The sequence below is a fragment of the Rhodococcus sp. SJ-2 genome, from assembly GCF_053750035.1.
The window spans coordinates 4,976,845-5,092,187 of record NZ_CM132340.1; the positions used below are offsets into that span (position 1 = coordinate 4,976,845).

92 protein-coding genes, 1 pseudogene and 1 riboswitch (2 of these 94 only partly in view) are annotated in these 115,343 nt (G+C 66.7%); of the genes and pseudogenes, 53 read left to right on the plus strand and 40 right to left on the minus strand.

Going from position 1 to position 115,343, the window contains the following annotated elements:
- A protein-coding gene (locus ACSYG9_RS23350) for a bifunctional cytochrome P450/NADPH--P450 reductase (RefSeq protein ID WP_454840120.1) crosses the window boundary here: on the minus strand, positions 1 to 1,310 show its beginning. Its footprint begins 1,828 nt before the window's first position; only the first 1,310 of its 3,138 coding nucleotides appear in the window; its start codon is at positions 1,308 to 1,310; its stop codon lies off the left edge, out of view.
- 472 nt (positions 1,311 to 1,782) lie between these two features.
- Here ACSYG9_RS23350 and ACSYG9_RS23355 point away from each other — a divergent pair, with 472 nt between their 5' ends.
- Positions 1,783 to 2,340, plus strand: a complete 558-nt coding sequence (locus ACSYG9_RS23355) for a TetR/AcrR family transcriptional regulator (RefSeq protein WP_454840121.1) — start codon at positions 1,783 to 1,785, stop codon at positions 2,338 to 2,340.
- Between the two features lie 150 nt (positions 2,341 to 2,490).
- On the opposite strand, the gene ACSYG9_RS23360 is transcribed toward ACSYG9_RS23355, so the two are convergent.
- The 3 genes from ACSYG9_RS23360 to ACSYG9_RS23370 form a co-directional block, all read right to left on the minus strand.
- Positions 2,491 to 3,465, minus strand: coding sequence for an ABC transporter substrate-binding protein (locus tag ACSYG9_RS23360; RefSeq protein ID WP_454840123.1), 975 nt, complete (start codon positions 3,463 to 3,465; stop codon positions 2,491 to 2,493).
- An 80-nt stretch (positions 3,466 to 3,545) separates the two neighbouring features.
- Positions 3,546 to 3,691: riboswitch (cobalamin riboswitch) on the minus strand.
- 149 nt (positions 3,692 to 3,840) lie between these two features.
- Positions 3,841 to 4,191: a type II toxin-antitoxin system prevent-host-death family antitoxin gene (locus ACSYG9_RS23365; protein ID WP_440124707.1), complete on the minus strand. Its 351-nt coding sequence runs from the start codon at positions 4,189 to 4,191 to the stop codon at positions 3,841 to 3,843.
- 116 nt (positions 4,192 to 4,307) lie between these two features.
- A complete protein-coding gene (locus ACSYG9_RS23370; protein ID WP_454840125.1) occupies positions 4,308 to 5,591 on the minus strand; it encodes a competence/damage-inducible protein A in 1,284 nt (427 codons plus the stop codon).
- 127 nt (positions 5,592 to 5,718) lie between these two features.
- On the opposite strand from ACSYG9_RS23370, the gene ACSYG9_RS23375 reads away from it, so the two are divergent.
- Positions 5,719 to 6,717 carry an iron-siderophore ABC transporter substrate-binding protein gene (locus ACSYG9_RS23375; protein ID WP_454840126.1) on the plus strand — a complete coding sequence of 333 codons (999 nt, stop codon included), beginning with the start codon at positions 5,719 to 5,721 and terminating at the stop codon, positions 6,715 to 6,717.
- 216 nt (positions 6,718 to 6,933) lie between these two features.
- Here the strand turns inward: ACSYG9_RS23375 and ACSYG9_RS23380 are convergent, their stop codons facing one another.
- Together ACSYG9_RS23380 and ACSYG9_RS23385 are read right to left on the minus strand one after the other, a co-directional pair.
- On the minus strand, positions 6,934 to 7,620 hold the full coding sequence (locus ACSYG9_RS23380) for a GntR family transcriptional regulator (RefSeq protein ID WP_454840128.1): 687 nt from the start codon (positions 7,618 to 7,620) through the stop codon (positions 6,934 to 6,936).
- Positions 7,621 to 7,703: 83 nt separating this feature from the next.
- Positions 7,704 to 9,014, minus strand: a complete 1,311-nt coding sequence (locus ACSYG9_RS23385) for an MFS transporter (protein ID WP_454840130.1) — start codon at positions 9,012 to 9,014, stop codon at positions 7,704 to 7,706.
- A 517-nt stretch (positions 9,015 to 9,531) separates the two neighbouring features.
- On the opposite strand from ACSYG9_RS23385, the gene ACSYG9_RS23390 reads away from it, so the two are divergent.
- Positions 9,532 to 10,095, plus strand: coding sequence for a hypothetical protein (locus ACSYG9_RS23390; RefSeq protein WP_454840132.1), 564 nt, complete (start codon positions 9,532 to 9,534; stop codon positions 10,093 to 10,095).
- A complete protein-coding gene (locus ACSYG9_RS23395; protein ID WP_454840134.1) occupies positions 10,092 to 10,385 on the plus strand; it encodes a hypothetical protein in 294 nt (97 codons plus the stop codon). The genes ACSYG9_RS23390 and ACSYG9_RS23395 overlap by 4 nt, the downstream gene beginning before the upstream one ends.
- A 344-nt stretch (positions 10,386 to 10,729) precedes the next feature.
- Here the strand turns inward: ACSYG9_RS23395 and ACSYG9_RS23400 are convergent, their stop codons facing one another.
- The 3 genes from ACSYG9_RS23400 to ACSYG9_RS23410 all read right to left on the minus strand — a co-directional run bounded on the left by ACSYG9_RS23400 (position 10,730) and on the right by ACSYG9_RS23410 (position 13,284).
- Positions 10,730 to 12,016, minus strand: coding sequence for a DUF6297 family protein (locus ACSYG9_RS23400; RefSeq protein ID WP_454840136.1), 1,287 nt, complete (start codon positions 12,014 to 12,016; stop codon positions 10,730 to 10,732).
- A gap of 80 nt (positions 12,017 to 12,096) precedes the next feature.
- A complete protein-coding gene (locus tag ACSYG9_RS23405) occupies positions 12,097 to 12,750 on the minus strand; it encodes an ATP-binding cassette domain-containing protein (protein ID WP_440124716.1) in 654 nt (217 codons plus the stop codon).
- A gap of 60 nt (positions 12,751 to 12,810) precedes the next feature.
- Positions 12,811 to 13,284, minus strand: coding sequence for a DUF6412 domain-containing protein (locus ACSYG9_RS23410; RefSeq protein ID WP_440124717.1), 474 nt, complete (start codon positions 13,282 to 13,284; stop codon positions 12,811 to 12,813).
- Positions 13,285 to 13,364: 80 nt separating this feature from the next.
- Between ACSYG9_RS23410 and dapA the strand changes: the two genes are divergently transcribed.
- The 3 genes from dapA to lexA all read left to right on the plus strand — a co-directional run bounded on the left by dapA (position 13,365) and on the right by lexA (position 15,507).
- A complete protein-coding gene (dapA, locus tag ACSYG9_RS23415) occupies positions 13,365 to 14,270 on the plus strand; it encodes a 4-hydroxy-tetrahydrodipicolinate synthase (RefSeq protein ID WP_454840139.1) in 906 nt (301 codons plus the stop codon).
- 7 nt (positions 14,271 to 14,277) lie between these two features.
- Positions 14,278 to 14,514, plus strand: a complete 237-nt coding sequence (locus ACSYG9_RS23420; RefSeq protein ID WP_454840140.1) for a hypothetical protein — start codon at positions 14,278 to 14,280, stop codon at positions 14,512 to 14,514.
- A 330-nt stretch (positions 14,515 to 14,844) separates the two neighbouring features.
- Entirely contained in the window at positions 14,845 to 15,507 is a 663-nt protein-coding gene (gene lexA / locus ACSYG9_RS23425; RefSeq protein WP_454840142.1) for a transcriptional repressor LexA, read from the plus strand.
- Positions 15,508 to 15,547: 40 nt separating this feature from the next.
- Here lexA and ACSYG9_RS23430 read toward each other — a convergent pair whose 3' ends face one another.
- Genes ACSYG9_RS23430 through ACSYG9_RS23445 form a run of 4 tightly spaced genes read right to left on the minus strand, consistent with a single transcriptional unit; the run spans position 15,548 to position 23,808 of the window.
- Positions 15,548 to 16,744, minus strand: coding sequence for a DUF2399 domain-containing protein (locus ACSYG9_RS23430; protein ID WP_454840144.1), 1,197 nt, complete (start codon positions 16,742 to 16,744; stop codon positions 15,548 to 15,550).
- A 25-nt stretch (positions 16,745 to 16,769) separates the two neighbouring features.
- Complete coding sequence (locus ACSYG9_RS23435; RefSeq protein ID WP_454840146.1) at positions 16,770 to 20,939, minus strand: TIGR02680 family protein; 4,170 nt, start codon at positions 20,937 to 20,939, stop codon at positions 16,770 to 16,772.
- Positions 20,936 to 22,351, minus strand: a complete 1,416-nt coding sequence (locus ACSYG9_RS23440; RefSeq protein WP_454840147.1) for a TIGR02678 family protein — start codon at positions 22,349 to 22,351, stop codon at positions 20,936 to 20,938. The genes ACSYG9_RS23435 and ACSYG9_RS23440 overlap by 4 nt, the downstream gene beginning before the upstream one ends.
- The gene (locus ACSYG9_RS23445; RefSeq protein ID WP_454843031.1) at positions 22,348 to 23,808 is read right to left on the minus strand and encodes a TIGR02677 family protein; all 1,461 of its coding nucleotides are present in this window, start codon (positions 23,806 to 23,808) and stop codon (positions 22,348 to 22,350) included. The genes ACSYG9_RS23440 and ACSYG9_RS23445 overlap by 4 nt, the downstream gene beginning before the upstream one ends.
- Positions 23,809 to 23,987: 179 nt before the next feature.
- Between ACSYG9_RS23445 and ACSYG9_RS23450 the strand changes: the two genes are divergently transcribed.
- The 3 genes from ACSYG9_RS23450 to rph all read left to right on the plus strand — a co-directional run bounded on the left by ACSYG9_RS23450 (position 23,988) and on the right by rph (position 28,340).
- Positions 23,988 to 24,443: a cupin domain-containing protein gene (locus ACSYG9_RS23450; protein ID WP_454840148.1), complete on the plus strand. Its 456-nt coding sequence runs from the start codon at positions 23,988 to 23,990 to the stop codon at positions 24,441 to 24,443.
- A gap of 154 nt (positions 24,444 to 24,597) precedes the next feature.
- Positions 24,598 to 25,500 (plus strand): alpha/beta hydrolase fold domain-containing protein, encoded by a 903-nt coding sequence (locus ACSYG9_RS23455; protein WP_454840150.1) that lies wholly within the window; start codon positions 24,598 to 24,600, stop codon positions 25,498 to 25,500.
- 224 nt (positions 25,501 to 25,724) lie between these two features.
- Positions 25,725 to 28,340, plus strand: a complete 2,616-nt coding sequence (rph, locus tag ACSYG9_RS23460) for a rifamycin-inactivating phosphotransferase (protein WP_454840151.1) — start codon at positions 25,725 to 25,727, stop codon at positions 28,338 to 28,340.
- 100 nt (positions 28,341 to 28,440) lie between these two features.
- Here rph and ACSYG9_RS23465 read toward each other — a convergent pair whose 3' ends face one another.
- Positions 28,441 to 28,815, minus strand: coding sequence for a winged helix-turn-helix transcriptional regulator (locus ACSYG9_RS23465; RefSeq protein WP_440124726.1), 375 nt, complete (start codon positions 28,813 to 28,815; stop codon positions 28,441 to 28,443).
- Positions 28,816 to 28,956: 141 nt separating this feature from the next.
- On the opposite strand from ACSYG9_RS23465, the gene ACSYG9_RS23470 reads away from it, so the two are divergent.
- The 5 genes from ACSYG9_RS23470 (at position 28,957) to ACSYG9_RS23490 (ending at position 36,616) form a co-directional block, all read left to right on the plus strand.
- Complete coding sequence (locus tag ACSYG9_RS23470) at positions 28,957 to 29,805, plus strand: SDR family oxidoreductase (protein WP_454840153.1); 849 nt, start codon at positions 28,957 to 28,959, stop codon at positions 29,803 to 29,805.
- 69 nt (positions 29,806 to 29,874) lie between these two features.
- Positions 29,875 to 30,327 (plus strand): NUDIX hydrolase, encoded by a 453-nt coding sequence (locus tag ACSYG9_RS23475; RefSeq protein WP_454840154.1) that lies wholly within the window; start codon positions 29,875 to 29,877, stop codon positions 30,325 to 30,327.
- 78 nt (positions 30,328 to 30,405) lie between these two features.
- Positions 30,406 to 32,913, plus strand: a complete 2,508-nt coding sequence (pepN, locus tag ACSYG9_RS23480; RefSeq protein WP_454840156.1) for an aminopeptidase N — start codon at positions 30,406 to 30,408, stop codon at positions 32,911 to 32,913.
- Complete coding sequence (locus tag ACSYG9_RS23485; RefSeq protein WP_454840158.1) at positions 32,910 to 34,064, plus strand: tyrosine-type recombinase/integrase; 1,155 nt, start codon at positions 32,910 to 32,912, stop codon at positions 34,062 to 34,064. The genes pepN and ACSYG9_RS23485 overlap by 4 nt, the downstream gene beginning before the upstream one ends.
- A gap of 155 nt (positions 34,065 to 34,219) precedes the next feature.
- The gene (locus tag ACSYG9_RS23490; protein WP_454840159.1) at positions 34,220 to 36,616 is read left to right on the plus strand and encodes a phosphoketolase family protein; all 2,397 of its coding nucleotides are present in this window, start codon (positions 34,220 to 34,222) and stop codon (positions 36,614 to 36,616) included.
- 10 nt (positions 36,617 to 36,626) lie between these two features.
- Here the strand turns inward: ACSYG9_RS23490 and ACSYG9_RS23495 are convergent, their stop codons facing one another.
- The 4 genes from ACSYG9_RS23495 to ACSYG9_RS23510 form a co-directional block, all read right to left on the minus strand.
- A complete protein-coding gene (locus tag ACSYG9_RS23495) occupies positions 36,627 to 37,406 on the minus strand; it encodes an HAD family hydrolase (RefSeq protein ID WP_454840161.1) in 780 nt (259 codons plus the stop codon).
- Between the two features lie 33 nt (positions 37,407 to 37,439).
- Positions 37,440 to 39,860 carry a glycoside hydrolase family 65 protein gene (locus ACSYG9_RS23500; protein WP_454840162.1) on the minus strand — a complete coding sequence of 807 codons (2,421 nt, stop codon included), beginning with the start codon at positions 39,858 to 39,860 and terminating at the stop codon, positions 37,440 to 37,442.
- A gap of 41 nt (positions 39,861 to 39,901) precedes the next feature.
- Complete coding sequence (gene otsB, locus ACSYG9_RS23505; protein ID WP_454840164.1) at positions 39,902 to 40,717, minus strand: trehalose-phosphatase; 816 nt, start codon at positions 40,715 to 40,717, stop codon at positions 39,902 to 39,904.
- Positions 40,718 to 40,779: 62 nt separating this feature from the next.
- Positions 40,780 to 41,862 (minus strand): helix-turn-helix domain-containing protein, encoded by a 1,083-nt coding sequence (locus tag ACSYG9_RS23510; protein ID WP_454840166.1) that lies wholly within the window; start codon positions 41,860 to 41,862, stop codon positions 40,780 to 40,782.
- Between the two features lie 117 nt (positions 41,863 to 41,979).
- On the opposite strand from ACSYG9_RS23510, the gene ACSYG9_RS23515 reads away from it, so the two are divergent.
- Positions 41,980 to 42,441, plus strand: a complete 462-nt coding sequence (locus ACSYG9_RS23515; RefSeq protein ID WP_440124736.1) for a 6,7-dimethyl-8-ribityllumazine synthase — start codon at positions 41,980 to 41,982, stop codon at positions 42,439 to 42,441.
- Positions 42,442 to 42,688: 247 nt separating this feature from the next.
- Here the strand turns inward: ACSYG9_RS23515 and ACSYG9_RS23520 are convergent, their stop codons facing one another.
- A complete protein-coding gene (locus ACSYG9_RS23520) occupies positions 42,689 to 43,831 on the minus strand; it encodes an MFS transporter (protein ID WP_454840168.1) in 1,143 nt (380 codons plus the stop codon).
- Positions 43,828 to 44,721, minus strand: a complete 894-nt coding sequence (locus ACSYG9_RS23525) for a PAC2 family protein (protein WP_440124738.1) — start codon at positions 44,719 to 44,721, stop codon at positions 43,828 to 43,830. Before ACSYG9_RS23525 ends, ACSYG9_RS23520 begins: the two co-directional genes overlap by 4 nt.
- 51 nt (positions 44,722 to 44,772) lie before the next feature.
- Here ACSYG9_RS23525 and metH point away from each other — a divergent pair, with 51 nt between their 5' ends.
- From metH to hisG, 6 genes are all read left to right on the plus strand, one after another.
- Positions 44,773 to 48,342, plus strand: coding sequence for a methionine synthase (gene metH / locus ACSYG9_RS23530; protein WP_454840169.1), 3,570 nt, complete (start codon positions 44,773 to 44,775; stop codon positions 48,340 to 48,342).
- Entirely contained in the window at positions 48,335 to 49,048 is a 714-nt protein-coding gene (locus ACSYG9_RS23535; protein ID WP_454840171.1) for an HAD family hydrolase, read from the plus strand. The genes metH and ACSYG9_RS23535 overlap by 8 nt, the downstream gene beginning before the upstream one ends.
- A 2-nt stretch (positions 49,049 to 49,050) precedes the next feature.
- The gene (gene trhO / locus ACSYG9_RS23540; protein ID WP_454840173.1) at positions 49,051 to 49,914 is read left to right on the plus strand and encodes an oxygen-dependent tRNA uridine(34) hydroxylase TrhO; all 864 of its coding nucleotides are present in this window, start codon (positions 49,051 to 49,053) and stop codon (positions 49,912 to 49,914) included.
- Position 49,915: 1 nt separating this feature from the next.
- Positions 49,916 to 50,803 (plus strand): pseudouridine synthase, encoded by an 888-nt coding sequence (locus ACSYG9_RS23545; protein ID WP_454840174.1) that lies wholly within the window; start codon positions 49,916 to 49,918, stop codon positions 50,801 to 50,803.
- 38 nt (positions 50,804 to 50,841) lie between these two features.
- The gene (locus tag ACSYG9_RS23550; protein ID WP_199233311.1) at positions 50,842 to 51,123 is read left to right on the plus strand and encodes a phosphoribosyl-ATP diphosphatase; all 282 of its coding nucleotides are present in this window, start codon (positions 50,842 to 50,844) and stop codon (positions 51,121 to 51,123) included.
- 95 nt (positions 51,124 to 51,218) lie between these two features.
- The gene (gene hisG, locus ACSYG9_RS23555) at positions 51,219 to 52,088 is read left to right on the plus strand and encodes an ATP phosphoribosyltransferase (protein ID WP_454840176.1); all 870 of its coding nucleotides are present in this window, start codon (positions 51,219 to 51,221) and stop codon (positions 52,086 to 52,088) included.
- Positions 52,089 to 52,125: 37 nt separating this feature from the next.
- Here hisG and ACSYG9_RS23560 read toward each other — a convergent pair whose 3' ends face one another.
- Positions 52,126 to 52,968: a thioesterase family protein gene (locus ACSYG9_RS23560; RefSeq protein ID WP_454840178.1), complete on the minus strand. Its 843-nt coding sequence runs from the start codon at positions 52,966 to 52,968 to the stop codon at positions 52,126 to 52,128.
- A gap of 165 nt (positions 52,969 to 53,133) precedes the next feature.
- Between ACSYG9_RS23560 and ACSYG9_RS23565 the strand changes: the two genes are divergently transcribed.
- On the plus strand, positions 53,134 to 53,985 hold the full coding sequence (locus tag ACSYG9_RS23565) for a tRNA (adenine-N1)-methyltransferase (RefSeq protein WP_454840179.1): 852 nt from the start codon (positions 53,134 to 53,136) through the stop codon (positions 53,983 to 53,985).
- A gap of 25 nt (positions 53,986 to 54,010) precedes the next feature.
- On the opposite strand, the gene ACSYG9_RS23570 is transcribed toward ACSYG9_RS23565, so the two are convergent.
- Positions 54,011 to 54,517, minus strand: a complete 507-nt coding sequence (locus tag ACSYG9_RS23570) for a nuclear transport factor 2 family protein (RefSeq protein WP_454840181.1) — start codon at positions 54,515 to 54,517, stop codon at positions 54,011 to 54,013.
- Positions 54,518 to 54,715: 198 nt separating this feature from the next.
- Between ACSYG9_RS23570 and arc the strand changes: the two genes are divergently transcribed.
- The 6 genes and pseudogenes from arc to prcA all read left to right on the plus strand — a co-directional run bounded on the left by arc (position 54,716) and on the right by prcA (position 60,413).
- Positions 54,716 to 56,497: a proteasome ATPase gene (gene arc, locus ACSYG9_RS23575; RefSeq protein ID WP_440124747.1), complete on the plus strand. Its 1,782-nt coding sequence runs from the start codon at positions 54,716 to 54,718 to the stop codon at positions 56,495 to 56,497.
- 29 nt (positions 56,498 to 56,526) lie between these two features.
- A pseudogene (locus ACSYG9_RS23580) lies at positions 56,527 to 56,930 on the plus strand (nitroreductase/quinone reductase family protein).
- 10 nt (positions 56,931 to 56,940) lie between these two features.
- On the plus strand, positions 56,941 to 58,434 hold the full coding sequence (gene dop, locus ACSYG9_RS23585; RefSeq protein ID WP_454840183.1) for a depupylase/deamidase Dop: 1,494 nt from the start codon (positions 56,941 to 56,943) through the stop codon (positions 58,432 to 58,434).
- Between the two features lie 163 nt (positions 58,435 to 58,597).
- Positions 58,598 to 58,789: a ubiquitin-like protein Pup gene (locus ACSYG9_RS23590; protein ID WP_169690235.1), complete on the plus strand. Its 192-nt coding sequence runs from the start codon at positions 58,598 to 58,600 to the stop codon at positions 58,787 to 58,789.
- Positions 58,786 to 59,640, plus strand: a complete 855-nt coding sequence (gene prcB, locus ACSYG9_RS23595) for a proteasome subunit beta (protein ID WP_440124750.1) — start codon at positions 58,786 to 58,788, stop codon at positions 59,638 to 59,640. The genes ACSYG9_RS23590 and prcB overlap by 4 nt, the downstream gene beginning before the upstream one ends.
- Positions 59,637 to 60,413: a proteasome subunit alpha gene (gene prcA, locus ACSYG9_RS23600; RefSeq protein WP_454840184.1), complete on the plus strand. Its 777-nt coding sequence runs from the start codon at positions 59,637 to 59,639 to the stop codon at positions 60,411 to 60,413. Before prcB ends, prcA begins: the two co-directional genes overlap by 4 nt.
- Here the strand turns inward: prcA and ACSYG9_RS23605 are convergent.
- Complete coding sequence (locus ACSYG9_RS23605) at positions 60,398 to 61,879, minus strand: phosphatase PAP2 family protein (RefSeq protein WP_454840186.1); 1,482 nt, start codon at positions 61,877 to 61,879, stop codon at positions 60,398 to 60,400. The two genes, prcA and ACSYG9_RS23605, sit on opposite strands and share 16 nt — an antisense overlap.
- A gap of 62 nt (positions 61,880 to 61,941) precedes the next feature.
- On the opposite strand from ACSYG9_RS23605, the gene pafA reads away from it, so the two are divergent.
- From pafA to ACSYG9_RS23655, 10 genes are all read left to right on the plus strand, one after another.
- Complete coding sequence (gene pafA, locus ACSYG9_RS23610; RefSeq protein ID WP_440124753.1) at positions 61,942 to 63,300, plus strand: Pup--protein ligase; 1,359 nt, start codon at positions 61,942 to 61,944, stop codon at positions 63,298 to 63,300.
- A 93-nt stretch (positions 63,301 to 63,393) separates the two neighbouring features.
- The gene (locus ACSYG9_RS23615; protein WP_454840187.1) at positions 63,394 to 64,440 is read left to right on the plus strand and encodes a helix-turn-helix transcriptional regulator; all 1,047 of its coding nucleotides are present in this window, start codon (positions 63,394 to 63,396) and stop codon (positions 64,438 to 64,440) included.
- The gene (locus ACSYG9_RS23620; RefSeq protein ID WP_440124755.1) at positions 64,437 to 65,411 is read left to right on the plus strand and encodes a WYL domain-containing protein; all 975 of its coding nucleotides are present in this window, start codon (positions 64,437 to 64,439) and stop codon (positions 65,409 to 65,411) included. The genes ACSYG9_RS23615 and ACSYG9_RS23620 overlap by 4 nt, the downstream gene beginning before the upstream one ends.
- A gap of 135 nt (positions 65,412 to 65,546) precedes the next feature.
- Positions 65,547 to 65,807, plus strand: a complete 261-nt coding sequence (tatA, locus tag ACSYG9_RS23625; RefSeq protein ID WP_440124756.1) for a Sec-independent protein translocase subunit TatA — start codon at positions 65,547 to 65,549, stop codon at positions 65,805 to 65,807.
- Positions 65,808 to 65,907: 100 nt separating this feature from the next.
- On the plus strand, positions 65,908 to 66,837 hold the full coding sequence (gene tatC, locus ACSYG9_RS23630; RefSeq protein ID WP_454840189.1) for a twin-arginine translocase subunit TatC: 930 nt from the start codon (positions 65,908 to 65,910) through the stop codon (positions 66,835 to 66,837).
- Positions 66,837 to 69,563, plus strand: a complete 2,727-nt coding sequence (locus ACSYG9_RS23635; RefSeq protein WP_454840191.1) for a DEAD/DEAH box helicase — start codon at positions 66,837 to 66,839, stop codon at positions 69,561 to 69,563. The genes tatC and ACSYG9_RS23635 overlap by 1 nt, the downstream gene beginning before the upstream one ends.
- A 142-nt stretch (positions 69,564 to 69,705) precedes the next feature.
- Positions 69,706 to 70,572 (plus strand): DUF4333 domain-containing protein, encoded by an 867-nt coding sequence (locus ACSYG9_RS23640; RefSeq protein WP_454840193.1) that lies wholly within the window; start codon positions 69,706 to 69,708, stop codon positions 70,570 to 70,572.
- Positions 70,573 to 70,713: 141 nt separating this feature from the next.
- A complete protein-coding gene (locus ACSYG9_RS23645; RefSeq protein ID WP_454840194.1) occupies positions 70,714 to 70,959 on the plus strand; it encodes a helix-turn-helix transcriptional regulator in 246 nt (81 codons plus the stop codon).
- Between the two features lie 39 nt (positions 70,960 to 70,998).
- Positions 70,999 to 71,310 (plus strand): hypothetical protein, encoded by a 312-nt coding sequence (locus ACSYG9_RS23650; protein ID WP_440124761.1) that lies wholly within the window; start codon positions 70,999 to 71,001, stop codon positions 71,308 to 71,310.
- Positions 71,292 to 72,290 carry a serine/threonine dehydratase gene (locus tag ACSYG9_RS23655; RefSeq protein WP_454840196.1) on the plus strand — a complete coding sequence of 333 codons (999 nt, stop codon included), beginning with the start codon at positions 71,292 to 71,294 and terminating at the stop codon, positions 72,288 to 72,290. The genes ACSYG9_RS23650 and ACSYG9_RS23655 overlap by 19 nt, the downstream gene beginning before the upstream one ends.
- Positions 72,291 to 72,305: 15 nt before the next feature.
- Here ACSYG9_RS23655 and katG read toward each other — a convergent pair whose 3' ends face one another.
- From katG to ACSYG9_RS23670, 3 genes are all read right to left on the minus strand, one after another.
- Positions 72,306 to 74,495 carry a catalase/peroxidase HPI gene (gene katG, locus ACSYG9_RS23660; RefSeq protein ID WP_454840197.1) on the minus strand — a complete coding sequence of 730 codons (2,190 nt, stop codon included), beginning with the start codon at positions 74,493 to 74,495 and terminating at the stop codon, positions 72,306 to 72,308.
- A gap of 255 nt (positions 74,496 to 74,750) precedes the next feature.
- The gene (locus ACSYG9_RS23665) at positions 74,751 to 75,797 is read right to left on the minus strand and encodes a hypothetical protein (protein ID WP_440124764.1); all 1,047 of its coding nucleotides are present in this window, start codon (positions 75,795 to 75,797) and stop codon (positions 74,751 to 74,753) included.
- 295 nt (positions 75,798 to 76,092) lie between these two features.
- Complete coding sequence (locus tag ACSYG9_RS23670) at positions 76,093 to 76,842, minus strand: alpha/beta hydrolase (RefSeq protein WP_440124765.1); 750 nt, start codon at positions 76,840 to 76,842, stop codon at positions 76,093 to 76,095.
- Positions 76,843 to 77,128: 286 nt separating this feature from the next.
- Here ACSYG9_RS23670 and ACSYG9_RS23675 point away from each other — a divergent pair, with 286 nt between their 5' ends.
- Positions 77,129 to 77,740: a maltokinase N-terminal cap-like domain-containing protein gene (locus ACSYG9_RS23675; RefSeq protein WP_454840200.1), complete on the plus strand. Its 612-nt coding sequence runs from the start codon at positions 77,129 to 77,131 to the stop codon at positions 77,738 to 77,740.
- 68 nt (positions 77,741 to 77,808) lie between these two features.
- Here ACSYG9_RS23675 and ACSYG9_RS23680 read toward each other — a convergent pair whose 3' ends face one another.
- Genes ACSYG9_RS23680 through ACSYG9_RS23690 form a run of 3 tightly spaced genes read right to left on the minus strand, consistent with a single transcriptional unit; the run spans position 77,809 to position 80,234 of the window.
- Positions 77,809 to 78,936 (minus strand): SPFH domain-containing protein, encoded by a 1,128-nt coding sequence (locus ACSYG9_RS23680; RefSeq protein ID WP_440124767.1) that lies wholly within the window; start codon positions 78,934 to 78,936, stop codon positions 77,809 to 77,811.
- A gap of 60 nt (positions 78,937 to 78,996) precedes the next feature.
- Positions 78,997 to 79,200 (minus strand): hypothetical protein, encoded by a 204-nt coding sequence (locus ACSYG9_RS23685; protein WP_440124768.1) that lies wholly within the window; start codon positions 79,198 to 79,200, stop codon positions 78,997 to 78,999.
- 44 nt (positions 79,201 to 79,244) lie between these two features.
- The gene (locus ACSYG9_RS23690; RefSeq protein WP_440124769.1) at positions 79,245 to 80,234 is read right to left on the minus strand and encodes a 5'-3' exonuclease H3TH domain-containing protein; all 990 of its coding nucleotides are present in this window, start codon (positions 80,232 to 80,234) and stop codon (positions 79,245 to 79,247) included.
- Positions 80,235 to 80,277: 43 nt separating this feature from the next.
- Here ACSYG9_RS23690 and ACSYG9_RS23695 point away from each other — a divergent pair, with 43 nt between their 5' ends.
- From ACSYG9_RS23695 to ACSYG9_RS23705, 3 genes are all read left to right on the plus strand, one after another.
- The gene (locus ACSYG9_RS23695) at positions 80,278 to 81,408 is read left to right on the plus strand and encodes a M24 family metallopeptidase (RefSeq protein ID WP_440124770.1); all 1,131 of its coding nucleotides are present in this window, start codon (positions 80,278 to 80,280) and stop codon (positions 81,406 to 81,408) included.
- A gap of 106 nt (positions 81,409 to 81,514) precedes the next feature.
- Entirely contained in the window at positions 81,515 to 82,042 is a 528-nt protein-coding gene (locus ACSYG9_RS23700; RefSeq protein ID WP_440124771.1) for a hypothetical protein, read from the plus strand.
- On the plus strand, positions 82,039 to 82,665 hold the full coding sequence (locus ACSYG9_RS23705; RefSeq protein ID WP_454840203.1) for an RES family NAD+ phosphorylase: 627 nt from the start codon (positions 82,039 to 82,041) through the stop codon (positions 82,663 to 82,665). The genes ACSYG9_RS23700 and ACSYG9_RS23705 overlap by 4 nt, the downstream gene beginning before the upstream one ends.
- Before the next feature lie 30 nt (positions 82,666 to 82,695).
- On the opposite strand, the gene ACSYG9_RS23710 is transcribed toward ACSYG9_RS23705, so the two are convergent.
- Genes ACSYG9_RS23710 through ACSYG9_RS23730 form a run of 5 tightly spaced genes read right to left on the minus strand, consistent with a single transcriptional unit; the run spans position 82,696 to position 87,974 of the window.
- Positions 82,696 to 83,679, minus strand: a complete 984-nt coding sequence (locus ACSYG9_RS23710) for an STM4011 family radical SAM protein (RefSeq protein ID WP_454840205.1) — start codon at positions 83,677 to 83,679, stop codon at positions 82,696 to 82,698.
- Complete coding sequence (locus tag ACSYG9_RS23715; protein ID WP_454840206.1) at positions 83,676 to 85,031, minus strand: STM4012 family radical SAM protein; 1,356 nt, start codon at positions 85,029 to 85,031, stop codon at positions 83,676 to 83,678. Before ACSYG9_RS23715 ends, ACSYG9_RS23710 begins: the two co-directional genes overlap by 4 nt.
- Positions 85,028 to 85,885 carry an STM4013/SEN3800 family hydrolase gene (locus ACSYG9_RS23720; protein WP_440124775.1) on the minus strand — a complete coding sequence of 286 codons (858 nt, stop codon included), beginning with the start codon at positions 85,883 to 85,885 and terminating at the stop codon, positions 85,028 to 85,030. Before ACSYG9_RS23720 ends, ACSYG9_RS23715 begins: the two co-directional genes overlap by 4 nt.
- Positions 85,882 to 87,033: an STM4014 family protein gene (locus ACSYG9_RS23725; protein ID WP_454840208.1), complete on the minus strand. Its 1,152-nt coding sequence runs from the start codon at positions 87,031 to 87,033 to the stop codon at positions 85,882 to 85,884. Before ACSYG9_RS23725 ends, ACSYG9_RS23720 begins: the two co-directional genes overlap by 4 nt.
- Positions 87,030 to 87,974, minus strand: coding sequence for a hypothetical protein (locus ACSYG9_RS23730; RefSeq protein ID WP_440124777.1), 945 nt, complete (start codon positions 87,972 to 87,974; stop codon positions 87,030 to 87,032). Before ACSYG9_RS23730 ends, ACSYG9_RS23725 begins: the two co-directional genes overlap by 4 nt.
- A 107-nt stretch (positions 87,975 to 88,081) precedes the next feature.
- On the opposite strand from ACSYG9_RS23730, the gene ACSYG9_RS23735 reads away from it, so the two are divergent.
- Positions 88,082 to 88,846 (plus strand): SDR family NAD(P)-dependent oxidoreductase, encoded by a 765-nt coding sequence (locus ACSYG9_RS23735; protein ID WP_454840211.1) that lies wholly within the window; start codon positions 88,082 to 88,084, stop codon positions 88,844 to 88,846.
- Between the two features lie 30 nt (positions 88,847 to 88,876).
- Here the strand turns inward: ACSYG9_RS23735 and soxR are convergent, their stop codons facing one another.
- Entirely contained in the window at positions 88,877 to 89,326 is a 450-nt protein-coding gene (gene soxR, locus ACSYG9_RS23740; protein ID WP_169690209.1) for a redox-sensitive transcriptional activator SoxR, read from the minus strand.
- A gap of 130 nt (positions 89,327 to 89,456) precedes the next feature.
- Entirely contained in the window at positions 89,457 to 91,157 is a 1,701-nt protein-coding gene (locus tag ACSYG9_RS23745) for a cation:proton antiporter domain-containing protein (RefSeq protein ID WP_440124779.1), read from the minus strand.
- Between the two features lie 828 nt (positions 91,158 to 91,985).
- Between ACSYG9_RS23745 and ACSYG9_RS23750 the strand changes: the two genes are divergently transcribed.
- From ACSYG9_RS23750 to ACSYG9_RS23760, 3 genes are read left to right on the plus strand one after another with little or no spacing between them, the layout of a single operon-like run.
- The gene (locus ACSYG9_RS23750) at positions 91,986 to 93,146 is read left to right on the plus strand and encodes a tyrosine-type recombinase/integrase (protein ID WP_440126680.1); all 1,161 of its coding nucleotides are present in this window, start codon (positions 91,986 to 91,988) and stop codon (positions 93,144 to 93,146) included.
- Entirely contained in the window at positions 93,143 to 93,496 is a 354-nt protein-coding gene (locus ACSYG9_RS23755) for a helix-turn-helix domain-containing protein (protein ID WP_054806697.1), read from the plus strand. Before ACSYG9_RS23750 ends, ACSYG9_RS23755 begins: the two co-directional genes overlap by 4 nt.
- Complete coding sequence (locus tag ACSYG9_RS23760) at positions 93,489 to 94,955, plus strand: Fis family transcriptional regulator (RefSeq protein WP_454839453.1); 1,467 nt, start codon at positions 93,489 to 93,491, stop codon at positions 94,953 to 94,955. The genes ACSYG9_RS23755 and ACSYG9_RS23760 overlap by 8 nt, the downstream gene beginning before the upstream one ends.
- Before the next feature lie 533 nt (positions 94,956 to 95,488).
- On the opposite strand, the gene ACSYG9_RS23765 is transcribed toward ACSYG9_RS23760, so the two are convergent.
- Positions 95,489 to 96,466, minus strand: coding sequence for a class I SAM-dependent methyltransferase (locus ACSYG9_RS23765; RefSeq protein ID WP_454840213.1), 978 nt, complete (start codon positions 96,464 to 96,466; stop codon positions 95,489 to 95,491).
- Between the two features lie 178 nt (positions 96,467 to 96,644).
- Here ACSYG9_RS23765 and ACSYG9_RS23770 point away from each other — a divergent pair, with 178 nt between their 5' ends.
- From ACSYG9_RS23770 to ACSYG9_RS23790, 5 genes are all read left to right on the plus strand, one after another.
- Positions 96,645 to 96,998, plus strand: a complete 354-nt coding sequence (locus ACSYG9_RS23770; RefSeq protein ID WP_440124781.1) for a VOC family protein — start codon at positions 96,645 to 96,647, stop codon at positions 96,996 to 96,998.
- Between the two features lie 111 nt (positions 96,999 to 97,109).
- Positions 97,110 to 97,496 carry a TA system antitoxin ParD family protein gene (locus tag ACSYG9_RS23775; RefSeq protein ID WP_440124782.1) on the plus strand — a complete coding sequence of 129 codons (387 nt, stop codon included), beginning with the start codon at positions 97,110 to 97,112 and terminating at the stop codon, positions 97,494 to 97,496.
- Entirely contained in the window at positions 97,493 to 98,062 is a 570-nt protein-coding gene (locus ACSYG9_RS23780) for a zeta toxin family protein (RefSeq protein ID WP_440124783.1), read from the plus strand. Before ACSYG9_RS23775 ends, ACSYG9_RS23780 begins: the two co-directional genes overlap by 4 nt.
- Before the next feature lie 389 nt (positions 98,063 to 98,451).
- Positions 98,452 to 98,856 carry a pentapeptide repeat-containing protein gene (locus tag ACSYG9_RS23785; protein ID WP_440127778.1) on the plus strand — a complete coding sequence of 135 codons (405 nt, stop codon included), beginning with the start codon at positions 98,452 to 98,454 and terminating at the stop codon, positions 98,854 to 98,856.
- Between the two features lie 48 nt (positions 98,857 to 98,904).
- Positions 98,905 to 99,579, plus strand: a complete 675-nt coding sequence (locus ACSYG9_RS23790) for a DUF4158 domain-containing protein (protein WP_454840216.1) — start codon at positions 98,905 to 98,907, stop codon at positions 99,577 to 99,579.
- Positions 99,580 to 99,952: 373 nt separating this feature from the next.
- Here the strand turns inward: ACSYG9_RS23790 and ACSYG9_RS23795 are convergent, their stop codons facing one another.
- The gene (locus tag ACSYG9_RS23795) at positions 99,953 to 100,915 is read right to left on the minus strand and encodes a quinone oxidoreductase family protein (protein WP_454840218.1); all 963 of its coding nucleotides are present in this window, start codon (positions 100,913 to 100,915) and stop codon (positions 99,953 to 99,955) included.
- 229 nt (positions 100,916 to 101,144) lie between these two features.
- Complete coding sequence (locus tag ACSYG9_RS23800; RefSeq protein ID WP_440127779.1) at positions 101,145 to 101,522, minus strand: VOC family protein; 378 nt, start codon at positions 101,520 to 101,522, stop codon at positions 101,145 to 101,147.
- A gap of 99 nt (positions 101,523 to 101,621) precedes the next feature.
- Here ACSYG9_RS23800 and ACSYG9_RS23805 point away from each other — a divergent pair, with 99 nt between their 5' ends.
- Positions 101,622 to 102,347 (plus strand): TetR/AcrR family transcriptional regulator, encoded by a 726-nt coding sequence (locus ACSYG9_RS23805; protein WP_454840220.1) that lies wholly within the window; start codon positions 101,622 to 101,624, stop codon positions 102,345 to 102,347.
- A gap of 17 nt (positions 102,348 to 102,364) precedes the next feature.
- Here ACSYG9_RS23805 and ACSYG9_RS23810 read toward each other — a convergent pair whose 3' ends face one another.
- On the minus strand, positions 102,365 to 115,343 hold the 3' portion of the coding sequence (locus tag ACSYG9_RS23810; protein ID WP_454840222.1) for a non-ribosomal peptide synthase/polyketide synthase. The gene runs 9,170 nt beyond the window's last position; the window shows 12,979 of its 22,149 coding nt (coding positions 9,171-22,149); its start codon lies off the right edge, out of view — the gene reads right to left on this strand; the stop codon is at positions 102,365 to 102,367.

A 115,343-nucleotide genomic window follows, 5' to 3' on the forward strand; every position in this document is an offset into this window, starting at 1 on the left:
TGCATCCGGTAGGCATGGGGGTCGCTGATTGCGAACCTCTGCAGGATCAATGCGAGGGCAAGTCGCGCTTCGGTGAGCGCGAACTGCCTTCCGATGCATGCACGTTCACCGTTGCCGAACGGCTTGTATCCGGCGCGATGGTGCTGACCCCTGCGTTCGGGCAGCCATCTGTCGATGTCGAACTCCTCGGGGTTGTCCCACGCTTTGGAGTGTCGATGCAGCGCGGGTAACAGAACGAAGATCTGTTGACCCGCTCCGACACGGTATTGCCCGATCGAGGTTTCGGCGAAAGGCTTGAGGATGATGCCCGGGATGGGCGACCAGATCCGCAGTGTCTCCTCGAGTACGCGGGGGATCACGTCGAGTTTCATGATCGTCTCGTAGCTCGGAACGCTACCGTCGGAAAGGACGCTGTCCACCTCTCGGTACGCCTGCGCGAGTACGTGCGGATTGCGGAGCAGGTTGTACAAGGCGAAAGACAGCAATCCGCTGGTCGTTTCGTGGCCTGCAATGAGGAACGTCAGTACCTGATTGCGGATGTTCTCGTCCGGCAACGGATTCCCCGTGCGGGGGTCGGCTGCCTCGAGCATCAGGCCGAGCAGATCTGTTCCGCCGTCACCACCACCATCGTCGCGGCGGCGCCGGATGACGTCGTCCACCAGTTCTTGCGTGGCGCGGATATCGGAGCGGTACGCCTCTTCCCGTCGGGCACGCATGCGAGTGACCATCAGAGGCTGTCTGGCGCGAACCATCGCCTCGGTCAAGGCATTACCCATTGCCTGCAGAAACGGGTGCAATCGCGGGGAGGAGAAGGAGTCGAATCGATATCCGAAACCGGTGAGGGCAATGGTGTCGAGGGTCAAGCGAGTCATATCGTCCGCAACGACAAGATCCTCGCTCTGGCGGGCCGTCCAGGAGGCGATGAGGGCTTCGGCGACCTCGAGCATCTGTGGAAAATAGGTCTTCATCGACCGCTGCCCGAAAGCGGGCATCAGGATTCGGTGGGCTTGACCCCAAACCGGCTCGTTGCCGCGGGCGGTGAACAGGCCGTCGCCGGCGAAGTCGCGCACGATCGACAACGGGGGTGCGACACTCTTGTAGAACCGCGTCTCGTCGCAAACCTCGTCGACCAGGTCGGGGTCGTAGACGAACAACGCCTGGCGGCCGAGGATATCCACCCGGTAGATCCCCTCGGGATGTCTTTCGGCTGCCTCGACCAGGAACTCGGTGGGTACGTCACCGGACAGTTGCAGCGCATTGCCGAGGAACGGCACCCCGCGCAGCGCCGGGATCGATCGGGTCGCAGTCATCTGATGTTCGGCGCGGATACTCCCTCGCTTACGAGGGAGCGCAAGCGCCGTCCTCCTTTCGAGGATCGGTGGAGACGGGGAACGCGTTGGTGCGCCCGAATATGTTGCTGTACATGGGGTGTGAGGTGGTACGGCCCGTGTATACAACGATGACGTGTTCGGGTGTTTCGTGAGGGCCGAGCAACCCCTCGGACTCGGGGAACGAATCTTCCGGTGCGATACCTGTGGTTTTCGAGGTGTCGGGATCGGAACGCTGCCGGGGTGGTTCTGGCTGTGACGGAGCGTGGCCACACCGGTGTCGACGACGTAGGTCACTGGTCCGCCTCCTTCGGGTGGTTCGGGCGCGGTCTGAGCTGGGAATCTCCTGCCAGCAGCGTGGGGGAGACGTTCGCGAGAACTCCTTGTTGCCCGTGGCCGGTGGCACTCGCAACCACCAGCCATACACTGTATGGCGAAAGCTAGCATACGGTGTATGGCTGTGAGCGCGCATCGGGGTACACCCCTGACTCCGGAGGAGATCTATTCGACGGCTCTGCGCCTCGTGGATGCCGGTGGCGTCGAGGGGTTGTCCATGCGCAAACTGGCGGTCGAACTCGACGTCAATCCGATGTCGCTCTATCACCACGTCGACAACAAGACCGTGCTGCTCCAGAGGGTGTGCGGCCTGGTGGCGCTCCAACTGGATGTCCCCGACGGCGATGCCCCGTGGGCGGAACAATTGCGTGCACTGGGCTACGCATGTCGCGCCAGCGCGCGCAGGCACCCTTCCCTGTGGCTCTACGCGCTGTCGCACCCGGAGGTGACCGGAGGTGACCATCTTCTCTGGCGAGCACTCGACCGGGTCCTTTCCCGTGCCGGAGTCGACGAAGCCGAGTTCATGTACGCCCGCAAAACTCTGTTCGCCCTGCTGTCCGGCTTCATTCTCGGTGAGACCACCGGCGCGTTGAATGAGCAGGGTGGAGCCGCGGATCCGGAGAGGACGTTCGAGTCTTTCCTCAATTTTGCTGTCGCGGGACTATCGGCTTTCTGAACTCGACGTGCGTCTCACCACTGGTACGCGGATTCACGAAAGCCCGCACGACGCGCGGCATCGAGGTTCGGTGCCTCACCGTCGATGGTTCATGCATCGGCCCATGGGGCATTCGCCGTCGTCCGCGCTCGATCGGTCCATCGGACGCCACTACGCCACACCCAATTCGCGAAGGCCGGTAGCAAGTTGCTCGATTCCGCTGATGTTGCGGATGGACGGGTCCATAGTGGTGCCACCGAGGACGATGTATCGCTTGTTCTGCACTGCGGTCAGGCGACTTGCGACCGGATCCGACTCGAGGAACCTGATCTTCTCTTCGGCGCTGTCGCCGTCACTGCCACGTGTGAGGTCGGCCAGTACGAGAACGGTGGGATCGCGATCGAGGATGCTCTCCCATCCCACCTCCGGCCACAACTGCCGACTGTCACCGAACGCGTTCTGTGCTCCGACCGCACGCGTCATGATCCCTGGAGCGCCACAGCATCCGGCGATGTACGGACTGGTAGTTCCGGCATACCACCATGCAAGGGTCACCTGCGAAGCGTCGATACTCCCAGCCGCCGTCTCTGCCCGACCACGCAGATCGCCGACGAGATCCTCGCCGCGTTCGCGGACGTCGAACAGCGTGGATACGTCCAGAATCTCGGCGTACAGGTCGTCGAGGGTGAGCTCAGAATCCTGAACCGCGTCCTGCCCGGTGCATTCGCTCGGAGACTGATATGTGGAGATGCCCATCTCGGTGAACCTGTCGCGATCCGCGATGCCCTCGTCGCTGAATGTGTAGTCGAAAGTGGTGTAGACGAAATCCGGCTCACAATCCAGCACCGATTCGAACGAGGGAAACTCCGTGTCGAATCTGTACACCTCCGACGCTTCCGGCTCGAGCTCCGGTAGAAGCCGGTCATCACCGAGTGCGAGCCCGGAAAGTCGATCTGCCAGTCCGAGGCTGAGCAACAGTTCGACAGCAGGCTGGTTTACGGCTACTGCCCGTTCGATGGGGGCGCCCGGCGAAACGGAAATCCCGCAGTTGATCACACCGTCTGTGTCGACAGTCCCCACAGGATCGTCACTACCGGTAGAAGTGCCGCACCCGGATACGCCCCACAGCATGACCGCTGTCGTCACGGCGACCGTCGTCTTCCGAACTCTTCCGTGCATTACCCATCGAGCTTTCTGTAGCCGCTTCACGCGAGCGACCCACACGTCACTACCGGCAGCGGCAGGCCGTTGCCGGTCCAGCAGGGTATCGGGCTCGGGGTTGTTCGCCCCTGACCGTTGCGCGTCAGCTCCGGATTCCCACCGGATTCCACCTGTCCCCATCGTCGGGGCTACCTGGCGTGACGAATCTAGCAGTGGCAGCGATGTGTCTCGCGCCGAGCATGCTGCGCAACGACGGTCCCTCCGATTCGGTGAGCGCACGTCTCGGTGAGCACACGTCGAAAAACCGCACCCGACTTCTGCAGCTGTTGCGGACCGGACAGTGCCGAGCACACCGCGGATCTATCGAACGCGTCGGCGCTTCTTGCGCTTCTTCCGCTTGTTTCGGCGCTTGGTGTTCTTGGGAGACGGCGAGGGGGAGGTCTCGTCGGCGGGTTCGTCCTCCCCTACCGGGGGCGCGACCATCTCCTCCTGAACCGACCGCTCCATCTCTCGCCGCAAACTGGCCATCAACTCAGGAGAACGCAGCAGGAACGAGGCCTCCTGGAGAGCGAGGTATCGCGCCTTGGAGATCAGCACTGCGGTGTTCCGTTTGCCGGCGATCTCGACCGCGACCGTATCGTTGTTGACCTTCCGAACCAGATCCCTCAGTTGCGCGCGGGCGGACTTCACCGTGATTGAGGGCACCCGCATGAACTCCTTTCCTCTGCTCGACCGACCCGCGCATCATCCCATCGTCGGGTCGATTTCGGGCGGGAACGCGGTCCCGCGTGTCAGCCCGACGGTTCGCAGGTCGTTGGGGTGCGGGTTCACTCTTGTCGGAGCTGTGTGACAACCAGATGCAGTGCGGCCGTGGTGGTGAGGGCTCGGACTCGTTCTCGGTCCCCGGGAAAGTGACGGGTGACGGTGTACGTCGGCCGCCCCTCGATCGCGACACCGAAGCAGACTGTGCCCACCGGTTTGGTTTCGGTGCCACCGCCGGGGCCTGCGATTCCGGTGGTGGAGACGGCGACATCGGCCTCGAGTCGGTGTCGGGCGCCCTCGGCCATCGCCGCGGCGACCGGTTCGCTCACCGCACCGTGCGCGGCGATCAACTCGGCCGGTACATCGAGCAGATCGGACTTCGCGGCGTTGGAGTACGAGACGACGCCGCCGGTGACATAGGCCGACGACCCGGGGCGGTCGGTCAGGCGCGCGGCGACGAGCCCGCCGGTACACGATTCCGCGGTCGAGATCGAACGGCCGTCCAGAGCGACGACCAGCTGATCGTCGATGGTCGAACCGTCGGTCGAGAAGATCTGATGCCCATGGTGTTCGGTGAGAACGTGGAGGAGACGGCGGTAGATGTCTACGTCGCGGGAGTCGAATCGGGTCACCATGTCGAGTTCACCGTGTCGGAGGCACGTAGTGATCTCGAGTCGATCGAGGCCGGCGTTCTCTGCTTCGGCCCGGCGCAGTGTCTCGGCGAGCTGCGCCTCGTGCAATCCGTAAGCGCGCACGGTTTCCTGCTGCAGATCGTCGGCTCGGGTCAGCACGTCGGCGACCGCGGGTGAGGCGATCGCGCTGCGCCACATCTTCTGTAGCTCTCCGGGTGGTCCGGGAAGGATGACGATGGTCGGGACCGGCTGGTCACCGGCTACCGCGGAGATGACTACGCCCGGTGCTGTACCGGTCGGTGGTAGCGCGGTGGACCCGGTGGGGATCTGCGCCTGCTTGCGGATCCCGGTACGTGTCGGCCCTGCGTCGAGGTCCTCAGTGTGCGGGCGGTAGCGGCGGATGATGCCCGCGATGTGTTCTTCGAGTTCCGGGTCGAGGAGTAGTTCGCGATGGCAGAACTCGGCGATGGTAGCGACAGTGAGGTCGTCGGCGGTCGGGCCGAGCCCACCGCTGGTGACGATGAGGTCGACGCCCTGATCGGTGAGAAAGCGTAGTTGTGCGATCAGGTCGGCGGGCCTGTCGCCGCAGATCGTGATGTGGGCGACGTCGACTCCGAGGGTCAGAAGCTGTCGGGACAGCCATGGTCCGTTCTGGTCGGTGATCCTGCCGGTGAGTACTTCGGTTCCGGTCACGATGATTCCTGCACGCACGCTCACGCCGTCGAGCCTAGACATTTCGCACGAGCCGCGAGCCAGGGGTTCGTCTGCCGAGAGGACCGGGGGGCATGAAGTGAGCTGCGCACATCAAGTTAGGGTTCGCTTACTTCGATCGAGAGGATGTTGGATGTTCGGACGACGAACCAGGGCCCGTGTCGCAGTCGCTGTGGGTGCACTTGTGCTCGCCGCTACCGTGACGGCGTGCAGCAGCGACGGCGGTGGTGACGAGACCGCAGGGGCGGGCGGGGAGGGGGCGTTCCCGATATCGATCGAGCATGTCCACGGCAGCACGACGATCACCGAGAAGCCCGAACGCATCGTCACCCTCGGGGTGACCGACGCTGATGTTGTGCTCGCTCTCGGTGTGGTTCCCGTTGGGAACACCGGTTACAAGTTCTACGAGACCGGACTCGGTCCGTGGACCGACGAGTACGTCGGCGATGCCGAGCTCACCCGCATCGACTCCGATTCGGAACCGAATCTCGAGCAGATCGCATATTTGGCCCCCGACCTCATCATCGGTGTGTCCGCGGGGTACGACGAGGCCGTGTACGAGAAGCTGAGCGCTATCGCGCCGACGATCTCGAGGCCGGAAGGATTCGCGGCCTACACCGTCGACCGTGAGATTGCGACCGAGACGATTGCCGCGGCCATGGGCGAAATTGATCGCGGCGCCGAACTGAACCGGCAGACCGCAGACCGGCTGGCTGCCGCCGCTGCGTCCCATCCTGAGTTCGACGGTAAGACCGGTGTAGCAGTGCTGCCTTACGACAACAGGTATGGCGCGTATCTGGCCGGCGATGCCCGCGGAGCATTCCTCACCGTGCTCGGATTCGACATCCCCGAGGAGGTCGCAAGTCAAGACACCGGGGACAGCTTCTTCGTCGACGTGTCGCAGGAGAACGTGAGCATGCTCGACGGTGACCTGATCCTTGTGCTTGGCAATGATGAGACGGTCGACATCACCGCCGGCAACCCGTTGTTCGGCAGTCTCGATGCTGCGCAGAACGACGCGATCATTGCCACCACACTCGATCAGCGCGGCGCGATCACCTACAACTCGGTGCTGTCGGTTCCGTACGCAATCGACAGCCTCGTTCCGCGGTTGGCCGACGCGATCGGCTGACGCAGCAGAGCCCCGTCTCGATCGCTGTCCACCTGGGGCAGGATCGGGACGAAGGGGCGGTCGATCGGTCGACCAGCCTGAACTCCTCCCTTTCGCATGCTGCGTCGGAAGGGCGTAGCTCGGCCGCGGATTTCCGCGCAATCCCTTCCAGTGACTGTCGCGCCTTATAGCGGAAGGTGTTGCCGGGTCCGGAAACGTCGAACAGGGGGGTGTTCTTCACTTCCGGATCGAAGGAGTGAACTTGCTCAGCTCTCGGCCCACCGAGGAGGGAGGTGCATTCTCGGCGATGTGGCCGCGTAGGACTTCGGCGAACGCCGCTGTGTCACCTGTGCGGAGATGCTCGGTGAGGGTTTGGTGTTCGGCGATGATCTCAGCGCAACGGGCAAGCAGGTGGTCTCCGGTGGCGAAGAGCATGAAACGATGCCGGTCGGAGAGTTGTTCGTAGAGTTCGATCAGCACGGTGTTGCCGCCGGCTTCGACGAACCCCTTGTGGAATCCGAGCGTGAGGTCGATGAAGCGCCGAACATCGCTGTTCGCAAACGCTTCACGTTGTTCCTCGATGGACTGTTCGAGACGTTCGGCGAGGCGTCGACGAAGCTCGTCCGGGGCCCTGTCCACCGCCGTCGTCTCGAGCACGAAGCGGGCATCGGCGAGTTCCGCGACGGTGCGCTCGCTCACCCCTTGGACGAGGGCGCCTCGCTTGGGATAGATGGTGATCCATCCTTCGTCCTGAAGACGAGCCAGCGCGACCCGCACGGGTGTGCGGCTGACTCCGAGTGCTGCCGCGAGCGACGCTTCGCCGAGCATCGTCCCGGGGGAGTGCGTGCCGTCGAGAATGTGGTCGCGGATCACTTGGTAGGCGCGTTCGGCGGCGCTGATGCCGTCGTGTTGGTCGGCGGTCACTGGGGTCTCCTCGCTCTCGACTCGAGTACGATATGGATACCACTGGTACGTTCCCGGCGCCGTTGTTGCTTCAGGATTCCGTTTCACGGTGTTGTCACTCGTTCGAGACCGGGTTCTGCGTCAGCAGCCGGTACCCCCCTTCCGGGCCATTTCATCAACGGCACCGCCTTCACGGAGAAGACCAGTGTGATGAGCAGAACCCCGGTGGCCATCAGATTGATCCAGAGGAAGCCGCCCATCGCCAACACCGTGCCTGCCATTGCTGCCATCAGCGCCCCACCCAGGTTCATCGCCGAGTCCGATGCGCCTTGCAGTGTGACCTTCGCGTGCTGCGGCACCGAAGCCGTCAGCAGCGCCGAGCCGCCGATGAGGAACATCGACCAGCCCACACCGAGGAGAAGCAGGGCGATGGTCAGCAGTGTCATCGAGGAGGCGGAGGCCGATGCGTCGACGACGCCGAGGGTGATCGTCGCGATGAAGACGACGACACCTGAGGCAATCACAGTGCCCGGCCCCCAGCGATCGGACATCCAGCCGAAGACCGGCGAGAGCGCATACATCCCGGCGATATGGATGCTCACTACGAGACCGATGGCACCGAGATCGAACTCTTGGTGGTGCATGTGCACCGGAGTCATCACCATGACGTTCGTCATCATCATCTGACCGGTGACGATGGTGACGATTGCGAACAGTGGAACCGGGCGTACTGCCACGAAACGCAGTGCGGCTCCGAGACGCAGCGGCGCCGGAGTGTTCGGGGCTGTTACATCAGGTGCAGTACTGCCGTCGGCTGTGCCCTCGGTTGTCGCACCTTGCTTCCCGCCCGCGAGGGTCGACGCCGCCACAGCGGCCAGCGCGAAGGCACCCATCGAAATCAGGTAGGGGCCGGCAAGTGGGTGGATCCCGAATGCTTCGCCGAGGTGTGCGCCCGGACCGGTGAAGTTGGGGCCCAGAACGGACCCGATCGTCGTCGCCCATACCACCAGCGACATGGCGCGCCCCGTCGCGGCCGGGCCTGCAGCGTCGACCGCAGCGTAGCGGGCTTGTAGACCTGCGGCCGTGGATGATCCGCACATCATCATCCCCAGCATGAACAGCGGGAGGAATTGCACGGCAACGGCTACCAGTACTACGAGTGCCCCCAGTGTGCCCACTGTGAATCCCAAGGTGAGCGCCCTGCGACGTCCGGTCCGTGCCGCCAACGCCGCCAATGGGTAGGCGACGAGCCCGGCGCCGAGGATCACGCTCATCTGAGCGAAGCCGGCCATCGCGGTGCGTCCCGTGATCTGTTCGGCCAGTAGGCCACCGACGGCGTATCCGGAGGCGATGCCGGCCCCGGAGAACAACTGTGCGGTGATCAGTTTGGCCTGCGTGTACCTCTGCGACGGCATCGACGCTGCCTTTCGTTTCGTCCTTCTGGCGTTCGGAGAGGATCGATTGCGTTCGTTCGTGCGCAAGGATACATCTTGGATACAAGGTGCGCGTGTGTGTGAGCGTCACGAGCTTGCTATGCCCACATCGGCATGACGGCAATTCTCAGCGGTGACCCCGCACAACCATGGTCTGTTCTCATGATGCTCGCCGTTGGCGTTTCGCACTGTTGCGTCCCGGCTGGGTGTACTCCCGGGAACGCATCCCCGGGATATCGAGCGGCTGGCCCCCGAAATGCAGCGAAAGACTGACAAACCTGACTGCATAGATTGGCAACGATCGTTCAGGCCGCCATCGCTCGTACCTGTACTGATTCGCAAGGAAGCCGCTAACGTCACCTATTTCCTGTCAAAGTATCCTGTCAATCTGCCTCACGGTTCCGGATGCACTACATCAAGATCACTGCTTCGATGCTGCGCGGGGGTCTTTCGGCGCGGACTCGCACGAGTGTCAGGTCAGCGTGTCAAGATCACCGCCATGAACGCACAGACGAGCCCCGTCTCCGAGTCGACGGTAGTGCTGGCGATGGACTACGGCCAGTTCTGTCTCGACGGCGGACTCGGAGACATCGACAACGAGATGGAGCTGCTCGAGCGGGCCCAAGCGGCGCAACCCAGCGCCGGCGACGGCACCATGGTTGTGGTGTTGTGCCCGCACCAGAACAACTTCGAAATGAGCGTGGAGGTACAGGTCTTCGACCGCCGTCCCGCAGCCGACCGTTCGAACTGGCAGCAGGTCAGCGAAGGGCGTCTCGAAGTCGACGCGCCTGGGATGCTGAGCGTGTCGTCCCCGACGTCTGAACCGGTGACGGTCGCGGTGCCGCCGGGACAGTACATGGTCGAGGTGTCCGGCCGCGGGTTCGTCAACTACGGCTGGCCCGGTTCGACCACGCCGGGGGATGGGTGGCGTCTGCGGCTGTGGCCCGACGACGGCAGCGTCATCGGACCCGCGCAACTGTGGGACATGCCCGGCTACGGCATCCCCGAGAACATCCCGCCTGCGACGGACGGATCCGGCGGTTCGATGAGGGACGAGTCGTGAACCCGCAGCCGAGGCAAGCGATGATGACTGTGCTGGTGTTCATCGGATTCGGTGTGGCGTGTGGGATCGCCGCCGCTGCCGTGTTGTGGTGGTTCGCGTCCCGGCCGTTCGATTTCTACACCGCCGGCTATCAACCGCTTGATTTCGCGTCTGTCCGCCTCGATTCGCCGTCGCCGACCGGGTACATGGCGGTGTTGGTTCTCGGTGGTGGCGTACTGGGAGCGCTGGTCGGTGCGCTCGTGCACCGCGTGGTGTGGGGTCTGGCGCGGCGTGCATGTAGCGAAGAGTAATGAGAGGGACCCATGGTCACGGCCGGACGCATGCGCTGCCCGATGAGGTTCCGACTTACATAGAGGTCAGCGGTACGCGATCCGGCCAGCTACCTGTAACGTCCCGTAGCAGACCGCAAGGTGCGACACACTCCCTGAAAATCAACCCGCAGGACGGGTGACAGCAGCATCAGCGGGATGACAGCTCTTCGAGTGCCTTACCTGGAACCGCACGATGCGGCGTACCTCGGCGTCTTCGCCTGAGCTGCTGCGTGTTTGATCCGGAAGCCGGTCGTTCGTGCTTGCATCGCGGTAAACTCGTCGAACTTACTGGGATCGGATACCGCATTGTTCTCGGCCGCCGATCAGACACAGACAGCAAGAAGCGCCGCGGTCAGAACGAGCGCGTCGGTTCCCCGAATCTTCTGTCGGATCAACTCGACAGGGACTTGGCCGTAGCCCGTTTCGAGGATGAGGCCGTCGTACGTCAGGGCAGCTCGTGTCCGTGTCCGATACATCGCGGTCACCGCTCCTACCGTGGTGAGTGCCATCATTGTCGGGTTCGTCGCCACCAGCGGCGAGATCAACACCATGGTGATCACTGCCGCCGCGGTGGGGAGCACCGTCAACGGCAACCTCAGCAGACGATCATCGGCCCCTAGCGTCACCGCCAGCGCAGTGTCGGCGCACAACGCCCGCAGCCCGGCACTGAAGATCATGCACACACCGAACACGAGCACCAGGTACATCCACGCTGCAGCGATCGGCGACAGGACAGTCGACAGTGTCCACCCCGCACAGACCGCACCGGTAGCGATGACCAGTGAGTGCGGACGGCGCGCGTGACGCATCGCATCGATACGGATCAACGCGCGGGTACGGGAGGTGGGCACGCGGCGGGAGGCGCGACGGGCCACACGACGCCATGCCCGTTGCTCCAGGGCTCCGGTCACCATCGACAGGTCCAGCATCGTCAGCGATACCGACGTCGCAACCGTGGTCTCGGAACCGATCGACATGCGGGCCAACGTGATCCGGCCGCACCACCAGACGGACATCGCCGACAGCGCTACTGCCACTATCGAGACGACGAGGACGGGAATCCACGAGGTGATCAGCACAACTGTGCCACCCGCGGCCGCGACGATCGCTGCTACGCCTGCGCCCGACACACAGACGGCGGTAACAACACGGAGGGTCCAGGCGGGAAGAACCCCACACTGGACGAGCACTGCGAGCGCAACACTACCGGTGCCGAGACCTGCTCCGAGCATGGTGAAAGGCAGCCAGTGCTCGAGTCCAGCGACGAATGCGGCCAACCGACCCACTGCCAGGCCGACGACAGAGCCGATGCCGAGAGCTGCACCGATCCGCGGCCACAGCATTGCACGGCGATCGACGGGGGTGGGCAACAACCACGATGCGGTCTCGCTGCGAACGCTCACCGGCCCCAGCGCTGACGCTCCTGTGACCACGACTGCGGTGAGCACCCCGGCCAGTGCCCATCCCCACGTCGGATTCCATCGCTCGTTCGTGTCCATCAGAAATGAGGTGGTCAGCACTGTGGACGGTCGTGTCGTGAGCCACCAGAGCACCCCGAGGCATACGTACACCCCGAGCGCGGTCAGCGCGAAGGTTCCCTCCTTGTGCATCGGCGGAGTATGGGCACGTTCGAAACTGCGTCGGAGAGTGCGCAGCGTCGACACAGCGGGAATCGGTCGGGAGGTCTCGCTCAGCGCCATGAGTCACCGTCGACGGTCTCGTCGGCAACTGCAGTGACCAGGGCGTGGTCGTGGGAGACCAACAGCACCGCAGTACCTTCATGCTTCTCTGCACGGATTGCGTCGGCGAGCCATGCACGGCCACCGGCGTCGAGGTGCTGTTCAGGTTCGTCGAGCACCAGTACCCTGTGAGGCCGCACCAGCGCCGATCCCAATGCCAGGCGATGACGCTGGCCACTCGACATCGTCACGGGAAGTTGATCGGCGATCTCCATGAGACCCACTTCGTCGAGGACGCGAGTCGCCGAATCGTACGGGTCGGTGACGCCGTGGGCGACACCGACAAGTTGCAGATGCTCGTGGGCGGTCAGGTGCGCGAATGTGGCGGGTTCACCGACCACTGCGGCCACAGCGGCACGGAAGGACGCCGAGGCCTCGTCGACCGGGATTCCTTGGACGGTGATGTTGCCGTGATCGAGCTGATCGGCGCCGATCACGCAGCGCAGCAGGGTGGATTTGCCGGCGCCGTTTGCACCGACGATCGCGCAACACCGACCGGCAGCAACATCGAAGTTCACGTCGGAAAAGACGCACAGGTCACCGAAACGGCGACCGGCCTTGCGCACCGAGATGGCAGGGTGAGCGCGCAGCGAAGGGGTGGACATGGGGATCTCCTGGTATTCCTCGTGCAGGGACGCAGAATCGAGGACGCGGAGACCGATCGTTCAGGCGAGCACAGTCGATACGGCCCCCGCCCGGAGGCCGGGAGATCGAGGACGCGGACGGCCGGAAGTATCCGGATGAGAGTGCCGGCGAAGCTCACCGCGGCGGCGGTGTTCTTCCTCGGTGGGGCCGCGCGTAGTTCGGCCGAACCCGAACAGCACATCGTCTGCGTGGGCGGTCCTCAGCACAGCCGCCACCGCGACGAGGGTGACCACGATCCCTGCCAGTAGACCCGGTGTGGTGCCCGCCGAACTGGGATCGACGGAGAAGAAAACGGCAACGGCCCACGAGAGCACGAACAAGATCAGTGCAACACTGCTCCGGGGACCGAAGAACATACCCGCCAGCCTATACACGTTGCGCGGGCCCGGTGTGGTGAGGTAACCGAGCGCAGGCGGATACACCGCGTCGACGCCGGTGATCGCCGTCACCTCGATGGCTTCCGTACCGCGTGAGCCTCCACCATCGTGTGCCATGGTTTAGCACAACCGGAGCAACAGTATGTAGTCCCGGGAGGGACCCTCACCGCCACCGGTCCGGCGTGCATACTGAGGCAATGACACTCTCGTCTGCACCTGAAGCGCCGTTCGGACGCGTACTGACTGCGATGGCCACCGCCTTCACCGCGGACGGCGACATCGACGAGGAGGCGACTGCTCGGATCGCACGGCATCTGGTCGACCACGGACACGACGGGATCGTCGTCTCGGGGACCACCGGTGAGGCGGCCACGACCACCACCGCCGAGGACGGTCGGATATTGCGCGTGGTCAAGGAGGCGGTGGGCGACCGCGTCAAGGTCGTTGCCGGGGTGGGCACCAACGACACCCGGCACACGCTGGAATTGGCGCGCCAGGCCGTCGAGCACGGCGCCGACGGGCTGTTGCTGGTCACGCCGTACTACAACAAGCCGAGTCAAGGTGGCGTACTGCATCACTTTCACACTGTCGTGGAGACGGTCGATGCGGCCGTCATGATCTATGACATCCCGGGTCGGGCGGGCACCAAACTGGCGCCCTCGACATTCGAGACGATGGCACAGTGGCCGTCCGTGGTCGCAGTGAAGGATGCAGCCGGAGACCCCACACAGGCAATTATGTTGCGCGAGTTGGGCTACGCGGTCTACTCGGGGGACGACAGTCTCACGCTGGGATTTCTCGCGTACGGGGCGTGCGGGGTTGTTTCTGTTCTCGGCCATGTGGCGGGCGATGAGATCCGCGCGATGATCACCGCGTTCTTCTCGGGCGATGTCGAGGCGGCGCGGCAGATCAATGCCCGTCTGCAGCCGGCGTTGCAGGCGGTGATGGGCGTTCCCAATTACGGTGCGACGACGGTCAAGGGCGCGCTCCAGTTGCTCGGCGTTCTGCAGAACAGGGCCGTGAGGTCCCCACTTCTGGCTCTCGACGACGACGAGTACGACGCACTTCGAACGGGGCTGTCGGCTTCAGGGTTGCTGCGGTGATCTGACGATGACCGGGGGCGCACGATGCCGCAGCATCGATATCGTTGTCCCAGGTGGCGGTGGGGTGTACAGCGTTGTCGGCGGTGAGCCTATCGATCAACGCCAGGCCGCGTCGGGGTGCGCCGATGTGGGCAGCTCCACTGGCAATGCGCCACCGGCCGTGATCGCGGACGAGCACGATCAGCCGCTCGCATTCACGTTGCAGCGCCGCGTGCACATCGATCCGACCGGCCCCTTGGCGTAGGCGTGCTCGGACGCGTGGGCCAACGCCCCGCCGGTAGCAGAGAACACTGCGGCGTTGGATTCGAGCGCTTCCGCCTACATACCCCATGCCGCGCCGTTGCATGCTCGATGTCGTGACGACCACATGATCGGAAGTCTCATGGGCGCACGATCATGGTCCCCAGACCGAGTGTGTCGGACAGAAACGCGGCAACGTCGACGACCTCCGCCGCGGTGCACTCCAACAACACGTTGATTTTCACGTCGCGCTTGGCGGCGTCGAGACTCGCTCACCGTCGACCCACAACACCGCCCTGAGGCGCGCGCAGCTGCCGCCACCTACGATTCTTCGGTGACCGATTACGACGACCTCGACATGTTCGGCGGCCTCGACGCCTCAGCACTACCCCTCCGGCAGCAGCAGATTCTGGCAACGATCCGGGATTGGGTGGCGACCCACGGATGCGCCCCCAGCACCCGCCAGATCGGGGACGCGGTACGACTGCGGTCGACATCGTCGGTGTCCAAGCACCTCAAGAGTCTCGAGGACAAGGGTTTTCTCCTTCGCGGCGCCTCCGTGACCCGGCAATTGGATGTGCGCCCTTTCCTCGCAGGCACCGACCGCGGACGGTCGAACGACAACAATGTGGCGGTACCGGTGGTGGGCGACATCGCGGCCGGTGCACCGATCCTCGCCGAGGAATACCACGATGAGACGCTGACGCTTCCTCGCGAGCTGGTGGGCTCCGGCACCGTGTTCGCGCTGCGGGTGCGCGGTGAGTCGATGACCGACGCCGCCATCTGCGATGGCGACGTCGTCGTAGTGCGTCGCCAGGACGAAGTGCACTCCGGCGAAATCGTCGCCGCGATGATCGAGGGCGAAGCCACAGTGAAGGTGTTCCGACGCCGCAACGGTCATGTCATCCTCGAACCACGCAATCCCGCCTACGCCCAGATCGACGGCGACGACGCGGTCGTCCTGGGCAAGGTCGTGTCGGTGATGCGCCGCATCTGACGACAGGCAGAAAGTCCACGAGGCAGTTCGTCTTCGGCGGCTATCGCCGGAGACACTCCACCAACTCCGGAATCAAACGCTCCTCCATGACGGCCCGCCCGGACGTCTCCAGTGCCTGCGCGAGCTCGGGATCCCACGGGGACTCGGCACGCGTATCGGCGGACTTCAACGTCTCGGAGTCGCCACGGCCGAGCGCCTCCCGATATGTGGCCGCATCCATCAGCCACGGCGTTGCGTCGAGCTCGGCACAGGCACGACCGGTGGTGCGCAGCCCGGTCCAGTCGAAATCGCCGCGCCAGTGCACGGTTCCGCGAGCTGTGCTCATCAACTTGCGGACTGCTTCGGACGGCTGCCCCTCAGTGCACACCAACGGTCTGCACTGTGCTCCCAGTTCACGTTCGGCGGCCTGGATGACGGTGGGATTCTCACACACGTACACCTCGTCCGCAGTCAACCTTGCATTCCAGGTGCGCAGCTGCGCCAGTGTCCATACTTGATGAATCCCGGCATCCGCCGCGGCCTCGGAGATCGTCACCGCAGCGGGGTGACCTTCGAGCCGTACTCCGAGGGTCAGTACGCGGCTGGCCAGCCCACTGTCGATCACACCGAACTGCTCCCACAATGCGGCGCGCTCTGCACCGGTCGAGGGCGGATCGATGCCACGTGCTGCCGCGAGAAGACGCAGCACCCACCGGCGTAGAGACGTGTCGGTCAGAGCCTTGGTGTCGCCGAGCGCGTGCTCGGCGAGCTCGACCGGTGAGGCGCCCTGGGCGGGCAATTCGGCGAGGACGCGGGCGACGTCGCGCATTCTCCCCGATGTCAGGTCGGTCGTCGTAACCCGTGCGGCGGTGATGAGCTCGAGCCACTGCCGACGCTCGGGTGCAGCCAGAATCGTGTGGATCTGCTCCCATGCCCGGCCGACGGCATCCTTCTCGGCGGACCTTTCGGCGGGGCGGTCGACGAGCGGTGACTCCGCGTCCAGCACTTCGAGCAGTGAGCGACCGCCGTTGAGAGGACTTTGCAACCACGTGTCGAGGGATTGCACGTAGATGGGCACCGTCGTCGAGGTGCTGTCTACCTTGACCCTGCGCATCGCGAGCGCCAGTCGGTACAGATCGGGGGTCTCCTCGGTGACCGGAACGGTGATCTTCCCGGTCACCTGAAGTCCATTGCTCAGAACATGCCGGCGAGCTCTGTCGAGCACCGCACGCAGTTCGTTGCTACCGGACCAGCCCACAGATCCTCCTCGAATCCCGCGCCGATCAGGCGAATTCCAACGACCCCTCCACCGGCTGCATCACCCGCCGCGTCCCCGGCGATCCCAATGCCGTCGCCAGATCCGACCCGTCGTGCTCGGCGAGCAACTCACCACCGGACCACACCAGCAGCGTCGCCGCGACCGTGTGCTCGGCCACCGAATGCGACAGATCGTAGTGCGCGCATCCCGGCACTCCCGCGTAGGTGATCCACAGATCGAAACCGGTCATGAACAAATCCAGATCGAACTGCACACACAGGCCCAGCAATTCGCTGCGACCGGTGTCATCGACACCGGCGAACGCCTCGTCCAACGCCAACAACCTGGGGGCGTGCGGATCGGCCGAATCGAGCATCACGTGCGCCGCCGCGAACAACGGCAGATGCAGCGACACCGACTGCTCACCACCGGACAACGCCGAATGCCGCGCCGGTGTCAACCGGTCCTCGCTCCCATCGGCACCGATGAGGCTGAACGAGAACACCCGCCACCGCCGATAATCCAGCGTCGACGCGAGGATCTCCGGGTACGACCGTTCCGGATGCGCCGCGCGTTCGGCGCGGATCCGCGACGCGAAATGCGCCCGGATCCCCGCCAGGTCCTCCGGCGACAACACCGACGCATCCCGGTCCAGCAACTTGCACACCACCCGCGCTCGTTCATCGAGATGGTCGGCAAGCACCCAATGCACCCCGATCGTGGTACCCGACGACATGTGCCGTTGCCGCATCTCACTGCCCATCCGACCGATCAGATCGCGGGCGTCGACGGTGCGTTCGTGGATCTGCTGCGACAACCCGGTCAACAGCGCGTCCTCGAGGATGCGACGCTCCGAATCGGTGAGCAATGCCTCCTGCTCCTGCCTGGCCTGCGCGATGCGCGCCGCGAACCGACCGACCGAGCTGTAGCCCTGCTCGTCCTGCACCTGCACCACCGTCACCCCGTCGGGCGCATCCCAGGTCAGCCGATAGTCGCGTCCCCGCGCGAGCTCGGCATCGAAATCCTGCAACGCCGACGTCAACGCCGATCCGGTCGACTTGCGCGCCGATTCCCCGGTCGACACCGACACCGTCGCCGCCTCCAACGACCGGAACAATGCCGTCACCTCGACGGGCAGCGTCTCGACGGCAGCACCGTCCACTCCCGAGGAATACCGGATCCGGTAGACCAGCTGATCGGCATCGAGCCACGCCGCCTCACTCACCGGCCACACCCGCTCGCTGTGCACCTCGAGCAACGCCAACAGGTCGCGATGCGCGAACGGCGCCAACCTGCGGGCATCGATTTGACACTCCACCAGCGCCGACCGCAACGTCTGCTCCGCAGCCGTATGTGCCGCCTCGGCCTTGCCGATCTGCTCGAGTGCCGACTGGAAGGCGTTCCGGGCCGCACGTTCGGCTGCCTTCGCCGACTCGATGCGCCCACGGGCATCCGCGAGTTCCGCATCGATGCGCTCGGCGCTCGCCCCGATCGACTCCCGCAGAGTCTCCAGCCGCTGCTGCTGATGTGTCAGCGATTCCGCGGCCTCGACAGAACGTTCGGCGGCGTCGTCCGCCGCGACCCGGGCCTCGTCGTGCCGCGACCGAGCCTCCCGCACACGTTCGGCGGCATTCGCCTGCTCCCGCAACGCACGCAGCAGCGCCTGACCTTGCGTCCGGAAATGCCGGATCGCGGCATCGAGACTGTCCAGTTCGACGGCGGTCATCGGGGTGCGATGCCGGGCCGACGCCGCACGCAACTGCTGTTCCTTGACCGACGCGTCAGCGATCGCCTGATCGAGATCACGGTCCGCCGCCGCCGCCGATTCCTGCGCGGTACGCAACGCACCCGCACACTCGGTGACCTTCCGCAGCGCCGCGAGCACCGCACCCGTGCGGGGGAGCGCCTTCACCGCACGGTCGAGGGCGGCGAGCCGCCCCCCGAACGCCTGCTCGTCCTCACGCAGGGACTGCGCCTCGGCGCGGGCCTCGGCGATGCTCGTGTCGAGCTCGGCGATGCGTCGCTGCCGTCGCCGCGCCCGCGCTGTCGCCCCGATGAACTCCGCATGGTCTTTCACGTGCCGGCCGAGCTGCACACCCTGCCGATAGCGGCCGCGCGCATCCACCGCGACCCCGAGACCAGGATCCGGCTCGGTCGTCAACGCGATCGATGCCAGCACCTCCGCGACCCACGCCTCGGGTACCGATGTATCCGATTCGGGCACCAGAACATCCGCCAGGGTTCGACCGGCCGGTCGCTGCTCGGGTGGCAACGCCACCAGCACCTGATCCGACTCGAGATCCGGCACCTCGCCGGTTCCCCCGACAAGCCACCCGTCGAGCAGATTCGCCGCCTGCAACGCCGCCTCGACACCGGCCGCATCGTCCGCGGACACCTCATTCCGGAACCGCACGAGCTGCCACAGCGGGGCGCCGTCCCAGCCGTCCCGCGACCCGCACCGAGCGGGGAACGGTGGGGGAGCGTCGTTCCGCTCCGCTGCCACCGCCCCGCGCTCCTGCTCGAGCTCACCGACCCGGCCCGCGATGGCGTCGATCTCCGCCGCCATCGCGCGCTGCCGGAACCGGATCTCCTCGACGACGGGGCCGATGTGCTCGGCCAGCACCGCGGCCGGGCCGATCGCATCGTCCTCACCGACCACACCGAACGCCGAATCGAGCGCCTCGAACACCGGAGTCGACAACCCCACGGCCCCGAAATCGGCTGTGTGCTCGGTCCACCAACGACGCAATTCGCTCGCCGCGTCGCTGCGGGCCAGTTCCACGACGGTCTCTGCGGCCTCGACCGCAGCCAACGCGGTGTCGCGCTGACCGCGGCTTCGCGTCGCCGTCGCATCGGCCCGCGTGCGCGCCGCGGCCGCACCCTCGACCCTCGACAACGCGCTGCGCACCGCCCGCACATCACCGTCGCGTTCCTCGGCGTTCGCCTCGATCGACGCGACCAGCCGATCCGTCCTGTCGATGTGCTCCACACCCGACCACGTGATCGACGCATCCCCGGCCGCGGCCTGCATCGCCTCCTCGGTGCGGCGCCGCGCCGCGGTCGCGGCCGTCAACGTTTCCTCGGCACGAGCGAGCTCATCGAGCCGGTCGGCCATCGAAGTCTGCGCCCGCGCAGCATTCTCCGTCTGCGCGGACGTGGTGCGCTCGAGATTGGCCACCACCGACGCGAGATCGTCGAGTTGCTGCTTGCCCTCGTACGCGCTCGACCGCTGCAACGCATCGAGCGTCGTCCGGGCCTGCTCGAGCTCCCGCTCGGCCCCCGTGAGCAGTTCCCCCGACTCGGTGCGCGCGGCCGTGGCCTCCTGCTGGGCGGTCGCGGCCTGCCGCAACGCGAACACCGCCGCGTCCACGGCCTCGAGCCGCCCCGACACCTGCTCCACCGCGACCCGCGCCTGCTGCCGCACATACTTCGAATAGACGGTGACGAAACGCTGCGCCGCATCATCAGCGGCGGCGAGCGACTCCAGCGTGCGGGCCACCTCCTCCATGTCGGAGAACGACCGGGCAGCCTCGACGACGAGTTCGTCGTCGAGCGGCCGCAACCCATCGGTCAACGCCTGCGACAGGCCCTTCGGATCGAGATTCTTCGCCAGCTGCGGGCGCCGCAACGTCAGGATCAGATTGATCAGCTGGTCGTAGCGCTGCGCACCGAGCCCGAACATCCGCGCATCTATCGCCGCCCGATACTCGATCGGACGCTCCGTGATCGCCTCGGCGCCGACCTGCTCGATCAGCTGCTTCTTCGTCAGCGGCCGATCCTCGTCGTCGAGCAGAGAGAAGTCGACACCGACCCGGCCGTCCACCACGAAATGCCAGCGCGTGACCTTGTCGTTGCCCTTCGTCGCGCGCATCCCGATCCCGACCGTCACCGATTCCGGGTCGTCACGCTGCCCGCGACCGAACTCCATCCACACATACGAATGCGCGCTCTCCTGCCCCTGATACAGCAGATTCGAGCGCATGGTGCGTTCCTCACCGGCGAACGGATTGAGCCGCCGCGGCTCGATGCGCCCGTCCAACACGAACGGAAACAGCACCTCGAGGGCTTTCGTCTTGCCGGAACCGTTCGGGCCGCGCAACACCAGGCGGCCATCCGCGAACGAGAACTCCTGATCGCGGTAATCCCACAGATTGATGATCCCCGCACGCGTCGGGCGGAAACGGGCGCTGCTCATGAAAACTCCGTGTCGATCGAATCAGGTACAGGGCATTCGGCCTCGGCCGCGGGCGGATCGTCCATCGGCGACGCATCGGGAAACAGATCGATCTCCGGATCACGCTTGTGCACACTGACCGTCACGCCGCGGAACCGCGCCAGCGCAGGCAACGCCAAGATCCCGCCGGCCGTCCGCACCACCAGCCGCATCTGCTCGAGCCGCTCCGTGGCCGCCCGCGCGAGCCCCGCCGGATCCGCCTGCCACTGCGCGGCGAATGTGCGCCCGTAGGTGTGCACGAGCCTCCCGATCGTGCCCGCAATCCACGAATCCTCGATCAGCGGATGCGTCGCAACCGCACGCTCCGACTCACTCTCGAGCCGATCGATGAACTCGCCCGGCGTCGCGGACGCCAGCGGTGTGAACAACCCCGACCGCGGAATCGCGCCGTCGATCGCCGCCACCAGAGCATCGTGAGCATCCGCAGGCAGCGGCATCCGCTCCGGCGACGCAGCATCCGGATCCAACACCCGATCGCAGATCTCCCCGGCAAGAAGCAACGCGACCTGCGCGACCGTCCCCGTGTTCGGAAACCGCACATCCGACAACCGGCCTGAGGTATCGACCAGCGCCACCCCTTCGGCCCTCCGCTCACACACCAGACCCGTCAACAACTCCACCTCATCGGTGGTGCGCGGCAACGCCAACTGCAACGCTTCGTCGTCGGACAATTCCTCGGCATAGACCACCGGCTTCTGCACCAGCGCGCGGCGCACCCGCCGCCGCACCTCACCGGTGTCGCCGTGCGGCACGGACGATCCGAGCAGCGCCCGCACCGACGTCAGATGCTGCAACGCCCGCGGCGGTCGGAACAGCGCGGCGACCACGGCACGATCGATGTCGTAGAGCGCTTCCCCGCGGCCCGGATCGCTCGCCCAGCCACCCGCATCACCATCGGCGAGCGTCAACGCACCCCGCACCGTCAACCACGCCACCGCATCGACGAACGCATCCCGGTCTGCGGCGCGCCCGGTATCGAGATCGACCCCGTCCACCCGGCCCGCATCCGACGCCACGTGATCGGCCAACTCCGACAACGTGATCTGACCACCACCACGCCCCAACGCCGCGATCGCCAACGCCAGATACGCATACCGTCGACGATCGAACGGCCGATCCGTCGCCGTACTCGTCCCCGCACCCGGATCGAGCCGATCGGCGACCGTGAACAATCGCGCCGTGGTCTCGGTGACCTCGAGCCGATACCCGAACGTCGCAAGCAGATCCTCACGCAACTCCGTCGCCCACCGGCGCAGCGACGACAACGCCGACCGGTCCGGGAACGTCGTCGTCACCAGACGGTGCGTCAGGATCAGCCGCGCCGCACGCTGATACGAATCGAGATCGACCGACGCAATCGACCGCGCCTTCACTGCACCTCCACCGACAGATGATCCAGATACAGACTGCCCCGCGCGGTGCGCACCACCATCGACTCCGCACTCGGCCGCAACGTGAGCTTCACCCCGTTCTGAGTCCCCGACGTCTGCTCATCCGGCCGTACCCGGCCACTGACCGGCACCCGCGCAGACAACGCCGCATCCAGCAAACCCAACAACACCTCGGTTTCCGGCTCCGAGAGCTCGCGCTCCCGCACCCCACCGACCGCCAGCGACTTCGCGGCGTGCGCGCGACGCCGCTGCGTCTCGAGTTGCTTCTCCCGCAACCTGCGCACGCCGGCGTCATTGCGCTGGATCCGGCCGGGCGCACCCGCGGCGGGCCGACGTCCCGTCTCGGCAAGGGTGCGCGCGATCTCCACCGGCGGCGCCTCCCACCACGACCGGGTGACCGGAACGACGTCCGCGTCGGCATGCGGTACCGAGAAATGCCGGGGCCGTCCCAGGTCGAACACGGTCCCGAACAGAGCGTGCGCGGCCTCCTCGGTGGGCGAGTTCGCGAACCATCCCGCCAGGTGCCGCAACTGCGATTCGCGGCTGACACCGCCACGTCGTTGCTCGGTCAGACGCCGCAGCAGCGACAACACCGCCGAGATCGCATTGCTCGTCGCGCCGCGCAGCCGCTCCGCTTCGCTCGGCGAGGACCCCACACCGACGAACCAATGCTCGACCCCACGCCACCGCATCCGCCAGTCGGCCTCGCGTTCCTCGAGCGCGAGCAACACCCGCTCGTCGTGCTGTGCCGCGAGCGTCGGCAGGGTCTCGGCGCCGGTGGCGTGCACCCGGTCGAGGGCGGCGGTGAGCTTCGGGGCGTAGCGGGCAAGATCGGAACTGAACTCGCGCATGTGGGTGAGCAGCGCGTCCTTCTGGTCGAGGAAAAGCTCAGGGGTGATCTCGGTGGTGCGCACCAGATCGCCGAGCACCAGATAGAACCGGGCGGCGCGCTCGGCCATGTCCGACAGCGTCGCATCGAGCCGGCTCAGCTTGCGATAGACGAGTTCACCGTCGCCTGCGGCGTTCGCGTCGGCGAGTTCGGTAAGGTCGGCGAGCAGATCCGCCAGTGCCAACCGTGACAACGACACGTCCTCCCCGCGCGCCGAGAGCACATCCTCGACCGCACGGAACGCCCGGTAACCGGCCTGCCCGAACTGGTAGACGTAATGACGATTGCGGTATTCGGCGAGCGTGGCAGCCCGGGTACCGTCGTAGCTACGTTCGAGCACACCCCAGTTGTGGAGCTGCTCGAGCAGCGCCGGAATGTCCGAGGCGCCGGGAACGTCGCCGGTGCCGTCCGCGACGATGCGGCTCAGAACGGTCTCGACCTCCCCGGCGTGCAGAAGCACCGTGTAGTTGCCGCGCGCGTGGTCGAATGCCCGCAGAACCCACAGATAATGGGTGCGCTTCTCTGCGGTCGCGAACGAGAACAACCGCAGCCGGTCGTCCCGCACCAGCGCGTCCTCGACCGCTCCGACGCGGGATCGACCTGTTTCGTTCACCGTGACAGGGTAGGCGGACGGCGCCCTCGGTCTCGCATCACCCACGGTCCGTGTCGGCGACCAGTATGCGCGTTCGCCCCTGTGACCGGGGCGCGCGAGCGGTAACCTCCGTGACCATGAGACGGCCCCTGCGTAGTGTGCTCGCGGCCATGGTGCTCGCCGGATCCGTCGTGGTGCCCGGGTGGGCGCACGCCACGCCGAGTGAGGGACTGTCGGGCGTGACGTGGGTGGACATCGAGATCCCCCCGAACCTGCTGCCGTTCGTGCCCGACGGGGTGCACGCCGTAGCGCGAGAGATCACCATCGATCCGGGCGGAACCACAGGGTGGCACTATCACGACGGACCCGTCCTCGGCATCGTCCGGTCCGGCACACTCACACATCCCGGAGCGGATTGCGAGCCGGTGATCTACAACGCAGGAGAGGTGATCGACGAACCTGCAGGAGCCGACCACATGCATGTCGGCCGCAATATCGGCACAGTGCCGGTGGTCCTCGACGTCGTGTACCTCACGCCGATCGGAGCGCCGCTGTTCGAGGACGTGCCAGCGCCCGCGTGCGCCACCGGCTGAATCCCACCGGGACTGCCGCGGAGGTCGAAGTACACGGTGCCCGAGGTGTGCCTGCCTGCCCCGACACGCACGGATCCGGACCTAGAGTGGGCTCCAACACCGAGCGCGACCCGACGGCCGGGCCGGGTTCCACCGCCGAACACTGGAGGACGCATTGCCGAGCGTACCGAGTCGTCTCCTGCCCACGGTCATCAAAGCGATGCGCCGAAACCGCAACTACCTCGATCCGGTGACCGCACGCGCACACCTGACGGAAGTCTCGCTCCGCCCGCGGCCCTACGGCCCGCCGGCACGATTGCGGCGCGACGTAACCGTGACGCTCGACCGCAGCGGACAGTGGCCCATCTACACGATCGCCCCCATCTCAGGAACGCCGCACGGAAGTACCGTCTACGTCCACGGCGGGGGATGGGTCAACGAAATCGTCTCGCAGCATTGGCATCTCGCGGCGCAGATCGCCGCGGTCGCGCAGACCACCGTCACCGTGCCGATCTACCCCCTGGTGCCGTTCGGTACCGCCGGGCAGGTCGTCCCCATGATCGCCGACCTCGTCCGGACCAATCACGACCGGTACGGCACCGCGTGCATCGCCGGTGATTCCGCGGGCGGGCAGATCGCGCTCTCGGCGGCGATCGCCCTCCGCGATGAGCACGCCCTGACACTGCCGCGAACGGTTCTCATCTCGGCGGCACTCGATCTGTCCCTGTCCAACCCCGAGATCGACATCGTCCAACCCACCGATCCATGGCTCGCCCGCGAGGGCACCCGCGTATTCATCGACCACTGGCGCCGCGATCTCGCCCTCGATCACCCATGGGTGAGCCCACTCGCCGCCGACCTGCACGGACTCGGCCCTCTCACCGTGTTCATCGGAACCCGCGACATCATCTATCCAGACACCCGGCTGCTCGTGGACAAGGCGACGGCAGAAGGGATCGAGGTCGACTATCATCCGGGCGACGGGCTGCTGCATGTCTACCCGCTGACCCCCACACCCGAAGGCCGAGCCGCCCGCAGCATCATCGTCGACCGACTTCGCGCACCCCGACCCGCGTAGCTGCGACCCGTTCGGCGTCGGAAATGACGGTTGGTGTACCGAACTATCCGTCACGAACCATCGGAATGGACACCAACTCGCAGCCGACGACTTCGGCTGCGGCAAGCGTGCGAGACTTCTCCGCCCCCCTTTCACGTTATACACGATCGATGCCGCTCATGAGGCCCCGAAAATTGGTCCATACTCGCCTCTCACATGCCGACACCACAGGTCAGGAGCAGCGAATGGACTACGTGCTGGGCTTCGACGAGATCGACCGCACAGATATCGCACGGGTAGGAGGTAAAGGCGCGAACCTCGGTGAACTGTCGCGCATCCCGGGCACACACGTGCCGGACGGCTTCTGCGTGACGACGGACGCCTTCCAGCGGATCGTCACCGCCGCACCCCGGCTCGACGCGTTGATCGACCGGATCGCGGGACTGGACCACCACGACCGCGAGCGGATCAGCGCAACGAGCGCGGACATCCGTCGCGCGATCGAACAGTGCCCGATCCCCGACGACGTGGCCGTGACGATCACCGACGCACACGCTGCGCTCGGTGCACACGGCGCGTATGCCATCCGCTCGAGCGCAACCGCCGAGGACCTGCCTGACGCCTCCTTCGCCGGTCAGCAGGACACCTACCTCAACATCACCGGATCGGTGGAGATCCTTCGACACGTCAGCCGGTGCTGGGCCTCGCTGTTCACCGAACGGTCCGTCACCTACCGGCTACGGAACGGGTACGACCACCGCGCGGTCCACATGGCGGTCATCGTCCAGCGCATGGCATTCGCGCAGGCCTCTGGGATCCTGTTCACCGCCGATCCGCTCACCTGCGATCGCACCGTCGTCTGCATCGACGCCGGATACGGATTCGGTGAGGCCCTGGTCTCCGGTCTCGTCGAGGCAGACGTCTACAAGGTGCGTGACGGCAACGTCACCGACAGATCTGTGGCGACAAAAGAACTCGCCGTCGAGGCAGATCCGGCCGGAGGCACGAGAACCCGCATCCTCGAATCGGAAGAGCAGATCCGGCCGGTACTGGCCGACGAGCAGGCATTACGACTCGCGCAGCTCGGCCGCGACATCGAAACCCACTTCGGGCGACCCCAGGACATCGAATGGTGCCTCGTCGACGATGAATTCCGGATCGTCCAGAGCCGGCCCATCACCACACTGTTCCCGATTCCCGGGGCTCCCGACGACGCGAACCGGGTGTATGTGTCGGTCGGACACCAGCAGATGATGACCGACGCCATCAAACCGCTGGGGCTCTCCGTCTGGCAGATGACGAGTACGGCACCCATGCGCGATTCAGGGGGCCGGCTGTTCGTCGACGTCACCGACCGACTCGCATCGCCCACGGCGAGTGCAGGCCTGATCGCGGCCCTCGGCAGCTCCGAACCGCTCGTCGGCGACGCACTGAAGGCCATCGTCGAACGCGGCTTCGTTCGTACCCGCCCGGATGTACCGACCGACCGGAGCTCGGCTGCCGGCGCCCCGCATGCCCCGATCGAGACCGACGACGCGCTCGTCACCGAACTGATCGCAGACAGCGAAGCCTCCACCTCGGTGCTGGCCCGTGACATCCGAACCCGAACCGGGCTTGCACTCCTCGACTTCATCGACGCAGACATCCTGGAGCTGCGCCGAATCCTCTTCGCACCGAAGAGCTCTCGAGCGATCATGGCTTCCTTGGACGGCGCAATGTGGTTGCGTGAGCATCTCGACGAGTGGTTGGGAGAGGAGAATGCCGTCGACGCCCTGACACAATCCGTCCCCCACAACATCACCTCCGAAATGGGTCTCGAGCTGCTCGATGTTGCCGACGCGATCCGGCCCCACCCCGAGGTCGTCGCATTCCTCCATAGTGTCGAGGGCGCAGGTCTCGGCGACGCGCAGTTCCTCGACGCATTGGCCACAGTTCCCGGCGGAGGGGAAGCCCGCGACGCCCTCGACTCGTACCTCGACAAGTACGGGATGCGCTGCGTCGGCGAGATCGACATCACCAGGCCACGGTGGCGCGAGCACCCCACCGCACTCGTCCCGACCATCCTCGGCAACATCGCGAACTTCGAACCGGGTGCCGCCCGGCGACGCTTCGACGACGGACTGCGCACGGCGCGACAGAAGGAACACGAGGTACTCGAACGGCTCCGTGCCCTTCCCGACGGGCACCGCAAAGCGGACGAAACCAAGGCCGTGATCGACCGCGTCCGCACCTACGCCGGATACCGTGAATATCCGAAGTACGCAATGGTCTGCCGCTACTTTGTCTACAAACAAGCGCTCCTGGGCGAGGCCGAACGCCTCGTCGAGGCCGGGGTGCTTCGGCGAGCAGACGACATCTTCTACCTGCGCTTCGACGAACTCCGTGAGGTTGTGCGTACACAACACGCCTCCGCCGAACTCCTCTGTGAACGAGAAGAGGAGTTCCGTGCCTTCCGAATGCTCACACCGCCACGCGTGCTCACCTCGGACGGTGAGATCGTCACCGGTGAGTACCGCCGCGAGGATCTACCCGCCGGTGCGCTTCCCGGCCTGGCGGTGTCCACCGGGGTCGTCGAAGGACGCGCCCGCGTGGTCTCCGACATCGGGCAGGCCGACCTCGAACCGGGCGACATCCTGGTGACCGCCTACACCGACCCGAGTTGGACGCCGCTGTTCGTCGCTATCACGGGTCTGGTCACCGAGGTAGGTGGACTGATGACCCACGGTGCGGTGATCGCGAGGGAGTACGGACTGCCCGCTGTTGTCGCGGTTCCGGATGCCACCGTCTCGATCCGCGACGGGCAGCGGATTCGTGTCAACGGAACGGACGGGTACGTCGAGATCCTCTCCGAGCGGATATGACAAGCGAGCAGATCCCGGTATCCGACAAGGAAAGTCACGGTCGTGCATGCGCAGGTCTCCGGTGTGGGTCGCGAACTGCCGTCGCACGAGGTGCGGACGCTCAGCGGCTGCGATCATGTTCGATCTGCGCCGCGATGATCTCCGGCACGCTGACCTCAACGAGAGACAGGAGGGCGAGCAGCGGCGTGACGATCCGGTGTCCCAGCCCGGTGAGCGAATACTCGACGTGCGGGGGGATGGTCGTGAGCACCTCGCGGTGTACGAGGCCGTCACGTTCGAGGGTCTGCAGGGTCTGCGAGAGCATCCGTTCGCTGATGCCGTCGACATGACGGCGCAGTTCGGAGAAGCGGTGGGTGTCGTCGGCGAGTGCTGCGAGCACCAAGGCGCCCCAGCGCCCGGTGATGTTCTGAAGCACCGGCCTGGACGCGCAGTCTCGCGCGAAAACATTGGCTTCGGGAAGGTCGGCGGTGCTCATGGCTATCCACTTTACCTCGCGAACCATCAGGAAGAGCTACCGAAATTATTGCGCTATAGAAAGGTAAGTGTATAAATGGGGGACAGTTGAAGCATCAATGGTTCGAGCGCCTCGGCGTGCGAACTCAACCGGAGGAGACACATGACCATCGCCGTCACCGGAGCAGCCGGACACCTCGGCCGTCTGACCATCGCAGCCCTGCAGGAACGCGGCATCCCCGCCGGTGACATCGTCGCGATCGTCCGTGACACCGCCAAGGCCGCCGATCTCGCTGCCGCCGGTGTCCAGGTTCGCGCCGCCGACTACGCCGACCCCGCTGCACTACGCGAGGCACTCACCGGCGTCGACAAGCTGTTCCTCATCTCCGGTAGCGAGGTCGGCCAGCGACTGCCGCAGCACACCAATATCATCGAGGCCGCACAAGCCGCTGGAGTCGGATCCATCGCCTACACCTCGATCCTCGCAGCGGACACCTCTCCTCTGGCGCTCGCCGCCGAGCACGAGGCCACCGAGAAACTGCTCGCCGAGTCCGGGCTAGCCCACACGCTCCTGCGTAACGGGTGGTACTGGGAGAACTACGAATCGGCCGTCGACACCGCCAAGGCCACCGGCGCACTGTTCGGTGCGGCAGGCACCGGCCGCCTCGCCGGCGCCGCCCGCAAGGATTTCGCCGAGGCGGCCGCAGCTGTCTTTACCACCGACGGCCACAACGGCGTCACCTACGAACTCGGCGGCGACGAACACCTCACCTACAGCGACATCGCCGACGTGCTCTCCCGCGTCCTCGGCACCGAGGTCACCTACAAGGACCTGTCGCAGGCCGAGTACGCCGCAGTGCTCGAGGGTGCCGGAGTGCCGGCACCGTTTGCACAGGTCCTCGCCGACTCCGATGCCGGAATCGCCGCAGGCGCCCTCGACACCGATGGTCATGATCTGCGCCGACTCATCGGCCGACCCACTACCAAGCTGGCCGACGTACTCGGCGCCTGACGCAGTCCTCCGGAACACGGGCGCAGTCCCCTGGAACACGGGCAGGGTCGAGACCTGAATACTGACCGGGTGCAGACACTCCGAAAACGCATCGCCGCCTACGTGATCCGTGACCACACAGGACCCGAACTGCTCGTGTTCGACCACGTCGGTATCCCCGATGCGGGCACTCAGATCCCCGCCGGAGGCATCCACACAGGGGAAGACCCCCACGCTGCCGCGCTCCGCGAAGTCACCGAAGAGACCGGCCTCGCGCTGTGCACGGTGATCGGGACGGCCGGTATCGATCACCGACCGCACCCGGTCACCGGGCAACCCCGGCACACCCACGTCCTCCATCTCCGGGCCCCCGATCATGCCCCGGACACCTGGATCCACACGGTCCGTGGCAACGACACCGACGCAGGACTGCGGTTCGCCTGCCGTTTCGTGCGGCTTCCACTGTCCGAACCGCTTGCTGACGAGCAGGATCTGCTCCTCGGAGAACTCGACCTCGACTGGACGACCCTGACCCGCCGATAGGCACAAGCGCACCCGCCGACACACGCATACCGACCGGAGCCGGCCAGAAATCGCCGCCGCAATGGCAGGATCGGATCCGTGAGTTCCGCCAACCTGTCCCGAGTTGAAACTTCCGCGCGCGCCCGCGCTCTCGACGTGCACTCCTACCACGTCGAACTCGACCTCCGCGGTGCCGTCGACCCGGACCGCACCGGATTCCCCACGGTGACCACCGTCGAGTTCACCGCCTCCGCACCGGAATCGTGGCTCGATTTCCTCGGCGACTCCGTCGAATCAGTGACGGTCAACGGCGACCTGATCCCCGTCGTCTACGACGGCGCACGAATCACCATCAGCGGACTCCGCGAGATCAACGTCGTCACCATCGTCGCCACCGGCCGCTACAGCAGATCGGGGGAGGGGCTACACCGCTTCCTCGACCCCGTCGACGGCGAAACCTACCTCTACACCCAATACGAACCGGCCGACGCGCGCCGCGTGTTCGCCTGCTTCGAACAACCCGACCTCAAGGGCACCTACACGTTCGTGGTCACCGCACCCGCCCACTGGCAGGTCATCTCGAACCAGGCCGTCGATCACCGCCAGCGGGGCGGCGACAACCAGACCGTGACGTTCGCCCCGACCCTGCCCATCTCCACCTACATCACGGCCATCGTTGCCGGGCCGTACCACCGCGTCGACTCGACCTGGAGCAGAGGAGAGCTCACCGTGCCGCTGCGGGTGCTGTGCCGCGCCTCGCTCGCAGAACACCTCGACGCCGACGAGATCCTCCAGGTCACCACCGAGGGCCTCGACTTCTACGCCGAGCACTTCGACTATCCGTATCCATTCGGCAAATACGACCAGGTGTTCGTTCCCGAATACAACCTCGGAGCCATGGAGAACCCCGGCTGCGTCACGTTCACCGAGGCCTACGTCTTCCGCGGCGCCGCCACCGAAGCCCAGTACCAGGCCCGCGCCAACACGATCCTGCACGAGATGGCACACATGTGGTTCGGCGACCTCGTCACCATGAAATGGTGGGACGATCTGTGGCTCAAGGAAAGCTTCGCGGACTACATGGGCTCCCTCGTCAGCGCCGAAGCAACGAAGTACACCGATGCCTGGGTCGCCTTTGCCAACCGCCGCAAGGCATGGGCATACCTGCAGGACCAACTCCCCACCACCCATCCGATCGTCGCCGACATCGTCGACCTCGAAGCCGCCAAACTCAACTTCGACGGCATCACCTACGCCAAAGGCGCCAGCGTCCTCAAACAACTCGTCGCCTATGTCGGCCGCGACGCCTTCTTCGAGGGTGCCCGCCGTTACTTCCACGCACACGCGTACGGCAACACCACGCTCGACGACCTCCTCACCGAACTGTCGAGCACCTCCGGTCGCGACCTCACCGAATGGACCCGCGCCTGGCTGCAGACCTCCGGAGTCTCGACCCTGACCCTCGAACACACCGGCAACGGTCATCACGACATCGTGCAGACCGATCCGCGACCACACCGGATCGCCGTCGGCTGCTACGACCACAACCCCGTAGGCGACCTCGTCCGCACCCACCGCGTCGAGATCGACGCCGTTGACGTCCGCACCCGCATCGAACTCCCCGACGCACCCCTGATCCTGCTCAACGACGACGACCTCACCTACGCCAAGATCCGCCTCGACGAACGCTCACTGACCACCGTCGAATTCTCACTCGATCGGGTCCGCGACCCTCTTGCACGTGGCCTGATCTGGTCGGCGCTGTGGAACGCCACCCGCGACGGCGAACTTGCAGCCACCCGCTACATCGGCATGGTGAGCCGCTTCTCGACGAACGAGGCGAACCTCTCGCTGCTCACCGCGGTCCTCGCCAACGCGCCCGCCGCCATCGAGCACTATCTTCCCGCCCCGGCCCGACCACAGGCGCGCGTCGCGTGGCTCGACGCAGTGTGGCACGGACTCGGTAGTGCCGAACCCGGCAGCGGCGCCCAGCTCGCCTTCGCCCGCGCGGTCGGCGCTGCCGCCGCCATGGACGCCCATCGCGCCACCGAACTCCGGGCAATGCTGGACGGCGCCTCACCCGTGCCGCCCGGGCTCGCACTCGACGCCGACCTGCGGTGGTCCTGGTGGACGGCGTTGACCGCCACCGGATACGCCGACAAGCCCGACCTCGACGACGAACTGCGTCGCGACGACACCGCGACCGGCCGGACCGCGCACCTACGGGCCATGACCGCGCGCCCCCGCGCAGAGGTCAAAGCCCACGCGTGGGCGGCGATCTGCGCCGACCACGCACTCACCAACGACCACCTCGACGCCACCATCGCAGGCTTCCGCACCGGTGCGCGACGCGACCTCACCGGGCCTTACGACAGCGACTACTTCGCGATCCTGCGCGACACCTGGTCCGAACGCAGCATCGAGATCGCCCGCCGCATCGTTCTGGGACTGTTCCCCGCAGCCGACACCCTCGACCAGGTCGACGCATGGCTCGCAGCGAACACCGACGCCCCTGGCGCACTGCGTCGCCTCGTCATCGAACAACGCGACCACCTGGCCCGCGACCTGCGCGTACAACAAACCAACGACGCCCGGCCGATCGCATGAGCACCGAACGCGTCCCCGACGTCGTCACCCCGACACCGCTCGCTCACCACATCCCGCAACCACCCGACACCATCACCGACGCAATGCGCCGGCTCCGGGACAAAGCCGCCTCGGACAACACCCGCGCCGCGCAACTGACGGACTGGGAGACCTACACCCGCTGGTGCGTGACCACCGGGCACACCCCGCTCCCGGCAACACCCGAGCAGATTTCCTGGTTCGTCACCGAGAAATCGGTCGAGGTCCGCGCCGACGGCCGCTACGCCTACGCACCGTCGACGCTGTCCCGGTGGGTCTCGACCATCAACAAGATGCACTCTCTCGCCGGATACCCGAAACCGGGGCAGCACGAATCGGTCCGCGAACTCCTCCGGGGCATCCGCCGCGACCGCGCCACCCCGCCTGCACGCCGCACCCCGCTGCTCACCGACGACATCCGCACGATCCTCACCCACATGCGCGTCGACGCGGCGACTGCCGGATGGGCCGAACGCGTCGCCGAACGTCGCGACGCCGCACTACTGCTCATGGGTCTCGCCGGGGCACTGCGCCGCTCCGAGATGACCGCCCTCACCGTCGCCGATGTCGTCCCACACCGGGCCGACGGACTCTACGTCACAATCAGGCAGTCCAAGACCGATCGCGCGGCGCGCGGTCGCACAGTCACTCTTCCGCACGGCCAGGACCCGCACACGTGCCCGGTGTGCGCGTATCGGCGCTGGCGCGAAGTCCTCGACACCTGGGACGACGGCGGCAGGCCTGCCGTCGCGGCGCTACTCGAGCACGGGGACGACGGCCCGGTGCAGCACTGCTGCCGAGGCCTGGCCGCAGGACCGACACCCGTCGGCAACCGCGCGCTGTTCCGCCCGGTGCACCGCACCGGGTCGCTCGGCGCCGCAGCACTCTCCGGACAATCGGTTCACTCGATGATCCAACGGCGCGCCCGCCGTGCAGGATTCAGCGACGAACTCGTTGCGACCCTCGGCGGGCACAGTCTGCGCGCCGGATTCGTCACCCAGGCCGTCCGCGGCGGAGCCACCACCCAGACGATCATGACCCAGACCGGGCACGCCGACGAGCGCATGGTCGCGCTCTACAGCAGACAGCACGCCGGTCTGGTCGCCAACGCAGTCACCCGCCTCGGACTCTGAGCCCCTCGGACCACGGCCACTCCACCCTCGAATTCGAGATCGACGAGTGCAACGCCTGTGCGGTGGGTACCGTTCACGCAGCGGCTACGCGCATGAGCCGATCGTGCAGCACCAGGTCACGATCGGTCGCTGTCGAGACGAGGAGCCCGATGCAGATGCCCGATTCCCCTGAACCCGCGACCTCCGCCGAACCCACCACGCTGTCGGACGAAGACGTCCACGACCTCGACGCGTGGTGGCGCGCCGCGAACTACCTGTCCGTTGGGCAGATCTATCTCATGGACAACCCGCTGCTACGCGAGCCGCTACGCGCGGAGCACATCAAACCGCGCCTCCTCGGACACTGGGGCACCACACCGGGGCTCAATTTCGTCTACGCGCATCTGAACCGCGCGATCCTCGCCCGGGACCTCGACATGATGTACATCATGGGACCGGGCCACGGTGGGCCCGGACCGGTCGCGGCAGCGTGGCTCGAAGGAACATACAGCGAGTTCTACCCCGACGTCTCCCAGGACGAAACCGGCATGCGCCGCTTGTTCACCCAGTTCTCGTTCCCCGGCGGCATACCCAGCCATGTCGCCCCGGAGACCCCCGGGTCCATCCACGAGGGCGGAGAACTCGGATACTCGCTCTCCCACGCCTACGGTGCCGCATTCGACAACCCTGACCTCGTGGTCGCAGCAGTGATCGGCGACGGCGAAGCCGAGACCGGCCCGCTCGCCGCGAGCTGGCACTCCAACAAATTCGTCGATCCTCGCCGCGACGGCGCCGTGCTCCCGATCCTGCACCTCAACGGATACAAGATCGCCAATCCCACGCTGCTGGACCGCATCGGCGCCGACGAACTCGAGTCGCTGCTCCGAGGATACGGACACGACCCGATCATCGTCTCGGGACACGACCCGGAATATATGCACCGGCACTTCGCCGACGCGCTCGACCGCAGCCTCGACCGCATCACCGAGATCCAGCAGGAAACCAGGCTGTCCGGTAGCAGTGACCGACCTGCCTGGCCGATGATCGTGCTGCGTTCTCCGAAGGGCTGGACCGGACCGGTCGAAGTGGACGGGCTCCCGATCGAGGGCACCTGGCGGTCCCATCAGGTGCCGTTCGCGCACGCCCGCGACGACGACGAGCACCGTGACATTCTCGAACGGTGGCTGCGCAGCTACCGCCCGGACGAGCTGTTCGACGACAACGGGACACCAATGGAGGCCCTGCGCGCCCTGAACCCCGCAGGGTCTCGACGCATGAGCGCCAATCCGCACGCCAATGGCGGCCCCACCATCCAGGATCTCGCACTACCGGATTTCCGCGACCACGCGGTGACCATCGATCGTCCCGGATACGATTTCGCCGAATCCACACGAATCCTGGGCACCTTCCTCCGGGATGTCATGCGCGACAATCCGACAACCTTCCGCATGGTCGCTCCCGACGAACACAACTCGAACCGGCTGGACGACGTGCTCGACGTCACCGACCGCGCCTGGAACGCCGAGATCCTGCCGACCGACGAACACCTCGCGCCCGACGGCCGGGTCATGGAGATCCTCTCGGAGCACACGTGTCAGGGCTGGCTCGAGGGATACCTGCTGACCGGACGTCACGGTGTGTTCTCCTGCTACGAGGCGTTCGTGCACATCGTGGACTCGATGGTCAACCAGCATGCCAAATGGCTTCGCACCACCAACCGGATCCACTGGCGTCGTCCCATACCGTCCCTCAACTACCTCCTCACCTCGCATGTGTGGCGGCAGGACCACAACGGGTTCTCCCACCAGGACCCCGGATTCATCGACCACGTCGTCAACAAGAAGTCCGAGGTGATCCGCGTCTACCTCCCGCCCGACGCCAACACCTTGCTCTCGGTCACCGACCACTGCCTGCGCACCCGCCAGTACATCAACGTCGTCGTCGCCGGGAAACAACCACAACCGCAATACCTCTCCATCGGCGAAGCCATCGTTCACTGCACCAAAGGAATCGGGATCTGGGAGTGGGCCGGTACCGACCGCGGTGCAGAACCCGACGTCGTACTCGGCTGCGCGGGCGACGTCCCCACCATGGAAACTCTCGCCGCCGTGGAGATCCTCCACGAATTGTTCCCCGACCTGCGGATCCGGGTGGTCAACGTCGTAGACCTGATGCGTCTGCAGGACGACCGAGAACACCCTCATGGGCTACCCGATGCCGACTTCGATGCCCTGTTCACCACCGACACACCCATCGTGTTCGCGTACCACGGGTACCCCTGGCTCATCCACCGGCTCACCTACCGCCGCCGCAACCACGACAACATCCACGTGCGCGGATACATCGAAGAAGGCACCACGACAACCCCGTTCGACATGTGTGTCCTCAACAGAATCGACCGATTCGATCTGGCACTGGACGTCATCGACCGTGTCGAACGCCTCCGCCCAGGGGCCGCCTACGCCCGCGAACATCTGAAGAACACGCTGATCAGACACCGGCAGTACATCCGGGAGCACGGCGAGGACATGCCCGAGATCGCCGACTGGCGCTGGCACGGCCTCGACCGCTGACCCCACCGAGTCAATGTGCGCGCTGCACCAGCCGTCCGGCGACGAATGCCTCCCGATCCACCTCATCGAGGGACGTCACGACAAGATCCGCACCGGCCTGTGCCAACTCGTGCTCGTCGCCTGCGCGCGCCACACCCAGCGCGACCATCGCGCCTGCCTTCGCGGCCTGCACACCACTGACCGCGTCTTCGACCACCACACACCGCTCCGGCGGCACTCCGAGTTCGTCCGCTGCGGTGAGAAAGATCTCCGGGTCCGGCTTACCCCGCGCGAAATCGTGGCCCGACAGGTCGGCGTCGAACACGTCGAGCAACGCCCCGCCGCCCGCCCCGAAGTCCTGCAATCGGATTGCACGGAGGAACCGGTGTGCGTTCTTCGACGACGACGCGGCCGCCACCGGGATACCGGCCGCCCGCACGGCCAGCACGAACCGGACCCCGTCCCCGTACGCATCGAAGCGGCCCGCCTCGATCATCTCGAGCAGCATCGCCTGTTTGCGCTCGGAATATTCGGGCTCCCGCCGTCGGGCATCCGGGACCAGGAAGTGCTCGAGGCACGCCAACGCGCCCGCGTGCCGGGGCTTTCCCGACAACACCTCGCGGTACACCCGCGAGGTGAACCCTTCCGGAGTCCACGTCGTACGCCCGGCCACATCGCGCCACGGCCCTGTCATGAGCTGGGCCAACGACTCCCGCCATGCCTGCTCGTGCGGTGAATCGACAAGCACCCCATCGACATCGAAAATCACCCCGGCGAACCCGGGGGCACGCGACGACACGTCACCGGTCACAGTGCTCGCCTCCTCGTCTCTCCGGGATGTCTGTCAGGTCGGCAGGGGAGTCGGTGGAATGTGGAACTCGTGCGACTGTCCAGCGCCGAGTTGCACGGACTCTCCGTTCACGCCCACCCGCACCGGCACCCGGAAACCTTCGACTTGTGCACACACCGACAATGTCTCGCCGGAGATCTGTACCCGCAGCGGAGTGCCCCGATACCGCATCGAGAACGACACCCCATCGAGATGGGGAAGCAACCGCGGTCGGAACACCAGCACACCGCCGTAGATCCGGGCACCGACGAAATAGCGCTGCACCAGATCCAGAGTTCCGGCCATCACCCCCATGTGGATGCCCTCCTTGGTGGTACCGCCCTGCAGGTCGCTCACATCGCTTTCGAGTGCCACCTTGAACCGCTCCCAGGAGGATTCGGGATCGAACCCTGCCAACACACCCGCGTACGCGACGAAACTGAGCGTGGATCCGTGCGAGGTGCGTTCGTCGTAGTATTCGACCGTGCGCCGCACCAGATCACGGTCGTACTCGTATCCGAGACGATCGAAGATCGACCGCAACTCGTGGTCGTCGAACAGGAAGAACAGCATCACCGCATCGGCCTGCTTCGACACCTTGTACCGATTGGGGTCGAGCCCCTCGGCCCGCAGGATCCGATCCATCCGCTGAATGTTCGGATACGAGGCGCGGTAATGCTCCCAGTCGATCTCGTCGAGCTTCTCGTAGCCCTCGAATTGGCTGATCACCCCATCGTGAAATGGGACGAACATCTTCCGGCTCATCGCCGACCACCGTTGCAGTTCTTCATTCGTCACCCGCAACGTGGCACGCAGCGCCGTCTGCCGACTCATCGACAGGAGGTCGAGTATCTCGATCGCCTTGGCCGCGATCCACGCCACCATCACGTTCGTGTACGCGTTGTTCGGCAGGCCCGGTGCGTCGGAATCAGGTCGGCGTTCATGGAACTCGTCGGGACCCATCACGCCGTGGATCTCGAAACGGTCCCGCTCCGGGTTGTACTCGGCGATCGACGCCCAGAACCGGGCGATCTCGAGCATCATCTCGGCCCCGTGATCGGCGATGAAGTCGAAATCGTCGGTTGCCTGGTAGTACCTCCACACGTTGTAGAAGATCGCCGCACTCACGTGCCGCTGGTTACGGCTCAGATCCGGATCCCACTGACCCGACAGCGGATTGAGATGGACGAGCTGAGTCTCCTCCGTCCCGTCGGATCCGCTCTGCCACGGGTACATCGCACCCCGGTACCCGGCGTCGGATGCTGCAGCCTGCGCTTCTGCCAACCTCCGGTACCGGTACATGATCAGCCCCTTGGTGACCTCCGGAATCCTCAGATCGAGGAATGGATACACGTACAACTCATCCCAGAAGACATGTCCGCGATAAGCTTCGCCGTTGAGACCGCGGGCAGGGACACCCGCATCCAGCCGAGAGGTATGGCGCGAACACACCTGCAGGACATGCGCGACGTGCAGTCTCAGCAGCAATTGGGTCCGCGGCTCCCGCGGTAGCCGGATATCGCAGATGTCCCACAGCTCGTCCCACGCCGCCCTGTGCTCCAGATAGGCGCCGGCGAAATCCGGATACCGCAGTACATGTCGGCCTGCGGAGGCGAGCGGCTCGGTGATCGCGTCGTCGCGCGAGGTGAACATCGAGACGATCTTCTCGACGCGGATCGCGTTCCCCTCGGCAACATCGAACGCCAAGACCTGCTGGATGTAGTCCTCCATCTGATAGAGGTCGCGCTCGACATCGGCGGGTTCGGCATCGCCGACGAACACTCGGGTGCGCGCGGCCTGTGCGATGTAGATGTCCGATTGCCGGATCTGCACTTTCAGCGCGATCGTGTCCGGACCGAATGTGCGCGGCGCTACAGGATCGAGGTGACGGCCTTCGAGATCGCGGTAGCGGGCCACCGCACGGTTGGTCACACGGCCGTCGAGTGCCGAGACGATCTCGACGCGACCCGACCAGTTCTCGGGTGTGAGTGTCCATTCCAGGGCACCCTGGTGCGAGTGCGCCATACTGACGAAACGTCGGCTACGTAACGAGGTCTCGCGCCCCTTCCGGTCGCGCACGCGTAGTTCTCGGATGACCGTCGCAGTCCGGATATCGTACACATGCCGGTACGACAGCACGTCGACGTTCGACAGCCGGATCGCGTCCTCACCGTCGATCCGCAGTTTCAGAACGAGCCAGTTCGGGAGATTGACCAGATCCTCGTTGAGGACGGGACTCCCACCCATGATCGTCGTCTCACGGTTGTAGCAGCGATGTGCGTATGTGCCCGGGTAATGGACCTCGCCCATGTCCTCCCACTCGGCGGTGCCTCGGGTACAGAGGTAGCCGTTGCCGGTCGAGGTCATCGATTCCCGAAGGCCCTCCGCTTCGGGATCGAACCCGTCGTACTCGAGGCTGAACTCGGGGTCGTACACGGACTACCTCCTGGCGATCGAGCCGCTCGGCTACCTGCTTGTCAACAACCCAACTCGGACAGGAAGCGTGCCACGTCGTCCACCGACGCGAGGCCGAATTCGGCTGCGGTGACCCGATCCTGCATCTCCGGATCGTCGGGGCTGCCCACGAGAATCCCGATTCCGGTGCCGCGGACAGCAGTGAATGCATCCTCGTCGGTGATGTCGTCGCCGAGGTAGATCGGGATGATGTCGTCGGAGTCGAGGCCGAGTACATCGATCAGGTGAAGGACGGCCTTGCCCTTGTTCCAGTCGACCGCGGGCCGCAGCTCGTACACCATCTTCCCGGGAATCAACTCGAGCCGATCCGGCAGTTCCTCGAGCAACGCATGGACGACATCATGTGTGTGTCGACGTGCCTGCGGTCCGGCGTTCCTGTAGTGCACGGCCACCGAAGCGCGCTTCGGTTCGAGGCTCACTCCGTCCGTGTCGGCGAGCCGTTCACGCAACGAGGCGGTGGTGTCGGCGACGAGCTCGGTGAAATCACCGAGGGAGTCGGGGGAGATCGCACCCTGGCCGGGCTTCCAGATGTCGAAGCCGTGGCTTCCCGCCACGGTCAGGTCGTCGATGCCCATCAATTGCTGGACGACTGCTCGGTCGCGGCCGGTGACGATGCAGACGGGGCAGCGGTCGGCCAATGCACGGACTGTACTGCGCATGGTGGTCGACAGGACTGCATCCTCGGGCCTGTCGACGATAGGCGTGAGCACGCCGTCGTAGTCGAGGAAGACTGCGGGCTTGCGTGTGCCCAATCGGCGCGACAGTGCTGCCGAGTCGAGCGCCGACGGGAGGTCCCCCACCGTCGATGCGGGATCCATCTCGGGCGAACCTCCTGTGGTGCGGGTACTGCTTCGAACCGTACAGGCACCGGGTGAGTGGGTCAGTGAATGGGGCGTCGCCAGTGCGCTTCGTCCGAGGTCAGGTGTGCACGCACGTGTTCGGCCGCCTCCAGATTGCGGAACGGGCCCGACAGCAAGTCTGCGTAGACGTGCGACGGCGCCACACTGCGCAGCGGTCGCGAGCGATCCATGCGGTCGAACACCACCGACGACCACGGAATCGCGACTACCACGTCGCCGCCGCGGTCCACGGGCCGTAAGCCCAACGCGCCGGCGAAGTCGTCGGGATCGTCTGCGTACAGCTCGAGCACATCGGATTGTGCGTAGTCGGTGGCGCCGACACCGCTGAGGGCGTAGGTGAGGTCGATTCGCTCGGAGAGTTGGTTTCGGACGATCTCGAGGCCGTCCGGCGCGGTGAAGCGCCGGGTTGCGCACATCTTCCGTTCTGTCGCCCAGGCACGCAGCATCTGTTCCCATCGCACTTCGGTGATGCTGCCGCGGGGGATGCGTCGGACGAGCTCGCGCTCGACGAGCACCTCGACCACGCGGTAGGTGGCCCCGGTTGACGCGCCGGAGAGTTTGATGAGTTCGGGCACCGTCATCTCGCCGGAGTGGTCGGCCAAGGCACGAACCACCCGGTCGGACGGTTCTCCGGTCAGCACGCCCGAGGGCCGGCCCGGGCCCCTCCACGGATCCGCGTCGGCTCCGCGATTGCGTACCCACACAGCGGGCCGAGATGCCACCAGAGTGAGATTTCCGGTGGCGTCTGCGTAGGAGATCCCGTGTTGATCGAGCTGGCGGCGCACGGGATCGGACAGGTAGTGCGCGCACACGAAGCCGCGGTCGGAGTCGGAGAGTTCGGCGGTGATGCGCGCGATGTCGCCGCTGAGTACCCCCCGGGAGGCGATGATCGCGAATGACACCGATTCGCCTTCGGGGGAGGTGACGACCAATCGTTGAGGCGCCTCGGGGGAGCGGGGCCTGTCGCTGGACAGTGTCCATCCGAGGGGCAAGCACGCCTCGAGACAGACCGACGCGCGGCGGTAGATATCGATCGGCCGTTCCGGCTTGGGCCCGGCAGTTGCAGGCGTATCGGAGGAGTCCTGTTGCGTCACATCCGTCACGCTAGCAGTCTGTACGGGACGGAATACTGAATTTAAACGAAATCTGCGGTGCTGTCGCCCACATCACATCGGCACAAGCCGCAGGATCGAGTAAGCGCATGCGCTAACTTCATCGACATGAGTGACACCGCGCGCCGAATCGCATTCATCCAGGCCACATGGCATCGCACTATCGTCGACCAGGCAAAGGACGGCTTCACCGACGAGATCGTCGAGCTGGGGTACACCAAGGACTCGCTGGATTTCTTCGAGGTTCCGGGCGCATTCGAGATCCCTCTGCATGCTCAGCGTCTCGCACGCTCCGGCCGATACGACGCGATCGTGGCGGCCGGCCTGGTCGTCGACGGCGGAATCTACAGGCACGATTTCGTGGCGACGGCCGTGATCGACGGTCTGATGCGCGTGCAGCTGGACACCGATGTTCCCGTCTTCTCGGTTGTGCTCACCCCGCACCATTTCCACGAGCACTCGGAGCACGTCGACTACTTCACGCGGCACTTCGTCACCAAGGGGGCGGAGGCGGCGCGGGCTGTCGACGCGACCGTGAAGGCATTGCGCGCGCTTCCGGCAGGGCAGTAGCGGCCCGTCGGAAGCCACGTTCGGTAGGGGAGCAGAACTCGCAGCCCTCAGGGAATCTCGGGACTCCGGGGCAGACGTCTGCAAGCATGAGGGTGACGCGGGTCGACAGTGGCCCGCTCGCTTGCGTCAAGAGACAGCCATCGCGACAACCGGCAAGTATTCCGAACTATACGGAAAACCTGGATAAACAGAAATCACCCCGTCTTCATGCGTAAATCTCACCACTGACAACGACGAGCCCGGGCCGTCAGTGTTCCTCTGCCGGCCCGGGGTCGGCCGGCATCATCAGGGGCGCAACCACTGCCAGCAGCACCGCTGGAACCACGAACGATGCTGTGGGATGCGCGGCGTACAGCGGAGTCAGTGCAACTGGTGCCAGGGCAGCGCCGCCGAAGCGAAACGCCAGAACCACCGAAACCGCGCCACCACGATTTCCTCCCGAGTCGCCGAGGACCGCAGCGTTCGCGGCGACCAGAACGCACTGTGAGGCAATACCAGCGGCGAACCACACTGCCGCGATGACACCGATGCTTCCCAACGTCCCTGCCGCGACAAGCAGGGCGGCGCCGGAGACCGCACCGATGAGCACCGAGCTGTGAGCGCCGATCCGGTCGATGAGTGTTCCCACACGACGAGCTGTGAGAATCCCTGCCAGACCGAACACCGTCAGTAGTGCACCTCGACCTGCAGGGGAGAGGCCGAAGTCGTCTTCGACACGGAACGCCAGGAGAAACCCCAGTCCTCCGAGCGCGCCGAATCCGAGGAGAGCGACAACTCCCGTTCGGAGCACTCGTGGACGCAGAGCATCACGAAGGCGAGCCGGACCTTCCTCGGCTTCATCCATACTGTCGGGCAGACCGATCACAGCGAGGACGACCGCAGCGACGGCGAGCACGACGAACGCCCACCGCCAATTCACCTCCGCCGCGAGCCCGCCGATGAGCGGCGCTGTCGTCTGTCCGGCCGCTTGCATCGCACCGAACAGGCCGAGCGCACGCCCGAGGGACTTGCGTGGAGTGATCGCAGCCAGGGCTGCGAGCAGCAGGGGTGTGGTGAAAGCATTTCCCGCGCCCTGCAGCATGCGAGCGCCGATCAACAGCGAGAATGTCGGCGCGAGCGCCGCAGCAATCGAGACCGACGCGTACACGACGTAGGCAGCACGGACAGTCCGCAGTCGGCCCCAGCGCGCGCCGAGGGTTCCGGAGAACAGCATGAACACGGCGAACACGCCCAGGTACGCGGTGACCGTCGTCGCGGCAACTCCGGCAGACACCCCGGTGTCCTCCCCGATTTCGGGCAGCATCGACACGACGAGGCCCCCACCGAACGGACCGAGAAAGCCACCGACGTACAGTGCTGCGCGCTGGAGCGAGTCGCGATATCCGCTCACTGAGCGAACCCGCCGGGGCCTCTCCGTTTGAGGTATCGCTCGAATTCAGCCGCGAGGGCGTCTCCGTCGATCTTGGCAATCACGTCGGAGATGTCGGTCTCGGCGTCACCACGTTCCTCCAGGCCGCGGACGTAGTCGGCGATGTCCTCGTCGTCCTCGGTCATCGAGGTGACCGTCTCTTCCCATTCTTCGGCGAGCGCGGGAAGCTCACCGAGCGGAACCTCGACGTCGAGGACGTCTTCGAGGCGTCGCAGCAACGCGACCGTGGCTTTTGGGTTGGGCGGATTCGACACGTAGTGAGGGACAGCGGCCCAGAAGGACACGGCGGGGATGCCTGCGCGAACGCAGGCGTCCTGCAGAACCCCGTTGATGCCTGTCGGTCCTTCGTACCGCGACTTCTCGAGATTGAACTGCTTGGCCGCGTCTGCGCTGTACGCCGTGCCGGTCACCGGTACCGGGCGGGTGTGCGGGGTGTCGGCGAGGAGCGCACCCAGCACCACGACCGTGTGGATTCCCAGGTCGTCGACGAGTTCGAGGATCGCATCGCAGAAACTGCGCCAGCGCATGTTCGGTTCGATGCCGCGCAGCAGCACGACGTCGCGGTCGCTCCCAGGCGGGGAGCACGCGGACAGGCGGGTTGCGGGCCACTCGATCTGCCGGGTCACGCCGTCGACGAGGCGCACCTGGGGGCGGTTGACCTGGTAGTCGTAGTACTCCTCGGAGTCCAGCTCGGCGAACGGTTCGGCGTCCCAGATCAGTTCGAGATGCTCGACAGCCCCGGTCGCAGCGTCGCCTGCGTCGTTCCATCCCTCGAACGCGGCGACGAGCACCGGGTTGCGGAATTCGGGAACAGCCTGCTCCGGGGTCTCAGGATACTCACTTGCACTCACCCGTCCAGCCTACGGCGGAGCGCGGTTTGTGCGCCCACTACTCTGGTTGCCATGTCCACCCCACTGAACTCTGCCTTGTTCGATGCGTTGAAGCAGCGCGTTGTCATCGGAGACGGGGCGATGGGCACCATGTTGCAGGCTGCGGATCTGTCGCTCGACGACTTCCGCGGCCTGGAGGGGTGCAACGAGATCTTGAACGAGACTCGTCCCGATGTGATCAAGGGGATCCACCGGGCGTACTTCGAAGCCGGTGCCGACATCGTTTCGACCAATACTTTCGGCTGCAACCTGCCCAACCTCGCGGATTACGACATTGCCGACCGCATTCGTGACCTCGCGGAGCGCGGTACCCGGCTCGCGCGTGAGGTCGCGGACGAGATGGGGCCCTCTGCCGACGGTGTAGCTCGGATGGTGCTCGGTTCGATGGGTCCTGGCACCAAACTCCCCACCCTCGGCCATGCGCCGTTCGCCGTATTGCGAGACGCCTACAGTGAAGCCGCGCTCGGAATGCTCGACGGTGGTGCCGACGCAATCCTCGTGGAAACCTGCCAGGACCTGCTGCAGGCGAAGTCCGCGATCATCGGCAGTCGCCGCGCGATGGAGCGGGTCGGCCGTCGGATCCCGATCATTGCCCACGTCACGGTGGAGACCACAGGGACGATGCTGCTCGGTTCCGAAATCGGAGCCGCGCTCACAGCGCTCGAGCCGCTCGGTATCGACATGATCGGACTCAACTGCGCCACCGGTCCTGCCGAGATGAGTGAGCACCTGCGGTATCTGTCACAGCATGCCCGGGTGCCTGTGTCGGTGATGCCGAATGCGGGGCTGCCCGTGCTCGGCAAGAACGGTGCGGAGTACCCGCTGCAGCCCGGTGAACTCGCGGAGGCGCTCGCCGGGTTCGTGTCCGAGTTCGGGCTGACCCTGGTCGGTGGGTGCTGCGGTACTACGCCGGAGCACATTCGCCAGGTCGCTGAGGCGGTGCGTGCAGTTCGGCCGGCGAAGCGGGAACCGGAGCACGAGCCTGGTGTGTCGTCGCTGTACACAGCGGTGCCGTTCGAGCAGGACGCGTCGATCCTGATGATCGGTGAGCGCACCAACACCAACGGGTCGAAGGCTTTCCGTGAGGCGATGCTCTCCGCAGACTGGGAGAAGTGCCTCGACATCGCGAAGGATCAGATCCGCGATGGGGCGCACATGCTCGACCTCAACGTCGACTATGTGGGTCGCGACGGGGCGATCGATATGTCGGAGCTGGCGTCACGGTTCGCGACGTCGTCGACATTGCCGATCATGATCGACTCGACCGAACCGGAGGTGATCCGGGCCGGTCTCGAGCACCTCGGTGGCCGGTGCGCGGTGAACTCGGTGAACTACGAGGACGGGGCCGGCCCCGGATCGCGGTTCGAGCGGATCATGACGCATGTCGTCGAACACGGCGCGGCGGTGGTGGCGCTGACGATCGACGAGGAAGGGCAGGCCCGCACTGCGGAGCACAAGGTGCGGATCGCCGAGCGCCTGATCACGGATCTGACGGAGAATTGGGGGCTCGATCCGGACGACATCATCGTCGATGCGTTGACGTTTCCCATCTCCACCGGTCAGGAGGAGGTGCGACGCGACGCGATCGAGACCATCGAGGCGATCCGCGAACTGCATCGTCTCCATCCGCGGGTGCACTTCACCCTGGGTGTGTCCAATGTGTCGTTCGGTTTGAATCCGGCGGCGCGACAGGTCCTCAACTCGGTGTTCTTGAACGAGTGCACGGAGGCCGGTCTCGATACGGCGATTGTGCACGCGTCGAAGATTCTGCCGATGGCGCGGATTCCCGAGGAGCACCGGCAGGTCGCGCTGGACCTGGTGTACGACCGGCGCAGTGAGGGTTATGACCCCTTGCAGAAGCTGATGGAGTTGTTCGAGGGTGTCTCGGCGGCGTCGGCGCGGGAGTCCCGCGCGCAGGAGCTTGCGGCATTGCCGCTGTTCGAGCGGCTGGAGCGGCGGATCGTCGACGGTGAACGCAATGGTCTCGAAGCCGATCTCGACGAGGCGATGAAGGAGGTGCCGCCGCTCGAGATCATCAACGACACCTTGCTGTCGGGGATGAAGACGGTCGGGGAACTGTTCGGGTCGGGGCAGATGCAGCTGCCGTTCGTGTTGCAGTCCGCCGAGGTGATGAAGGCTGCGGTGGCGCATCTCGAGCCGCACATGGAGTCGACGGGTGACGATGGTAAGGGCCGGATCGTGCTGGCGACCGTCAAGGGTGATGTGCACGACATCGGGAAGAACCTCGTCGACATCATCCTGTCGAACAACGGATACGAGGTGGTCAACCTCGGGATCAAGCAGCCGATTGCGACGATCCTCGACGCGGCGATCGACAAGCGTGCCGATGTCATCGGAATGTCCGGTCTGCTGGTGAAGTCGACCGTGGTGATGAAGGAGAACTTGGAGGAGCTGAACTCTCGGGGTGTTGCCGAGCAGTTCCCGGTGCTTCTCGGTGGTGCGGCTTTGACGCGTAGTTACGTCGAGAACGACCTCGCGGATGTGTACGCGGGTGAGGTGTCGTACGCGCGCGATGCGTTCGAGGGTTTGTCGTTGATGGATCGCGTGATGGCGATCAAGCGTGGTGAAGGACCGGATCCGAACAGCCCGGAAGCGCTCGAAGCCGCGCGCAAGGCGGCTGAGCGCAAGGAGCGGCACGAGCGTAGTAAGCGCATTGCGGAGAAGCGCAAGGCGTCGGAGACGCCGGTGGTCATTCCCGAGCGCAGCGATGTGCAGGCGGATCTGCCGGTGCCTGCGCCGCCGTTCTGGGGCACGCGGGTGGTCAAGGGCATCGCGTTGGCCGAGTATGCGTCGTTGGTGGACGAGCGGGCGTTGTTCCTTGGGCAGTGGGGTCTGCGTGGGCAGCGGGCCGGGGACGGGCCGACCTACGAGGAACTGGTGGAGACGGACGGACGGCCGCGGTTGCGGTACTGGCTGGACCGGCTCTCGACCGAGGGCATCCTGCAACATGCTGCGGTGGTGTACGGGTACTTCCCCGCGGTGTCCGAGGGTGATGAGGTGGTGATCCTGGCGGAGCCGCGGCCGGATGCGCCGGAGCGGTACCGGTTCACGTTCCCGCGTCAGCAGCGGTCGAGGTTCCTGTGCATCGCGGATTTCGTGCGGTCACGCCAGGATGCGCTCGCTTCGGGTGAAGTCGATGTGTGGCCGTTCCAGTTGGTGACGATGGGGCAGCCGATCGCGGATTTCGCGAACGAGCTGTTTGCGTCGAATTCGTATCGTGACTATCTGGAGGTGCACGGCATCGGTGTGCAGTTGACCGAGGCCCTGGCCGAGTACTGGCATCGGCGAATCCGGCAGGAACTTGCGTTCTCGGGCGGTGGTACCGCTGCCGATGAGGATCCGGACGAGGTGGCCGAGTATTTCAAGCTCGCCTACCGGGGTGCACGGTTCGCGTTCGGTTACGGGGCATGCCCGGATCTCGAGGATCGGATCAAGCTCGTCGAGTTGCTCGAGCCCGGGCGGATCGGGGTGGAGTTGTCGGAGGAGTTGCAGTTGCATCCCGAGCAGTCCACCGATGCGTTCGTGTTGCATCACCCGGAGGCCAAGTATTTCAATGTCTGAGTTGATCAGCGAGGTGGCCGCCGCGTCGCAGTCCGTGGGTGGGTTGCAGGCGGTGTTGTGGGATATGGACGGCACGCTGCTCGAATCGGAGCAGTTGTGGGACATCGGGATGCGGGAGTTGTCGCTGCATCTGGGTGGCCCGATGTCGGAGGCGACGCGGATTTCGACTATCGGCGGTCCGCTCGATCTGTCGGTGTGGCGCACGTTCGACGGTCTGGGGCTCGAGCCGACTCCGGACGAGCAGACCGCCGCCGAGGATTGGCTCAACACGTACATGTCCGGGTTGTTCGCGCAGGGGTTGCCGTGGCGGCCTGGTGCGCTGGAGGCGTTGGGTTCGGTTCGGGCGTCGGGGCTGGGGCAGGCGTTGGTGACCAACACGGGTCGGGCGTTGTGCGATGTCGCGCTCGACACCCTCGGTCGTGAGCATTTCGATTACACGGTGTGCGGCGATGAGGTGCCTGCGGGCAAGCCGGATCCTGCGCCGTATCTACGGGCAGCGGAGTTGCTCGGGCTCGATCCGGCGCAGTGTCTGGCGGTGGAGGATTCGCCGACGGGGGCGGCGGCTGCGGATGCGGCGGGGTGCACGGTGTTGGTGGTGCCGTCGCTGACGACGGTGCCGACCTCGTCGAGGCGGGTGTTTCGTTCTACGTTGGAAAACCTGTCGGTGGTTGATCTGCACGCGTTGCACGCATCCGGGCGGCAGTGATCGTGGCGGTCCCGAAGATCGTCTTGTTCTACAAGTTCACGGCGTTGCCCGACCCGGAGGCGATCCGGTTGTGGCAGCACACCTTAGCGGCGTCGAACGGGTTGACGGGCCGGATATTGCTCTCCGAGCACGGCATCAACGGCACTGTCGGTGGTGATATTGCGGCGGTGAAGAAGTATGTGCGGGGACTACGCAGCTACCCGGGGTTTCGCGATATCGATGTCAAGTGGTCCGACGGCACGGGCGACGATTTTCCGCGGTTGTCGGTGAAGGTGCGTTCCGAGATCGTCACGTTCGGGAGCCCGGACGAGATCAAGGTCGACGAGTCCGGTGTGGTCGGCGGCGGGACGCACCTGTCGCCGCACGCCGTGCACGCGTTGATGTCGGAGCGCGACGATGTGGTGTTCTTCGACGGCCGTAACAGATTCGAGGCGCAGATCGGGCGTTTTCGGGGTGCGGTGGTGCCCGAGGTGGACACCACCCGCGAGTTCATTGCGGAGTTGGACAGCGGCCGGTACGACCATCTCAAGTCGAAGCCGGTGGTGACGTATTGCACGGGTGGGGTGCGGTGTGAGGTGCTGTCGGTGCTGATGCGCAATCGTGGTTTCGAAGAGGTGTACCAACTCGACGGCGGGATCGTCAGGTACGGGGAGACGTTCGGTGATGCCGGGTTGTGGGAGGGCTCGCTGTATGTGTTCGACGGTCGGATGAATGTGGAGTTCTCCGAGGCGGCGGTGACGTTGGGCCGGTGTACGAGGTGCGGAACACCGACGTCGCGGTACCGCAACCATCCGGATGTCAACGGCCGTGAGTTGACGTTGGTGTGCGAGGAGTGTGTTCCGGACACGGCCGAGACCGGGTCCTGAGATGGCCGGTCCGCCGTTGCCGGTGCGCGACGGATTGGGCCCCGATCGGCTCCGGATGCCGACCGCGGGTGCCGCGCGCACGGTGCTCGGGTTCTTGCTCGACGCGCATCCGGAGGAGGATTGGCACGCCCGGATGGAGTCGGGGGAACTTGTCGACGAGCATGGACGGCCGGTCGATGAGCTGTCTCGGTTCCAGCCGGGCCGGTTCGTGTATTTCTATCGGGAGCCGCCGCCGGAGACGCCGGTGCCGTTTGCGGTGGAGGTGCTGTATCGCGGTGAGGGCCTGGTGGTGGTCGACAAGCCGCATTTCCTGTCGACGATCCCGCGGGGTGCGCATATCCGGGAGACGGTGACGGTGCGGTTGCGGCGGGATCTGGATCTGCCGGATCTGGTGCCGGTGCATCGGCTCGATCGGATGACCGCCGGGGTGTTGTTGTGCACGAGTGATCCGGCATTGCGGCGTCCGTATCAGGCGCTGTTCGAGCAGCAACGGGTACGCAAGGTGTACGAAGCGATCGCCGGGTACCGGCCCGATGTGAAGTTTCCGCAGGTGGTGCGCACGCGGATTGTCAAACGGCACGGCGAGCTAACCGCGACGCAGGTGCCGGGGGAGCCGAATTCGGAGACGCTGATCGAGCTGGTGGAGCATCGTGGGGACCGGGCGCGGTACCGGTTGTACCCGCGTACGGGTCGCACGCATCAACTGCGGTTGCATCTGATGTCGTTGGGCGTGCCGATCGAGGGCGACAATTTCTATCCGGTGTTCGTGCGCCGCGCGCCGGGGCAGTTCACCGCGCCGTTGCAGTTGTTGGCGCGCACTTTGGAGTTCACCGATCCGGTGAATGGAACGGTGCGTCGGTTCGACAGTGCGCGGGAGTTGTCATGGTGAGTGCAGTGGTGTCCTGATTGTGGGTGCGGGGGTGCGGCATGAAACAATCGGTTTCCGTGAAGACCTTCGAATCCCTGTTCGCCGAGCTGACCGAACGTGCTGCGACCCGCCCTGAGGGTTCCGGCACTGTCGCTGCGTTGGATGCCGGTGTCCATGCGCAGGGCAAGAAGGTACTCGAGGAAGCCGGCGAAGTGTGGATCGCTGCCGAGTACCAGTCCGATGAGGAGCTCGCGGAGGAGATCTCGCAGCTGCTGTACTGGACGCAGGTGTTGATGGTGGGGCGTGGCCTGAAGCTCGAGGACGTCTACAAGCATCTGTGACGGGCGGTGGCTGCCGTTTCGGTGGCGGCGCTGTCCGTGCCCCGGATGTGTCCTGATCGACTTCTTTGCCCCTTCTATCCGAAAGGATTCCTTCCATGCTGCGCGTTGCAGTTCCGAACAAGGGTTCATTGTCCGAGTCCGCGGCCGAGATTCTGCGGGAAGCCGGTTACCGTTGGCGTTCCGATTCTCGGGATCTGACCGTGATCGACCCGGTCAACGAGGTCGAATTCTTCTTCCTGCGTCCCAAGGACATAGCGATCTACGTCGGGTCGGGTGAGCTGGATCTGGGTATCACCGGCCGGGACCTGGCGGGGGATTCGGGTGCGCCGGTGACCGAGCGGTTGTCGTTGGGTTTCGGGCGCTCGCAGTTCCGATATGCGGGTCCGAAGGAGCGGTCGTGGAAGGTCGAGGATCTGCAGGGACTGCGGATCGCGACGTCGTACGCGAACCTGGTGCGTAAGGATCTGGCCGAGCGGGGGATCGAGGCGACGGTGATCCGGCTCGATGGTGCGGTGGAGATCTCGATTCAGCTCGGGGTCGCGGATGCGATTGCCGATGTGGTGGGGTCCGGTCGCACTTTGCGGCAGCATGATTTGGTGGCATTCGGGGAGTCGCTGTGCGACTCGGAGGGTGTGCTGATCGAGCGGGAGGGCGCGGATCGAACAGATCGGGCCCGCAATCAGTTGATTGCTCGGCTCGAGGGTGTGGTATTTGCACAGCAGTACGTGATGATCGACTACGACTGCCCGAAGCACCTGCTCGATGCTGCGGTGAAGGTGACTCCCGGTCTGGAATCGCCGACGATCTCGCCGTTGGCGAATGAGTATTCGGTGGCGGTGCGGGCGATGGTGCCGCGCAAGGGTCACAATGCGGTGATGGACCGGCTGGCCGAGATCGGTGCCCGTGCGATTCTGGCGTCGGATATCCGGTCGTGCCGTGCGATGCGAGGTGTCGCCGGGGAGTGAGGCGACGGCCTCGGTGATGTGACGGTGCGGTCTCGCGTCAGCGGGGCCGCACTTGCACGTTCTGGGTGATCCGTCCGAGCGGTCCGTGTACGTCGTGGAGTACTCCGGCGGTCATGCCGATTCCGTCGGGGCCGATGGAGGTTTCGGCGGAGATGCCGGTCCATCGGCTCTCGGGTGCTTCGCTGTCGGGTGCGCGGAACAGGTGCACGGTCAGGTCGGTGTTGAGGAACAGCCAGTGGGCGGGGTCGAGTTTGGACCCGATGCCGTTGGCGACGTCGGCGACGGTGAAGAGTCGTTCGAGGGATGTGAGGGTTTCTCCCGCGACGAGGTCGAGGCGGGCGCGGACCCATGCGGCGGACGGTCCGGGTACTCCCAGTGGGGTGACGATGTGCCAGTCGAGGGTGTCGATGTAGCCACTGAGGCCGAACAGGGTCATGTCGGAGGGTTCGGCGGCGGCGTCGAAGGGCGCGAGTGCCGGTTCGGAGGTGCGGGCGACGTCGGGGAGGTGCTGGGTCTGCAGGCGCCATCCGGTGGCGCGGGCGACGGCGCGGGTGGTGCCGTCGGGGGCGGTGGCCCACAGCTCGGCGACAACGAGTTCGATTTGTCGGCCGGGCCGGTCGATGCGGGTACGGACTTCGAGGTCGGTCAGCGGTACGGGGCCGAGCAGGTCGATGCAGATGCGGGTCAGGCGGGTGTCGGGACGGGGGCGGTGTCGTTCGAGGGCGCGGACGAGTAGCGCGGACGGGGGCGCGCCGTGCTGGAGGTCGGGACCCCAGGTGCTGACCGTGTGGCGAGTGGGCCGGAAGCACTCGATGTGGGGGTCGCTGCCGAGTGGGCTTTCGGGTGTGGGGAGGGGCAGGTAGTAGGCGGTGTCGTGCACGCGGTGGGTCTCCAAGATCGTTTCGGGTGGGTGTCCGATGATGGCATGTGGGGTGTGTGTGGGGTCTCGAGTGGTGGCCTGGCAGGCTGGTGTACGGCCTGGCACCGTGTCGGGCCTGGACGTCACGGGCTGTGACGGTCGCATGTAGGCGAAGGTGGCACGGCGATGGCAGTAGGCGGACTCGGGCGCAGCGGACCGTTCGAGGTGGGGGATCGGGTGCAGTTGACCGACGCCAAGGGCCGCAAGTACACGGTGCTGCTCGAGCCGGGCAAGGAGTTCCACACGCATCGCGGTGGGATTCTGCACGACGACTTGATCGGCACCGATGAGGGTGTGGTGGTGACGTCGACGAACGGCACTCCGTATCTGGCGTTGCGTCCGCTGCTGGTCGATTATGTGATGTCGATGCCGCGCGGGGCACAGGTGATCTACCCGAAGGATGCCGCGCAGATCGTGCAGGAGGGTGACATCTTCCCCGGGGCGCGGGTGCTCGAGGCGGGTGCGGGGTCCGGGGCGTTGACGTGTTCGTTGCTGCGGGCGGTCGGGTCTACCGGCACGGTCATCTCGTACGAGGTGCGCGAGGATCATCTCGAGTACGCCGAGCGGAATGTGACGACGTTCTTCGGGCAGCGTCCGGAGAACTGGACGACGACGCTGGCGGATCTGGCGGACTACGACGTCGAGGTCCACGGCAAGGTCGACCGTGTGGTGCTGGACATGCTGGCGCCGTGGGATGTGCTCGAGACGGTGAAGAAGGCGTTGGTGCCCGGGGGGGTGCTGATCGTGTATGTGGCGACGACGACGCAGTTGTCGCGGGTGGTCGAGGCGCTGCGGGAGCAGACGTGCTGGACGGAACCGCGTTCGTGGGAGTCGATGGTGCGGGGCTGGCATGTGGTGGGGTTGGCGGTGCGTCCGGAGCATCGGATGCAGGGCCATACCGCGTTCCTGGTCAGTGCCCGCCGGTTGCAGGACGGGGTGCAGACCCCGAAGCCGCAGCGGCGCCCCAGCAAGGGCTGAGGCGCCGCGAGGCAGCTGGGCGTGCTTATTCGCAGGTCAGCTGACCCATCGCGAGGATGGAGCAGACACTGGCGTCGGCCAGGACCCAGGTGCCGTCGACGTCGGTGAATGTCAGTGGCATGGGTGCGCCGCCGTGCGGGCCGCCGACCTCGGTGGTGGCGGTGACGGTGGTGTCGTCGACGGCGGTGATGTCACCGACCGTGGCAGTCAGCGGGTAACCGGCGAGCACTCCGTTGAATTGGGTGAGCACGTCGGTGCGGCTGTCGCCGTTCTCGATGACGGCGGCTTTGTCCTCGACGGGTGCGGCAGGATCGAAGAACACGTCCATCTGTGCCTGCAGCGTCTCTGCGGTGACGGGGGCTTCGCCGGCGGCGGCCGCGCTGGTGGTCGCGGCGGCGCTCGTCGTGGCCTCGGCGCTGGTGGTCGTGGCTGCGCTGGTGTCGGTCGTGGTGTCGCTGTCCGAGGAGCAGGCGGGAAGCAGCGCGACGGCGACAACGGTCGCCGCGGCAGCCCAGAAGGTGCGGGTGTTCACAGAAGTGATCCTTTCGGGAACGAACAGTAACGGCGCGGGCGCCGAGATTAGGCAAGGCTAACAGTGTGGGGGCGCGGGGTGTCACCGTGCGCCCGTGACTGAGCCGACACGCGTTCGCAACACCAGGATTTCGTGTCGCCCCCCCCGCTTTCGGCGAACTGCCGGTAGCGTGGAATGACCAAGTGGAGGGAGTCGCACATGACCTCGTCAGAGAATCCGGACTCGGGTGCTGCCGCACGGGAACTCGAAGAACTGCGCGCCGAGGTGGTCGCCCTCCGGACCAGGCTCACCGAACCGTCCGACCGTGTCCGCGACCTCGAATCGAGGCTCGAGTCGGTCACGGTACGGAACGGGAAACTGCTCGAGACCCTCAAGGAGGCGCGTCAGCAGTTGCTCACGCTGCGCGAGGAGGTCGATCGTCTCGGTCAACCGCCCAGCGGATACGGGGTGCTGCTCGAGGCATTCGAGGACAGTACCGTCGATGTGTTCACCTCGGGTCGCAAGATGCGGGTGGGGGTGTCACCGAATCTGGAGATCGAATCGTTCCGGACCGGCCAGACGGTGCGTCTGAACGAGGCATTGACGGTGGTCGAGGTCGGTGGGTTCGAACGCGTCGGTGAGATCACGACACTGCGCGAACTGCTCGACGACGGGCGCCGCGCGCTGGTGGTCGGGCATGCCGACGAGGAACGAGTGGTGTGGCTGTCGGCGCCGCTTGCGCAGATCGCGGCCCGCACTCTCGATTCGTCGGTCGAGGAGGTCACCGACGAGAACGGTGACCGGTTCACATTGCGGCCGGGCGATTCGTTGCTGGTCGACAGCAAGGCCGGGTACGCGTTCGAACGGATCCCGAAGGCCGAGGTCGAGGATCTGGTGCTCGAAGAGGTGCCGGATGTCGACTACGGCGATATCGGTGGTCTGGGCCGGCAGATCGAGCAGATTCGCGATGCGGTCGAGTTGCCGTTCCTGCACAAGGACCTGTTCCACGAATATGCGCTGCGGCCGCCGAAGGGTGTGCTGCTCTACGGGCCGCCCGGGTGCGGAAAGACGCTCATCGCCAAAGCGGTCGCCAATTCGCTGGCGAAGAAGATCGCCGAGGCTCGCGGGGAAGATTCGAAGGAAGCCAAGTCATTCTTCCTCAACATCAAGGGCCCGGAATTGCTCAACAAGTTCGTCGGTGAAACCGAGCGGCACATCCGGATGATCTTCCAGCGCGCCAGGGAGAAGGCGTCCGAGGGTACCCCGGTGATCGTGTTCTTCGACGAGATGGATTCGATCTTCCGTACCCGCGGTTCCGGTGTGTCGTCGGATGTGGAGACGACGGTCGTGCCGCAGTTGCTCAGCGAGATCGACGGTGTGGAGGGCCTCGAGAACGTCATCGTCATCGGTGCGTCCAACCGCGAGGACATGATCGACCCGGCGATCCTGCGCCCCGGCCGGCTCGATGTGAAGATCAAGATCGAGCGTCCCGATGCGGAGGCTGCGCTGGACATCTTCTCGAAGTACCTGACCGAGCAGTTGCCGGTGCACGCCGATGACATCGCCGAGTTCGGGGGCGATCGGTCGGCGTGTGTGCGGGCGATGATCGAGCGGGTCGTCGATCGGATGTACGCCGAATCGGAGGAGAACCGGTTTCTGGAGGTCACCTACGCGAACGGCGACAAGGAGGTCCTGTACTTCAAGGACTTCAACTCCGGCGCGATGATCCAGAACATCGTCGACCGCGCGAAGAAGTACGCGATCAAAGCGGTGCTGGACACGGGCACCAACGGTCTGCGGGTACAGCATCTGCTCGATTCGATCGTCGACGAGTTCGCCGAGAACGAGGATCTGCCCAACACCACCAACCCCGACGACTGGGCGCGGATCTCCGGCAAGAAGGGCGAGCGGATCGTGTACATCCGCACGCTGGTGACGGGCAAGAACGCGAGTACGAGTCGCGCGATCGACACCGAATCGAACACCGGCCAGTACCTGTAGCAGCGGGTACTCCGGCACAGGGGTGCATCATGCCGTTGCCACGCGCGTTGGCCCGAGCCAATCGGGTGATCACCAACCGGATCGCGACGCCGGTGGCCCGGTATCTGCCGGGCGCCGGCGTCGTCGAGCATCGCGGTCGCCGGTCCGGTCGGCGGTACCGGACCCCGGTGTTGCTGTTCACCGACGGGCACGTTTTCGGGTGGCGTTGACCTACGGCACCGATACCGATTGGGTGCGCAATGTGCGGGCTGCCGGGGCCGCGGTGATACTCACCCGTGGTCGGCGAGTGCCGGTGTCCGACCCGAGTATCGGCGAGGATCCGCGCGCGGGATGGGCGCCGTCGCCGGTCGCGGCGGTGTTGCGGTTGATCGATGCGTCGAGCTATCTGGATTGCGTGGCCTGCCGCGCTGGCGCGGACTCGTCGATCACCTAGTCTCGACGGTATGCAGCGGATCATCGGTATCGAGGTCGAGTACGGGATTTCGTCGCCCAGTGACCCCACAGCGAACCCCATCCTCACATCCACCCAGGCGGTGCTGGCGTATGCGGCGGCGGCGGGGGTGCCGCGCGCGAAGCGGACCCGCTGGGACTACGAGGTGGAGTCACCGCTGCGGGATGCGCGTGGCTTCGATCTGGGGCGTTTCAACGGGCCCGCCCCGGTGATCGACGCCGATGAGGTCGGTGCGGCCAACATGATCCTCACCAACGGGGCGCGGCTGTATGTCGATCATGCGCACCCCGAGTTCTCGGCGCCGGAAGTTACCGATCCGCTCGATGCGGTGATCTGGGACAAGGCCGGCGAGCGGGTGATGGAGGCCGCGGCCAGGCACGCGTCGAGTGTGCCCGGGGCGCCGCGCCTGCAGTTGTACAAGAACAACGTCGACGGCAAGGGCGCCTCCTACGGCACGCACGAGAACTATCTGATGGCGCGGGACACCCCGTTCTCGGCGGTAGTGGCGGGACTGACGCCGTTCTTTGCGTCGCGGCAGGTGATCTGTGGGTCCGGGCGGGTGGGGATCGGCCAGTCCGGGGACGAACCCGGTTTCCAGCTGTCGCAGCGCGCCGATTACATCGAGGTCGAGGTCGGCTTGGAGACCACCCTCAAGCGCGGCATCATCAATACCCGCGACGAACCGCACGCCGACCCCGACAAATATCGGCGTCTGCATGTGATCATCGGGGACGCGAACCTCGCGGAGATGTCGACGTACCTGAAGGTCGGTACGACGGCGTTGGTGCTCGATCTGATCGAAGCGGGCATCGATCTGTCGGATCTGCAGTTGGCGCGGCCGGTCACGGCGGTGCACCACATCAGTCACGATCCGACGCTGCGCAAAACGGTCGCATTGTCCGATGGCCGGGAAGTCACGGGTCTGGCGTTGCAGCGGCTCTACCACGAGCGGGCCGCGAAGTTCCATGACGGCACCGACGATTCACGGGTCGTCGACATTCTCGACAAGTGGGCGATGGTGCTCGACCTGCTCGAGCGGGACCCGATGGAATGCGCAGATCTGCTGGACTGGCCCGCGAAGCTGCGATTGCTCGAAGGGTTCCGGCAACGGGAGAGTCTGGCCTGGTCGGCGCCGAGGCTGCACATGGTGGATCTGCAGTATTCGGATGTGCGTCTCGACAAGGGGCTCTACAACCGGCTCGTGGCCCGCGGTTCGATGCAACGTCTGGTCACCGAACAACAGGTGCTCGATGCGGTACACACTCCGCCGGCGGACACCCGCGCGTATTTCCGTGGTGAGTGCCTGCGCCGGTTCGGTGCCGATATCGCGGCGGCCTCGTGGGATTCGGTGATCTTCGATCTCGGTGGTGAGTCGCTGGTGCGGATCCCGACTCTCGAGCCGTTGCGGGGCAGCCGCGCGCATGTCGGGCAGTTGCTCGAGACGGCGCAGTCCGCGGCGGAACTGGTCGATCAGCTCACGCACTGACTGTCGGACCCGCCCGCGGCAGTGCGGTGGTGGGTCGGCGACACGCGCCGGGACGCCGCGCGCGGGGGCGTCTGCTCGGTAGTGTGGAGATCAATGTCGTGGCGTGCGGCACGGTCGCCGACCGGGGTCGTGTGCCACTCGAGTACAGGAGGAGGTCGCGGCTATGGCGCAGGAGCAGACCACACGCGGTGGCGGCGGAGACGACGACGAGGTGACCGGCGACGGCGGTGCGGGTCAGGAACGCCGCGAGAAGCTGGCCTCGGAGACCGACGATCTCCTCGACGAGATCGATGATGTGCTCGAGGAGAATGCGGAGGACTTCGTCCGGGCGTATGTGCAGAAGGGTGGCCAGTGACAGCGGACAGATCCTCGCTTCCTTACCGCGAGGTGCAGGGGCGCCTGCACCTCGCGTCACCCTTGTCGTCGTTCACCGACCACTTGCGGGCGTATGCGCCGGAGTTGTTGCCGGAGAACCGGTTCGCGCGTGAGCTGGGCAGTTTCGGTGAGCTCGCACCGCACGGCACGACGATCGTGGCGGTCACGTTCGACGGTGGGGTGATTCTTGCCGGTGATCGGCGCGCCACGATGGGCAACATGATTGCGTCCCGGGACGTGGAGAAGGTGTTCGTCACCGATGCGTATTCGGCCGCGGGTATCGCCGGTACTGCGGGCTTGGCCGTGGAGATGGTGCGGTTGTTCGCGGTCGAGCTCGAACATTACGAGAAGATCGAGGGTGTGTCGCTGACCTTCGACGGCAAAGCGAACCGGCTTGCGTCGATGGTGCGGGGCAATCTCGGTGCGGCCATGCAGGGTCTTGCGGTGGTGCCGTTGCTCGTCGGGTTCGATGTGGATGCACCGGACCCGCGTCGGGCGGGGCGGATCGTGTCGTACGACGTGGTGGGGGGCCGCTACGAGGAACGCGCCGGGTATCACGCGGTGGGGTCCGGGTCGGTGTTCGCGAAGTCGGCGCTCAAGAAGCTCTATCGCGCCGATGCCGACGCCGCGGTGGCGCTGCGCACCGCCGTCGAGGCGTTGTACGACGCGGCCGATGATGATTCGGCAACCGGGGGTCCGGACACGACCCGCGGGATCTACCCGACGGCGGTGTCGGTCACCGCGGCGGGGGCGATGGTGGTCCCGGAAGCGGATCTGGCCGAGTTGGCGCAGGCAATCGTGGTCGACCGTGCGGCAGGAGGTGCCCGATGACGTTGCCGTATTACGCGTCCGCCGAGCAGATCATGCGGGATCGCTCGGAATTGGCCCGCAAGGGTATTGCCCGGGGCCGCAGTGTGATCGCGTTGATCTACTCCGACGGTGTGGTGTTCGTTGCGGAGAATCCGTCGAAGGCGCTGCACAAGATCAGTGAATTGTACGACCGGCTCGGGTTCGCTGCGGTCGGCAAGTACAACGAGTTCGAGGCGTTGCGGCGCTCCGGGATCATGCGCGCAGACATGCTCGGGTATTCGTACGATCGGCGTGATGTGACGGGTCGGTCGCTGGCGAATGCGTACGCGCAGACCCTCGGGACGATCTTCACCGACCAGCCCAAGCCGTACGAGGTGGAGATCTGTGTCGCGGAGGTCGGGCAGGCAGGTGACACCGCGTCGGCGCAGCTGTATCGCATCACCTACGACGGGTCGATCGTCGACGAACCGCAGTTCGTGGTGATGGGCGGCAACACCGAGCCGATCCTGGCGGCGGTCCGCGAGTCGTACCGGCCGGGTCTGGGATTGGCGGACGCTGTGCAAGTGGCGGTGTCCGCGCTGCAGAAGGGCACTTCCACGGGGGCGGACACCACGGGCCGGGTCCTCGGGCGCGGAGAGCTGGAGGTGGCCGTGCTCGAGCGGTCCCGGCCGCGGCGTGCGTTTCGCCGTATCTCCGGTGCGGCCCTCGACGCGCTGCTGCCCGCCGCGTCGACCCCGGCCGTGACACAGGATGCTCCAGAGGCCGAGGACGGTACCGATCAGGGATCGAGCTGAGCGTCCGGTAACCGATACACGGTCAGCGCCGACGGCACCGCCTTCATCTCGAAGGCGGTGCCGTCGGCGTTGGCCTCCCCGTCGGTGGCCAACGCGACCGGCGGACCGTCGAGCTGCACCGACACGGAGGTCACATCCCGCTGCCGGTACACGGCGCTGGCGCCGAGGGTGCCGGTTGCTGCGGCGAACAACAGTCGAATGCGGGACCAGCGTCGATCCGCGCGCAGGTAGCGCACGTCGAGGGTGCCTGCGTCGAGCGCGGTCCGTGACATGGGCACTTGGTCGGTGGGCCGGTAGCAGCCGTTGCCGGCGAACAGTAGCCACAGTGCGGTCTCGACGCCGTCCACGCGTGCTCGGATGGGGGCGGCGGTAGCGAGCACCGCGACCATCGCAGCCGCCGCCGCGGGCCATTTCCCGATGCGCGGCTCCCATGTTTCCCGGAGCCGCACCGCATCGGGGTAGCCGCCGAGACTGGTGGTGTTCAGGAAGAGCCGGTCGCTGCGTCCGCCGGGGCCGGTGATGGTCACCGCCCCGAGGTCGATGCGCGCTGCCAGACCGCCGGTGACCGCGTGCGCGGTGTCAGCGGCGGTGTGGGCTCCGACGTCCACCGCGAAATGGTTGAGGGTGCCGCCGGGGAAGACTGCGAGTGGCAGCGCGTGACGGTGCGCTGCGGCGGCGACTGTCGCGACCGTGCCGTCTCCGCCGCACACTCCCACCGCGGCGGGGCGGGCGTCGGTGATGAGCCGGTCGAGGTACGGCCCGAGTTCGGTGTCGGGGTCGAGCAGTTCGATGCGTGCCCGGGGGAGTAGGTCGGTCAGATCGGCGGCGGTGGTGTCGCTGCTGCCGGACTGCGGGTTGACCACCACCAGCAGTCCGTGACCGTCGGGCAGGGCCGGGGCGTCGACGGCGGTGTCGGCTCGGGCCGGTTCGGCGGCGCGGACCGCCCACCAGCGGCGGGTGGACAACGCGACCGCGGCGCCGGCGACCGCGCCGACGAGCACGTCGCCGGGCCAATGCACCCCGGTGTGCACTCGCGAATAGGCGACGGCGGCCGCGAGCGGAGCCAGTGCGGCGCCCGCCACCGGTGATTCGAGGGCGACACCCGTGACGAACGCTGCCGCGGAGGCGGAATGTCCGGACGGGAACGACGAGGACGTCGGGACCGGCACGAGGCGCCGCGCGAATCGCGGGTCGGTGCGGGACGGTGGTCGTCGGCGCGGCAGCAATGGTTTGAGGACGCCGTTGGCCAGGGCACTGGCCCCGGCCACGGAGGCCAGTCCGCGGACCGCGCCGCGGCGGGCGCGACCGCCGCACAGGACGCACACGGCGGCGCACCCTATCCACAGCACACTGTGGTCGGCGCTGCGGGTCAGGCGCCGGAAGAGCGGGTCGACGGCGGTGGGGACGCGGTCGGTGAGTGCGAAGAGCGCGTGGTCGGCTTCCCGGGTGTGTCGATGGAAGGTCACAGCTGAGAACTGTAGATGCGTTGCGCCCCCTCGGTGTTGTGTGTGCGCGGTACTGTCGAAGTGTGCAGCGACGAATCATGGGTATCGAGACGGAGTTCGGCGTCACGTGCACCTTCCACGGGCATCGCAGGTTGAGCCCGGACGAGGTGGCCCGCTATCTGTTCCGGCGGGTGGTGTCGTGGGGTCGCAGCTCGAATGTGTTCCTTCGGAACGGGGCACGCCTGTATCTCGATGTGGGTTCCCACCCGGAGTACGCGACCGCCGAGTGCGACGATCTGCTTCAGTTGGTCGAGCACGATCACGCGGGGGAGCGGGTGCTCGAGGATCTGCTCGTCGATGCGGAGGAACGTCTCGCCGAGGAAGGTATCGGCGGTGACATCTACCTGTTCAAGAACAACACCGATTCGGCCGGGAATTCGTACGGGTGCCACGAGAATTTCTTGGTGGCCCGCGTCGGGGAGTTCTCGCGGATCTCCGATGTGTTGTTGCCGTTCCTGGTGACGCGGCAGTTGATCTGCGGGGCCGGGAAGGTGCTGCAGACACCGAAGGCGGCCACTTTCTGTCTGTCGCAGCGTGCCGAACACATCTGGGAAGGGGTGTCGTCGGCGACGACGCGGTCGCGGCCGATCATCAACACCCGCGACGAACCGCACGCCGATGCCGAGAAGTACCGTCGGCTTCATGTGATCGTGGGCGATTCGAACATGTCGGAAACCACGACGATGCTCAAGGTGGGGTCGGCGTCGTTGGTGCTCGAGATGATCGAGGCCGGGATCTCGTTCCGTGATTTCGCGTTGGACAATCCGATTCGTGCGATCCGCGAGGTCAGTCACGATATGACCGGGCGACGCCCGGTGCGTCTGGCGGGCGGGCGGCAGGCCAGCGCTCTCGACATTCAACGCGAGTACCACGCGCGGGCGGTGGAGTATCTGCGGCACCGTGAGCCGGATGCGCATGTGGCGCAGGTGGTGGATCTGTGGGGTCGAGTGCTCGATGCCGTCGAATCGCAGGATTTCGCGAAGGTCGACACCGAGGTCGACTGGGTGATCAAACGCAAACTGTTCCAGCGGTACCAGGATCGGTACGACATGGAGTTGTCGGACCCGAAGATCGCGCAGCTGGATCTGGCGTATCACGACATCAAACGTGGTCGGGGTGTGTTCGATCTGTTGCAGCGCAAGGGTTTGGCGACACGGTTGACCACCGACGAGGCGGTGGATCGGGCGGTGGAGACGCCGCCGCAGACGACCCGCGCGAAGTTGCGTGGTGATTTCATCGCGGCGGCGCAGGAAGCGGGCCGCGATTTCACCGTCGACTGGGTGCATCTCAAGCTCAATGATCAGGCGCAGCGCACGGTGTTGTGCAAGGACCCGTTCCGGTCCGTCGATGAACGGGTCGAGCGGCTCATCGCCTCGATGTAGCGGCACTGCCGGACGGGTTGCTCTACCCGCGTGTCCCCGCCTCGGTGGGATGGGGGCGGGGCTACCGGGCGCCGGGGGCATTAGGGTTGGCCCGTGGCGATTTCGAAAGTCGAACGGTTGGTCAACCTGGTCATCGCGTTGCTGTCGACCCGTCAGTTCCTCACCGCGGAGAAGATCCGGGCGTCGGTGGCGGGCTACGCGGAGTGCGCGAGCGACGAGGCGTTCAGCCGCATGTTCGAACGCGACAAGAACGAACTCCGCGACCTCGGGATTCCCCTCGAGACAGGGTTGGCGTCGCGGTATTCGACGGTCGAGGGGTATCGGATCAACCGGGACGCCTATGCGTTGCCGGAGATCGACCTGAGCCGGGAGGAAACCGCGGCGGTGGCGGTCGCGGCCGCCCTGTGGGAATCACCGGAGTTGACGTCGGCGGCGCAGGGCGCGTTGCTCAAGTTGCGGGCCGCGGGGGTGCAGGTCGACGCCGACCCGGCGGGCACGGTCGCGGCGATCCCGGCGCGGGCCCGCGGTTCCGAACCGGCCTTGCAGAAGTTGCTCACCGCGGTCGACGAGCGGCAGGCCGTGCAGTTCGAGCATCGCAGCGCGCCCACCGACCCGTGGACGCTGCGCACGGTCGAGCCGTGGGGTGTGGTGACGGTGCACGGCCGCTGGTATCTGGTGGGGCACGACCGGGACCGGGACGCGACTCGCACCTTCCGCCTGTCGCGGATCTCCGATGAGGTCACCGCGGTCGGTGCGCCGGGTGCGGTGCAGATCCCCGAGCAGGTGGATCTGCGGGCCCGGGTGCTCGCCGCGACCCGCCCCGGCGATGTCACCGGGACGGCGCAGGTGTGGGTGGCCGCCGGCCGCGCATACGAGGTACGCCGGCTCGGCCGTGACCGGGGTTCTCGGCAGGTCGGGGGTCGCGCCGGCAGTGTGGTCGAGGTGCCGCTGCGCGCCGGAGAATGGATCGCCCGTACCCTCGCGGGGCAGGGTGCCGACGCGTTGGTACTCGACCCACCCGAGTTGCGCGACGAGGTCCGGCGGATCCTGGCACAGGTCGCGGCAGGCGGAGCGACAGCACCAGGCGGAGCCACCGGCGAGAGCGCGGACGACGAGACGGTGGGGGAGGAACAGCGGTGAGCAGTACCCGACTGGCGGGGCGATTGACCCGGCTGCTGAATCTGGTGCCGTATTTCACTGCGCGTCCCGGGATCAGCGCGGCCGCTGCCGCCCGCGATCTGGGGGTCACCCCGAAACAGATCATGGACGATCTCAATCAGCTGTGGGTGTGCGGGCTGCCCGGCTACGGGCCCGGCGATCTGATCGACCTGTCGTTCTCCGAGGAAAGCATCGTGGTGACCTTCACCGCGGGTATCGACCGGCCACTGCGGTTGACCTCCACCGAGGCGACGGTGTTGCTCGTGGCACTGCGGTCGCTGCTCGAGATGCCCGGGGTGGTCGATCCGACGGCGGCGCAGAGCGCCATCGCCAAAATCGAGGCGGCCGCCGGAAGCGCTGCGGCCGGACCCGAGACCGCGATCGCCCCGGTTCCCGACGATCCCGTCGCGGCGCGGGTGCGGGATGCAGTCCGCGACAGGCGTGCGGTACATCTGACCTACTATTCGGCGTCCCGCGACACCGTCTCCGAACGCGACGTCGATCCGATCCGCATTGTGCTCGTCGACGAACACACATATCTGCAGGCGTGGTGCCGCACGGCTGAAGGGGTGCGGCTGTTCCGCTTCGACCGGATCGACGAGGCGCGGGTCCTCGACGAACCCGCGCGGCCCCCGCAGCAGTCACTCGATGTCGACGAGCACCTCGAGTTGTTCGCGGGAGATCCTTCGCTTCCGGCCGCGCGGTTGCGGATCGCCCCGTCCTACACCTGGCTGCTCGACTACTACCCGCTCACCGACGCGGTGGTGCTGCCCGACGGCGGCTGTGAAGCGGTGCTGCGGTTCGCGTCGCCGGAGTGGTTGGTGCGCCTGGTGGTGGGGCTCGGCGCCGGTGTGACCGTGCTCGGTCCGGGCCCTCTGCGTGACGCGGTCCGGGAGCGGGCGGTGGCCGCGCTCGACGCCTACGCCGCGCTCGGTGACGAGCCATCGGTGTGAATCACAGAACCGAGGGGGGAATGAAACGACCGTGATGTGAACGCTGTGCGAACACTGCGTCGAACCGCGTTCTCGGGGCCGCCGATGTGCTGCTGTCCGGTAGCATCGTGCAGAGCCAATCAGTGGAGGTTGTAAATGGGTGCAATGAGCCCGTGGCACTGGGCCATCGTCGCGTTGGTCGTCATCATCTTGTTCGGCTCGAAGAAGCTGCCGGATGCCGCGCGCGGTCTGGGCCGTTCGCTCCGGATCTTCAAGAGTGAGGTCAAGGAGATGCAGAACGACGACGCTCCGACGCCCGCTCAGCCGACGCCGAACCCGTTGCCGGCGCCGACCGTGACCGAGCCGACCCAGGTGTCGACCCAGAAGGTGACGCAGCCCGACCAGCGGTCGGCCTGATCGACTTCTCCCCACCGGGGCACCCGCCGGGTGTCCCGGTTTCCGCTGACCCAGTGCCCCCACCACGGTGGTGGCCCTGACAGGAGCTGAGACCCGCACCGTGCGCATCCCGTTCGATCCACGCCGCAGTCGGCGCAAGACCAACCCCGACGGCAACATGTCGCTGGTCGAGCATCTCTACGAGCTGCGCACGCGGTTGCTCATCGCCGTTGCCGCGGTGATCGTCACTACCATCGCCGGGTTCTTCTGGTACAGCCACGGCCCGTTCGGCACGTCGAGTCTCGGTGCGATCCTGCTCGATCCGTACTGTTCGCTGCCCGCGTCCGCGCGCGCCGATTTCAGCAGTGACGGCGGTTGCTATCTGCTGGCCACCGGCCCGTTCGAACAGTTCATGCTGCGATTGAAGGTCGCGGCCACCGCGGGTGTGGTGCTCGCCTGCCCGGTGTGGCTCTACCAACTGTGGGCGTTCATCACTCCCGGTCTCTATGCGAAGGAACGCCGGTACGCCGTCGGGTTCGTCACTTCCGGCGCGGTGTTGTTCGTCGCCGGTGCGGTCCTGGCGTATCTCGTGGTCACCCACGCGTTGTCGTTCCTGTTGACTGTCGGCAACGATGTGCAGGTCACCGCGCTGTCGGGTTCCGAGTACTTCGGATTCATGATCAACCTGCTGGTGATCTTCGGGGTGTCGTTCGAGATCCCGCTGGTGCTCGTCGCACTCAACGCAGTGGGGATGCTGTCGTACGAAAAGCTCCAGGCGTGGCGGCGTGGCCTGATCATGGCGGTGTTCGTGTTCGCGGCGATCGCCACCCCCGGCCAGGACCCGTTCTCGATGCTGGCGTTGGCGTTGGCGCTGACGATCCTGGTCGAGTTCTCCATCCAGATCGCGCGCCTGAACGACAAGCGCCGCGCTCGCAAGGCCCGCGACGAAGGCTGGGGCGACCTCGACGACGAGGAAGGTTCGTCCATTGCGGCACCGACCCCGGTCGAGAAACCGGCACCGGCCGCCACCGACTATTCCGACACCCTGTGATGGACACCCCCGACATGTCGTCGGCCGAGACTGCGCCCCAGTTGACGGTGTTCGCATCCGGCCTGCCGTTCCCCCTCGATCCGTTCCAACAGCAGGCGTGCCGCGCGCTCGAGGGCGGGCACTCGGTGTTGGTGTGCGCACCCACCGGCGCGGGCAAAACCGTTGTCGGGGAGTTCGCGGTGCACCTGGCGGTCCATGCAGGCACCAAATGCTTCTACACCACCCCGATCAAGGCGCTGAGCAACCAGAAGTACGCCGATCTGTGCGCCCGGCACGGTAAGCAACAGGTGGGGTTGCTCACCGGCGACCAGTCGATCAACCCGAATGCGCCGGTGGTGGTGATGACCACCGAAGTCCTGCGCAACATGCTCTACGCGTCGTCGCCGACCCTCATCGGGCTGAGCCATGTGGTGATGGACGAAGTGCATTTCCTCGCCGACCGGTTCCGGGGCGCGGTGTGGGAAGAGGTGATCCTGCACCTGCCGGAGGATGTCCGGTTGGTGAGCCTGTCCGCGACGGTGTCCAACGCCGAGGAGTTCGGTGACTGGATGACCACGGTGCGTGGCGACACCGCGGTCGTCGTCGACGAGGTGCGCCCCATTCCGCTGCACCAGCACATGATGGTCGGGCCCCGGCTCTACGACCTGTTCGATACCCGCGCCGAACCCGCCGATACTCCCGTAGCGGAGCGACGCCGCGGGGTCGTGGTCGATCCTGAACTGGCAGCGCAGGTGCGGCGCCGCGCCAGCATCGACGGTGATCGGTGGCAGTCGCGCGGACGAAGCACCTTCCGGCCGATTCCCCGACCCGATGTGATCGTCCGCCTCGACGCCGAAGGGCTGCTGCCCGCGATCACCTTCGTGTTCTCCCGCGCCGGTTGCGACGCGGCGGTGTCCCAGTGCCTGCGGTCCGGGCTGCATCTGACCACCGACGACGAAGCCGCCGAAATCCGGCGGATCGTCACCGAGCACACCCGCGAGTTGCCGCGCGCCGACCTCGAGGTGTTGGGGTTCGCGTCGTGGCGCACTGCCCTCGAGCGCGGTATCGCCGCGCATCACGCGGGAATGTTGCCTGCGTTCCGGCACACCGTCGAGGAACTGTTCGTGCGTGGTCTGGTGCGGGCGGTGTTCGCCACCGAAACCCTCGCGTTGGGCATCAACATGCCTGCCCGCACGGTGGTGCTCGAACGGTTGGTCAAATACAACGGGGAAACCCACGCGGAACTGACCCCCGGCGAGTACACGCAACTCACCGGCCGGGCCGGTCGTCGCGGTATCGACGTCGAGGGCCACGCGGTGGTGCTGTGGCAGCCGGGTGTGGAACCGGCCGCCGTCGCGGGTCTGGCCTCGACGCGTACCTTCCCGCTGCGTAGTTCGTTCCGCCCGTCGTACAACATGGCGGTCAACCTGATCGACGCGGTCGGGGTGCAGCGGTCCCGCGCGCTGCTCGAGATGTCGTTCGCGCAGTTCCAGGCCGACAAGTCGGTCGTCGGCGCCACCCGCGGCATCGCACGTAACGAAAAGCAGCTGGAAAAGATGCGCGAGCAGCTCGGCGGCGCCGACAGCGAGATCTTCGATTACATGCGGTTGCGGGCCGATCTGACCGACGCCGAGCGGCAACACGAGCGGAAGAAGCGGCAGGATCGGCGGCAGGAGTCGGTCGCGTCGCTGGTGGCGTTGCGCCCCGGGGAGATCGTCGCGGTTCCGGCGGGGCGGCGCACCGGGCTGGCGGTGATCATCGACCCGGACCATGATGTCACCGATCCGCGGCCCTACGTGGTGACCGCCGACGGCTGGTCGGGGCGGCTCTCGGCGGGAGACTTCCCCACCCCGGCGGTGGTGTTGGGACGATTGAAGTTGCCGCGGCACGCCGATCCGCGGACCGGGCGTGGCAGGCGGGACATCTCGTCGGCGTTGCGGTCGAAGGGTCTGGTGCCGCCGCGTCGAGCGAAGCGGTCCCGCAGCGGCGGCGATACTCGCGAGATCGATGCGTTGCGCCGCGCGCTGCGCACGCACCCGGCGCGGGCGAACCCGGAGGTAGAAGCGTTGGCGCGGGTCGGGGAACGCTACAACCGGTTGTTGCGCGACACCGAGCATCAGCGACGCAAGACGGCGGCGACCACCGATTCGCTGGCGCGCACGTTCGAACGGATCGTGTTGTTGCTGTCGGAGCGCGGTTACCTGACCGGTGGGGACGATCCGGCGACGACCGAGGCGGGGGAACGGCTCGCCCGGATCTACACCGAATCGGATCTGTTGGTCGCCGAGTGTCTGCGCGCCGGGGTGTGGGCGGGGCTCTCGCCGGCGGAGCTCGCCGCGGTCGTCTCGACGGTGATTTTCGAGTCGCGGGGCGATGATGTGCCGGAGGTGCGGGGCCCGACCGGTCCGATCCGGCGGGCTTTGGCCGACACGGTACAGCTGTGCGACGCGCTGCGGGCCGATGAGCTGCGTCATCGGTTGCCGACGACCCGCGAGCCGGATTTCGGGTTCGTCTCCGCTGCCTACACCTGGGCGGGTACCGCGTCGTTGACCGAGTCGCTGTTGGCGGCCGTTGCCGCGGGCAGTGAACTTTCGCCCGGTGACTTCGTGCGGTGGTGCCGACAGTTGATCGATCTGCTCGATCAGATTCGCACGACCGCGCAGGATCCGGCGTTGGCGAAGGCGGCGGGACGGGCGGTCGCCGCGATTCGCCGTGGGGTCGTGGCCGTCGATGCGACCGCGGCATGAGTGCCCAGGTGATCGAGGCCGAGGCGTGGGCGGTCTCCCACCGGTCCGGTATGTGTGATTTGATACGCCCGCTACCACACGGGGGACCGAACGTTGGTGAGCATTACGCTGAACCTATGAACGATGCCGAGTGGAGGCGACGATGACCGGCCCGAACGAACCGCAGGACCCGAACGGGAACGAGCAGGCACGCGACCCGTGGGCCCCGCCCCCGTCCGGCGTCGAGCCTGCATCGCCGCAGCCACCGACGCCGCAGTGGGGTGCCGCTCCGGGCGGAGACTCTGCGGCGCCGACGCAACAGTGGGGGCAGCAATCGCACCAGCAGTGGGGACAGCAACAACAGCCCGGTCAGGCCGGAGCGCCCGCGTGGGGCGCACCACACGGTGGGCAGGCCCCACAGTCCAACGACCAGTGGGGTCAGCAGGCCCCGCAGTGGGGTGCCCCGAGCTCTTCGGGTGCCGGTCCGCAGCCCTGGGGCACACCCACGACGCCGTCGGCTCAGCCCGGGTGGGGACAGCCCGGACAGCAGCCGGGTCAGATGGGTGGACAGCAGTGGCCCCCGCAGGGACAGCCCGGGCAGCCCTGGCAGCAGCCGGCCCCCGGGCCGGGAGGCCAACCCGGGTGGGGAGCACAGCAACAGCAACCCGGTAGTGGACCGTGGCAGCCGCCGCACCACCCGGACGGAACACCCGGGGGCACTCGCTCGAAGCTGCCGTTGATCCTCGGCGGCGTCGGTGTGCTCGTGGTGGTGATCGCAGCGGTGATCGGGTTCCTGACTCTCGGCGGCGGTACCACTCTCGATTCCGAGGCCGCGCAGGCCGGTGTGGCGCAGGTCCTCACCGAGTCGTACGGCGCGCAGGAAGTCGGTGACGTGTCGTGCCCGGGTGATCAGAAGGTCGAGGCCGGGGCGAGTTTCGAATGCACCCTCACCGTCGACGGGCAGCACCGTTCGGTGACGTTGACGTTCACCGACGACAACGGCACCTACGAGGTCAGCCGCCCGAACTGACCGTTTCCACCGGAGCGTGTCATCCGAAATCCCCGCTCACTGCCCGTGGGCGGGGATTTCTGCGCGGCTCCAGCTTCCGCGGACCCACCGAACTGGTTCGAAAACTACATTGAACTATTGTGTTTTCCTAACATGGAGACCATGTCTCGACACAGGACGGAACGCCGCATCGGCAATGTCGTTCGGGAACTCCGGAGCACACGTGGCCTGTCCCGCCACCAGTTGGCGATCCTGACCGGGACACACGCGCAGACGATCGGCTCCCTCGAACGCACACAGCAGCAACCGAGCTTGGATGTGGCAATGCGCATCAGCGCCGCGTTCGACCGGCAGGTACAGGAGGTGTTCTTCTGGGTCGACACTCCGGATCCGCACGAGAAACCGTAGTGCTCTCGTGGTTGTGCGGCGATCCGCTACGCTCGCGCAGTGCACCCGACGAGCGAGCTGATCGGCCAGATCCTGCGTGAGGCCATCGAGGGCGGCGGAGTCGCCGCGTGGGCGACAGTCGAGGAATGGGACGGCGTCGCCACCGCACGCATCACGGAGACAGGTGGCACGATCCACATCATCGACGGGAGTGTCGCGCAACGCGGGATCAGCACGATACTCCTCGACGACGACGCCCACTATGCGCACACTCGTGACGCGGTCCGCGCCGAGAACCCCCGCCTGATCGACGGTGACGTCGCCGACGCGATCGTGCAGTTCGGGCTCTTCGGATGGATCGTGTACCGGTGAGTTCCGACCACGACAACCCCCAAGCAACAGCACCGGCCACAGCGGTCGATCACGAGTCCGTCGTCGACGCTGCACGCCGCATCACCTCGATCGTGCGGCGCACCCCGATCGTCACGGCAGCGGTGCCCACCCCGAACGGCCCGGTCGAGGTGGTATTCAAACTCGAATACTTGCAGCACGGTGGATCCTTCAAGGTCCGCGGCAGCCTCAACGCGTTCGGCCGCGCCCGCGAGAACGGCACGCTCCCCGCTGCGGGCGTACTCATCGCCTCCGGCGGCAACGCCGCTATCGGTGCCGCCTGGGCGGCCCGATACTGGGGCACACCCTGCACCGTCGTTGTTCCCGACGCCGTGCCACCGGCGAAGCTCGACCGGTTGCGGCGGCTCGGCGCGACCGTGCACCGGGCGGGCTGGTCCTATGCCGACGCCGCAGCGCACGCCGCGACTCTCGCCGGTGAACTCGGCGCCGTGACGTTGCACGCCTACGACCTACCGGACATCGTCGCCGGCGCCGGTACCATCGCGCTCGAACTGGCCGAACAGATCGGGTCTCCCATGGAGTGTCTTGTCGCAGTCGGAGGCGGGGGACTGGTCGCCGGGGTCACCGCCGGCGCCCGCGACACCGACGTGATCCACGGCGTCGAACCGGCCGGTGCTGCCGCCCTGCACCGTGCGCTGGCCGCGGGGGGACCGATCGATATCGAGGTGGACAGCATCGCCGCCGATTCGCTCGGTGCCACCCGCATCGGGAACCTCGCGTGGGCTGCGGCGAGCAGCGGACGTATCGACAGTCTCGTCGTCGACGACGCCGCTATCGTCGACGCGCGACGCTGGTTGTGGGACGAGCTACGCATCGTCGTCGAACACGGCACGGCCGCGGCGCTCGCGCCCGTTCTGGCGGGGACGGTCACGCCTGCCGCGGGCCGGACCCTGTGCGTGGTTCTCTGCGGCGCCAACACCGCGGTAGCCGACCTGGGCTGATCGATCGCCGCGAGTTCAGGCGACGTCGAACCGGTCCAGGTTCATCACCTTGTCCCATGCGGCCACGAAATCCCGGACGAACTTGGGCTGGGCGTCATCGCTCGCATACACCTCGGCGATACCCCGCAGCTGTGAGTGCGATCCGAACACGAGATCGACGGCAGTCGCCGTTCCCCGGGAGTGACCGGTGACTCGGTCACGTCCCTCGTAGACGTGCTCCTCGCTGGTCGAGGGGAACCATTCGATACCCATGTCCGTGATGGTCACGAAGAAATCGGTGGTCAACATTCCGGGCCGGTCCGTCAGCACCCCGTGGGAAGCCCCACCGTGATCGGTGTCGAGTACGCGCATCCCACCGAGCAGCACCGTCATCTCGGGTGCCGTCAACGTCAGCAGGTTCGCTCGATCGAGGAGCAGCCGTTCCGGTGGTTGTTTCTCCCCGGCCCGCAGATAGTTGCGGAATCCGTCCGCCTTCGGTTCGAGCACCGCGAAGGACTCGGCGTCGGTCTGCTCTTGTGCGGCATCGGTGCGTCCCGGTGTGAACGGGACCGTGATGTCGTGTCCCGCCGCGACCGCGGCCTGTTCGATCCCGGCGCATCCGCCGAGGACGATGAGGTCGGCGAGTGAGATCTTCGTGTCCCCGCTCTGCCGGTCGTCGAATTCCTGCCGGATCCGGTCGAGCACCACGATGACCTCTGCCACGGCGGCCGGTTCGTTGACCTCCCAATCTTTCTGCGGCGAGAGCCGCAGGCGGGCTCCGTTGGCGCCGCCGCGCTTGTCGGTGCCGCGGAAGCTCGCCGCGGCCGCCCAGGCCGTGGTGACCAGTTGCCGGATCGACAGACCCGAGTCGAGGATCATCTGCTTCAACGCGGCGACCTCGCTGGCGCCGACGAGCGGGTGATCGACCGCGGGCACCGGGTCCTGCCACACTTGCGCTTCGGGGATCCGCGGGCCCAGATAGCGAGTGATCGGCCCCATGTCGCGGTGCAGCAGTTTGTACCAGGCCTTACCGAATTCGGCCTCGAGTTCCTCGGGATGATCGAGCCAGCGGCGAGTGATCGGGCCGTAGATCTCGTCGAAGCGCAACGACAGGTCGGTGGTGAGCATCACCGGGGGATGGCGTTTCGACGGGTCGTGCGCATCGGGCACCGCATCGGCCGCGGCACCGTCCTTCGGAATCCACTGGAACGCACCGGCGGGACTCGTCGTCTTCTCCCACTCGTAGCGGTAGAGGGTGTCGAGGAACGAGTTGTCCCAGGACGTGGGGGTCGGGGTCCAGGTACCTTCCAGACCGCTGGTGATCGCGTCACCACCGACCCCGGTGCCGTAGGCATTCTTCCAGCCGAGGCCCTGCTGTTCGACCGGGGCGGCTTCGGGTTCGGGGCCGACCAGATCGGCGGGGCCCGCGCCGTGCGTCTTACCGACGGTGTGGCCGCCGACGATCAACGCGGCGGTCTCGATGTCGTTCATTGCCATCCGCCCGAACGTCTCCCGGATATCGACGGCCGCGGCGATCGGATCGGGGGTGCCGTTGGGGCCTTCGGGATTGACGTAGATCAGCCCCATCTGCACTGCGCCGAGCGGACCGGCGAGATCCCGTTCACCGCTGTAGCGTTCGTCCCCGAGCCAGGTGTCCTCCGGACCCCAGTACACCTCGTCCGGTTCCCAGATGTCTTCGCGGCCGAACCCGAATCCGAAGGTCGTGAAACCCATCGATTCGTAGGCGCAGTTACCGGCGAAGATGATCAGGTCGGCCCAGGAGATCTTCCTGCCGTATTTCTTCTTGATCGGCCACAGCAACCGTCGTGCCTTGTCGAGACTGGCGTTGTCCGGCCAGCTGTTGAGCGGCGCGAGCCGCTGTGCGCCCTGGCCACCGCCACCGCGACCGTCGGCGATCCGATAGGTGCCTGCAGCATGCCAGCTCATCCGGATGAAGAGGGGACCGTAGTGGCCGTGATCGGCGGGCCACCACGGTTGCGACGTCGTCATCACCTCGACGATGTCCCGTTCGAGGGCATCGACGTCGAGGGACGCGAACTCGCTCGGATAGTCGAAGTCCACACCCATCGGGTCGGTCGCGGGAGACTGCGGACGGAGCACACTCAGATCGAGTTGGTCGGGCCACCAGTCACGGATCGTGCGGGGGCGGTGCGCTTTCGGTGTAGGGGATGCGATCGCCGGGTTTTCGCTTTCGCTCTTGGACACGGTGCCATTCCTTCCGGTGTTCGGTGAATGGGACGGTGCTCACGGAGGGGTTCGGTGAACGCGGGATCTCCCGTGCCGAATGTGCCCGCGCGGCGACGAAATGCGCCGCGGAGTCGACGGTCCGTGAGCGGGTCACCTCTCCATGATGACCCTGTCGTGGGAACGGGGTCCAGACCTCGCGGGGCCCCACGGCTCGGGGCATCGTCACCGAAGAAGCCGAGACGTCCGCGCTGCGAGCAGCTGTCCGGCCGGGATCTAGTCCGAGGGATCGTGTCCGTCCCGAGACCGTGCGGTGGCCGCGCGCAGGCGGGTGAGTTCCGCGCGGTTCGTCTCGGCGTCGGCTCGGAGCGCGGACAGTTCGGCGCGCAGCGCAGTGACCTCGGTGCGCAGTTCGTCGCCGCGGTCGCGGGCGGCGGTTTCTGCAGCACGCGCGGTGGCGGAGGTGACGCGCGCGTCTTCGAGCGCATCACGGAGCTCGGCGACACGGGTCCGTTCGAGACCGAGGTCGGATTCGAGGCGGTCGATGGTCGTGGCGTGCCGCTCGGTGTCTGCGCGGGCGCGTTCGGCCGCGGTGTCGGCGCGGGTGAGCCGGTCCCGATGCTCACCGACCTCGGTGCGGAGCCGGTCGCGTTCGATCGTCGCCGCGTCGAGATGTTCGCGCTGCGTGGTGATCGTCGCGTGCAGGTCGTTGACGTTCTGTTCGTGTTCGGCGATCGCGGCCGCGTGCTCGTCTCGGTGGCGGCGCAGCGCATCGGCGTGCTCTTCATGCAGGCGCGTCAGTTCGTCGTGATGCGCGGTGTCGAGTGTGCGGATCTGCTCGTCATGCGCGGCGCGTGCGTCGGACAGTTCGCGGTCGACGGCCTCGACGGCCGCGTCGGCGTTGTCGCGGTCGTCGGTGGCGTGGCTGAGTTGTTCGTTCAGGCGGGCGATCTTCGCGTCGGCGTCGGCCTTGACCTTGGCGAGTTCGGTGGCGGCGCGGTGCAGCTGCGCGTCGAGTGCGCCGGGATCGGTGAGTTTGTCGAGCGCCGCCGTGATCTGGGTGGCGACCGCGCTGTGTTGTTCGAGGCTTGCGGCGGTGAGGGTGCGTAGTGCCGTCACCGCGGCGGTGAGGTTGGCGGCTGCGTCGCTCGGGCTGGCGGGGTCGGTCAGTTCTGCGAGTTGTTCAGCTTCCTTCCGCAGCCGTGCACGTTCACGGTGGGCGCGGACACGATCGGCGGGGGAGTCGTATTTGCGGGGTCGGCCGACGCGTGGTTTGCCGGCTTCTGCGCGTGACGCGGACGCCGCATTCGTCGTATCGCTCATTCCGGACCCCTTCGACCGTCTCCGACTGTTCCATAAACGTACGTGTTTCGAAATGTAACTCGAAACGAAATGATATTAAATCATAAAATCGCAGGTACTACGCACTCTCGACTGAGCGAACGACATAGTCGCTGCCTTTTCGTTTCAATCCACGATCCATATGCGCAACTATTCATGTATTATCGTTGATCGTCATAATCCCCACTTATGACGATCAGGATTTTGCGGGGGCCGAAAACTGTGCACCCCCGGGGAGGGCCGGTCGGCGGCGCCGCGACGCACCGCCGACCGGGCCTCAGTTCAGGTGCCGAGCGAAGAACCGGTTCGCCTCATCGCTCGCGTGCTGCGGGACACCGGCGTGCCCGCCCATGTGCGCGTGCAGCGCCTTCTCCGCGGAGCCGAACGCGTCGAACAACTCCAACGCCGCACGCCGATCGTTTCCGTCGTCGTCCCATTGCACCAGGACATGCAGCGGAATGGTGACCTGCCGGGCGTCCTCGACGATGGTGCGGGGCACGAAACTCCCTGCGAACAGAACAGCCGCGGTGATGCGTGGCTCGACCACCGCCAGCCGGACGCCGGTGGCGATCACCCCTCCCGAATACCCCACCGGGCCGCGGATCTGCGGCAGCGCGAGCAGGGCGTCGAGGGCGGTCTGCAGTTCCGGGACCGCCCTGTCGACCAGCGGAAGGATGAGCCGGTCGACGAGCGCGTCGCCGACGGGCTCCCCGGACTGCAGTGCCCGGCGCAGGTCGGCTCGGGCCTGATCGGCGGCGGCCGATCGAGGCCGGTCACCGCTTCCGGGGTTCTCGAGGGTGGCCGCGGCGTAGCCCTGCGCCACGGCGGCGCGGGCCCGGGCCGCCAGTCTCGGGTACATCGCGTGGAGTCCGAGTGGCGGATGACCGAGCAGGATCAACGGGACAGCAGCGGAGGCTGCTGCGGGCGTCCACAGGATGCCGGGAACCTCACCGAGAACGAAGGTACGTTCGACAACGCCGTCGTCGACGCCTGGTTCGGAAGGGGAGTGTTCGGAAGTGAAGAGCATGGTCGTGCCTTTCGGGAGTGCGCTCGAGCGGTGCTCCCGGACGACCTATCGTCCGACCGTGACCCCACAGGGGAGCACCCGTATCGATACTGCGTTCACGGGTACCACCTCCTCGCTCTCTTGCACGGTCCCCGGAAACCTAGCAACGGCCGCGGCAGCCGGGCAACAGGGTTTTCGTTGGCGCCGATTCCGTGGACGTGCCACGTTCGTCGACACCGCCATCGCCAGCGGCTCACCGCATCCGGATCGGCCGGGGTTCGACGCCCCGCCCCGTTATGCTCACGCCATGGCCCTCCTGTATTCAGCCGACCTGTCGCCGAGCAAGCAGGACGTGATTACTGCCTGGTTGCCGGCCGCCGACTACTACCCGGGAACCGCTCCGGTACTCGAACCGCTCGGTGCGTACCGCTTCGACGACCCGGACGGTGAGGTCGGTATCGAGATTCACCTGGTGCGCGACGCGGACGGGGCCGTCTATCAGGTGCCGCTGACCTACCGCGGGGCGCCGCTGCCGACTGCGCAACTGGTGGGGCAGATCGAGCATTCGGTGCTCGGCCACCGCTACGTCTACGACGCGACGACCGACCCCGTCTACGTCACGCAGTTGCTCGCGACCATCGACGGCGGCGGATGTGAGGCGGAGCAGTTCGTGCACATCGACGGCGCCGAGCCGCGGAAGATCACGAACACCGTACGCGTCCGAGGAACGGGTACCGGGCCGGCATCGGGGATCGCCGTCACCGAGGCGCGGTGTGCCGCTGTGGGAACCGACACCGTGATCGAGGCGGGAGGTGCCACGGTGGTGGTGCATCACCGTCCGGTCGACACCGAACCTGCCGGCCCCGCGCTACTCGGCGAATGGGACACCGGCCGCGCGCTCCTGGCACACCGCCGATAGATGGTCGCGGTCGGGGACACGGGCAGCAGCTGCCCGTGTCCCCGACCGTCGGTGCGATTCGCGCGGGGTCAGCCCGCGATTTCGTGCAGGCCCTGCTGGTCGTCGTCCTTGTCGCCGCTCAGAATGCCTTTCTGCAGCGCCCCGAACACAGCCAGACCCTGACCGACCATGCCGGAGATGGTGTCGTTGACCCCCTCCTGACCGTTGAGGATGGTCAGGTTGGAGTTCGCCAGGCCCTTCGCAGCGGCCTCCACGATCAGCGGCAACTGCTCGATCAACGTCTGATCCAGTGCGACACGATCGTTGGACGCCGCAGCTTCGGCGAGGATCCGGATCTCCTCTGCCTTGGCCTTGGCCAAGATCTCGGTCTCCCGCGCCCGTGCCTCCGCGGGTTTGATGACCTCTGCCTCGAGCTGCTTCTCCCGCAGCGCCGCGTGCTTGATCGCCAGTTCCGACTGCGCCTCGAGAACCTCACGTTGCGCCTTGGCCTGCGCGAGCGGCCCCGCCTGCGCGGACTCCGCCTTGACACGATCGGTCTCCGCCTCGATCTCGGCTTCCTTGATGGCGGTCTCACGCATGTACTCCGCCTGACGGCGACGGGATTCCTGCTGGGCTTCGGCGGAGGCCCGATCTGCTTCGGCCTGCGCGATTTTCGCTTCCCGCTCCACCTGCGCGAGGTGTGGTGCCCGCAAGGAATCGATGTAACCGGAGTCGCAGTCGTCGATGGAGCGGATCTGCATCGAATCCACGATCAGACCCATCCGCCCCATCTCCACATTGGAACTGTCGAGCACCTGTGAGGCGAGCACCTCACGATTGCGAATAATTTCCTCGACCGTCATCGAGCCGATGATGGACCGCAGGTGACCCGCGAAGATTTCCCCGACGGTGCTCGACATCGCACCCTTCTGCGAGGACAGGAAACGCTGTGCGGCGTTGACGATCGATTCCTTGTCGTTGCCCACCTTGAACGCGACGACTGCGCTGACGGACAGTTCCACTCCCTGGGTGGTCACGCAGGTTTCCTTGATGATGGCCTCGTGCAGGTCCAGCGACAGGATGTCCGCTTTCCGCAGAACCGGGATCACGAACGCGCCCTGGCCGGTGACCACACGGAACGGCGCCCCGTCTCCTCCGCGATTGCCGCCGGAGATGAGCAGGGCTTGGTTGGGGGCGGGCACTCGATAGCCGAACATTCGTACTCCTCTGGTCAGGTACTGCTCTGGTCAGGTACTGCTTGGTCGGATAGTGCTGTGTCAGGTAGCGCCTGCCGCGTTCTCGAAATCCAGGTCCAGCCAGGGCTCGACGTCGAGGGTGCGGCCACCGCGCTCGGCGATCACCAGGACGGTGCACATCGCCGGCAGCGGATCCGCGGACCACGCAGTGTAGGTTTCCCGGCCGCCGCGGATGGTCACTTCCACCTGTCCGGGCCCGGCGGTCCCGCGGGTCGCCAACGTCACTCGTCCGATCCTCCCGATCGGATTCTGGTCGGTCATACGGCAGGTCACCGACCGGCGAGGGCCGCGGTGAGCGACCCCACGGCCCGTTCGACACCCCACTGCTGCGCGAGGGCGGTCAATGCGTCCGCATCGGCCGGCGACGACGGCAACTCGTCGGCCTTCGAACGCTGCACCGGCGCGTCGGTGGCCACCTGCACCACCGGCATCGCCACGTCGAGATAGTCCGACGCGGCGACAAGCTTGCTGCGCATGCCTTTCGCGAGTGATGTGGACTCGTCGAGCGCCGCCGCGCGCACCGCCGCGAGGGACCCGTACTGCATCAGCAACCCGGATGCGGTCTTCTCCCCGACACCTTTGACGCCGGGCAATCCGTCCGACGGGTCGCCGCGCAGCGCCGCGAGCTCAGCGTAGGCGGCGCCCGCCCGCTCGGCGGGAACACCGTATTTGACGGCGACCGAAGCCGGGTCGAACAATTCTGCTTTGGCCAGGCCCCGGCCGACGTACAGCACCCGCACGGGCACCGGGGTGTCGGTGACGACCTGCAGCAGATCCCGGTCACCGCTGACGACCACCACCGGATCGGTGCGTTCGGTCGCGGCGAGGGTGCCCATCACGTCGTCGGCTTCGAAACCGTCGGCGCCGCCGGTGGCGATGCCCGCGGCGGCGAGGATCTCGAGGATCACCGGGACCTGCGGGACCAGTGCGGGCGGGACGTCTTCGACCCTGCCGTCGACAGAACCGGCGGCGACACGGTGTGCCTTGTAGCTGGGCACCGCCACGACCCGGAACGCGGGCCTCCAGTCCAGATCCAGGCAGGCGACCATCCGGGTGGGGCGGTGCCGCCGGATCAGCGATGCAACCATGTCGACGAACCCGCGGATCGCGTTGACGGGAGTGCCGTCCGGTCCGGTCAGGGAGGCGGGGACGCCGTAGAACGCGCGGAACCACAGGCTCGCGCTGTCCAGCAGCAACAGTGATGGCGTCCGGAGGGCGGGCCCGGCGTCGGCGGATGCGGAAATGTCGGGTTCGGTCACGGACTCATCCTGCCATCGTTCACCGGGCATTAGGCTCGACGACATGAGTACCGCTGAGTCCCGCTTCCCCGCCGTCCGCTACGGAGCCCGACTGCGCCGCGCTGCCGAACTCGGTGCCGCTGCCGGACTCGATGCGCTCCTGATCACCCCCGGCCCCGACCTGCGGTACCTCATCGGGTCCCGCGCCGAATCGTTCGAACGCCTCACCGCCCTGGTGATCCCCACCGACGGCTCGACCGCCGCGATCGTCGTGCCGCGCCTCGAGTTGGCGTCGCTGAACGAGTCCGCCGTCGCCGAACTCGCACTGCCGGTACGGGACTGGGTAGACGGGCAGAACCCGTACGCGATCGTCGCGGACCTCGTCCCCGCCGGCGGGAAGATTGCGGTGGCCGACGCGATGCCCGCGCTGCATCTGGTGCCGCTCGCCGCGACATTCGATCACGTTCCGGTGCTCGCGACCGGGGTGATCCGGGATCTGCGCATGATCAAAGACAGTGACGAAATCGAGGCACTGCGTCGCGCCGGTGCTGCCATCGACCGGGTACACGCCAGGATGGGGGAATGGCTGCGCCCGGGCCGCACCGAAGCGCAGGTCGCCGCGGACATCTCCGCCGCGATCATCGCCGAAGGCCACACCGAGGCCGCGTTCGTGATCGTCGGGTCGGGTCCGCACGGCGCCGACCCGCACCACGAGGTGTCCGACCGGGTCATCACCACCGGCGACATCGTGGTCATCGACATCGGCGGTCCGGTCGAACCGGGTTACAACTCCGATTCCACCCGCACCTACAGCATCGGTGCCCCGGATGCCGCGGCCGCCGAGAAGATCGCGGTGCTCGAGGCCGCGCAGCAGGCTGCGGTCGATGCCGTGAAACCCGGGGCGCGCGCCGAGGACATCGACGCCGCGGCACGTGATCTGCTCGCCGCCGAGGGCCTCGCGGAGGTCTTCGTGCACCGCACCGGGCACGGCATCGGCCTGTCGGTGCACGAAGAGCCGTACATCGTGGGGGGCAACACTGAACCGCTGCGGGCGGGCATGGCGTTCAGCGTCGAACCGGGCATCTATTTCCGCGGCGAATGGGGTGCCCGCATCGAGGACATCGTCATCGTCACCGACGACGGCTGCGAGCCGGTCAATCGGCGTCCGCACGGGTTGACGGTGCTGCCGGGCTGACGTTCCGGCTCAGCACGACGAACCCCTGGTAGGGAAGTCAGCGCAGACCACCACATGCGTTTAGTGCGATACCATTAACCGCACAGAACGCATGTGGAGGTATGCGATGAACCCCGAGACAGCAACCCCTGAAGGCCTGGCGATGGCCGTCGCATCCGACCTGGCACAAACTCGACGCAATGTCACCGCACTCGGCACGGCAATCCACGCTGCACAGCTGACGGCGGCCTCACCCGCGTTGGCGCGGGCCGTGCAGGCCCAACAGAATCTGTACGACCGCATCGACACCGAGTTCGGCCTGCTCACCAGCGCGCAGGCCGCCGACCGAATGAGCTCTCGTGCCGTCGCACGGCGGAACGCGGCCACCGCAGCCCGCAGCGAGGGACGGCTACTCGCGCTGCGTCGCGGAAAATACCTGCTGTACCCCGCCTTCCAGTTCGAGGCCACCGGCATCCGGCCCGTGATCGCCGCACTCCGCGACATCGGCGACCAGCACGGCTGGGATGAGACGAGCCTGATCGAGTGGATGATGACACCGACGACCTACCTCAGCGGTAGTCGGCCCGTGGACATCATCGACGACGCCGAGCAGATCCTGACAGTCGCCGCAGAATCCTTCGGGGTCTCCTGGTGAACACGGCCGGCGCGCCGCCCCGGCCGTTCGACGCCGACACCGATCCCCTCACTACAGGTCAACGCCTGTACCGGGTGCACAGCAACACCCGAACTGTCGGCGAATTCAATCCCGGATACGGCAGCCGGACCCGATTCGCGTTCTTCGGTGGCCCGGTGGTGCCGGTCCTGTACGCCGCCGACACGGAAGAGGCAGCGCTCGCAGAGTCTCTGCTGCACGACATTCCCGTCGGCGGCGGCATCCTCCCGTACGCTGCGTATGCCGACAAGGTGATGGGCAAGATCGAGGTGACCCGCGACCTGCAGCTGGCGAGTTTGCGCGGCCTCGGCCTGCGCCGCCTCGGAGTGGAAGCCCGGCATGTCACCGATACCGACGCCGGCGAATACCCGCGCACCGTGCTGTGGGCGAAGGCCGCCCACGAAGCCGGCTTCGACGGGCTGGCGTGGGCCTCCCGTAAATGCAACGACACCCGGGCCGTGGTCCTGTTCGGCGACCGCTGTCGGAACGCACTTCGGCAGGACAGCTCATTCGGCCGGATCTTCCAGTCCGGACCCGGCCTCGACTGGCTTATCGAGACCTGCGGCCCCCTACACATCGACGTATTACCACCAGCCCCCAGATGACCCGTCGACGATGCTTGCGCCGACCCCGGATCACCGCGACGCCGTCCTCCGGCCCACCTCGCCTGCAGCGCTCCTGCCGATACCTGGCATGCCGGCACGCCGAGACGCATCCGGCCGGGGCCGACTGCACACACCCGCCAGATCCGGGCGACCAGCAGGGATGCGTTCGAGGATCCCACCGGCGAACACGTCGTAGAGCGGCAGTGTCTCGAGATGCACATACCCGATGTGGCAGTCGCACACCGTGTTCGGACATGGACGCGGCCGTAGCGCGTGCAGGTATGTGCCGTCGTAGAGGTTGCCGAGCGGCGCCGCCACGAAATGGCAGCGCCGCACCAACCCGTCGCCGTCGACACTGATCACGCTCTCCCCGGTGCGGCACGGCTGCCCCGCCGCCGGATGTGGATGCGCCGAGTACCCGAACAGGGGATCGAGCGCGGTCCACACCGCTTCCTCTGCCGGGTCGTAACCGCGACCGTCCTCGGCGTTGACCCACAGATACGTGTGCTCCGGCAGCGCCGCGCGCAGCGCGCGGGCGGCGGCGAGGTTGTCGGCGAGCCCGACGATGCCCACCGAATGCCGGATCCCCATCGCGTCGAGTTCGTCGGTGCGCGCCACGAACTTCTCGAGGGTCGTCTCACCGGGATGATAGGTGCACCACAACGCAACCCGGGCGGGGTCGGCGGCCGCAAGCCAGCCGGTGCGGCACGACAGGTTGGTCTGCACCGCGACGGTCCCCACATGCGGCAGATGCGACAGCGCCGCCAGCGCCTCGCGATACCAGGAGCGCGTCAGGGCCTCACCCCACGGAGTGAACAGGATCGACAGCTGCCGATGCCGCTGCGGATTACGGGTGACCCACTCGACGAACCGGGCGAGCGCGGCCCGGTCGGCGCGTAGCGTGGCGCGACTGTCACGACGCTTCGCAAACGGGCAATACGGGCAATCGTAGTTGCAGCTGGCCAGCGGACCGCGATAGAGGATCGTCAACTCGGGCGCGCACGAGTCGGTCATCGGATCACAGCCGTGGCCATCGCCGCACGGACCGACGTCGACACCAGCCACGGCCCGATGACGTCGGAGTGCGCGAGTCCGTCGTCGGTCAATCGGATCCGGGTCCCGCCCCCGGGATCGGGCCGATGGGTGGACCAACCGCGACCGGTCAGGGCACCGAGTTGCGGAATGTCGACGAGCGGGTCGCTGCCGAACCGCCCGGTGTACTCCGCGGTGCGCATCCCCTCGGTGCGCAGCAGGGTCTTGATCAGCCAGCGGCGACGCTGTTCCTGATCGTCGAGGCGGGCTCCGACGGTGGCAGCGGTGAAATCGGTGGTGGCGCTGTACTCGTCGAGGATGGTGCGCACCGCGGGGATCCCGACGGCATAGTCGAACGAGTAGTGCAGGGTATCGGTGTAGGAGCGGGCACCGCAGCCGAGTCCGATCATGCCGTCGTTCTGGCAGCAGTAATCGGTGTCGTCGCCCGGCACATCGGCCCGGCGGAACTGCCGCATGGAATGCTGACGATATCCGGCGGCGGTGAGCGCGGCAACGCCCTGTCGATACAGCCCGAGACGACCGCTGTCCCAGTCCGGATCCCGCAGCGCCTCGTCGCCGGCGCGGCGACCGAGCCCGGTCAGCGGCCGCACATACAACGGATACAGGTAGATCTCCTCGGGGCGCCGCGCGAGCGCCGTGTCCAGCGAATACTGCCAGGTGTCGGGGGTCTGCCCGTCGATACCGTAGATCAAATCGAGGTTGACGACGGGAAACCGGCCGTCCTGCAGCCGGTCGAGGGCGGCGTCGACGTCGGCGCGGTGTTGGGGACGGCCCGCGGCGTGTGCTTCGCGGTCGAGGAAACTCTGGACACCCATGCTGACGCGGTGCACCCCGCGCTCGGCGAGCACCGTGAGCCGATCCGCGGTGGCAGTCGCCGGGGAGGTCTCCACCCCGATCGGCAGAGACGGAAGTTCCGGGGCGAAGCCGGTGACGATATCGAACAGGTCGTCGAGTTCGGCCGGTTCGAGATAGGTGGGGGTGCCGCCGCCGATCGCAGCGGTGGCGAAGTGGGCGTCGCGGCCCGTCGCGTCGAGTTCGGCGCGCACCTGCCGGGCCTGACGACGCAGTGCCTGCAGATAGTCGGAGACCCGATCCGCGGGTGGGCGGGCGGTGGTGAACAGATTGCAGAAACCGCAGCGCATCTCGCAGAACGGGACGTGGGCATAGAGGAACAGCGACGACAGGTCCTGCCCGGCCCACACGTCCCGCAACCGCGGCGACGGGTCGAGGGGACGATAGGCACTCTTGTGCGGATAGGCGTACAGGTACCCCTGGTACGGGGACGCGTCGAAGTCGATGGGGGCGTCGGTCATGCGGTGGCTCCTGGGGTGAGGTGCGGCAGGACGGTGTGCGCGTACGGCACCGTCCACACGCAGTCGTGGGCGAGGCGATGCCCGTGCCGGTTGTCGTCGCCGTACGCGGTGCCGTGATCGGAGCACACGATCAGGAACACCGGGCGGGGGCCGGCCGCGAGCATTGTGGTCAGGCGCGGAATCCGCGAATCGACGTACCGCAAGGCCGCGGCGTGACTTTCCCGGGTGTCGGGGCGCCGCGTCTCGGGAGTACTCGCGATGCCGTCGAGATAGAAGTGGTTGGGCTGGTGCAGCGCCGCCACGTTGACGAACACGAACCGGGGGCGCGGATCGTCCACGGCGAGGCGTGTGTCGAGCACGTCGAGTTGATGATCGAAGCTCTCGGGGTCGGTCACCCCGGTGGCCTCGGCCCAGTGACTTTCCTCGAACAGGTCGGGCAGCACCGAACCCAACGCGGTCTGCCGGTTGAAGAAACCCACCCCGCCGAGACACACGGTGCGGTAACCGGCAGCGGCGAGCGCCTCGACGACGGTGGCCTCGCCGAACAGCCAGGTGCCCGACCCGAGGAGATCTTCGGTGTGGCCGGGGAACTCCGCGGCGAACAACCGCTCGTGGTCGCCGCCGTCGGCCGGGGTGGGCAAGAACCCGGCAAAGAACGCCTGATGAGCGGGGAAAGTGAAGGTGGCGGGGGTATGACGCTGCTCCCACTGCCCACCGGGGAGCAGCGCGGCGAAGTTCGGGGTGCGGCCGGCGGCCAGTTCGGTGGCCGCGACGTCGAAACGCAACGTGTCGAGGGTGACGAACACGATGTCGTGGGTGCCGACGACATCGCGGAACGCGGGGATCTGGGTCATGCAGTGAAAGCTCCGGTCAGGCTGTGGATCTGGGCGTCGTAGGTGTCGTGCTCGGGGCGGTGGAGGCCGGGCAGGTCGGGCAGCAAATCGCCGAAGGCGTTGACCTCGGCAACCGCCACCGGGGTGGGTATCCTCCCTGATGATCCGGCTCGCGCACCGACGAGCACGTCGACACCGACGGTGTGCATGCCGGGGAAGCATCGGGCGGCGGCTTCGGCGACGTCGAGCACCCGCCGCCACCCCGCATCGCCGAGCACCGCACACAGTGCCGCGAGATCACCGCGTGCATTACCCAGGTGCAGGTTCGTCACCGAGCCACGTGAAGTGCGCACCACCGCGTGCGTCGCGGTGCCGGCCACCACGAGGACCCGCACATCCACGGCCTTGCCGCGCAGAACAAGTTTCGGAAACCACTGTTCGACGTGCAGTCGATGCACGGCGAGCGCATCGACGAGAGCCCCGACCTCCTTGTCGCCGCGGAATGTGCCGGGCCGCAGGCTGTTGACCGGCTTCCCGTGGTGCCACCGCACCGGCCCGCGGGCAAGCACGTCGGCGCCCGCATGGTGGTTGCGCAGTTGCAGCGCGAGTACCCCGGACGCGGACGAGCCGTGAGCGGGCTTGACGAACACCCTGGTCCAGCCGCGTCTCCGCAGTCCGGCCCGCAGGTCGTCCCAGCCACGGATAGCGGCCCCGAGCGCGGCAGGTACCGGGACACCGGCGGCCTCCAGACGGACGTGGCAGGCGGCTTTGTCGAAGAGCACCCCCAGGTCGGCGGGATCGGTGGTCAGACGTGCACCGGCCGCGGCGGCCGCATCGCCGAGCGCGCCGGTGGCAGTGCAGAAACCCCGATACCAGTCGGGACCGGCGGTGATCGCACCGCGGGGTGCACAGTCGGGAGCCTCACGCAGCAACCGGTCAACGATCGGGTCGTCGCCGGGGGAGTCGATCCGCACCAGAGCCGGTGCTCCCGGTGCGGCCAGGGCCGCGGCGAGCACCGCACCCGCCCGGGAGGGCCCGCCCGCGAGGACCGTGCGCCAACTCAACACCTGCGGTGCCCGGTGACCCGCCCGGTGGCACGCCGCGGCAAGCAGAGTCGTGCGGCGACTGCCCGGATTCCCGACCAGCAGCATCGTCGGTGTGGAAGTCATTCGGAGACAGCGGTATACAGATAGGCCTCGCCGCCGTACTCTTCGGGTTCCTGCCGGTCGTCGGCCGAGATCGCCACGTGCGGGTGCGCCGCGCGCAGCCGCATCAACGCCTCATCGGAGACGAAATGATGGTCGAGGATCAAGGTGCGCACAGCGCCGAGATCGGCGGCGGCGAGCGCGTCGGCTCCCGTGTCGGTCAGCGTGCCGTTGGACAGATCCAGCACAGTGATGCGCTGCAGGACTGGTGCCTGTGCCAGTGCCGCGGCGACGCGGTCGGCCAGGTCGCTGTTACGTAACCCGAGGTGGGTCATCGCCGGGAACCGGTCGCCGGCGAGCAGCGCGGTGAGCGGATCGAGATCGGTGATGGCTCCGTAGTTGTCGACGCCGAGCCAGAGCTCGAGGTCGGTGAGGTCGGACGCGTCGATGGCGAGCAGCGCGTCGAGGTATCCCCGCTGTAGCCCACCGGATTCGACGGTCAGCGACCGCAGGCGCGGCAGCGTGGGTGTGGCGAACGAGACCGGATCGTTGACGATGGAGGTACTGCCGCCGCGCAGCTGGAGCGTTTCGAGCCGGGGGGTCGCAGCGAGGACCGCTCCGAGATCACCCCAGTCGATCCATGAGATTTCCGACTCTTCGAAGGTCATGTCACCGATGAACAGGTGCCGCACCGCGGGGAATGCTGCGAGCAGCGGCACCACCTTGTCTGCGGGCAGTGGATCGCTGGCCTCGGTCCAACATCCGAACACCAGCGTGGTGATCTGTCCGGCCCAGGGTTGCCCGGCGAGAGACAGGAGATCGTCGACGAATCCGTCGTCGCCGCGCCGCCAGTCGGTCGCGACCTTCCATGCGACCGCGGCGGGATCGGCGGGGGTCGTGGTGTCGGAACTGTAGTGCTCGACGGGGAGTCCAGCGAAGGTACTGGTAGGGGTCGAGATCGTCACCGGTGATGCTCCGTTTCCGAGGGAGTGGGTCGGCCGAAGTGTGCCGTCGGCACCCTATGACATGGCCCCGACTCGTTTCGGAGGGAGCCGCGCGGCACACTGGCATCATGAGCAACACCACAGCCGGTTCTGCGGCGACAGGCCCCATCGTCGTGTTCGGCGGACGCAGCGAAATCGGCGTCGAGATCGCCGCCCGATTGGCGCCGGGACGCATCGTGGTGCTGGCCGCGCGCCGCGCCCACGACCTCGTCAGTCCGGTTGCGCAGGTGTGGGCGGCCGGGGCGGCGGAGGTGCACACCGTCGAGTTCGACGCCGATGTACTCGACACCCACACTGCCGTGCTCGACTCGATCAGCGCTGCGCACGGCCCGATCGACGTGGCGGTGCTCGCCTTCGGGATCCTCGGGGACCAGGCCCGCGCCGAAACCGATCCCGCGCACGCGGTCGCGGTCGTGCACACCGACTATGTCGCTCAGGTTGGGCTGCTCACGGTGCTGGCGCAGCGGATGCGTGCGCAGGGCAGCGGGCGCATCGTGGTGTTCTCGTCGGTCGCCGGGTGGCGGGTGCGCCGCGCGAACTATGTGTACGGGTCGGCGAAAGCCGGATTGGACGGGTTCGCGTCCGGTTTGGCCGACGCGCTGCACGGCAGCGGTGTGTCGCTGCTGGTGGTGCGGCCCGGCTTCGTGATCGGCCGGATGACCGAGGGAATGAGTCCTGCACCGTTCTCGAGCACCGCGCCGCAGGTGGCGGACGCGACGGTGCGGGCATTGCAGCGTGGTCGCGGTGAGGTGTGGGTGCCGGCGGTGCTGCGGCCGGTGTTCTTCGGGATGCGGTTGCTGCCGCGCGCGGTGTGGCGGCGGATGCCGCGGTAGGGCGCTCACGGCGACACCTTCGGTGACGGTTCAGTCGCCCCGCACCGGAAGCCGTCGAGGGCCCGGACCTTCCTTGGCGAGCACGTCCCCCGGGTTCGCCAACGGGCAGCTCTTCAAGCTCAGGCATCCGCACCCGATGCATCCTGAGAAATCGTCACGCAGCTCGGTCAACGCCTCGATACGGCGGGTCAGCTCGTCGTGCCACATCAACGACAGGCGCGCCCAATCCTCCGCGGTCGGCACTCTACTGTCGGGAAGCGAGTCGAGTGCCTTCTTGATGTCCTCCAGCGACACTCCCACGCCCTGCGCGATCCGGATGAACGCCACCCTCCGCAACGTGTCACGCCGATAGCGACGCTGATTACCGGACGTGCGGCGACTGTCGATCAATCCACGCGACTCGTAGTAGTGCAGCGTCGAGACCGCAACACCGGAACGCTCGGACAGTTGTCCGGGCGTCAGCCACACTCCAGCAGTCATCGTCGGCCGTCCTGAGATAGAGAGACTCGTGGGTTCGGTGTGCTGCACAGTACCGAAATGCCGTGCCCACAGCAGGGAACGGGGCATGACAGCCCCGACCGCCTCCCACTACACACATGGCTCGACCGGTTCAGTCGTGTTCGCCGACGATCTGCAACCGGGTCTCTTCGATATCGAGGCGACGCTGCGCCGCGTTGAGAGTTTGCGAACTGTAGGTCCCGCGGTCGCGGACGGCGAGGAGGGCTCGACGTTCCGCCTCGATGGTGAGCAGCCGTAGCCGGAGGTACTCTTCACGGCGTGTGTCACGGACCGGATCGGGTGTGGTGCCGAGCGATTCGCGTTTGCCGATCAGGCTGTCGCTGCGCACCCGATCGAGCACTTCCGGATCGGCATCGGCGGCGCCGGCCGCGAGGGCCTGCTCCCCGGAGTATGCCAGTTCGCTGAGCAGACGGCCGTACTCGTCGCGAAGACGCGCTGGGTCATCGCCGGGCACCTTCACCCAGCGGATGACCATCGGCAGAGTCAGTCCTTGCAGGAGCAAGGTGGTCACGGCAACGACGAAGGCGATCAGTACCAGTTCGGCCCGGTACGGCGTGTCGTGGGGTAAGGACTGGGCGGCTGCGAGGGTGATGGCCCCACGCATGCCCGACCACGCGAGCACTACGCCGCTGCGCCAGCCGAGAGTCTCGGTGACGAGAAAGTCCATGTCGGCGCTGGCACGGTCGAAGCGGCGCGTGACCATTGCCCGGCGGCGCGGGTGCAGGCCGGACTCGTCCGGGTGCTGTGCCAGCCGTTCTCTCCGGCGTTCGAGCAGGGGACGGATTTCTGCGGCCTTACGCTCGTCACGTTTGAGCACGGCGACGAGGGGGACCACGAACAGCATGCGGACTGCGATGACGAACACGGTCGCGACGAGACCGATCAGCAGGCCGTGGCCGGTGGGCAGGCCGGCGTCCTGGACCTCATCGAGGAGGTGTTCGAGACTCAAGCCCATGATGAGGAAGATTGCGGACTCGAGGAGAAATGCGACGGTGCGCCAGTTCGTTTCCTCGGTGATGCGGTCTTCTGCGCGCAGATACCTGGGACCGAGGTGGCCGGTGACGACACCGGCCACGACTACCGCGAGGACACCGGACGCACCGAGGTGCTCGGTCGGAACGAACGCGACGAACGGGATCACGAACGAGACCGCGGTGTTGAGCACGGAGTCCTCGAACCAGGCACGCACACGGACGTTGACGATTCCGACGACGATGCCGATCACGGTTGCGACCACCACTGAGAGGAGGAAGTCGCCCGCGACCTGCCAGAGCGACACAGCGCCTGCCATCGCAGCGATCGCGGATCGCAGCAGAACCAGGGCGGAGGCATCGTTGACGAGCCCTTCACCTTCGAGCACGGTCAGTAGGCGTGACGGCAGACCGAGCTTCCGTCCGACTGCGGTGGCAGCGACCGCGTCGGGTGGGCTGACGATGGCTCCGAGGGCGAAGCATACGGCCCACCCGAGGTCGGGAATCAGAAGGTGGAACAGCACGCCCGCGCCTGCGGTCGTGACGATCACCAGCAGGACGGCGAGTCCGCTGATGGCCTTGAAGTTTCGGCGGAAGTCCTGTGCGGGCATGGTGACCGCCGCCGAGTACAGCAGTGGAGGCAGAATCCCGGCCAGGATCAGTTCGGGTTCGATATCGACGTCGGGTACGCCCGGTACGAAGCTCAATATTGTTCCGAAGACCACAAGCATCAGGGGAGCGGCCAACCCGAGTCGTTTCGAGAAGGCCGCGACCGAGACGATGCTTGCGACACCGATGATCGCGATCAAGGTCAAGTCCATCCGACTATTTTCCTACGGCACCGGTCAGGCGCTGTCACAGCCCGGTAGCAGGGGCGCACGCAGGGGAGTGGTGGCCCAGGCTCGGACGACTGCGCCGACAGGGGGCTGAGGACCGGTAGTCACTGTCGCCCGTCGGTGGGACGGGAGTCGAATCCTGGCGCGGTACCCGAAGGCGCCGCGGTCACGACGGCTCGGAGACCACATGGCGTTGCCGCCTCGGCGTGCTCCGTTGCCTGACGGCGTGAAGTTGAGCGTGCAAAGCCCCTGTAGACCAATAGATTTCGTGGATAATGGTGATTATCCATCAAGATCAACTCGAGCGGGGAGTCGGACGCTGCAGTGGGGGGGTCGCCGACTCCGTGTGACGACACCGGGTAGCGCGCATTCCGCGCATCGACACGTGGCCATCGAGCCGACATTGTGTGACGCCGCGACGGCAGGAAACGGACACGCCGGTGACACCCACGCCGACGACCGCGCGCAGGCGGCACCGGTGCCGATGCGGACCGTGAGACCGGAGCGAGTCCGCCGAGCAGGGCGGACCAGCGGGCCTTCATCTGCAGAGCCGAAACCATCCCACAACGTCACCCACATCAGCAGAACCCGCCCCGAGCACCCCATCGGGTAGGCCCGGATTCCAACTACTTGACATAATGTAGATTATCGGCAAAAAACCAGGACGAGTTCAAACAGATGCAACTACTCATCCCACCATGCCATGACAACCGTTCCTGCAAGTGATGACGGGGTTCCGCTGAGGCGTGCTTGACGTGTCGGGATGGCGGCCGGGTGGTTGGTGTGCAGGTCCGAGGCCGTTTCTCTCATTTGATGAGAGATTCTCGCGTAGGGTCCCAGGGTGTGGACGTGGTCCCGGGGAGAATTCCCGCCTTCTTGAGTGATCAGACCGTCGGCTTGCTGCGCGCCGAGGATCGTGCCTTCGAGGCGATGCTGGACGGCTGGCGAGCGCAACAGCTGGCCCGCGGGTTGACAGTGGCGCACATCGAGGCGTCATGTCGGCTGGTCGGGCGTTTCCAGCAGCATACGAACGAATATCCCTGGACGTGGTCCCCCCACCACTTCGACGAGTTCATGGCCGACCGGCGCAGTGGACAACGTCGACTGGCGCTGTCGACATTGCGGTCGAACGCCGGGTCGATCCGGACGTTCTGTTGCTATGTGACCGAACCTCGATACGGATGGATACCGTTCTGCGAGAAGGTATTCGGTCAGATTCCGGCGCAGGTTGTCTTCGAATGGAATGCGCCCCGTCACGCGACCGACGACGCGGTCACACCCGGCCGTCGCAGCCTCACCCGAACGGAGCTGCAGCGGTTTTTCGATGTGGTGGACGACTTCGTCGACGATGAGTTCGCCAAGCGATCGAAACGGTGGCTGCCAGCACTGCGGGACTCGATTGCGTTCAAGGTGGCCTACGCCTACGGGCTCCGACGACGTGAGTTGGCGATGCTCGAGTACGTCGATTTCGGTCCCAACCCGCATGTAGCGCACTACCGCAGGTTCGGCGCCGTGCAGGTGCGGTGGGCCAAGGGTACGAGTGGTTCCGGCCCGCGTCGGCGCACCGTGCTGACGGTGCCCGAGTTCGAGTGGGTGGTGCCGTTGCTCGAATTCTGGTTGTCGCCGCAGGGCCGGGAGCGGTTCCCCACCGCGGATCGCTCCAGGCTGCTGTGGCCGTCCGAACGCGCCGACGGGTCGGGGGTGCGCAACTTCGATCGGGCGTTCCGCCACGCCCGCGACCGTGCCGGCCTGCCCGGCGAGCTCACCTTGCACGCGCTGCGCCATTCCTACGTCACGCATCTGATCGAGGCCGGCTATGACCCGTTGTTCGTCCAGCAGCAGGTCGGCCACGGGTATTCGTCGACCACCGCGCTGTATACCTCGGTGTCCACGGACTTCAAGCAGAAGACCGTGCAGCGGATTATCGCCACTCGACTCCGTGGCATCGGAACAGAGGATGGGACCGGCTCATGAGTGAGCAGCGCCGAATCGGCTACAGGTGGAATCTGCGTCAGCTCATGGCCCAACGCAATTTGTGGAAGACCACCGAGCTGATCCCCCTGCTCAAATCGCGGGGTATCAACCTATCCAACGCACAGGTCCACCGGTTGGTGACCGCGACCCCGGAACGGATCCCGGCCCGCACCTTCGCCGCCTTGTGCGACATTCTCGACTGCACACCGAACGATCTGTTCGAACCGTTCGTCGAAATGCGGGCCGCGAAGACCGCCGACGCACCCCGGAGGCCCGAAAACTTCGGTGTCACAACGGAGCCGCGGATCGCCCGGCGCATCCGCGTGATCGCCCCGGACGACGATGGTTAGACCACGCAAACCCAGCGACCCCGACGCGTGGCCGATCCCGTGCACCCGGTGTCGCGGGCATTACCCGATCGCCGCGAACTGGCCCGACGGCCCGATCTGCAACTACTGCTACCAGCAGGCCAAACGCACCCGCGGCACCTGCGGCTGCGGCCACACCGGGGTGCTCCCCGGGGTTCTCGACGGCCATCCGGTGTGTCGCCGGTGCTCCGGGATCGCTCTGAACCTCGATTGCCGGGTTTGTGGCGTCGAGGACGAACTCTACCGCGGCGGCCGCTGCCAACGCTGCGAACTCGCCAGCCTGGTCGATGACCTGCTCACCGACCCGCAATCCGGAACGATCGTCGCGGAGCTGGCACCGGTCGCAGTGGCGTTGAAGGCCATGGCGCGACCCAACAGTGGGATCACCTGGATCCGGCAACGCCACGTCACCGCGTTCCTCGAGGGTCTGTCGACCGCACCGACGATCACCCACGGCAGCCTCGATGCGCTGCCTGCCTCACGCACACGTGACTACGTTCGGGCACTGCTCGTCGAGTACGGTGTCCTGCCCCCGCGTGACGAGATCCGGATCCGATACCGACAGTGGACGACCGAAGCTCTCAACCGCGTCCACCAGCCGGCGATGCGCGAGATCATCGACCGTTATGTCCGGTGGCATGTGCTGCGCCGCATGAACCAGAGCGAGACGGTCTCACACGGTGCCTTCTTGCGCAGTAAGCAGACCGTGACCGTCGCGATCGACTTCGTCAACTGGCTCAGTAACGAAGGCCTCGGACTTGGCGACCTGCGGCAAGGCCATCTCGATCACTGGATCGCTACCGGCTCCACGACCCGGCTGATCGTCGACCGTTTTCTCGGTTGGGCCATCGCGAGCCGACTGGCCACACCGGAGTTGACCGTGCCCAAGCATCGCCGCGGCACCAGCCGACGTCTCAGCGCCGCCGAACAGGATCATGCACTACAGGTGGCGGTCCACACCGACGAACTGTCGTCCCGCGATCGTGCTCTGGCCATCCTGGTCCTCGTCTTCGCCCAACAGATCGAGAACATCGTCCAGCTCCGCTGGGACGATGTCACCATCACCGAGGAGCAGGTCACCATTCGACTCGCCGACCTCGAGATTGCGTTGCCCACACCGCTCGACCAACCGTGGCGTGATCTCACCGTCAATCCCCGTCACGACCAGACGGCCGCACATCCCCACAGCAACTGGGTATTTCGCGGTTACACTCCCGGTCGGCACCTCGATTCCGCGACTGCACGAGACCGACTCAGAAGAACCTTCAGTGCGCGTGCTGCCCGGCTCGGTACCCTCGAGCAACTCAGCAGACTCGCACCCGTGGCGATCATCGCCGAGACCCTGGGCTATCACCCGGCCACGATCGAACGGCACGCTGCTGCCTCGTCGGCCGGCTACGCCGAATACATCGCAGCTATCGACGATGCACAATCGACCTGACCATCGGTTCGCCCTGACACCCGTCCGAACCACCGCGGATCAGGAGCAGATCTCAACGGCAACTCGTCTCACTGCAATACGTCTCGTTGCCAGTATTGCGACCTGCGGTTTTGTCGCACTATCGGGCGTTCCCAGCCTGCATCGGTGTGTGCCGCATCGGTGCGACGAACCGTGCCGTGCACGTCGTCGCGTGGTTCGGCCTTGCTGTCGTCGATCGGCGGTCACCCGGTTTTCGGGTCGGCCTCTGCGGGATCACTCCGAGCCCGTCTCATCGAGCGCATGTCCGTTTCCGTGACCGGCACACCTGACTGCCGGTGCCCGGTCTGCGTGGGCTCTCCGCCGCGACCCGGTCCGCCGGCTCCCCATTCACTCCCCGGCACCGCTTCTCCACCTCTCAAAACGTCACGTGACGTTTTGAGAGGTGGACGGTAGCGCCTCAGGAACGCGCCTCCAGCACCAGGTTGAACGGCGTTTCGGTGGCCCGGCGGAAGCTACGGAACCCTGCTTCCGCTGCTACCGCGGCGAGACGCCGTTCACCGGCCTGTGCGCCGAGGCCGAAGCCCCACCGGCTGAGCGAGCGACGACGGCGTGCACAGCACCGTCGAGGCCGCGTAGTACATCCGCCCGACCGGATTGAGATTCTCGGCGAGATCGTCGTGCGCATACGGCTCGACGAGCATCACGGTGCCGTCGTCGGCCAACGTCTCGCGTGCATGAGCCAGTGCACCGACCGGGTCGCCCATGTCGTGCAGGCAGTCGAAATAGCACACCAGGGCGTAGTCATGGCCCGGATAGTCCGCCGCCGATGCGACAGCGAAGTCCACGTTGTCGATGCCCTGCTCGGCCGCCAGTGCTCGCGCCCGGGTGATGGATCCGTCGTGATAGTCGAAGCCGTGCACCGTCGAGTTCGGGAAAGCCTGCGCGATGAGTGTCGTGGAGACGCCGTGCCCACATCCGATGTCGGCTACCTCGGCGCCTGCCGTGAGTGTGTCGACGACGCCATTCAGTGCAGGGAGCCACTGGTCGACCAGATTGGCGCGATAGCCCGGCCGGAAGAACTGCTCGGTTCCGGTGAACAACTCGGTGTCGTGTTCGTGCCAGCCGAATCCTCGGCCCTGACGAATTCGTTCGGTGATCCTTTCCCTGTCTTTGAAGACCGCACTGATCAGATGGTAGCCACCAGCCAGATAGACCGGGCTGTCGATGCGGGCGAAGGCCATCGCCTGCTCCGGCGCGAGCGTGAAGGTCCCGGTGCTCACATCGTGCATGAGGTACCCACTTGCGGCTTGCGCCGACAACCATTCCCGCACATAGCGTTCACGCACGCCGCTGTGTTCTGCCAGCGCTTCGGGAGTCGTCGGGCCGTTGCCGTCGAGCGCTTCCCAGAACCCCAGGTCGAGGCCGATCAGGACCAATGCACTGTTCAGCGCGGCGCCCATGTCGATGACCAGCTGCCCGAGTGCCTGCTCCAGCTTGCCTTGGTCGATTTCCTCCATGTCAGGTGTGGTCATTGCACACCTCCTCGGAATAATGATGTACATCACATTCTAGGCGCGCTGGGGTGCACCTCCGTCGCCGCAGCCTCGGAGAGCGCGGAGTGCGGCGGAGTGCCGACGATGGGTGACCATCGGCCCTGACCGATCGGACTCGGAACGGGTTACGCTGAGGCAACTTTCGTTCGAGGAGGCAATGTTGAGCCATGAAGTGAAGATGATCGTGCTGTCGACCGACGATCTCGACGAGTCGATCAAGTTCTACAGCGACACCCTGGGTATGGGCCTGAAGTTTCGCGACGGCACGCATTTCGCGGCCCTCGACGGCGGCGGCGTCACCCTCGCACTCGCCACCGACGTCGACCATCCGATCCACGGTCAGGTCGTCGTCGGCATCAAGACCGACGACGTGGACGCCGCCGCGAAGGCGATCGAAGAGGCCGGCGGGGGCATCGTGAAGGACCCGTACGACGACGCGCACGAACGCCGCGCCGTGGTGTACGACAATAAGGGCAACGGATTGGTGTTCTACAGTCCACTCCAGCGCTGACCTGCTCCCCCGCCGCAGCCTTCCGGTTCGCCACATGTGCAGCACGGGAGGATGCGCGGGTTGTAGCACTCCGCTACGATGAGTAGCAGTCTGCTACACATGGAGGTCGTGATGCCCTCGTATACCGACAAGGTCACCCGCTTCGACGCCGAGCTCGTCGACAGCGCCATTGCCGAGGGCGGCCGGCAGAATCGCACGGGTCGCCAGCAACTCGAATACTGGGCGCGTATCGGCCGAGCCATGACGGCCCACGAAACCGCATCGCTGCATCGCGTACGGGACGCCCTCGCCGGCACCCGCCCCACCGCCGAGCTCACCCCCGCCGAAGGTCGGCTGTTCAACGCCGAGATCGACGCCCGCATCGCCGACGATCTTGCCGGCGCCGACTACACCGGAGTCCTCGCTGCGCGCGGCGTCACCACCGTCGTGCTCGACGCCGAGGGCCGGCTGGTCGAGCAGCACCCCGACGGCACGACGCGGGTTCTCGACACTGAATGAGGCGTCTGGACCTGATCGTCGGCCCGAACGGGGCCGGTAAGTCGACGTTCGTCGAATTGACCCTCGCTCCCCTGCTGCCGCGCAGTGTGTTCGTCAACGCGGATGTGATCGCGCGGCAACGCTGGCCTGACCGGGCGGAGGAAATGTCGTACGAGGCGGCACAATTGGCGGCTGCGGCGCGCGATCGACTGCTCGGGCAGCGGCGGTCGTTCATCGCCGAGACGGTGTTCTCCCACCCGTCGAAGCTCGAGCTGATCGACCGGGCGCAGGCTGCCGGGTTCACGGTCGTGCTGCATGTGATGTTGGTGCCGGAGGCGATGTCGGTGCGGCGTGTGGCGCATCGGGTCGAATCGGGTGGGCATTCGGTGCCGGAGGACAAGATCCGGTCGCGGTATCGGCGGTTGTGGCCGCTGGTCGTCGACGCGATCGGTCGCGCCGATCAGGCAACCGTGTACGACACGGCGTCTGGTACCCCGGCGGTGATTGCGAGGTTCGCATCGGGGGCTCCGGTGGGGGTGATCCGGTGGCCGGTGTGGGCGCCGGTCTCGCTCACCGAACTTGGGTAATATGTTCTGTCACAATCAGTTTAAGAGGGGGATTCATGATCGAGTTGGCTCAGCCGCTCGCAACGGTAGTCGCCGGGGGAGGTGTCGTCACGGCGGCCGTGCTCGCCTTCAGAAGCGCAGCCCTGAACCGTCAGGTCGATATCTCTCATCATGAAGAGATGAGAGGCCACGACCGGGATCGCCTGAGAGCAGAGCGGTACTCTGCATGTTCAGAACAGCTGGGACACACCTCCCCTGCTGTCCGCATGGCTGGAATCTACGGAATGCTCTCGCTCGCGGACGACTGGGTGTCCTCAGGAAACGATAGCGAAGCGCAAACCGCCATCGACGTAATCCGACGGTATAACTGTGGTCGTCCACCCCAAGACCTCGCAGATTTGCGGAGTGAAATGTTCGTCCGGAAAGTAGTAATCGAGGAGTTGTCGCTTCGATCGAGTTGGTGGGCCGACGCTCGCGGAGTTGCTCCGCCTGAAACGAGCGTGCCTCGTCTGTCGCGACTATCTCGCTGGTCACACCTGAGAACCGGACTGACATCCTCAGTCCTTCCGTCGATCGACCTGCGGCACGGACACTTGGCAGGTGTCGATCTCAGTCGTTCCGATCTGTCGAGCGCGGACTTGTCGAGATCCGATTTCGAAGCGGCCAATTTCACGGACACTTCCCTCGTGCATGCCGCAACGAAAAGTCCACCGCATGTTGCGAACGGCGCGACATGCGGTGGATTCGTGTTCCCGAGTACGCATGTGGGGTCCAGTGGTGCGCAAAGTCGCGCTAAGTCTGTCCGGTGGGGCTGATTGGGGTGGTTGCTGAGTGGTGTCGTGGCGCTGGTTTCATGAGCGGCTGTGCGTGATGAGGGTGTGGTGCCGGGTACGGCCAGTTCGGGGGTGTTGACGCGGGCCGAGTTGGAGCGGTTCTTCCATCTCGACGAACAGGGCCGGGAGTTGATTGCCGAGCGGCGCCGCGACAGCAATCGATTGGGGTTCTCCGTCCAGCTCGTGACGGTCCGCTACCCGGGGATGTTCCTGCCGGATCCGCTGGAGGTGCCGGCGAATGTGGTGGACTATCTGGCCGAGCAGCTGGGCATCGATGATCGGTGGTGTGTGAAGTTGTATCTGGACCGCAGGCAGACCCGGTACAGCCATCAGGACAAGATCATCCGCCGGTACGGGCTGATCGAGTTCGCCGATATAGAGGGTGAGCTGGTGGCGTGGATCGCTGATCAGGCGTGGGCGACAGGCGACAGCCCGAATGTTCGCACCGCCGGGGCGGTGCGGGTGCTCCTTCCGGCGATGATGCGGCACATCGACTTCGCCGAGCACTCCTCGAAGTGGCGTGACCCGCGCACATCTGCTGTCGGGAATGGCGTGGGAACCGGAGTTCGCCGAATCGTTCACCCACGTCGCTTGCACCGGCGCACGGGCGGCGAACCTCGGGGTGTCGGTTGCGGCGGTGCTGTGCTCGCAGGCGATGAATGTCGTCCTGGCGCCGGTGGTTTCACCGGGGCGCGGACGCGTTGACCCGTGACCTGTTCCGGCACGTCGATCAGCATTACCTGTGCTGAGGCGATGGCGGTAGCGAACACGGCGCCGGTCAACCCGGCTCTCGGCGTTCGGGCGCCGCCATATCGGTTCGAGGGTCACTACGGCTTCCATCTGTCCGAACTCGGCGGCCACCGGCCGTTGCGCGATCCCGACGCCCCGAGGACGACGACTGATCCGCAGCCGGACTTGGCTGGGTGCCGTGATCATCGAACTTCCCCAGGGAAGTAAACAGTGAAGCATCGTCTCCATCCCGCGCTTGCGAAGAGCGCGGACGAACCTCACCTGACCCGATCAGGAACCATCTGGTTGTGTCTCGTGCTCTGCCGCAATAAGGCAGTTCAAGCAAGTATCAGCTGGGCTTGAGTAGCGTTTTCCCGGTTGTTTCGCGATTCTCAAGAGCTTGGTGGGCCTTGGCGGCGGTGCTGAGCGGCCGCACCGAGCCGATCAACGGCCGCAGCATGCCTGCCGAGGCGAGGGCGAGCGCCTTGTCTGCATACGAGCGACGGTGAGGCGGAGGCACAGTGGCGCTCGCATATCCGGTAACGGTGGCGTTGCCGAACATTACCTGGGTTGCGTCGATGCTCGAAGCGCCCCCACTGTTGCCGCACAACAGGATTCGTCCGGTTACGGGCGTGACCAGCGACAGCGCTTGGCCGGTCACGCGGCCACCAACGGTGTCCAAGACGACGTCGACAGTGCCACCGACAGCAGCGCGGACTTGCTCGGCCCAGTCGGATCGGCTGTAATCGACCACGATGTCGGCACCGATTTTTTCGGCTACAGCCATTTTGTGCTTGCCGCCGACCGCTCCGATCACCGTCGCGCCCGAATGTTTCGCCAATTGCACCAGCAGGCTGCCGACTCCGCCCGCGGCAGCATGAATCAGAGCGGTTTCCCCGCTGCGAAGGGCCGCTGCGGCGGTAATTCCGATTGCTGCCGATCCCTGCGCTAACACAGCAGCAGCATCGTCATCCGACAGCGCTGCCGGAATCGACAACGCCGAGGCAGCTGGAAGGACAACGAACTCCGCATATCCACCACCCACGGTGCTACCAACAACGCGTTGGCCGACCCGGTGTGATTCAACGTTCGGTCCGACCGCCTCAACCGTGCCTGCCACTTCGAACCCAGGAATGAACGGCAACGCTAGGGCCATCGGTGCAGCACCTGAGCGAATGACAACGTCGGCGAAGTTCACTCCCGCCGCAGCGACCCGAACCAGAACTTCACCGACACCGGGAACGGGGTCGTCGATTGTTTCGTAAACTAATACATCCGGTCCCCCGAAGGATCCGAGCCGAACCGCTCGCATGCTGACCTCCCCAGCATTCCGACACCTCGACCAGGACGTCACCCTTACTGACCATCACGGGCCGTAGGTGCCACGCTACCTGCCGACGCACCCACCATATTCAAATCGTAGTGCGAGAAGAAACTACCGGGACGGTGTCGATGACTCGGTCACGCGGCCCACTGTGGCGCGGCCCGACCAAGGCGAAGCCTTAGCGCGACTTTTCGCCCCAATTGGCCGAGTAGCGGAGTCAGACCCACTGCACGAGTTGCCACACGATGCCGTTGGGGTCGGCGAACTGGCAGTAGCGCTCGCCCCAGGGTTCGGTTTCCGGCGCAGTGATCACCGAGGCGCCCTCGCCGACGATGCGGGCATACTCGGCATCGAGGTCGTCGACGACGAAAGCGATCAACATTCCTCGGCCGGCGGGCCCCGCGATGGACGCGGGCTTGAAACTGGCCAGGCCGGTGCGCAGGAAGACGATGTTCAGTCCCGCGCCGGGGTGTTGCAGGGAAACGAATCCTTCGTCGGCCATCGCTTCGGTGAATCCGAAGTGCCGCTTCGCGAAGTCGGCGGAGGCGGCGGTGTCGGCGACGTTGAGCGACAGGGCTGTTCCGGTGATGTTGATGGTGACCTCCAGGGGACTCACGAAACCTTATGCGGTGTATACTTTATTCAGTGTATAGAATTATCGGGAAATGTGCACCCCGAGCTCAGGAGAGACCCGATGGCCCGCGATCTGATCGATCTGCTGTGGCGCGATCACCCCGACGCACCGCGCGGCGGCACCCGCGGTCCGCAAGCGAAAATTACGACCGCACAAGCAGTGTCGACCGCCATCGACCTCTCCGACTCCGAAGGGCTCGACGCTGTGACGGTGCGCCGACTCGCCGCCGACCTCGGCGTCTCCGGGATGGCTCTCTATACCCACGTCGGGTCCCGCGACGACCTGCTGGTGCTCATGGTCGACGCCGCGCGCGCCGGCCGACCCCGCGCTTCCTATCCGAGCGAAGACTGGCGTGCCCGGGTCCGGCAGGTCGCCGAGGCGGACCTCGCGCTGTATACCGCGCACTGGTGGCTGCTCGATGTCAACGATCAACGGGCCTCGCTGGGACCGGGCACCATCGCGGCCTACGACCACGACCTGCACGCTTTCGATCACACCGGGCTGACGGACCTCGACCGCGACGCCGCGCTGACCTTCGTCGCAGACTTCACCCGGGCGTCGGCGCAGGCACGCCGCCCCGACCCCCGGGCCGCCGACATGGCCGAGGTGTGGTCCGCGTGGCACCGGCGCCTCGCCGGATATATCGGCGACGACTTCCCGCTCGCCCGGCGGGTGGGCGGCGCTGCCGGGGCGGCACTGAACACCTCCTACAGCCCGCAGAGTGCATGGAAGTTCGGGCTCGACCGCGTCCTCGATGCCGTACAGTCCCTCATCGACCGGGCCTAGCCTCCACACCTTCGCACTCAACGCGACAGTCCCGAACCGATCCCCCAACGGTCCTGCCCCCGACGAAGACTCGCATCACTGTCCTCGAACCGCGCGGTAAGCACTGCGGCGATGTCCTGCGCGGCCGGCGGCGCCACCATCTCGTGATGCTCGCACTCGATGCGGAACTGGTGGATCTCACCGTCGACGATGTCGTGCCACGCCGCGACAGCGGGCACCGACCCCGCCGAGCGGGTGGCGGTGAAGAACAACACATCGCCGTGGAAGGTCACCGGCGAATGCCGGCGCGCTGCGCGGGCCGCGGCCGCCGATCCGGTGTGCAACCGTTCGAGGTGCTGTGCGGTCAGGCCCGACAGTTCCCCGAAGGACCGTTCGAGAACCGCGAGTGCCTCCTCGTAACCGAGTTCGGGTCCGCCGTTGACCGACACCCCGAGATCGCGGAGCATATCCTTGACCCCGGGCGCCGCCCCGCCCGGCACGTTGAGATGCGCATCCAGCAACGCAAGGGTGTCGACCAGCTCCCCGTCACGTTGCAGTTCGACAGCGACGGCGTGCGCGACGATCCCGCCGAGCGACCACCCCAGCAGGTGGTACGGGCCATGCGGCTGCACCCGTCGGATCTCCTCGGCGTAGCGCACGGCCAACGACCGGACGCTGTCGACGGTGCCGGAACCGCTCAAGGTGGGCAACTGCAACCCGTACACGGCGCGTTCCCCGTCGAGATGCTGGGTCAGACTGGCGTATCCCCAGGCCAGACCCGCGGCAGGGTGCACGCAGAACAACGCTGGTGTGCTCCCCTCCCGCAGCGGCACCAGCACCCGTAGCGCGTCGTCGACGGTGCCGCTGTCGGCGTCACCGCCGAGATGCTGGGCCAGGTCGGCGACCGTCGGATGAGTGAACAACGCGGGCAACCCGATCCGCCGATTCAGGCGCTGCGACAGATCCGGGACGAGACGGGTCGCGAGCAGCGACGTGCCACCGAGCTCGAAGAAGTTGTCGTCGGCGGCGACTGCCGTCAGACCCAGATGGGTGGCGAACACCTCCGCGACGAGACGTTCGAGGTCGGTGTCGGGAGCCCGGCCCGTCGCAGCCCGGGCCGTGAAGTCCGGCGCAGGCAGCGCCCGGCGATCCAGTTTCCCGGCGGGCGTCAGCGGGATCGTGTCGAGTACGAGGATCACCGTCGGCACCATGTGCCCGGGCAGGTGTGCGGCCACATGCCGACGCAACACCGCCGGGTCGGGCACGGTGCCCTCCACCGCACGCACGTACGAGACGAGCACCGTCTCCCCCGATGGGGCGGTGTGGCCGAGGGTATGCGCGAACACCACCTGGTCGTGGCCGGTCAGCGCGGTGTCGATCTCGCCGAGCTCGACCCGGAACCCACGGATCTTGACCTGGAAATCCGAACGCCCCACATACTCGAGCTCGAGCCGACCCTCCGGCTCACCGACCCACCGCACCACATCACCGGTGCGATACATCCGCTCCCCCGCCGACCCGTACGGATCGGCAACGAACCGGGACGCCGTCAGCTCCGGCCTGCCGTGATAACCACGCGCCAGACCCGGCCCGGCCACATACAGTTCGCCGGCCACCCCCACCGGGACGGGACGCATCCGCGCATCGAGCACCAGCGAGCGGAATCCACGCGACGGACTGCCGATGGTTACCGGGTGTCCCGCGCGCAGCGGCGCGGTCAGCGAGGTCATGATGGTCGCTTCGGTGGGGCCGTAGGCGTCGATCATGCGGTGTCCGCCGGCCCAGCGGTCGACGAGTTCCGGTGGGCACGCCTCACCGGCGACGAGCAGCACCTGCAGATCGGGGACCTGCGCCGGATCGAGGGAGGCGAGAGCGGTCGGGGTGATGAAGGCGTGGTCCACGCGGTGGGCGCGCAGCGCCGCGGCGAGGTCATCGCCGCCGTACACGCCGGGAGGCACGATCACCAGGCTCGCTCCCGCGGACAGCGCCATCATCATCTCGAAGATCGACGCGTCGAAACTCGGGGACGCCAAGTGCGAGACGCGGCTGCCGGGTTCGACGAGCAGATGGTCGTGTTCCTCGGCGGCGAGGTCGGCGAGACCGCGGTGGGTGACCGTCACGCCCTTGGGGCGGCCGGTGGATCCGGAGGTGTAGATCAGGTAGGCGCCGTGGTCGGGGCGCAACGGCACCGGACGATCGTCGTCGGTGATCGCGGTGGTGTCGCGGCCGGTCAGATCCGCGCGGATCTCGTCGGAGTCGAGGACGAGCCAGTCCACGGTGTCCGGGAGCGTATCGCGGTGCGCGCTGTCGGTGACCCCGACGGTTGCCGCACTGTCGGTGAGCATGAACTCGATTCGTTCGGGCGGATAGGTGGGGTCGACGGGTACGAACATCGCGCCGCTGCGGGTGGTCGCCCACACCGCGGCCACCGAATCGATCGACCGGGGCAACGCGAGCGCCACCACGGTGTCGGGGCCGGCACCTCGCTCGAGGAGCAGCCGCGCCAGCGCGGTCGAGGCCCGGTCGAGTTCGCGGTAGGAGATGGTGCGGTCTCCGTCGACCACTGCGACCGCGGTGGGATCGACGGCGACGGCCTCGTCGAGCAGATCCGGCCATACGCGGGCGCCGATACCGGCAGGCCCCCACGCGGGCACCAGAGCGTCATGTTCGCGCGCGGTGAGCAGGTCGATGTCGCCGACCGGGACCTGCGGATCGGTGGTGACCGCGTCGAGCAGCCGGGTCAGCCGTGCCGCGAACCCGGCGACGGTGTCGGCGTCGAACAAGTCGGTGGCGTACACGAACGCAGCGTCGAGACCGCCCTCGGTGACGCCGGTATCGAGTGCCCCACCGGCGTCGGCGACCAGCAATTCGAGATCGAAGTTGCACACGGTCGGGTCGAGGGTCATGCCCTGCACTGTCAGGTGCGGCAACTCGAACGCCACGCGTCCGGTGTTCTGGAATTCGAGGGACACCTGGAACAGCGGCGAATGCGCGGTCGAACGGATCGGGTCGGCGGTCTCGACCACGGTCTCGAACGGGATGTCGGTGTGCGCGAAAGCCGCAAGGTCACGGTCGGTGACGTCGGCGAGCAGTTCGGTGAATGTCGCTGCCGCAGGTACCGGGGTGCGCAGCACCACGGTATTGACGAACATGCCGACGACGTCGTCGAGGTCGCGGTGTCCGCGCCCGGCGACCGGGCTGCCGACGGCGATGTCTTCTGTGTTCGACAGACGCGCGAGCAGCACGGCGAGGGCGGCGTGCATTGTCATGAACACGGTGGTGCCGTGCGCCGCGGCCAGCTGGGTGAGCCGCTGATGCAGCGCCACGTCGATGGGGAAGCGGACCACATCGCCGCGGAACGACTGTTGCGGCGGCCGGGGCCTGTCGGTGGGTAGCGGCAGCACCTCCGGCAGTGCGGCGAGGGTCTCGCGCCAGAACCGGGTCTGGGCTTCGGCGAGGGAGTCGGGGTCGGCCGGGTCGCCGAGCCGGTCGTGTTGCCACAGGGCGTAGTCGGCGTAGTGGACGGGCAGCGGCGTCCAGGCGGGCGCGTCGCCGCGGGTGCGGCCCTGGTAGGCCACCATCAGGTCGCGGGCCAGGGGTGCCAGCGACGAGCCGTCGGCGGCGATGTGGTGCACCACGAGCACCGCGATGTGCTCGTCGCGTCCGAGCGCGAAGACCCGCGCGCGCAGTGGCACATCGACGGTGACATCGAAGCCGGCCGAGGCGAACTCGGCGACCGCGGCCAGCGCTGTGTCGGCGTCGGCAGGTACCACGTCGAGTGTCAGTGGCACGTCGTCGGCGGCGAGGATGCGCTGGTGTGGCCCGTCCGCGGTGGCGGGGTACACGGTGCGCAGTGCTTCGTGCCGGGCCACCACGTCGTGCAGGGCGGTGCCGAGCGCGGCGCGGGACAGGTGTCCGCTGAGTCGGATGGCGAGGGGGATGTTGTACGCGGCGGAGGCGGTGTCGAACTGGTTGACGAACCAGAGGCGCTGCTGGGCCGGGGACAGCGGGATACGGGCGGGGCGGGGCGCGGCAGTGGGGCCGGTGCGCGTCCGGGGGTGGTCGGCGGTGCTGTCGACGGAGTGCAGGTGTGCCGCAAGTTCCTGCACGGTGGGGTGTTCGAACAGGGCGCGTACGGGGATGTCGCGGCCGAGATGCTCCCCGATGCGGGTGACGGCGCGTGTTGCGATCAGCGAGTTGCCGCCGATGTCGAAGAAACTGTCGGTTGCCGACAGGGTGTCGAGTCCGAGCAGTTCGCGCAGGTGTTCGGCGAGGACGGTTTCGAGTCCGTCGGCGGGTGGCTGGTGGGCGGTGCCGGTGCGGGTCAGGTCCGGTGCGGGGAGGGCGCCGCGGTCGAGTTTCCCGACGGGCGTCAGCGGGATCTCGTCGAGCACGGTGATGAAGGCGGGCACCATGTGTGCAGGAAGATGCTGTGCGACATAATTTTTGATGGTGTCTCGGTCCAGCGTTCCGGGGGCGACCGGGTGACAGTGCGCGACCAGCACCGTCTCCCCCGACGGCGCGGTGTGCGCGACGGTCACGGCGAACCCGACATCGGGATGGGAGGCCAGGGCGGCGTCGATCTCGCCGAGTTCGACGCGGAACCCACGGATCTTGACCTGGAAGTCGGCACGGCCGACGTATTCGATCTCGAGCCGGCCGGCCGGGTCGCCGACCCACCGCACCACATCACCTGTGCGGTACATCCGCTCCCCCGCCTGCCCGTACGGGTCGGCGACGAACCGGTCCGCCGTCAGATCCGGGCGAGCATGATAGCCCCGCGCCAGGCCAGTGCCTGCGAGATACAACTCACCGGACGCCCCAACCGGGACGGGACGCAGCAGGTCGTCGAGGATCACGGCGTGCACTCCGCGCAGGGGCGGTCCGAGTGTCAGGACGCTGTCGCGGCGCAGCGGGTCGCTGATCGCGGCCATGATCGTGGTTTCGGTGGGCCCGTAGGCGTCGACGAGGCGACGACCCGGCGCCCAGGCGGCGAGCAGGTCCGCCGGCCAGGCTTCGCCGCCGACGGCGAGGTCGACGAACGCGGTCAAATCGGCCGGATCGAGTGACGCGAGCGCGGCGGGGGTGATGAACCCGTGGGTGACAGCGTGCTCGGCGAGGAACTGCCCGAGTTCGGTGCCCCCGTACAACTCCGGCGGAACCACCACGAGTGTGGCACCGGATCCGAAGGCCAGCAGGTACTCGAAGATCGACGCGTCGAAACTCGGGGACGAGAAGTGCATGACGTTCGAGCCCGGTCCCGCCCCGAAACGCTCCCGCTGGTCGAGTGCGAAATTGTGCAGGCTGCGGTGTGTGGTCACCACACCTTTGGGGCGACCGGTGGAGCCGGAGGTGTAGATCAGGTAGGCGGCGTGGTCGAGATGCAACGGTCTCGTCCGGGCGGTGTCGGTGATCGGTGCGCCGGTCCCGGTGTCGGGATTGTGCAGATCGAAGCTGTGCAGATCGAACCACTGCACCGTGTCCGGCAACCCACCGCGATGTGCCGCGGTCGTGACCCCGACGGTCGCACCGCAATCGGCGAGCATGAACGCGACGCGCTCGGCCGGATAACGGGGGTCGACCGGCACGAACGCCGCCCCCGTCTTGGCGATCGCCCATATCGCGAGCACCGACTCGACAGAGCGGGCGATGCCCAGCGCAACGGCCGTATCCGGCCCAGCTCCTACATCGATCAACTTGCGCGCCAATAGATTCGAGCGACCGTCGAGATCCCGGTAGGTCACCGCGACAGCACCGTCGGTCACCGCGATCGCATCGGGATGCGCGGCCGCGGTGGCGGCGAACAACTCCGGCAACGTCAGCGTCGACCCCCCGGCCGGGCCACGCACCGGGGTCAGCGCCGCCCGTTCGGCGGCGGTGAGCACCGTGCACTGCGCGAGCCGCGCGCCAGGGTCCCCCACCAACGTGGTCAACGCCGCCACGATGCGGTCGGCGACGACCGCCACCTCACTGCGATCGAACACCTCGGGCAGATATTTCATCCTCAGATGCATGGCGGTGTCGGTGTGCGCAACGATGCTCAGCGGATAGTGGGCAGAGTCGCGGCCGGTGATCCCGGTGACGCGCATTCCGGCGATATCGGTATCGGCGCTCATCCCGGCCGCATCGACCGGATAGGACTCGAACACGGTCAAGGTGTCGAACCCGACGGCGGCACCGACATGCCGATCGAGGGTGTTCAGATCCACATGATGATGATCGAGCAGCGCCGCCTGTTCGGCCTGCACCCGATCGACGAGCGTCGCGACAGTATCGCCGGGGTGCACGGTGACACGGACGGGGACGGTGTTGATGAACAACCCCACCATCGTCTCGATCCCCGCCACCTGCGGTGGACGCCCGGAGACAGTCGCCCCGAACACCACATCGCTGTGACCGGTGAGGGCACCGAGCACCAACCCCCACGCGACCTGCACCACAGTGTTGACGGTGACCCCACGCGCGGCAGCTACCGCGTCGATCCGGGCCGACAGATCCGCACCCACCTCGACATCGAGGTCTGCGGAGACACCGCTGCCCGTGGCAGTACGGTGCTGCGGAGCGAGCAGCGTCGGCTCGTCGACCCCGGCCAGCGCGCGACGGTAGGCCTGCACCGACGCGTCCTGGTCCCGGTCGGCAAGCCATGCCAGATACGTCCCGAAACTGTGGGGCCGCTCGAGAAGCGCGGTATCACTGTCGGTGGCATACAGCACGAGCAGTTCCCGGATCAGAACCGGAGTGGACCAGCCGTCGAGCAGCAGATGATGGTTGGTCAGGGCGACACGGTGCCGGTCCGGTCCGATGTGCACGACCGTGACCCGGAGCAGCGGCGCGGCGGTGGTGTCGAATCGGGTGGTGCGGTCCAGATCGAGCAACCGGATGGCGGCAGCGTCCGGATCCGGGTCGTCGCTGGTGTCGGCCACCGTGAACGGCACGTCGGTGTGCGTCGGCACGACCTGCACGTATCCGTCCGCGCCGTCACCGGTGAACGCGACCCGCAGATTCGGGTGCCGCACCAGCAGCAACTGAAACGCGCGCCGCAGCCGCGCCGCATCGAGTCGGCCGGTGACCTCGAGCACGAGCTGGACGACATACGCGTCGGGGCGGTCCCCCGCCAGCAATGCGTGGAACAGCAAACCGGTCTGCAGCGGTGCGGTCGGCCAGACCGTCTCGAGCGGACCGTACCGATCCTCGAGCTGTTCGAGGGTCGCCTGATCGAGCCGCACCAGCGGCAGATCCGACGGCGTCAGACCTCCGGCGTGCGGGCTTCGCGCATGCCGCGCCAGCGCCGTCGCCGCGGCGGTGAACCGCGCGGCGAGGGCGGTGACCTCGGTGTCGTCGAGCAGCCCTTCCGGGAACGACCAGAACGTGCGCAGCACCGGCCCGTCGGATCCGTCGACCGTCACCGCATTGAGATCGATCACCGCGGCGGCCGGCATGTCGGGGCTCTGCGTGCCGCCACGCCCGAACGCCCCGATCGGCAACCACGGCACATCGGCGGCGGTGTCGGTCCCGACGGTGGGACGGCCGAGATAGTTGAAACTCAGTTGCGGAGTGGCCAGCGTCGCCAACTCGGCGGCGGTGTCCGCGGCGAGATACCGCAACAGACCGAAGCCGACACCGTGATCCGGCACCGCGGCGAGATGTTCTTTGACGGTCTTGATGGCGCACCCCGCAGCGGGCCCCCCGGCAAATGCGTCGTCGACGTCGAGTCCGGCCAGGTCCAGCCGCAACGGGTGGATGGTGGTGAACCAGCCGACGGTGCCACCCAGATCGGCGCCGTCCGCGGCGGACGTCTCCCTGCCGTGCCCTTCCACATTGAGGAGCACCTCGTTGCGGTGTTGCCCACGGTCGCGGCGCCACGCCGTGACCGCAAGCGCGAAAGCGGCGAGCAACCCGTGCTCGACCGAACCGTGGAACCGCTCGGGCACCGTCGTGAGCAGCGCCTCGGTCACCGACGTGGGCAGCACCGATTCCACCGTCGAGACCGTGTCGTTGACATCCACCGCCGGATCGAACGGCCGATCCCCCACCGGAGGTTCGACGACATCGACGGTGCGGCGCCAGAACTCGAGTTCGGAGCGGCGCCCCGGATCATGCGCCGACTCGGCAAGAGCGTGCGCCCACCGACGCACCGATGTCCCCGCGACCGGTGGCAGCGCCGCCGTAGGCGAGTCCGGATCGAGGCCGGCCGCCCACGCCGCCGCGAGATCGGGCACCAGGATGCGCCACGACACCCCGTCGACCGCGAGATGATGAATCACCAGCAGTAACCGGCCGGCGCCCGTGGCCGAATCGAACCACACCGCCTGTATCAGCACCCCGGCCGACGGATCGAGCCGGTCGGCGGCCGCGTCGAGTTCGTGCGACGCGAGAGCGAAGAACTCGGCGGTGTCCGCGGCACTGGTGACCGGCACCCGATAGATCACGGTCTCGGCGTGCACCGTGCCGGGCGGGTCGACATGCAACGCGACACCGCGCGACGCCTCGGCACTCGGATACAGGCGACCGCGGAGTATATCGTGCCGATCGAGCAGTGCCTGGATCAAGGCGGTCAGCACAGATCTGTTCAGGCCGGTCGGCAGTCGCAGCAGCACCGCCTGCGTGTACCGGTCGTAGCTGCCGCCCCGCTCGAGCATCCAGTGCACGATCGGGGGCAGCGGCACCTCACCGACACCGCCGCCGGGCAGTTCCGACAACACGGTCGGCGCGGCGGCGACCGCGGCGACCGCGGCGAGCGCCGCGGGGGTCTTGTGCTCGAACACCTCCCGCGGCGACAGCTCCAACCCGGCGGCCTTCGCGCGCGACACCAACTGAATCGACATGATCGAGTCGCCGCCCAAGGCGAAGAACGAGTCGTCGACCCCGACCGTGTCGAGACCCAGCACCTGCGCGAACAATTCGACGAGTCGCACCTCGCGGTCCCCGGCCGGGGCGCGGGTCACGGCGGACCGCGCCCCGAAATCCGGGGCGGGCAACGCCCGGCGATCGAGTTTGCCGGTGGCCCCCACCGGCAGGGTGTCGAGCACGACGAGGGCGGCGGGCACCATGTAGGCGGCGAGATCGGTGGCGACCTGCGCCAGCACGGCGTCGACCTCGAGATCCACCCCGGTTTCCGGCACAAGATACCCGACGAGGCGGTCGGTGGCGGTGCGCTCGTCGTGGTGCACGACCACGACAGCACGGGCGACACCGGCCGTACGCAACAGCGCGGCTTCGACTTCGCCGAGTTCGATGCGGAAACCACGCATCTGGACCTGGAAGTCGCTGCGTCCGACATATTCGATGTCGCCGCCGCGGGTGCGCCGGGCCAGGTCCCCGGTGCGATAGAGCCGCGCACCCGGACCACCGTGCGGGTCGGCGACGAAACGGGTGGCGGTCAGATCGGGACGATGCAGATAGCCGCGAGTCAATTGTCCCCCCGCCACATACAGTTCACCGGTGGTGCCTGCAGGCACGGGATGCAGCCGGGTGTCGAGGATGTGCAACTGCAGTGACGGAAGCGGTGCACCGATGAGGCTGCCATTGGCCTCCGCGGCCACCGCGCGACCCAACGGCAACGCGGTGACGTGCACGGTGGTTTCGGTGATGCCGTACATATTCACCAAAGTGGGCGACGTGTCGTCGTGCCTGCGATACCAGCGGTCGAGCTGCGCCAGGTCGAGGGCTTCACCACCGAAGATGATCCAGCGCAACGGCAGCGGTGGACCCCCGGCCACCCGGTCGGCCTCGACGAGTTGCTGGAATGCCGTCGGCGTCTGGTTCAGGACGGTGACCTGCTCGCGCCGCACCAATGCGAGGAATTCGTCGGGGGTGCGGGCGGTGTGGTAGTCGACGACGACGAGACGACCGCCGTGCGCGAGCGCACCCCACAGTTCCCACACCGAGAAGTCGAAGGCATAGGAGTGGAACAGCGTCCACACGTCGTGCTGGTCGAAACCGAACTGGGGGTGGGTGTCGGTCATCAGGGTCACCACGGTGCGGTGCGGCACCACCACCCCCTTGGGGCGGCCGGTCGAGCCGGAGGTGTAGATCACGTACGCCGTCTGATCCGGATGGACCGCACCCCGCTCTGCCTCGGTCAGGGCCGCGGTAGGAAGCGCCGAGAGCCGGTCGAAGACTGCCTGCTCGTCGAGCAACAGCATCTCCGGGGCGGTCTCGGGCATGAACGCGGCGTGCTCGGCGGTGGTGAGGACACACACCGGACGCGCATCGGCGAACATGAACGCGAGACGCTCCGGCGGATACGCCACGTCGATCGGCAGGTACCCGGCACCGGCCTCGAGGATCGCGAGCAACGCGACGACGAGTTCGCAGGTGCGAGGCAGCGCGACCGCGACGAGGGTGTCCGCGCCCGCGCCGTGATCGAGCAGCAGCCGGGCAAGTCGGTGGACACGGTCTTCGAGTTGCCGATACGTCAGATGCCCGTCGTCGGCGGTCACGGCGACAGCGTCGGGGTCCACGGCGGCGCCGCGGCGGAACAGATCGAGCAACGTGTCGCCGTTCGCCGCGGTCCCGCTTGCGCGACTCGCCGCGGTGAGCGCGTCGTGTTCCGGTTCGGTGAGCAGATCGAGATCACCGACAGCAAGGTCCGGATCGCCGGTGACGGCGGTGAGCACCCGCACGAACCTGTCGACGATCGCCTCGGCGGTCGCTGCGTCGAACAGATCGGTGGCGTAGGTCAGTGCGCAGCTCAGACCGCCGCCGGGGACCTCCTGCACGTTGAGCTGGACATCGAACTTCGCGACATTCAGATCGGCGTCGAGAGCCTCGACGGTCAGCTCCGGCAGCTCGAGATGAGCGCGCTCGACGTTGCCGAACTCGAGTACCACCTGGAACAGCGGGGAATGATCCGTGTGGCGAGTCGGGTCGAGCGCATCGACCAGTTTCTCGAAGGGCAGTTCGGTGTGCCCGAACGCCGCCAGGTCGATCTCGCGAGTGCGATGCAGGTGATCACTGAACGACAGTCCCCCGGTGATGGGGGTGCGCAGCACCACGGTGTTGACGAACATCCCGACCAGGTCGTCGAGCGCACGATGTCCACGTCCTGCGACCGGGCTGCCGATCGCGATGTCGTCGGTACCCGACAACCGTGCGAGCAGCACCGCCAGCGCGGCGTGGACGGTCATGAACACCGTGGCGTTGTGAGCAGCGGCGAGATCGATCAGTGCGTCGTGCACGGGGCGATCGACCTCGAAGTGGTGCACGGCGCCGCGGAACGACTGCTGCGGTGGCCGGGGCCGATCGGTGGGCAGCGGCAGCACCTCCGGCAGACCGGCCAGGGCGGTGCGCCAGAAATCGAGTTGGGTCGCGGCGATCGAGTCGGGGTCGGAGGGGTCGCCGAGCAGCTTCTGTTGCCACAGGGCGTAATCGACGTACTGCACGGCCAGGGGCGACAGTTCCGGGGCGGTGTGACGGCTGCGGGCCAGATAGGCGGCCATCAGGTCGCGGGCCAGCGGCGCCATCGACGCACCGTCCGCGGCAATGTGGTGCACCACCACGACCAGCACGTGCTCGGTGTCGGACACTGCAAGCAGGGCGGCGCGGACCGGCACCGCGGCCGCCACATCGAAACCGGCACCGATCAACTCGGCGATCCGGCCGGGCAGATCGGCCTCCGAGATGGGCTCCGGGCGCAGCGCGATCAGCACCTTCTCGGTGGTCGCGATCAGCTGCCGAGGCCCGTTCTCGTCGCCGGGATACCAGGTGCGCAATGTTTCGTGCCGGTCCAGCAGATCCGCTACGGCGGCGTCGAGGGCCGCCGTGTCGAGGCGGCCGGTGAGGCGGATCGCGAGGGGAATGTTATAGGCGGCGGAGGTGGTGTCGAATTGGTTGACGAACCACATCCGCTGCTGGGCGGGGGCGAGCGGCAACCGCTCGGGGCGCACCGCCGGTACCAGCGGGGTGTGTCCGTGCCCGCCGTGATCGTCGAGGACCCGCGCGGCGAGGGCGCGCACGGTGGGGGCTTCGAACAGGACCCGCACCCCGGCGTCGGTGCCCAGGGCGGTGTTCACGCGGGCGACGACGCGGGTGGCAATCAGCGAGTTGCCGCCGATGTCGAAGAAGTTGTCGTCCACCGATACCCGCTCGTGGCCGAGGACGTCAGCGAGGATGCCGGCGAGAACGTGTTCGAGGTCGGTGGCCGGCGGATGGTAGTGACCGCCGGTGGCGGTCAGATCCGGGACGGGCAGTGCCCGGTGGTCGAGCTTCCCGACGGGGGTCAGGGGGATCTCGTCGAGGACCACCACGGTCGCGGGCACCATGTGGGAGGGCAGGCGTGCGGCGACGTGCGCGCGGACCGCGGCGGGGTCGATGTCGGTGCCGGCGTCGGGGAGCACGTAGGCGATCAGGACGGTGTCGCCGGAGGGTGCGGTGTGTCCGGTGGTGTGCGCGAACGCGACGTGGTCGTGGCCGGTGAGCGCGGCGTCGATCTCGCCGAGTTCGATGCGGAAGCCGCGGACCTTGACCTGGAAGTCGGATCGCCCGAGGTATTCGACGGTGTGGTCGGTGCGCCAGCGCACCACGTCGCCGGTGCGGTACATCCGTTCCCCACTGCGGCCGTAGGGGTCGGCGAGGAAGCGGGCCGCGGTCAGGTCGGGGCGCCGGTGGTAGCCGCGGGCCACACCGGGCCCGGCGATGTACAGTTCGCCGGCGACCCCGACGGGCACGGGTCGTAGTCGGTCGTCGAGGACGACCTGGTGGAAACCGACGGCGGGGCCGCCGACGGTGACGACCTCCTCGGGATGCAGGGCGGGGCTGACGCTGGTTTCGATGGTGGCCTCGGACGGGCCGTAGCCGTTGAACATCTGCCGGCCGGGTGCCCAGCGGGCGACGAGTTCCGGTGGGCAGGCCTCCCCGGCGACGACGAGGACGCGCAGGGTGTCGAGGTCGTGCGGGTCGAGCGATGCCAGGGCGGTGGGGGTGATGAAGGCGTGGGTGACCTGTTCGTCGCGGAGCAGCCGGGCGAGTTCGTCGCCGCCGTACACGTCGGGAGGCACGATCACCAGGGTGGCGCCT

What these genes read in the sequence shown, in the direction of transcription:
- ACSYG9_RS23780 (WP_440124783.1), top strand. Translation starts at nt 97,493, where the DNA reads ATGAGGCGTCTGGACCTGATCGTCGGCCCGAACGGGGCCGGTAAGTCG.
- ACSYG9_RS23720 (WP_440124775.1), bottom strand. Translation starts at nt 85,885, where the DNA reads ATGACCCAGATCCCCGCGTTCCGCGATGTCGTCGGCACCCACGACATC.
- ACSYG9_RS23405 (WP_440124716.1), bottom strand. Translation starts at nt 12,750, where the DNA reads ATGTCCACCCCTTCGCTGCGCGCTCACCCTGCCATCTCGGTGCGCAAG.
- ACSYG9_RS23635 (WP_454840191.1), top strand. Translation starts at nt 66,837, where the DNA reads ATGGACACCCCCGACATGTCGTCGGCCGAGACTGCGCCCCAGTTGACG.
- ACSYG9_RS23805 (WP_454840220.1), top strand. Translation starts at nt 101,622, where the DNA reads ATGGCCCGCGATCTGATCGATCTGCTGTGGCGCGATCACCCCGACGCA.
- ACSYG9_RS23770 (WP_440124781.1), top strand. Translation starts at nt 96,645, where the DNA reads ATGTTGAGCCATGAAGTGAAGATGATCGTGCTGTCGACCGACGATCTC.
- ACSYG9_RS23365 (WP_440124707.1), bottom strand. Translation starts at nt 4,191, where the DNA reads ATGCGGGTGCCCTCAATCACGGTGAAGTCCGCCCGCGCGCAACTGAGG.
- ACSYG9_RS23700 (WP_440124771.1), top strand. Translation starts at nt 81,515, where the DNA reads ATGAACCCCGAGACAGCAACCCCTGAAGGCCTGGCGATGGCCGTCGCA.
- ACSYG9_RS23400 (WP_454840136.1), bottom strand. Translation starts at nt 12,016, where the DNA reads ATGCACAAGGAGGGAACCTTCGCGCTGACCGCGCTCGGGGTGTACGTA.
- ACSYG9_RS23450 (WP_454840148.1), top strand. Translation starts at nt 23,988, where the DNA reads ATGAGACGGCCCCTGCGTAGTGTGCTCGCGGCCATGGTGCTCGCCGGA.
- ACSYG9_RS23545 (WP_454840174.1), top strand. Translation starts at nt 49,916, where the DNA reads ATGGCCGGTCCGCCGTTGCCGGTGCGCGACGGATTGGGCCCCGATCGG.
- ACSYG9_RS23745 (WP_440124779.1), bottom strand. Translation starts at nt 91,157, where the DNA reads ATGGACTTGACCTTGATCGCGATCATCGGTGTCGCAAGCATCGTCTCG.
- ACSYG9_RS23390 (WP_454840132.1), top strand. Translation starts at nt 9,532, where the DNA reads ATGAACGCACAGACGAGCCCCGTCTCCGAGTCGACGGTAGTGCTGGCG.
- ACSYG9_RS23760 (WP_454839453.1), top strand. Translation starts at nt 93,489, where the DNA reads ATGGTTAGACCACGCAAACCCAGCGACCCCGACGCGTGGCCGATCCCG.
- ACSYG9_RS23675 (WP_454840200.1), top strand. Translation starts at nt 77,129, where the DNA reads ATGGCCCTCCTGTATTCAGCCGACCTGTCGCCGAGCAAGCAGGACGTG.
- ACSYG9_RS23590 (WP_169690235.1), top strand. Translation starts at nt 58,598, where the DNA reads ATGGCGCAGGAGCAGACCACACGCGGTGGCGGCGGAGACGACGACGAG.
- tatA (WP_440124756.1), top strand. Translation starts at nt 65,547, where the DNA reads ATGGGTGCAATGAGCCCGTGGCACTGGGCCATCGTCGCGTTGGTCGTC.
- ACSYG9_RS23655 (WP_454840196.1), top strand. Translation starts at nt 71,292, where the DNA reads ATGGATCGTGTACCGGTGAGTTCCGACCACGACAACCCCCAAGCAACA.
- ACSYG9_RS23725 (WP_454840208.1), bottom strand. Translation starts at nt 87,033, where the DNA reads ATGACTTCCACACCGACGATGCTGCTGGTCGGGAATCCGGGCAGTCGC.
- dop (WP_454840183.1), top strand. Translation starts at nt 56,941, where the DNA reads ATGCAGCGGATCATCGGTATCGAGGTCGAGTACGGGATTTCGTCGCCC.
- ACSYG9_RS23385 (WP_454840130.1), bottom strand. Translation starts at nt 9,014, where the DNA reads ATGCCGTCGCAGAGGTACACGCAGGCCAAACTGATCACCGCACAGTTG.
- arc (WP_440124747.1), top strand. Translation starts at nt 54,716, where the DNA reads ATGACCTCGTCAGAGAATCCGGACTCGGGTGCTGCCGCACGGGAACTC.
- otsB (WP_454840164.1), bottom strand. Translation starts at nt 40,717, where the DNA reads ATGGATCCCGCATCGACGGTGGGGGACCTCCCGTCGGCGCTCGACTCG.
- ACSYG9_RS23565 (WP_454840179.1), top strand. Translation starts at nt 53,134, where the DNA reads ATGGCAGTAGGCGGACTCGGGCGCAGCGGACCGTTCGAGGTGGGGGAT.
- ACSYG9_RS23680 (WP_440124767.1), bottom strand. Translation starts at nt 78,936, where the DNA reads ATGTTCGGCTATCGAGTGCCCGCCCCCAACCAAGCCCTGCTCATCTCC.
- ACSYG9_RS23535 (WP_454840171.1), top strand. Translation starts at nt 48,335, where the DNA reads ATGTCTGAGTTGATCAGCGAGGTGGCCGCCGCGTCGCAGTCCGTGGGT.
- ACSYG9_RS23465 (WP_440124726.1), bottom strand. Translation starts at nt 28,815, where the DNA reads ATGAGCACCGCCGACCTTCCCGAAGCCAATGTTTTCGCGCGAGACTGC.
- ACSYG9_RS23355 (WP_454840121.1), top strand. Translation starts at nt 1,783, where the DNA reads ATGGCTGTGAGCGCGCATCGGGGTACACCCCTGACTCCGGAGGAGATC.
- ACSYG9_RS23715 (WP_454840206.1), bottom strand. Translation starts at nt 85,031, where the DNA reads ATGACCGACGCCCCCATCGACTTCGACGCGTCCCCGTACCAGGGGTAC.
- ACSYG9_RS23470 (WP_454840153.1), top strand. Translation starts at nt 28,957, where the DNA reads ATGACCATCGCCGTCACCGGAGCAGCCGGACACCTCGGCCGTCTGACC.
- ACSYG9_RS23640 (WP_454840193.1), top strand. Translation starts at nt 69,706, where the DNA reads ATGACCGGCCCGAACGAACCGCAGGACCCGAACGGGAACGAGCAGGCA.
- ACSYG9_RS23550 (WP_199233311.1), top strand. Translation starts at nt 50,842, where the DNA reads ATGAAACAATCGGTTTCCGTGAAGACCTTCGAATCCCTGTTCGCCGAG.
- ACSYG9_RS23785 (WP_440127778.1), top strand. Translation starts at nt 98,452, where the DNA reads ATGTTCGTCCGGAAAGTAGTAATCGAGGAGTTGTCGCTTCGATCGAGT.
- ACSYG9_RS23710 (WP_454840205.1), bottom strand. Translation starts at nt 83,679, where the DNA reads ATGACCGACTCGTGCGCGCCCGAGTTGACGATCCTCTATCGCGGTCCG.
- ACSYG9_RS23515 (WP_440124736.1), top strand. Translation starts at nt 41,980, where the DNA reads ATGAGTGACACCGCGCGCCGAATCGCATTCATCCAGGCCACATGGCAT.
- dapA (WP_454840139.1), top strand. Translation starts at nt 13,365, where the DNA reads ATGACACTCTCGTCTGCACCTGAAGCGCCGTTCGGACGCGTACTGACT.
- ACSYG9_RS23410 (WP_440124717.1), bottom strand. Translation starts at nt 13,284, where the DNA reads ATGGCACACGATGGTGGAGGCTCACGCGGTACGGAAGCCATCGAGGTG.
- ACSYG9_RS23750 (WP_440126680.1), top strand. Translation starts at nt 91,986, where the DNA reads ATGAGAGATTCTCGCGTAGGGTCCCAGGGTGTGGACGTGGTCCCGGGG.
- ACSYG9_RS23775 (WP_440124782.1), top strand. Translation starts at nt 97,110, where the DNA reads ATGCCCTCGTATACCGACAAGGTCACCCGCTTCGACGCCGAGCTCGTC.
- rph (WP_454840151.1), top strand. Translation starts at nt 25,725, where the DNA reads ATGGACTACGTGCTGGGCTTCGACGAGATCGACCGCACAGATATCGCA.
- metH (WP_454840169.1), top strand. Translation starts at nt 44,773, where the DNA reads ATGTCCACCCCACTGAACTCTGCCTTGTTCGATGCGTTGAAGCAGCGC.
- hisG (WP_454840176.1), top strand. Translation starts at nt 51,219, where the DNA reads ATGCTGCGCGTTGCAGTTCCGAACAAGGGTTCATTGTCCGAGTCCGCG.
- ACSYG9_RS23755 (WP_054806697.1), top strand. Translation starts at nt 93,143, where the DNA reads ATGAGTGAGCAGCGCCGAATCGGCTACAGGTGGAATCTGCGTCAGCTC.
- ACSYG9_RS23695 (WP_440124770.1), top strand. Translation starts at nt 80,278, where the DNA reads ATGAGTACCGCTGAGTCCCGCTTCCCCGCCGTCCGCTACGGAGCCCGA.
- ACSYG9_RS23375 (WP_454840126.1), top strand. Translation starts at nt 5,719, where the DNA reads ATGTTCGGACGACGAACCAGGGCCCGTGTCGCAGTCGCTGTGGGTGCA.
- ACSYG9_RS23670 (WP_440124765.1), bottom strand. Translation starts at nt 76,842, where the DNA reads ATGCTCTTCACTTCCGAACACTCCCCTTCCGAACCAGGCGTCGACGAC.
- ACSYG9_RS23665 (WP_440124764.1), bottom strand. Translation starts at nt 75,797, where the DNA reads ATGAGCGATACGACGAATGCGGCGTCCGCGTCACGCGCAGAAGCCGGC.
- ACSYG9_RS23795 (WP_454840218.1), bottom strand. Translation starts at nt 100,915, where the DNA reads ATGCGAGCGGTTCGGCTCGGATCCTTCGGGGGACCGGATGTATTAGTT.
- soxR (WP_169690209.1), bottom strand. Translation starts at nt 89,326, where the DNA reads ATGACTGCTGGAGTGTGGCTGACGCCCGGACAACTGTCCGAGCGTTCC.
- ACSYG9_RS23435 (WP_454840146.1), bottom strand. Translation starts at nt 20,939, where the DNA reads ATGAGCAGCGCCCGTTTCCGCCCGACGCGTGCGGGGATCATCAATCTG.
- ACSYG9_RS23645 (WP_454840194.1), top strand. Translation starts at nt 70,714, where the DNA reads ATGTCTCGACACAGGACGGAACGCCGCATCGGCAATGTCGTTCGGGAA.
- ACSYG9_RS23420 (WP_454840140.1), top strand. Translation starts at nt 14,278, where the DNA reads ATGACCGGGGGCGCACGATGCCGCAGCATCGATATCGTTGTCCCAGGT.
- ACSYG9_RS23735 (WP_454840211.1), top strand. Translation starts at nt 88,082, where the DNA reads ATGAGCAACACCACAGCCGGTTCTGCGGCGACAGGCCCCATCGTCGTG.
- prcA (WP_454840184.1), top strand. Translation starts at nt 59,637, where the DNA reads ATGACGTTGCCGTATTACGCGTCCGCCGAGCAGATCATGCGGGATCGC.
- ACSYG9_RS23490 (WP_454840159.1), top strand. Translation starts at nt 34,220, where the DNA reads ATGCCCGATTCCCCTGAACCCGCGACCTCCGCCGAACCCACCACGCTG.
- ACSYG9_RS23765 (WP_454840213.1), bottom strand. Translation starts at nt 96,466, where the DNA reads ATGACCACACCTGACATGGAGGAAATCGACCAAGGCAAGCTGGAGCAG.
- ACSYG9_RS23485 (WP_454840158.1), top strand. Translation starts at nt 32,910, where the DNA reads ATGAGCACCGAACGCGTCCCCGACGTCGTCACCCCGACACCGCTCGCT.